65 protein-coding genes (1 of these 65 running past the window's edge) are annotated in these 115343 nt (G+C 47.0%); 25 read left to right on the forward strand and 40 right to left on the reverse strand.

The window, feature by feature from the left end; genetic code table 11:
* The 3 genes from L3C95_RS31335 to L3C95_RS31345 all read right to left on the reverse strand — a co-directional run.
* Positions 1-5800: beta strand repeat-containing protein (locus tag L3C95_RS31335; protein ID WP_236394513.1), on the reverse strand; the 5800-nt coding region annotated here is incomplete at its 3' end.
* A gap of 733 nt (positions 5801-6533) precedes the next feature.
* Positions 6534-6980, reverse strand: a complete 447-nt coding sequence (locus tag L3C95_RS31340; protein WP_236394514.1) for an Ohr family peroxiredoxin — start codon at positions 6978-6980, stop codon at positions 6534-6536.
* Between the two features lie 87 nt (positions 6981-7067).
* Complete coding sequence (locus tag L3C95_RS31345; RefSeq protein ID WP_236394516.1) at positions 7068-7868, reverse strand: DUF1223 domain-containing protein; 801 nt, start codon at positions 7866-7868, stop codon at positions 7068-7070.
* A gap of 323 nt (positions 7869-8191) precedes the next feature.
* Here L3C95_RS31345 and L3C95_RS31350 point away from each other — a divergent pair, with 323 nt between their 5' ends.
* The 10 genes from L3C95_RS31350 to L3C95_RS31390 all read left to right on the forward strand — a co-directional run bounded on the left by L3C95_RS31350 (position 8192) and on the right by L3C95_RS31390 (position 18239).
* Positions 8192-8551: a hypothetical protein gene (locus L3C95_RS31350; RefSeq protein ID WP_236394518.1), complete on the forward strand. Its 360-nt coding sequence runs from the start codon at positions 8192-8194 to the stop codon at positions 8549-8551.
* 120 nt (positions 8552-8671) lie between these two features.
* Positions 8672-8749 carry a K(+)-transporting ATPase subunit F gene (kdpF, locus tag L3C95_RS35310; RefSeq protein ID WP_410683809.1) on the forward strand — a complete coding sequence of 26 codons (78 nt, stop codon included), beginning with the start codon at positions 8672-8674 and terminating at the stop codon, positions 8747-8749.
* Positions 8750-8766: 17 nt separating this feature from the next.
* The gene (kdpA, locus tag L3C95_RS31355; RefSeq protein WP_236394520.1) at positions 8767-10479 is read left to right on the forward strand and encodes a potassium-transporting ATPase subunit KdpA; all 1713 of its coding nucleotides are present in this window, start codon (positions 8767-8769) and stop codon (positions 10477-10479) included.
* Positions 10480-10562: 83 nt separating this feature from the next.
* Positions 10563-12617 carry a potassium-transporting ATPase subunit KdpB gene (gene kdpB / locus L3C95_RS31360; protein ID WP_236394522.1) on the forward strand — a complete coding sequence of 685 codons (2055 nt, stop codon included), beginning with the start codon at positions 10563-10565 and terminating at the stop codon, positions 12615-12617.
* Positions 12618-12637: 20 nt separating this feature from the next.
* Positions 12638-13201, forward strand: a complete 564-nt coding sequence (locus L3C95_RS31365) for a K(+)-transporting ATPase subunit C (RefSeq protein WP_236394524.1) — start codon at positions 12638-12640, stop codon at positions 13199-13201.
* An 11-nt stretch (positions 13202-13212) separates the two neighbouring features.
* Positions 13213-13803 carry an N-acetyltransferase gene (locus L3C95_RS31370; RefSeq protein WP_236394526.1) on the forward strand — a complete coding sequence of 197 codons (591 nt, stop codon included), beginning with the start codon at positions 13213-13215 and terminating at the stop codon, positions 13801-13803.
* A gap of 109 nt (positions 13804-13912) precedes the next feature.
* Positions 13913-15037, forward strand: a complete 1125-nt coding sequence (locus L3C95_RS31375) for a sensor protein KdpD (protein ID WP_236394527.1) — start codon at positions 13913-13915, stop codon at positions 15035-15037.
* A gap of 1 nt (position 15038) precedes the next feature.
* Positions 15039-16736, forward strand: coding sequence for an ATP-binding protein (locus tag L3C95_RS31380; protein WP_236394529.1), 1698 nt, complete (start codon positions 15039-15041; stop codon positions 16734-16736).
* Positions 16737-16808: 72 nt separating this feature from the next.
* A complete protein-coding gene (locus L3C95_RS31385) occupies positions 16809-17414 on the forward strand; it encodes a Crp/Fnr family transcriptional regulator (protein ID WP_236394531.1) in 606 nt (201 codons plus the stop codon).
* A gap of 105 nt (positions 17415-17519) precedes the next feature.
* Positions 17520-18239, forward strand: a complete 720-nt coding sequence (locus tag L3C95_RS31390) for a GNAT family N-acetyltransferase (protein ID WP_236394533.1) — start codon at positions 17520-17522, stop codon at positions 18237-18239.
* A 154-nt stretch (positions 18240-18393) separates the two neighbouring features.
* Here L3C95_RS31390 and L3C95_RS31395 read toward each other — a convergent pair whose 3' ends face one another.
* On the reverse strand, positions 18394-18747 hold the full coding sequence (locus tag L3C95_RS31395; RefSeq protein ID WP_236394535.1) for an ABC transporter permease: 354 nt from the start codon (positions 18745-18747) through the stop codon (positions 18394-18396).
* Positions 18696-19472 carry an ABC transporter permease gene (locus tag L3C95_RS31400; protein WP_236394537.1) on the reverse strand — a complete coding sequence of 259 codons (777 nt, stop codon included), beginning with the start codon at positions 19470-19472 and terminating at the stop codon, positions 18696-18698. Before L3C95_RS31400 ends, L3C95_RS31395 begins: the two co-directional genes overlap by 52 nt.
* Before the next feature lie 316 nt (positions 19473-19788).
* Between L3C95_RS31400 and L3C95_RS31405 the strand changes: the two genes are divergently transcribed.
* Positions 19789-20259: a hypothetical protein gene (locus tag L3C95_RS31405; RefSeq protein ID WP_236394539.1), complete on the forward strand. Its 471-nt coding sequence runs from the start codon at positions 19789-19791 to the stop codon at positions 20257-20259.
* Positions 20260-20336: 77 nt separating this feature from the next.
* On the opposite strand, the gene L3C95_RS31410 is transcribed toward L3C95_RS31405, so the two are convergent.
* The 5 genes from L3C95_RS31410 to L3C95_RS31430 all read right to left on the reverse strand — a co-directional run bounded on the left by L3C95_RS31410 (position 20337) and on the right by L3C95_RS31430 (position 39952).
* The gene (locus tag L3C95_RS31410; RefSeq protein WP_236394541.1) at positions 20337-28922 is read right to left on the reverse strand and encodes an RHS repeat domain-containing protein; all 8586 of its coding nucleotides are present in this window, start codon (positions 28920-28922) and stop codon (positions 20337-20339) included.
* A 26-nt stretch (positions 28923-28948) separates the two neighbouring features.
* Positions 28949-30601 carry a hypothetical protein gene (locus L3C95_RS31415; RefSeq protein ID WP_236394542.1) on the reverse strand — a complete coding sequence of 551 codons (1653 nt, stop codon included), beginning with the start codon at positions 30599-30601 and terminating at the stop codon, positions 28949-28951.
* Positions 30602-30648: 47 nt separating this feature from the next.
* Complete coding sequence (locus tag L3C95_RS31420) at positions 30649-37320, reverse strand: DUF5977 domain-containing protein (RefSeq protein ID WP_236394544.1); 6672 nt, start codon at positions 37318-37320, stop codon at positions 30649-30651.
* Positions 37321-37854: 534 nt separating this feature from the next.
* On the reverse strand, positions 37855-38283 hold the full coding sequence (locus L3C95_RS31425; RefSeq protein ID WP_149696394.1) for a thioesterase family protein: 429 nt from the start codon (positions 38281-38283) through the stop codon (positions 37855-37857).
* A 301-nt stretch (positions 38284-38584) separates the two neighbouring features.
* Entirely contained in the window at positions 38585-39952 is a 1368-nt protein-coding gene (locus L3C95_RS31430) for a porin (protein ID WP_236394546.1), read from the reverse strand.
* Between the two features lie 408 nt (positions 39953-40360).
* Here L3C95_RS31430 and L3C95_RS31435 point away from each other — a divergent pair, with 408 nt between their 5' ends.
* Positions 40361-40984, forward strand: a complete 624-nt coding sequence (locus L3C95_RS31435) for an HAD family hydrolase (RefSeq protein WP_236394548.1) — start codon at positions 40361-40363, stop codon at positions 40982-40984.
* A gap of 199 nt (positions 40985-41183) precedes the next feature.
* Here the strand turns inward: L3C95_RS31435 and L3C95_RS31440 are convergent, their stop codons facing one another.
* A complete protein-coding gene (locus L3C95_RS31440; RefSeq protein WP_236394550.1) occupies positions 41184-42329 on the reverse strand; it encodes an acyltransferase family protein in 1146 nt (381 codons plus the stop codon).
* 395 nt (positions 42330-42724) lie between these two features.
* Here L3C95_RS31440 and L3C95_RS31445 point away from each other — a divergent pair, with 395 nt between their 5' ends.
* Positions 42725-43225: a hypothetical protein gene (locus tag L3C95_RS31445; protein ID WP_236394552.1), complete on the forward strand. Its 501-nt coding sequence runs from the start codon at positions 42725-42727 to the stop codon at positions 43223-43225.
* A gap of 503 nt (positions 43226-43728) precedes the next feature.
* Here the strand turns inward: L3C95_RS31445 and L3C95_RS31450 are convergent.
* Positions 43729-44634, reverse strand: coding sequence for an AraC family transcriptional regulator (locus L3C95_RS31450; RefSeq protein ID WP_236394554.1), 906 nt, complete (start codon positions 44632-44634; stop codon positions 43729-43731).
* Positions 44635-44839: 205 nt separating this feature from the next.
* Between L3C95_RS31450 and L3C95_RS31455 the strand changes: the two genes are divergently transcribed.
* From L3C95_RS31455 to L3C95_RS31480, 6 genes are read left to right on the forward strand one after another with little or no spacing between them, the layout of a single operon-like run.
* Positions 44840-47851, forward strand: a complete 3012-nt coding sequence (locus tag L3C95_RS31455) for a SusC/RagA family TonB-linked outer membrane protein (RefSeq protein WP_236394555.1) — start codon at positions 44840-44842, stop codon at positions 47849-47851.
* 19 nt (positions 47852-47870) lie between these two features.
* Complete coding sequence (locus L3C95_RS31460) at positions 47871-49376, forward strand: RagB/SusD family nutrient uptake outer membrane protein (RefSeq protein ID WP_236394557.1); 1506 nt, start codon at positions 47871-47873, stop codon at positions 49374-49376.
* 3 nt (positions 49377-49379) lie between these two features.
* Positions 49380-51566, forward strand: a complete 2187-nt coding sequence (locus L3C95_RS31465) for an alpha-galactosidase (RefSeq protein ID WP_236394559.1) — start codon at positions 49380-49382, stop codon at positions 51564-51566.
* Between the two features lie 51 nt (positions 51567-51617).
* Positions 51618-54920, forward strand: coding sequence for a DUF5107 domain-containing protein (locus L3C95_RS31470; protein ID WP_236394561.1), 3303 nt, complete (start codon positions 51618-51620; stop codon positions 54918-54920).
* Positions 54914-55972 carry an aldose epimerase family protein gene (locus tag L3C95_RS31475; protein ID WP_236394563.1) on the forward strand — a complete coding sequence of 353 codons (1059 nt, stop codon included), beginning with the start codon at positions 54914-54916 and terminating at the stop codon, positions 55970-55972. Before L3C95_RS31470 ends, L3C95_RS31475 begins: the two co-directional genes overlap by 7 nt.
* A 24-nt stretch (positions 55973-55996) precedes the next feature.
* On the forward strand, positions 55997-57325 hold the full coding sequence (locus L3C95_RS31480) for a sugar porter family MFS transporter (RefSeq protein ID WP_236394566.1): 1329 nt from the start codon (positions 55997-55999) through the stop codon (positions 57323-57325).
* Between the two features lie 1548 nt (positions 57326-58873).
* Here the strand turns inward: L3C95_RS31480 and L3C95_RS31485 are convergent.
* The 7 genes from L3C95_RS31485 to L3C95_RS31515 form a co-directional block, all read right to left on the reverse strand.
* A complete protein-coding gene (locus L3C95_RS31485) occupies positions 58874-60322 on the reverse strand; it encodes a glycoside hydrolase family 30 protein (protein ID WP_236394568.1) in 1449 nt (482 codons plus the stop codon).
* Between the two features lie 191 nt (positions 60323-60513).
* Entirely contained in the window at positions 60514-61992 is a 1479-nt protein-coding gene (locus L3C95_RS31490; protein WP_236394570.1) for a RagB/SusD family nutrient uptake outer membrane protein, read from the reverse strand.
* Between the two features lie 11 nt (positions 61993-62003).
* Positions 62004-64979 carry a SusC/RagA family TonB-linked outer membrane protein gene (locus L3C95_RS31495; protein WP_236394572.1) on the reverse strand — a complete coding sequence of 992 codons (2976 nt, stop codon included), beginning with the start codon at positions 64977-64979 and terminating at the stop codon, positions 62004-62006.
* A gap of 451 nt (positions 64980-65430) precedes the next feature.
* Positions 65431-67371 (reverse strand): 7TM diverse intracellular signaling domain-containing protein, encoded by a 1941-nt coding sequence (locus L3C95_RS31500; protein WP_236394574.1) that lies wholly within the window; start codon positions 67369-67371, stop codon positions 65431-65433.
* Complete coding sequence (locus tag L3C95_RS31505) at positions 67372-69570, reverse strand: B12-binding domain-containing radical SAM protein (RefSeq protein ID WP_236394576.1); 2199 nt, start codon at positions 69568-69570, stop codon at positions 67372-67374.
* Positions 69571-70574: 1004 nt separating this feature from the next.
* On the reverse strand, positions 70575-71174 hold the full coding sequence (locus L3C95_RS31510) for a hypothetical protein (RefSeq protein WP_236394578.1): 600 nt from the start codon (positions 71172-71174) through the stop codon (positions 70575-70577).
* 222 nt (positions 71175-71396) lie between these two features.
* Entirely contained in the window at positions 71397-71879 is a 483-nt protein-coding gene (locus L3C95_RS31515) for an RNA polymerase sigma factor (RefSeq protein ID WP_236394580.1), read from the reverse strand.
* Positions 71880-72251: 372 nt separating this feature from the next.
* Between L3C95_RS31515 and L3C95_RS31520 the strand changes: the two genes are divergently transcribed.
* Positions 72252-73181, forward strand: coding sequence for a hypothetical protein (locus L3C95_RS31520; RefSeq protein ID WP_236394582.1), 930 nt, complete (start codon positions 72252-72254; stop codon positions 73179-73181).
* An 81-nt stretch (positions 73182-73262) separates the two neighbouring features.
* Entirely contained in the window at positions 73263-73724 is a 462-nt protein-coding gene (locus tag L3C95_RS31525; protein ID WP_236394584.1) for a nuclear transport factor 2 family protein, read from the forward strand.
* A gap of 158 nt (positions 73725-73882) precedes the next feature.
* Here the strand turns inward: L3C95_RS31525 and L3C95_RS31530 are convergent, their stop codons facing one another.
* The 11 genes from L3C95_RS31530 to L3C95_RS31580 all read right to left on the reverse strand — a co-directional run bounded on the left by L3C95_RS31530 (position 73883) and on the right by L3C95_RS31580 (position 92382).
* A complete protein-coding gene (locus L3C95_RS31530; RefSeq protein ID WP_236394586.1) occupies positions 73883-75028 on the reverse strand; it encodes a hypothetical protein in 1146 nt (381 codons plus the stop codon).
* A 110-nt stretch (positions 75029-75138) separates the two neighbouring features.
* Positions 75139-77622, reverse strand: coding sequence for an Hsp70 family protein (locus tag L3C95_RS31535; RefSeq protein ID WP_236394588.1), 2484 nt, complete (start codon positions 77620-77622; stop codon positions 75139-75141).
* The gene (locus L3C95_RS31540; RefSeq protein ID WP_236394590.1) at positions 77622-77993 is read right to left on the reverse strand and encodes a hypothetical protein; all 372 of its coding nucleotides are present in this window, start codon (positions 77991-77993) and stop codon (positions 77622-77624) included. The genes L3C95_RS31535 and L3C95_RS31540 overlap by 1 nt, the downstream gene beginning before the upstream one ends.
* 52 nt (positions 77994-78045) lie before the next feature.
* Positions 78046-79317 carry a hypothetical protein gene (locus L3C95_RS31545; protein ID WP_236394592.1) on the reverse strand — a complete coding sequence of 424 codons (1272 nt, stop codon included), beginning with the start codon at positions 79315-79317 and terminating at the stop codon, positions 78046-78048.
* Positions 79318-79563: 246 nt separating this feature from the next.
* Positions 79564-80100: a hypothetical protein gene (locus L3C95_RS31550; RefSeq protein ID WP_236394594.1), complete on the reverse strand. Its 537-nt coding sequence runs from the start codon at positions 80098-80100 to the stop codon at positions 79564-79566.
* Positions 80101-80186: 86 nt separating this feature from the next.
* A complete protein-coding gene (locus L3C95_RS31555; protein ID WP_236394596.1) occupies positions 80187-81608 on the reverse strand; it encodes an efflux transporter outer membrane subunit in 1422 nt (473 codons plus the stop codon).
* Positions 81605-84793 carry an efflux RND transporter permease subunit gene (locus L3C95_RS31560; RefSeq protein ID WP_236394598.1) on the reverse strand — a complete coding sequence of 1063 codons (3189 nt, stop codon included), beginning with the start codon at positions 84791-84793 and terminating at the stop codon, positions 81605-81607. The genes L3C95_RS31555 and L3C95_RS31560 overlap by 4 nt, the downstream gene beginning before the upstream one ends.
* A gap of 45 nt (positions 84794-84838) precedes the next feature.
* Positions 84839-85981 carry an efflux RND transporter periplasmic adaptor subunit gene (locus L3C95_RS31565; RefSeq protein WP_236394600.1) on the reverse strand — a complete coding sequence of 381 codons (1143 nt, stop codon included), beginning with the start codon at positions 85979-85981 and terminating at the stop codon, positions 84839-84841.
* 299 nt (positions 85982-86280) lie between these two features.
* Positions 86281-86862 carry a TetR/AcrR family transcriptional regulator gene (locus L3C95_RS31570; RefSeq protein ID WP_236394602.1) on the reverse strand — a complete coding sequence of 194 codons (582 nt, stop codon included), beginning with the start codon at positions 86860-86862 and terminating at the stop codon, positions 86281-86283.
* Between the two features lie 80 nt (positions 86863-86942).
* Positions 86943-88055, reverse strand: coding sequence for a hypothetical protein (locus L3C95_RS31575; RefSeq protein ID WP_236394604.1), 1113 nt, complete (start codon positions 88053-88055; stop codon positions 86943-86945).
* Positions 88056-88314: 259 nt separating this feature from the next.
* Positions 88315-92382 carry a glycosyl hydrolase family 95 catalytic domain-containing protein gene (locus L3C95_RS31580; RefSeq protein WP_236394605.1) on the reverse strand — a complete coding sequence of 1356 codons (4068 nt, stop codon included), beginning with the start codon at positions 92380-92382 and terminating at the stop codon, positions 88315-88317.
* 169 nt (positions 92383-92551) lie between these two features.
* Between L3C95_RS31580 and L3C95_RS31585 the strand changes: the two genes are divergently transcribed.
* Positions 92552-93751, forward strand: a complete 1200-nt coding sequence (locus tag L3C95_RS31585; protein WP_236394607.1) for a hypothetical protein — start codon at positions 92552-92554, stop codon at positions 93749-93751.
* Positions 93748-94572: an N-acetylmuramoyl-L-alanine amidase gene (locus L3C95_RS35155; protein WP_317207724.1), complete on the forward strand. Its 825-nt coding sequence runs from the start codon at positions 93748-93750 to the stop codon at positions 94570-94572. Before L3C95_RS31585 ends, L3C95_RS35155 begins: the two co-directional genes overlap by 4 nt.
* A 207-nt stretch (positions 94573-94779) precedes the next feature.
* On the opposite strand, the gene L3C95_RS31600 is transcribed toward L3C95_RS35155, so the two are convergent.
* The 3 genes from L3C95_RS31600 to L3C95_RS31610 form a co-directional block, all read right to left on the reverse strand.
* The gene (locus L3C95_RS31600; protein ID WP_236394609.1) at positions 94780-96735 is read right to left on the reverse strand and encodes a KUP/HAK/KT family potassium transporter; all 1956 of its coding nucleotides are present in this window, start codon (positions 96733-96735) and stop codon (positions 94780-94782) included.
* A 158-nt stretch (positions 96736-96893) separates the two neighbouring features.
* Entirely contained in the window at positions 96894-97496 is a 603-nt protein-coding gene (locus L3C95_RS31605; RefSeq protein ID WP_236394611.1) for a class I SAM-dependent methyltransferase, read from the reverse strand.
* A 25-nt stretch (positions 97497-97521) separates the two neighbouring features.
* A complete protein-coding gene (locus tag L3C95_RS31610) occupies positions 97522-98418 on the reverse strand; it encodes a dienelactone hydrolase family protein (protein WP_236394613.1) in 897 nt (298 codons plus the stop codon).
* 119 nt (positions 98419-98537) lie between these two features.
* Between L3C95_RS31610 and L3C95_RS31615 the strand changes: the two genes are divergently transcribed.
* Complete coding sequence (locus tag L3C95_RS31615; protein WP_236394615.1) at positions 98538-99518, forward strand: GlxA family transcriptional regulator; 981 nt, start codon at positions 98538-98540, stop codon at positions 99516-99518.
* A 1-nt stretch (position 99519) separates the two neighbouring features.
* Here the strand turns inward: L3C95_RS31615 and L3C95_RS31620 are convergent, their stop codons facing one another.
* From L3C95_RS31620 to L3C95_RS31650, 7 genes are all read right to left on the reverse strand, one after another.
* Complete coding sequence (locus L3C95_RS31620) at positions 99520-101118, reverse strand: solute:sodium symporter family transporter (protein ID WP_236394616.1); 1599 nt, start codon at positions 101116-101118, stop codon at positions 99520-99522.
* Positions 101119-101122: 4 nt separating this feature from the next.
* The gene (locus tag L3C95_RS31625) at positions 101123-102142 is read right to left on the reverse strand and encodes a GntR family transcriptional regulator (RefSeq protein ID WP_236394618.1); all 1020 of its coding nucleotides are present in this window, start codon (positions 102140-102142) and stop codon (positions 101123-101125) included.
* Between the two features lie 36 nt (positions 102143-102178).
* A complete protein-coding gene (locus L3C95_RS31630; RefSeq protein ID WP_236394620.1) occupies positions 102179-104362 on the reverse strand; it encodes an alpha-galactosidase in 2184 nt (727 codons plus the stop codon).
* 20 nt (positions 104363-104382) lie between these two features.
* Positions 104383-106371: an alpha-galactosidase gene (locus tag L3C95_RS31635; RefSeq protein WP_236394623.1), complete on the reverse strand. Its 1989-nt coding sequence runs from the start codon at positions 106369-106371 to the stop codon at positions 104383-104385.
* A 73-nt stretch (positions 106372-106444) separates the two neighbouring features.
* A complete protein-coding gene (locus L3C95_RS31640; RefSeq protein ID WP_236394625.1) occupies positions 106445-108010 on the reverse strand; it encodes a RagB/SusD family nutrient uptake outer membrane protein in 1566 nt (521 codons plus the stop codon).
* Positions 108011-108030: 20 nt separating this feature from the next.
* The gene (locus L3C95_RS31645) at positions 108031-111156 is read right to left on the reverse strand and encodes a SusC/RagA family TonB-linked outer membrane protein (RefSeq protein WP_236394627.1); all 3126 of its coding nucleotides are present in this window, start codon (positions 111154-111156) and stop codon (positions 108031-108033) included.
* Between the two features lie 781 nt (positions 111157-111937).
* Positions 111938-114262, reverse strand: a complete 2325-nt coding sequence (locus tag L3C95_RS31650; RefSeq protein WP_236394629.1) for an outer membrane beta-barrel family protein — start codon at positions 114260-114262, stop codon at positions 111938-111940.
* Between the two features lie 715 nt (positions 114263-114977).
* On the opposite strand from L3C95_RS31650, the gene L3C95_RS31655 reads away from it, so the two are divergent.
* Positions 114978-115343 carry the beginning of a hypothetical protein gene (locus L3C95_RS31655; protein ID WP_236394631.1) on the forward strand. It continues 1137 nt past the right edge of the window, so only the first 366 of its 1503 coding nucleotides appear in the window; its start codon is at positions 114978-114980; its stop codon lies beyond the right edge, outside the window.

The raw sequence follows: 115343 nt of genomic DNA on the forward strand, positions 1-115343 counted from the left end.
CACAAGTCAGGACCGGAGGTGTGGCGATGGTCAGGTTTGGTTTATTGATATCCTGAGCTACAGTTACACTGTCCTTAGTAGAACAACCATTAGCTGTAGTTGCTGTTACAAAGTACTTACCAGGTGCGGTAACGCTGATCGGATTCTGACCTGCTGTGCTACCTGTCCATGTGAAGGTGGTATTAGCCGTAGTAGATGATGCCGTTAAGTTGACGCTAGTCCTATCACAAGTCAGCACCTGTGGTGTAGCAATCGTCAGGTTTGGTTTATTGATATCCTGAGCTACAGTTACACTATCTATAGTTGAACAACCATTGGCAGTTGTTGCGGTCACATAGTACTTACCAGGTGCAGTCACACTGATCGGGTTCTGACCTGCTGTTCTACCTGTCCATGTGAAGGTGGTATTAGCCGTAGTAGATGATGCCGTCAGGCTCACACTGGTTCTATCACAAGTCAATACCTGTGGTGTAGCGATGGTCAGGTTTGGTTTATTGATATCCTGAGCTACAATTACACTATCGATAGTAGAACAACCAATAGCTGTTGTTGCCGTCACATAGTATTTACCCGGTGCAGTCACACTGATCGGGTTCTGACCGGCTGTTCTACCAGCCCATGTGAACGTAGTATTAGCAGTAGTTGAAGATGCAGTTAAGTTTACACTTGTTACATTACAAGTCAATACCTGCGGCGTGGCAATTGTCAGGTTCGGTTTAGCAATGTTCTGAGTCACCGTTACGCTGTCCTTAGTAGTACAACCATTTACAGCAGTAGCGATTACATAATACTTACCAGGTGCATTTACACTCACTGAGCTCTGGCCGGTAGCAAAACCAGACCATGTTATTGTTGCATTAGCTGTCGAAGAAGAAGCCGTTAAATTTACTGAGGTATTCGCACAAGTCAGCACCGCTGGCTGCGTTACCGTCAGATTTGGCTTATCTATACTTTGCTGTACCGTAACAGAAGCCGTACTTGTACAACCATTTACAGGATTTCTCACAGTCAATATATACGTTCCCGCTACACTTACTCCCGGGCGCTGCAATGCAGATGAGAAATTACCTGGGCCAGACCAACTATAATTCACACCTGGTGTAGCGGAATTACCAGTCAATACAACTACAGGAGACGCACAGGTCAGCGGACCGCTCACCTCAGCAGTTGCTCCCGGCGCGAAAATGTCCTGAATAACAGTCACGGTATCCCTTGCAGTACACCCTGTTGAGGCATTCGTAACAGTCAGTATATAATTACCGCCCATCGTTACCGCAGGTGTCTGCAAATTAGAAGTAAACCCTGAAGGACCACTCCAGCTATAAGTTACACCATTTGTATTTGAACTACCCATCAGCGTCACGGAAGGAACAGCACATGTGACCGTGTCACTTACTGATGCATTGGCAGTGAGCGTACCGGTCGGAGTACCAGTCACCTTCACATTATCTACATAGTAGAATTCATCGGTACCTGTAACCCTGGTCCTGATCACCAGCTGAAGACTGTTACCACTCAAACCAGCTACTGATATATAAGTATAGGTACTTGAATGGCCATTAATATCCGATTTCCGCTCTGCATACAACACCTCTGCCCCGCCATTCAATTTATAATAGAAACGAAGATAATCTGCGTACGTACCTGACTCATTCATCACAGCATCGCCTGTTACCGAACTTCTCGCATTAGCAGAGATACCAACGCCTGTCTTTCCACTAATGTCAATCACGCCCGACGTCCATACACTTTCACTATTTGTACCCTGGCCACTGATTCTGAACTCATTGTTAGATACGGCAAAAGTGCTGCCGGAAGGATTCTGTACAGACCATGCCGTACTGCCATTATCTACAGTCGTTCCATTGTTCAGGGTAAAGTCCTCCAACCACAGCGTAGCAACGGTAGATCCCAGGCTGGTTACAGTAGCAGTCGCCGTATTCTTACAACCATTCGCAGGATCCGTCACTGTCAATATATAGTTACCTGCAACACTCACCACAGGATGCTGCAATGCAGACGTAAACCCATTCGGACCAGTCCAGCCGTAAGTCACACCCGCCGTTTCAGAACTTGCAGACAAGGTAACGCTGGAAGCTGCACAACTCAGCGGACCACTTACACCTGCAGATGCTGTCGGTACCGCAGTATTCGCAATAACGGTGACAGTATCCTTCGCGGTACAACCCAAAGCATTAGTCACAGTCAATATATAATTACCCGCAGTGGTCACTGCAGGATTCTGCGCTGCTGATGTAAAGTTACCCGGACCACTCCAGCTGTAACTAACCCCGCTTGCATTTGACGCGCCGGACAGGTTCACGGAAGTGGCAGCACAGGTAAGTGTATCAGACACCGCTGCTGTTGCAGTTATAGCAGAAGTTGATCTGTCAGCACCCGTCAGTTTCACATTGTCGAAATAGTATCGTTCAGTATTACTTGAGTTCCTTGCCCTGATGATCACCTGGATGCTACCACCGTTCAATGTGCCGGAAGCGATGCTGATCCTGGCGGTACCACTGGTACTCGAACCAATGCCCGCCGCGTCATCAAATACCAGCACTTCATCACCGCCATTCAATTTGTAATATACCCTGATGTAGTCATCATCTTCAAATAGATCATTGCTTCCCGGCGTTTCACTCCGCAGGTCCGCCGTTATCACCACATCACTCTTACCGGAAATATCAATTACATCTGAACGCCATGTCGCTTCCGCAGCTGCGTTATAAGAAACTTTAAATTCACTGTTCTGTACCGAGATAGTACCTGCACCGCTGCTTTCCAGCGTCCAGGCTGTGCTACCATTATCTACAGTAGTACCATTCGCCAGAGTAAAGTCCTCCAGCCAGAAAGCAGCAGGACCGGAAGAGGTACCTCCGGATACCACCACAGATGCTGTAGCCGTACATCCATTCACAGGATTTGTAACTGTCAATGTATAGGTACCGGTAACGCTCACCACAGGACGCTGTAAGGCAGACGTAAACCCGTTAGGGCCCGTCCATCTATAGGTTACACCGGCAGTTTCAGAACTTCCGGATAAGGTAACGCTGGACACGCCACAACTCAACGGACCACTTACACCCGCTGATGCGATCGGAGCCGTAATATTTGCAATAACGGTGACGGTAGCCGTCGCCGTACAACCCGTGGAAGGGTTCGTAACAGTTAGCGTATAGTTACCGGCAGTTGTTACCGCAGGATTTTGTACTGTTGAAGTAAAGTTACCCGGACCACTCCAGCTGTAACTAACCCCGCTTGCATTTGAAGCGCCGGACAAGGTTACTGAAGTCTTCGTACAGGTAAGCGTATCCGATACAGACGCCGTTGCAGTCAGGTCAGAATCGGGATCGGCCTTATCAGCGCCTGTTAGCTTCACATTATCGAAGTAGTATCGCTCAGTATTACTCGAATTCCTTGCCCTGATGATCACCTGGAGCGTAGTACCGTTCAATACAGGAGAAGCGATGCTGATCCTCGCAGTACCACTGGTACTGGATCCAATACCGGCCGCATCACTAAATACCAGCACCTCAGCGCCTCCATTCAATCTATAATATACCCTGATATAGTCATCTTCTTCAAACAGATCACTTCCCGGTGTTTCACTGCGCAGATCTGCAGTGATCACTACATCACTCTTACCGGAAATATCAATTACATCTGAGCTCCATTTCGCTTCCGCTGCTGCGTTATAAGAAACTTTAAACTCATTATTCTGTACGGAAATAGTACCAGCACCTGAACTTTCCAGCGTCCAGGCAGTGCTGCCATTATCAACAGTAGTACCATTCTCCAAAGCAAAATCCTCCAGCCAGAAAGCAGCAGGAGCAGAAGATGTACCTGCCGATACCACCACAGATGCTGATGCAGTACATCCGTTCACAGGATTTTTTACGGTAACAGTATAAGTACCCGTTGCACTGACAGTCGGATTCTTCGAAGCACTGGTAAAGTTGTTAGGACCAGTCCAGCTATATGTCACATTAGGCACCGAAGAATTCGCATTCAGCGTCATGCTTGACATACAGGCCAATGCGCCTCCCGTTGCTGTAACATCCGGCGCCGCCTTATCTTCTGTTACCATCACAGGCACCGACACTGAACATCCTGAAGACAATGTAGCAGAAACGATATATTCCCCTCCAAAACCTACAACAGGATTCTGTACGGTCGACGTAAATCCGTTAGGCCCTGTCCAGGAATAAGAAGAAACAGTAGCACCTGGTGTTACAGTGATCTGTGCATTATTCGCACAGGTAACAGGACCACTCACTGCCGTCGTCAATGTTATAGCAGGGTCTACTGCTTTTACTTTTACATGATCGAAATAATAAAATTCATCAGAACCGGATGCCCTTGACTTCACAATAATCTGAAGACTTGAACCGCTTAAACCGGCTACACTTACAGTGGAATTGGAACTGCTGTGATTATTGATAGCTGCTTTCTTCTCGGCAAACAATACCTCTGTGCCACCATTCAACTTATAGTAGAACCTGATGTAGTCCATGTACGTGCCCGTCTCATTCATAGCAGCACCACTACTGACAGCACTCCTGGTATTAATAGATATACTTACATCCGTTTTACCGGTGATATTGATCGATTCCGATGTCCACACACCCTCACCACTGGTGCCGGTGCCACTGACTTTAAACTCATTGCCGGTTACGGAAAAGGTACTGCCTGAAGTCGTTTTAACCGACCATGCAGTAGTGCCATTATCAACATTTGTACCGTTGGACAATGTAAAATCTTCCACCCACGTATTTACAGCAGCCGCTGTACCCGACTTCACTTCCACCGACTTTGAGTTCACACACCCATTGGCCGGATTCTTTACCGTCACGGTATAAATACCCGCCGTACTGACCGTAGGATTCTGCGTCGTACTGGTATAACCACCCGGCCCCGTCCAGCTGTATTGCGCATTGCTCACCGAAGAGCTGGCATTCAACGTAACGTTGTTACCACAGGCTAATGTACCGCCCGTTGCAGAAAGATCCGGTACAGCTTTATTCTCAGTCACTGTCACAGTAGCAGAACCGGAACCAGATGAATTGGTTCCTGTAACGGTGTAAACACCCGCAGTGTTTACTGAAGGATTTTGCGATGTAGAGGTAAAATTATTAGGTCCGGTCCAACTGTAAGTGACATTTGTTGCACTGGAAGCTGCTGATAACGTAATAGATGAATTGGCACATGTCAATACGCCGCCGTTGCCAGCACTTACTGAAACCGGAATAGTACCGGCGCAGGCGCCCTTCTCTTTAAACACGCGGTACTCTTCAATATAATACTTGGATGTTTGAGAACCTCCGTTATTATAGTTGTAGATCTTTACCACCAGCTGTACAGTACTGCCATTTAACAAAGGAGATATAAAATCAATCGTACCGAAATTGCCAGTACGCTGATCAAGTAAAATCTCAGCCCCGCCATTTATTTTGTAATAGATCTTCACATACTCGGAACTGTTCATATCACCTTCAGATGAGACCTTCACAGCTACCTGCCAATCAGTATAGCCTGTGGTAGAAAACACCTTGGAATACCAGATCCCCTCTCCTCCCAGTTCCTGCGCATGTAATCGTTTTGATTTTACCGCAAAATAACCCGTGCCGGAAACCTTTGATGCATCGAGGTACCAGCCCGTAGCAGAATTGTCGGCTGTCGTTCCATCTGACACCGGAAATCTGGCAGTCACAATCGGACATTCGGGAGTCGCCCATACGGGACCGCCGATAAGTAATGATAAAAGAAGGCCTAGCCGCATGAGATGCGCGCGCGCCATAATAGGTAGAGTTTTCACTATAGGCTCTGTTTGTTTTAATTCAAGGGTATAGAATATTTAATAGAATACAGGTTTTCTGCTACTATTCAGTTCACATGCTACAATTCCGTTCAAAATGTTACGTTGATTCATTCAGCGGCTGCTGTTATGCTCAATGTCACTGTTCCGTTCGATGTCACTATGCTAAATGGTTATGTTCTCCGGGACGCTACCGTTCTCTATAGAAACTATGTCTCTTAGCATCAAATGTCACTGTACTTAATAGTGCCGTTTTCTGAACACTATTGTTCTCTCTTAGAAACTGTGTCTTTTAGTTTCAATGCTACTGTACTAATGGTGTTGTTATCTAAACGCTACTGTTCTCTCTTAGAAATTGTGTCTTTTAATGTCGAATCCGGATGTAATATTAAATAATAATACTATAACAAGTATACTTAAATGTCACAATAACATTTATTTTTTATTTGTCTAAAACGTGGATTTATCAAGGTTTTTCGAGTGTATTGCTGCATTAATGAATTGATAGGCAATATAAGCGACGACACTAAATCTGTAAGTATGCAGTATTTTTTGCTTCACAAAAAAAGTCGCCTGTAGAGAAAAAAATACGGAATTCCGTAACGCACATATACCTCATAAATGAGAAAGCCATCTCAAAAATGAGATGGCTTTGATTCAACTTCACGGTTTGTCATATATTTATATGATACCTCACTCTATGAAACACTACGATTTAGACCAGGTAGGTTTCCACGTTTATATTTCCATGAACGGCTTTAGAATATGGACATGTCTGATGTGCTGCTTCAACAAGTGCAGTTGCCACTTCAGTAGTCAGTCCCGGTAGATGCACATTAAGACGGGCCTGCAGAAAATATGCAACACCTACCAAACCGAGATCCACCTCTGCATCAACATAAAAGTCCGTAGGCAAAGTAACTTTCGCTTTTGCTGCAGCTATTCCAATCGCTCCCATGAAACAGGCTGACCATCCTGCGGCAAATAGTTGCTCCGGATTAGTTCCCGGATCTGTACTTACCGGAGAAGACAAGCGAATATCCAAACGGCCATCTGAACTGCTTGCCCTGCCTTCTCTTCCGCCAGTCGTGTGAGTCTTACCTGTGTATATTACTTTCTCAATCCTGGGAGTGCTGATTACTCCATTGTTGTTGTTTTCCATGATCTGTTTTTTATGTTTGTTTTTCTTATGACTGTTTACTGTTATAACTATATTGATTGATCTGTTTCCTGAAATTCACCGGTTACATTATTTAACCGCATCAGTTGATGCCTGAAATCCCGTTCTGGTAGCTGCGGTAATACGGCCATCTCCATTCTGCTGCACAAAACCTATCAACTCCCAGCCGTTTTCATTAAAGCCTTCCGGCAGCTTCATTTCAACTTCTTTACTGCTGTTGGCGTCAACATATGCCAGCTGCCGTACTATCTGTACATGGGACAACTTTCTGCCTGTATTCTCACCAGCCTTAACATCACTGTGTGCTTCTTTCTGTACGAGGGCGAGCACCAGGGCTGCATCTTTGTGCTGACCGGATACATCATGTTCTATATATATTTTGCCTTGTCCAAGCTTTGCCCGAAGGCTTACACTGTCTTTAGATGCGGCGTCCAAACCATTAGCGATCGCTTTTACAATAGCACCTGCATTTGAACCAACAAACTCACCTTCGCCGTTGATCACCACCTGCGGCGTATAAATAGTCGAGAGGCCCAACCATCCGGCATATTGTTGCTGTCGTTCTGAGTATCTGCGATCACTGAAGCGATCTCTCCAACCCTGGTGATCCCAGTAGTCGACGTGGAAGGCCAGGATATATATGTCTTTATTCTCATTGTCCTGCTGAATGCGTTCCATCAGCGCATCGGCCGGCGGACAGCTGGAGCATCCTTCCGAAGTGAACAGCTCAACAACGGCAAAACCTTTGCTATTCTTCGCTTTCTGTACATCTTTCATTATTCTTTCATTTGATATGCCCATAAATGCGGCCATTGCTACAAGCAGGCCTATTAAAGCTGTGCTGATGATTACTATGTTGACTGGTCTCATGTGTTTGAATTGATCGTTTGAATAATTGTTAATCACAGTACAAATGGACGATTAATCCGGAACAACACATAGTGCTATGGCGCCTGTCGGACAAATAAGGTGGTGAACCGGACAACCGGCGTCGCCAATATTCGGGGGGACCAGATATTATCCAAATTGATAAACCCTTCTCAAAATGAGAGGGTTTTCAGGGTGCGTTTCTTCCAGCCTGATGCTGCTCAGCAATTATAGTCCCTTATCGGTGGCGGTTTTTCAGCCAAACTGCCATTTCATGCCAGAACCGGGCATGCCATTCGCCTTTACTACCCCGTAAATTGATTTTTATGAACCAATATGAAGCCGCCGCCCAGATAGCGGATGAAATACCGGAAATACAAAAGGAAATAGTATGCGCGCCTGTTTTTGGCAGCGCATACCTCTCTGTAAAGGTATTGGCTAACTATACCGCCAGAATGTTGCAACAGCATCAGCTGCGCCAGGTACAACGTTGTATGGTACTTGCAGAAAAGATCTACAACAGGGGTAACCAGCTGATGAAAACAGCCATCGAAAATGTTTTCATCTTTTCATTCTCCAGTTTCAGGATGTCCTGCAGTCGCCAGGAATGGCTGGAAATACAGCGGGTAATGCCGGCTGTGCTCTTTTCCCTCTACATCCAGCAGGTACTGAAGCCCGGCGTATAATCTATCACTCAAAAAAAACTGACATATGCTGATCGCACTTTATCTGCTCATTATGCTCATTTGCTTTTATCTCTTTTATAAATCAATAGATTTCTTCGAAAACATATAATTGAATTTATGATGACAATACTGTTGACAATATCCATCCTCGTATTCATTTACCTGGTGTATGTTCTCCTGAAACCTGAAAAATTCTGATCTCAAACCGATTAATAATGAACAGCGAAATAACAGGTGTTATCCTCACCTTTATCATAACACTGGTGATAGCCTTCCCGCTGGGTAAATACATTTCAAAAGTATTCCAGGGGGAACGTACCATCACCGACTTCCTCAATCCTGTGGAACGTTTTATCTACCGCATCTGCGGGATAGATCCTCATAAAGAGATGAACTGGAAGCAGCACATGGCAGCCTTGTTATCTATTAACCTTGTGTGGCTGGTTTATGCCTTTTTTGTCCTGCTATTCCAATCTCATCTGCCGCTCAATCCGGACGGCAATCCGGATATGACGCCCGACCTGGCCTTCAATACAGCCATCAGCTTCCTGGTGAACTGTAACCTGCAGCACTATTCAGGTGAATCCGGGCTTACCTATTTTTCACAGCTCTTTGTCATTACCTTCCTGCAGTTCGTATCTGCCGCTACCGGCGTTGCCGCAGTAGCAGTACTGTTCAGGGCCTTTGCCGAAAAGACAACGGAAAGACTGGGCAATTTCTTTGTATTCTTCACAAGAACGATCACCCGTATACTGCTTCCGCTGAGCGTCGTCATGGCTATCATACTGGTGTTCAACGGCACTCCTGCCAGCTTTGACGGAAAGGATAGTATTGTTACCATGCAGGGCGATTCCGTACAGGTGTCCAGAGGTCCTGCTGCCGGTATGATCGCTATTAAACACCTTGGTACTAATGGCGGTGGATGGTTCGGCGCTAACTCTGCTCACCCGCTGGAAAATCCGAACTACTTTACCAACACGGTGGAGATCGTTGCCCAGGTGATACTCCCGATGGCGCTGATCTTCGCCTTCGGTTTCTTTATCCGCCGGAGGAAACTCGGCTATGTCATCTTTGGTGTGATGACCGCGGGTATGCTGACGTTTATGATACCTAACCTTATCTCCGAAATAAGCGGCAACCCGCTACTGGGTCATCTGGGCCTGAAAGACATCACTGCCATGGAAGGTAAAGAAGTACGCATAGGCGTACCGGCTTCGGCCTACTGGCAGGTGATGACCACCATCATCTCTACAGGTTCTGTGAACTCTATGCATGATAGTTCCATGCCTATGTCGGGCACTATGCAGCTATTAGGTATGATGACAAACTGTTTCTATGGAGGTAAAGGCGTAGGTTTACTCAACTACTTTATCTTCCTCATCATCGCGGTATTCATTTCCGGACTGATGGTAGGACGTACGCCTGAATTCATGGGCCGTAAAGTTGAAGCACGTGAGATGAAGATCGCAGCTATCATTGCGCTCTTCCACCCCTTCCTGATACTGGTCGGTACTGCGTTGTCAGCGTACTTTGCTGCACATCATCCGCAGATAGCATGGTCCGTACAACCATCCGCATGGTTCAACAATCCGTCCAATCATGGATTCTCGGAAATGCTCTATGAGTTTACATCTTCTTCTGCCAACAACGGCTCCGGCTTTGAAGGTTTAGCAGACAACAATATCTTCTGGAACATCAGTACGGGTGTTATCATGATACTCGGCCGCTTTATTCCAATCATCGGTCCGGTTGCCATTGCAGGTATCCTGGCTAAGAAGAAATATATCCCTGAATCGGCAGGCACGCTGCAGACCGATACCGCTACATTCGGTATCATGACCTACGCTGTGATCATGATCATTGCAGCACTGGCTTTCTTCCCTGCACTGACCCTGGGACCTATAGCAGAATATTTCCAATCCTACTGATAAAGCCATTTGTTACTATCCTAAGTCTAAATCGTCATCTGGTTACTATCCTATGACCACCTTGTTCGCAAAATCTGAATTATATGTCTGAACGCAATCATAATAAACTTTTTGAACCGGCACTGGTGAGCGGCGCCTTAAAGCAGGCCTTTGTCAAACTCTCACCAAAGATCCTGTTCCGTAACCCGGTGATGTTCACCGTGGAGATCGGAACAGCTATCATGCTGGTTGTTACACTGTATACCGCTATTACCGGAGATGCCTCACAGGGCTCCTTCGGATACAACCTCGCCGTGTTTATCATCCTGCTGCTGACCCTTCTCTTTGCCAACTTCGCGGAGGCGATTGCTGAAGCAAGAGGTAAGGCGCAGGCCGAAAGCCTTCGTAAAACAAGGGAAGAAACGCCTGCCAAGAAGGTGTTTGCAGTGGGTGAAGTATATACCAACGAGATTAAGATCGTACCTTCTTCACAGTTACGTAAAGGCGATTTCTTTATCTGCGAAGCCGGTGATATGATACCGATGGACGGTGAAATCGTGCAGGGGCTGGCTACCATCGACGAATCGGCTATCACCGGCGAATCTGCGCCGGTGATCCGTGAATCCGGCGGTGACAAATCATCCGTAACAGGCGGTACGAAAGTATTGAGCGACAGGATCAGGGTACGTGTAACGACCGATCCGGGTGAAAGCTTCCTGGATAAAATGATAGCGCTCGTCGAAGGCGCCAGTCGCCAGAAAACACCTAACGAAATTGCCCTTACCATATTGCTGGCAAGCTTTACACTGGTCTTCACCATCGTTTGCGTAACCTTAAAGCCTTTTGGTGACTATGCCAACACACCTATCACCATCGCGGCTTTTGTGTCCCTGTTTGTATGCCTTATACCTACCACTATTGGCGGGCTGCTCAGTGCGATCGGTATCGCAGGCATGGACCGTGCACTGAGAGCCAACGTCATCACGAAAAGCGGTAAAGCGGTTGAAACTGCCGGCGACCTTGATACGCTGTTGCTCGACAAAACAGGTACCATCACTATCGGTAACCGTAAGGCCACACACTTCTGGCCTGCCATTGGCATCGGCAAGAAGGAGTTCTTCGAAGCCTGCGCACTGGCCTCTATGGCAGATGAAACGCCTGAAGGCAAATCTATTGTGGAACTGGCCGCAGAGAAAGGCATAAAGGTTACGCCGCCCAGCGCGGAAGAAGCCACCTTTATTGAGTTCACCGCAGAAACACGTAGCAGCGGACTCAATCTCAACGGGCTCCGTATCCGTAAAGGCGCTTATGATGCTATCCGTAATATCGTACAGAAAGCTGGTCATCCATTCCCTGCGGAAACAGAAGAAAAGGTAAAAGAGATCTCTTCGAATGGTGGTACGCCATTGGTGGTAAGCCGTAACGAAACAGTGATCGGGGTGATCGAGCTACAGGATATCATCAAACCCGGTATACGTGAACGTTTCGAACGCCTGCGCAGAATGGGTGTGAAGACAGTAATGGTGACCGGCGACAACCCGCTTACAGCAAAATATATCGCTGAAAAGGCTGGTGTGGACGACTTCATTGCTGAAGCCAAACCTGAAGATAAAATGATCTATATCCGTAAGGAACAGGAAGGCGGTAAACTGGTAGCCATGATGGGAGACGGGACCAACGATGCACCAGCACTGGCACAGGCCGACGTAGGTGTAGCAATGAACAGCGGTACTCAGGCGGCTAAAGAAGCGGGCAATATGGTGGACCTCGACAACGACCCCACTAAACTGATTGAGATCGTGGAAATCGGTAAACAGTTACTGATGACACGTGGTACTCTCACTACTTTTTCCATCGCCAACGACGTGGCAAAATACTTTGCCATTGTTCCGGCATTATTTGTAACCGCTATTCCGGCTTTACAGGGGCTCAATATTATGCACCTGGCGTCTCCGGAGAGCGCTATCCTTTCGGCCGTAATCTTCAATGCACTGATCATCCCAGCATTGATACCACTGGCACTGAGAGGTGTTGCCTACAAACCGATCGGCGCCAGCGCGTTGTTGCGCAGGAACCTGCTCATCTATGGTTTTGGCGGCGTTATTATCCCTTTCATAGGAATCAAGATCATTGATCTGTTCCTGACCTTATTCATGTAATTACCAATAAAAAAACAACAATGAGAAAGTATATATGGCCTTCTGTAAAACTGACCCTTTTTATGGTACTCGTTCTGGCGGTGCTTTATCCCTCTCTGATAGCTGCAATATCCAAAGCAGCCCCGGGACAAGGGAAAGGTAAAACAGTTGCTGTAAACGGTAAAGTAGTGGGGTATGAAAACATAGGTCAACGTTTTACAGAAGATAAATATTTCAACGGCCGCCCATCTGCCGTGAACTATAATGCTGCCGGATCCGGAGGTTCCAACAAGGCAGCGTCCAATCCTGACTACAAGAAAACTGTGCAGGAACGCATCGATACCTTCCTGGTACACAATCCCGGTGTAAAAAAAGAAGATATCCCTGCGGAACTGGTTACGGCTTCCGGTAGTGGCCTGGATCCGGACATCTCTCCTGCTGCCGCCCTGATACAGGTAAAACGTATCGCGGCAGTACGTCATCTTTCCGAAACGAAGCTGATGGCACTGGTGTCTGATCATACCGAACGTCCGCTGCTGGGTATCGCCGGACCTTCCAAAGTGAATGTGCTTAAACTGAATATAGCCCTGGATATATTAAAATAAAACTATCCGAAATGGACAACGACAGAGTGATTGTCAGAAAGGCGGTGCTTTCAGATTGTAAATACGCTGCAACAATCACAGCAGAAATGGAAGCATCCGCCAAAGCAAAAGGTACCGGTATCAGCAAACGTTCTGTTACCGCTATCATGAAAAAGATAAGGGAAGGAAAGGCAGTGATAGCGCTGACCGTAAATAAGATCTGGGTAGGGTTCTCTTACATTGAATCCTGGAGTAACGGAGAGTTTGTTTCTAACTCAGGAATGATCGTTAATCCAGGTTTCCGCGGACTAGGAGTCGCCTCCCGCATCAAGAAAAGGATCTTTCAGCTGTCGCGGGAAAAATACCCCACAGCAAAACTGTTCAGTATTACAAGCGGACTGGCTATTATGCGTATGAACAGCAAATTAGGGTTTTTACCAGTCACCTTTAATGAAATAACCAGGGACCCGGAATTCTGGAAGGGATGCAGGAGTTGTGTTAACTTTAATATCCTGCAGAAGAAAGGGTGCCGGAACTGTCTTTGTACGGCAATGCTTTATACGCCTCCTGCCTTACAAAAAGCCGAAGAAAGGGAAGCACAGCTTCTAGCCGGTGTGTACTGATCTTCCGTAACCGGATTCATCTCACTTCCTCCGTACTAAGCTACGGGCGCTTCTTCAGAGAAGCCCTGCCTGAGTTTAGACGGAGCGTGAGTTTTTGAATATTAAGCCTATGACTGAAAAAGAAAATAATGCGCAACATTTCCTCGACCTGATCCGCCAGTCGAGACGGGGAAAGTTCAAGATATACATCGGTATGAGCGCCGGTGTAGGTAAGACTTACCGCATGCTCCAGGAGGCCAGAACCCTGCTGCGCAACGGCGTGGATATCAGGATTGCCTACATAGAAACCCATAACCGGGCTGAAACACATGCCCTGCTGGACGGCTTACCTGTTATTCCCCGCAGGGAACTGTTCTACAAAGGGAAAGCCCTGGAAGAACTGGACATGCAGGCAGTTTTGAATCTTCATCCGGAAGTGGTGGTCATTGACGAACTGGCGCACACCAACATAGAAGGCAGCAAGAACGAAAAACGCTGGCAGGATGTAATGGAGATACTGGAAGCGGGCATTAACGTTATCAGCGCGGTCAATATCCAGCATATAGAAGGCTTACAGGACGAGGTGAAGGGCATTACCGGTGTGGATGTTGCAGAACGCATCCCCGACCTGGTACTGCAACAGGCCGATGAAGTAGTAAATATTGACCTCACGGCGGATGAGCTGATCACACGTCTGAAGGAAGGCAAGATCTATACTGCTGACAAGATAGCCGTGGCTATGAAAAACTTCTTTCAGCCGGAACGGATACTCCAGTTAAGAGAGCTGGCGCTGAAAGAAGTAGCTACCCAGGTAGAACGTAAAATAGATTCATCGCTGCCACGAAGTGCCCAGGCAAGAAATGAGCGCTTCCTGGCATGCATTAGCAGCAACCATCTCATAGCAAAGAAAGTGATCCGTAAAACGGCCCGGCTATCGGCTTATTATCAGTCGAAATGGTATGTGCTGTATGTACAGACGCCGAGGGAAGATGGCGACAGGATCGGACTGGCGGCCCAGCGACATCTGATCAATAACTTTAAACTGGTGATGGAACTGGGTGGAGAAGTGATAAAGGTAAAAAGTACTAATATTGCTAAAAGTATCATGCAGACGGCCGAAGAGAAAAAGATCACCACGATCTGCATCGGAAAGCCACATCTTAACGTAATGGGCATGCTGATGAATACAGCCGTGTTCTCACAGCTGCTGGGCAAGTTGTCAGAATCGGACATTGACATTATAATTCTTTCGTGACATGCGTCTAAAGACGAAACTAAGTATAGGCATTGGATTTTTATTTGTAGCCATTCTCATTTCCGGTATCCTGGGGATCTTCTCCATATACCAGCTTAAGAATGACGCTCGTCTTATCCTGGAAGATAACTACGAAACACTGGTGTACAGTAATAATATGCTGACTTTGATGGACCGTGAGCCCTTTGATGCCAGCGTATTCCCTGAGTTTGAAACCAATCTTGCAAAACAGGAAGCCAATATCACGGAACCCGGAGAAGGCCGCGCCACTGCGGCCGTCAGGAATACCTTCGAACTGTTAAAAAGTGATCCTTCCAACGATTCCCTGCAGACCATTATCCGCCGGGAGATCTATAAGATCAATACTGCCAATCAGGAGGCCATCCAACGGAAGAACACAGTAGCCGAAAAGAATGCCAGGCGTTTCAGCAACTATACCATGTTCATCTTCGGCTTTCTGGCTCTCATCGCCTTTACACTGGCAGTTAACTTTCCGGGTATTATCAGTGAGCCCGTCAACGCGCTTTCAGAAGGTATCAAGGCCATCGTGAATAAGGACTACTCCAAACGCATCCGCATCTCACAACATGATGAATTCGGGGAATTGGCACAAGCCTTTAACAGCATGGCGGAAAAGCTCGACGAGTATGAACATAGTAACCTCGCAAAGATCAAATTTGAAAAGAGCCGTATCGACACCATCATCAACCAGATGAATGATGGCATTATCGGACTGGATGAGAACAGAAATCTGCTCTTCCTCAACAAGGTAGCCGAAAAGCTGCTTGGCCTGCAGGAAGCTGAGATCAGGGGTAAATATGCCCCCGATATTGCGCTTAACAATGATCTGATGCGCAGTCTCCTGAAACAGGACAGTCGCGATAAGGAACTCAAAATATACGCAGACGGAAAGGAAAGTTATTTTCACCTGGATATCCTCAACGTGACAAATGCTGATAAACTCGTCGGACAGGTGATCGTACTGCGTAATATTACTCCTTTCCATGAGCTTAATGAGGCTAAGACCAACTTCATCGCTACTATCTCTCATGAGTTGAAAACGCCCATTGCGTCCATCAAGATGAGCGCCCAGCTACTGACAGATGCCCGCATAGGTGATGTCAACAGGGAGCAGGAAGAACTGGTAAAAAGTATCACTGACGATGCCGACCGTCTGCTTAAGATCACCAGTGAGCTGCTCAATATGAGCCAGGTGGAGACAGGACATATTCAGCTGAAGATTGAGCCCGTTTCTCCGGACATCATCATCGATAATGCCACCAATACCGTCAGCGCGCTGGCGCAGCAAAAGAACATTGCCATCCGGATCAATAACAATACGAACGGGCATAAAATAATGACCGATCCGGAGAAAACTGCCTGGGTATTGACCAACTTCCTGACCAATGCGGTCAAATACTCTCCCGAAGATGCTGAGATAGAGCTCACTACTTCGCTTAAAGACAACAACATCGAGTTCTCCGTCTGCGATCATGGCAGAGGCATCGAAGAAAAGTATCTCTCCCGCATTTTTGACCGCTATTTTAAAGTGCCCGGTACGCCGGAAAAAGTGGGTACAGGACTGGGATTGTCTATATCCCGGGAGTTCATAGAAGCTCAGGGCGGAAAGATCTGGGTGGATAGTAAACTCGGGGAAGGTAGTACGTTTGGTTTCAGCCTGCCAGTGTATCAGGCATGATCATCCGGGGTCTGACAGCACATTATCCAGGCCATAAAAACCAGCAGGTATAAAGTATTATATTTGCCGCTGATGAATGAAATAACAGACGAAGATCAATACATTCAACTGCTCAAAAATGCTTTTCGGGCAATTGATCCCGACATTACAGAAGAATCATTTGACTACCTGACTGATATTCTCTCCTTTGAGCATTATCCAAAGGACGCCATCATTGTAAGCCAGGGACAAATAGCACGCAATATCCATCTGTTATGTAAAGGTGTGATAAAAGCCTATTTCATCAGCGAGACCGGCGTTTCCTATAACAAGAACCTTTTTACAGAAGGAGATCTGGTTGGTTCTGCTGTTTCCCTCTTACGTAAAACTCCTTCAGAATTTACATTGCAGACCCTGGAAGACTGTATATTGATCACCTTTGATTATGCAGCATACAGAAAACTGATCTATCAACATGATAATTTAAAGAACTTCTACATCGGCTATCTTGAAAAACAATGGATCATAGACAAAGAGCAGAGAGAAATATCCATCGTTACTGAAACAGCATCCACACGATATCTAAAACTGCTGGCAAAATCGCCAGATATCGACAAACGAGTGCCCTTGCGGGAAATAGCAGCTCATCTCGGTATCACTCCCACTCAATTAAGCAGGATCCGGAAGGAACTGAAATAAAATCCCCTCAATCAACATATGTAAAGGCGTATTTAATCTGGATTCTTCACCTTTGTGTGACCTGAGTATTATTATTATACTTAGATTGTTATTTCAAAGCGTGCTATGAATCTGAAAGAAAAAAACATTGAGAACATCCTTTCCTTATGGACGACGGTAAATACGCCTTTTAATACGAACTATAACAAGCAGAATTATAGCTACTGCTATCTTCCCTTTTCTGACTGGCCTAACAGGTTATGGTCATGGAATTACACGCCGGAAGTACTGGACGACGCTATCAACGAAATGCGTAATGGCAAAGAAAGCCTGAAGATCTCGTGCTGGGAGGATAATCACAATCTGTTTCTGTCCAGGGGATTGGAGCAGCGATTCGAACAAACGGCTATGTCTCTCCAGCTGAAGGAAAGACCTGTATATGAGAAAAGGCTTCGGTTGCTACGCGTAGCAAACCAGGAGCAGGCTAAACAATGGGTAGACACCTTTGCTGTTCCATTTGGTTACCGGATACACGAGGATGTAGTATCCCATTCCTGCGAAAAAGTGCCGTTCTACCTGGTCTTTCTTGAAAACACCCTCATCGGAACGGCTCTGTTGCATATTGAGGATGGCATAGCGGGTATCCATTCCGTTGGCATCATACCTGAAGTACGCAGACAGGGATACGCAGAAGAGATTATGAAAATGCTGATCGATATAGCGATGGACAGTAATGCTTCCCATTGTGTGTTGCAGGCCTCCGCTATGGGAAAGGGTATTTATGCTAGAATGGGATTTAGGGAGGATTTCCTGTTCACACATTATGTATTACCGTCCAATAAGTAAAAGCATGGAACTCATCAAACATCGGCAATTGGTTATCGGCATACTGATGATCCGGCTTCGGTGAGGAAGAAATTCAGCAAGCCGAAGGAGGAATTGTTTGTGCAGATATGAAGCAACGGAGGGCGCAATCTGAACAAACAATTCCCCTTACAACTTATTCCCGCTTTAAACTCTTCACCGGATCAACCATAGCTGCCCGGATCACCTCATAACTCACCGTCAGCAACGTGATACTAACCGCCAGTAATCCGGAGAAGACAAACACCAGCCAGTTAATCGTGATCTTATATTCAAAATGTTCCAGCCAGGTATTCATGGCCCACCAGCCAATAGGAATGGCTATCGCAATGGCGGCTATTACCAGCTTCATGAAATCAAATGTCAGCAATCCTGTAATATTGAGAACTGAGGCGCCCAACGCTTTACGCACACCGATTTCTTTCACACGGCGTTCAGCTACATATGCCGACAATCCAAGCAATCCCAGGCAGGAAATGGAAATCGCCAATGCTGCGGATAATCCGGCCAGCGACTGCGTGCGTTGTTCTGCGTCAAACATCTTAGCGTATTGCTGATCTGTAAACTGGTAGTTGAACGGATAATTGGGATACTCCACCCTATCTTGTGCAGGTAATCCCATGGCAGCAGATACTCAAAGTCAAAACGGGTATTTGACGGCAGCTGCTCTAATACCGCTGTTACCTGGAAGTAATCAACCGAATCGATCTTAATCACTTTATTCAGGGCATTCTCATTTCCAAACAGTTTCTTTGCCAACCCTTCTGTAATAACGATGGAATTGATATTATGTAACGGCTCTTTGTTTGTTGTAGCGGCAAGGGGGAAACTAAACATCTGCAGGAAGGCAGGATCTACAAATCCGCCGTTGACACCTGTAAAACGTTTATCACCGGCAGTCAGCAGGAAACTGCTGATGTCCGCAAAACGGGTCGTACGCTCTACTTCACCAAAATCTTTCTTTAAAGCCGGCGCCAAAGGTTGTTCCGTCTGATTGATAGCTATCTGTTTCCCATCAGAAGATGCCAGGCCATATACTTCGTACAGCCGGTCTTTATTCTCATGAAACTTGTCAAAGCTGATCTCATTCCGGAGCCACAGAAATACCAGACCAGCTGCCGCCATACCTACGGCCAGGCCGGAAATATTGATGAAAGAAAAACGTTTGGTGGACAGCAGACTGCGCCAGGCGATCTTTAGGTGGTTCTTTATCATGGGATGATCCGTTTTGGATTGCGTTCGGGTTGTGGGGCGCAAGGGGTATGCCAAGGGGAGATCGATATAAGTAGCAAATGGTTAGTTATTAAATATTGTTAGATATGTTCAGTATTACCGGGTAGGTGTTCGGTTTTGGTACAGGCTATCACAATCCCTTAATAAAAACATTCAACGTTCGGGTGTTCTTTGCATTTATCTCTGCTGCCCCGATGTATTCAGCGCTTTCACTCTCCAAAATATTAATTATCAATACCAATACAATTATCTTTTACATATTATCTGTACTTTTATACCATTCTAATTTTTCTAACCTATGGCATCTGGCAATATTACAATTAAGAAATCAAAGACCTTATACATCGTCCTCTCAATTCTATTTACTGGACTCGTCGCCAGTTTTTTTGTCGGATCATATGAAGAAACAAAAATTCAGCTACACGAAAATCCGATTGCTGCCGGCCTCTTTATCCTGTTTTTTGTGTGCGTCGCAGCTTTTTGTTTATATAGTGTGTTTGATAATAAGGCCGTGATAATATTTTCTCCCGATGGTATAACACATAAGAAAAAGATAATTCCCTGGGAAAATATTAAGGGATATAAAATAGTGGAAAGTCCCAATGATAATATGACGACTTTATCGCTGGTCCTGACGCTGAAAACCCATCCCCGCGAATACACAATAGAGCTGCTAGGCTTGAATACAAGTGAAGCGCATATCCGGAATTGTATCAAAACATTTTCAGATCAGTCTATAATTGATGAAGATCTTTCTCCTAAAAACTAGTATTCAATAAATATAATTTAGCCCCCTGATGTTTTAACACAAACACCAGGGGGCTAAAAAATTACTACCTGCTGATCTTACTTATCTGTTTTTTTCTTTATCGTCTTTCTTGCTATCTTACCTGTTGCACTTACCGGGAAATTAGCTAGTTGCCTGTAGGTTTCCGCTAAGCCCTCGCCTACCGCTTTGGTAAGAAATGCCGATTTGAATCCCAATGAATTGGCAAGTTTTGCTTTAGACCAGCCTCCCAAGCCGTATTTACTTCCGCCAAATGCGACTTTAACACCAAAATCAATTCCTGTTGACAAGAGTGACTTATTATAGAACGTAAGTCCGATCTTGTCCTTATCAAATGGTTTCACATCGAGTATCGAACCGAGTGCATGGGCGGTCATTGGCATTGTAAGGCCAGCAAGCGTTGCGTCAAACACATCCGTTTTCCAGATACTGCCGTTTGCAATTGTCTGACCGAGAACGTCTACACTGGATTTAATCCCAAACGATAGCCATGTTACCTTGGGGTCAATACGTGGCATTAAAAATCCAAGACCGCTTCCCAGCACATAACCGCTGGAAACCTGGAAGAACGGGTCTCTTACAAGACCACGACCGAAACCGGCGCCTCCTTGTGCTATCGGATCGAGGTTCGAATTCGTTTCTTCCATACGCAAGCCCTCGTAATGCGCGTTGATAATCTCCTGGCATCTGATACAATCATCCGTTTTCGCTATTTTCGGATTTCTCGCGGATTCTTCAAACATGGCATTGATTCTCTCCTGCTCTATCGCCCTTTGCTGCTGTATGTAGAGCGCTGTTTTTGTATTTGAAATTTCCAGGGCTGCATGCAACTTGAACAGCGGAGTAGTTAATTCCCAGGTTTCCAGACCGTCCAGATCAATTGAATTGATAGGCTTATTACTTGCAAACTGGTAAGGTGTCAGTTCCGGATACGTCGGAGCCAGCGGGTCCATACTCAGGAACCTGCCTATTCTGGTATCATAGATCCTCATACCATAGTCCTGCTGATTTCCGTCCCCCTTCACATCATTGTCATTTTCCTTACCGTTAAATCCATACCTGTAGTTATTACTTGCAAAGCCTCTTCCCGGCATCTGCATACCGAAAGGATAATAATCCTGCGCTGAAACCAGGTTAGCTTCATAATGATCGATCGTACTACCATCCCTTGATACACCTATTCTTCTATCAGATACTGTTGCCAATACATTGTCCAGGTGATTGCCCAGCTCAAACATCTTCCTGCCTCTGACAAAGGCTACCTCAGTTGCATATCCCAAACCAGGGAGATCAATATTATTCTGCGGCGCTGCACTTTGAACATCGGTACTCAGCTCGTTGATCCCCAGTCTGCCATCTCCATATAAATGAGCCTCTGTCTGAGTAAGCAGCCCACCATTTAAAGAACTGTCGCCCTTCACGTACACACTCATTACATTCCCGGAGGCATCACGAACATACCAGGTCTGTATACCTTTGAAGGTTTTACTGATACGCTTATTAGAAATATCATAGGAATAATTGGTTGGCCCACTTGCTGAGCTTATGACCTTGATCTTATCATATCCAGTCCATTGTATGCTCGTTATCCCCGCTGCCCTGTCGATATTCAACTGACCTCCCCCTGTATAGTTATAGTTATTGGTTACCTGGTTGTCTATGTCATTCGGGTAGTTGCCTGCGTCCACGCCATCAAAAATGTATAACAGCTTATTAGTTCCACTGGTGTAGTTATAGATAAGGCTATCCATTGCCAGCGGTTTCCCTGCAAATGTATTATTTCCTCTGCGGAGATATGTCCTGATGTTACCATTCGGATCATAGGACACCTCCTCCTTAAAGTCCGGCAACACAACAGGCGTCCAGCTATTATTAGCCTTATCCAGTCCTTTTACAGCCTGCATACTGGCTATCCTATTCAGCACATCATACGTATAATTATACATCAACGGCGTACCAATGGATGATATATGCTGACTGATACCGGCAATATTTCCGTTAAATAATGGTTTAAAGTAACCACCAATGTTGCCCGGATCTGCAAAAGGATGGACAGTACTACCTATAGGTTTATAGTCCCTCGCACCATAATAGTGCAACGCCAGACCATATACATCTTTGGCAACAGCGCTTGTACCGGCACCATCTCCTCCCATATCAAATATGGAAGTATCTGCTGTACTGTTAATTCCCTTCAACCAACCCTGCAGCGTGTAAGTATAATCTATCCCTTGTACCTGCTGCTGTCCTATCACCGTTCTTGCAAGCGGACCATATTTATAATACTGATAGTAGGCGTCCCTGTCCCAGTTAATGCTATCCCTGCTGGTTTCTACATTTGTCAGCTTATTATTCGCATCATAGGTAAAACGGTGATATAACGCATCCCGTGCACCTGGCTGATAAGCCACATGTTTGACTTTTCCGCTAAGCAGGTCATACTGATATACCATTTTCTTCCAACGGTTATTACCCTCTGCCATTCCTCCCGTTTTAAAATCCTGTACCAGGGTATCTACATTACCGTATGCATCATAACTATAGAAGGTTCCAAAAGTATAAGCCCCGGTATTTACAGCTGCAGTACCTGAAAATACACCCGACCAGGATACGCGGTTTCTCAGGTTACGCTGGCTGATCACTGCTCCTGATAAAGGCGTATAAGGCTCGTCATAGGTGGTAGCAATAACTTCCGTCCTCAGCATATTGGCATACCACTGTGCCAGGGTATACGGGTTACGGCTGGTACTATTTGATATTGAGCCGGATGTAGCGCCAGTCTGCGTAATGCGTCCCAGGTTATCATAAATAGTATAAATGCTGGTGGTTGATATTACAGGCTGCGCTGCAACCAATCTACCAACCCTGTCATAAGCATAGCGCAAAGCCGCAGTGATATCTGGCGTCAACTTGGTTGTTACCTGGTTTAAGGTATTATACCTGTAATTTGTCACCATGGTATGAGCCGGCAGCTGCTCCAGGCCCCTTGCTCTGGCAGCCTTCACAGCATTTAACCAGGTTGGTGTGCGGTTTACCACAACACCCGCCGGTGGCACTGTCTTCACCAAAGATCCCGCGCGGTCATAATAGTACAATGTATAATGATATTCCGACGTGGTATAGGAAACTGTAAAGAGCTCCCTCAATCCGGCATTCATGCAACTATCTATGTATGCCTTGTTGAAACCGGCCTTTAGAGAATCTCTGTATGCATTAAACAACTCGGTTCCCTTACTCACTGCAAAAAACTCATTATCAGAACAGTTGTTTACCTCGTTGACATCAACCTCCTCAAATACCGGTTTAGTATTACCACAAAGTAAGGGGCCTTTACTCATACGGAAGCAACTGTCAGCCCCCACACAGTTAAACACTCTATGTACCGGTGCTATCGCATTGCCTGTAAGCGTAAATACTTTCACCGCAGTGTCCTTGATGACGACATCCCACACCATGATAGTATCAGGATTAAACCTTACCCCAACAGGATCAAAAGTAACATTGATCAAACTATCGTTACATCCCATCGGTGCATAAGGTGGTGTGAAAACCATCATTGAGCTCCGTCCATATGTACCAACTCCCACAAATCCGCCATCTGCATTCTCTATAAGCTTTGTAAAGAGAACAGAACTATCCAACCTGAGCATATCAGACCAGCGAAGAGTTCCATCTTCATTGACTTTCTCCCACACAATGCCATTATTATTGGAAGACAGTATATTCTGGGCTGCTATAATGCTACCATCCGAGCCTACTGCCGTCGGCATCCACTGATAGACAGATTGACTCAGCGGACGGGAGAACTGTTTAGCATATTTTATCCTGCCATTCTCGGTTAAACTCAATACACTTTGTTTTATACCTCCGGCGTCTCCGGCAGAATAACTAACTATATACCCATCCTTTACTTTATGGAGATAATTAGAAAAGTTCGTGATTGTCTTTGTCGGCTGGCCAATGTCATACCAATAGACACTCAACCGTTGCCCTGTTTTCTTGTCCACTTTCAATATCCAGCCATCAAACTGCCCTACTGATACTGAAGTCACCCATGAACATCCAGCTATCACCAGTGTATCTTTATTCTCCACCATCGAATAGCCTTCATCTCCGCTGCCCTCACCAAAACGCTTGAGCCAGTTAAAGGTTCCGTCAGGCTTAAGTGATCCAACAAGAAAATCTGCAACACCATCTGCAAGATTATATCGTGCTACATATGCGTATCCCCCATCACTTGTCTGCAGAATTTCAGCGCCCGTCTCTCCCCAGGTTGTATTAAGGCCGACACGTTTGCTCCAGGTTACATCGCCCTGTGCTGTCAGTTTAACGATCATCGCATCTCTTGCCGCAGCGTAAGCCGCAATGGTACCGATCGCTATATATCCGCCATCGGATGTAGGCTTGATCCTGGCAAAATTGTCATTTCCAAAACTGCCGTAATGTTTAGACCAGAGCACCTCGCCCTTACTATTCGTCCTGATAAGATATGCATTCTTATTATTGGCCGCGATAGGTGTAGCCCCTGCCAGCATGAACCCATTATCCGGGGTGCGGATAACATCGTAGATCGTGTCAACATTTCCTGTCGTATAACTATGAATCAACGGTTTACCTCCGCTGCAAACAATGCTGTCTTTAAATGGATAAAGCTGACAGGTATCCATAAATTCCATGTATTCCCACAACTGCTTATTCATTCCCAGCTGATTATTCATGAAATTCACAAACAGCTCATTCTTCCTTTGCTGCAGGGAATCCGGCTCTTCGCGCAGCGGTGTTATGCCGGGATATGTTGCCTGAAAACGGCTGTAACTATTTCCCACCACCTCGCAGCTCGCACACGGCGCTGCTATGTTACATTGCATGATAGTTGGGACCACCAGCGGTTCCTCAAAGTACGTACAGGTGTTGGTTCCCGGTACATTACAGGCACCCAGCAATTGCTGCACCTGCACTTCGGACAGAGAAGTCCCCCTTGTACGGTTCAGGTAAGTGGCCAGCGTTATATCTGATGGCTTCTTGTAGGACTGGTATTCAATATTTAATATTCTGAGCTGATTACATTCACAATCAGTAGGCGCAGTATAAGTCGGTTTGTTCGTATAAGCCGACTGTTTGTCATACGGCGCCGGCAATGTAATAAGATAGCCATTACAGTTCAGCGGATCTATAATACCTGCCTGGGCATTATATGTATTCAATACTTCACTGAAACTTCTGTAGTAACTCTCACTGGATGGCTTAACTGAGCTCGCACCGTAAGGATGGTCCATATCAGACCCTTCCTTACAAACCGCCAGCAATTTTGGTATAATAATGCTATCAAGTACCTGCTGGCTATACTTGCACGGAGCCAGTTGTTTCACCCATGCCTGTACATAGCTCCTGCAATTTTCGTCATAAGACCGTTCCAGCTGTGCATTGACAGAGTCTTTCAATACCGTTGTATCAGCATTATTTCCCAGGAACCCACCTCCATTTTCACTCAATGCCTCGTTTACCACATAAAAATTAGGCTGATTGCCCGCAGCGCTCAGCTGAGCAGATGTTACCTTCGGATAACCAGGGTAGATAACATTATTGATCCTGTCATTGATGATGTTATGCTTGGTAGTCAGGTACATCTGGCGGAAAGCCCTCCAGGACATATCAAGATCGCCCTTACACATCACGGCTTCATTGAAAGCTTTGTCTGCCGTATTGTATTGCTGATAACAGTTAACACTGTTACGGGAACACTTCACACTCACTGTTGCCATGCTCCACATAGACAACAAACTGGCGCCACTGCCGCCATTAAAATTACTGAGCGCTTTCTCTAATCCATCTTTTGCTGTTGCAGCAAGCGGATCTTTATTGCCTGTTACTGCAGGAAAAATATAACTGTTATTCGCAGTCGGATTCAGATAACCCATTTCTTTCGCCTCCGCATAGGTATCTACCCCCTCAAATGTCTTGTCCCACAAATAGCTATCGGCATACTTCTGCATCTCCAGTAGCTTATAGTACTCCGGATGAAACTTCAGTAATGCCTCGGCCCATGACGCCTTGAACTTAGCTGCAAACTGTTCAGGATTCAGTAACTGCGGTATTACATAGGTATCACTGATCTCATCATATACTGTATCTCTGCGGCCCAGTTCATCATAATACACAACAGAATCCCTTCTGTATGGCGCCACCACTCTTTCATCCACATGGTAGAATATGGAATAGATATTTAGTGTGTCCGCCGGATTGGCATACTGTCCATAAGCCCCGGATACATCCAGCAACATGGCATTTCTGATACCTGCTATCTCAGAACCGGATTCGCACAAAACGTCACAGGCCTCAACCGCCGCCTGGTAAGCTGCATACACAGCTCCCCTGTAAGAAGCTGAATCCACTGGTGAAACACCTGCTTTTGCCAGATAATTATTTCTGAATGCCTCCCAGGTGCCGACACTGTCACGACAGGTCTTACAATCCGGCACACAGGTCCTGGAGCTATCGTTCGCGAGGATATCCCGCTGTTGCTGCACAAACTGTTCAAGTGTGGTGCATAATTGTTTCTTCAGATATACACTATCTCGGTAATAGTCCATTGCCTCCCGGTTCACGCTCAGGCGTTTGGTGATCTGGTAAGTACCTGCAGGTAAAAATTTAGTAAATCCAACCTCCAGATCCGGTACACCACAGGTGGCAGGAACTGATCCCGGCGTATAATTATGTAATACGGTGTCGAACGGTTTACCTCCCAGTCTTTGATTGGAAGCATCGTCAGTGATACTTATCTCCAGGTCAAACAAACCATTGTAACAAATTGGATTATTATTACAATCGGTACGTTGCAACACCGGGGCTTTCAATTTGTAGTTAAAGACATAGTTACCAGGCAGCGTAACCAACTGGCTCTGCGTATTTTCCATTACCAGATCTTTCACTATACGATTATTCGCCCTTGACAGCGTATCTGTATAAGAAATAAGCGGATTGTAGGAAAGTCCTGTAAGGTTAGCGCTATCTGGCACTCCTGATAACGCCGTGGCTACCGTGCGGCCATACATGTCGATATAACTGACATGATACTGTCCATTGGCATCCTGCACAATATTTTTGAAATAATGGGATTTCACACCGATTTCGGTTCCAAACAGGGCATCCAGATCATTGTCACCTGGTGCACCGTAACTATATCTTGTATCATGCCCACTACCAATGCGATGCACAGGTCCTACTCCGCTCTTCCGGCTCACCCGGTCTGTGTTATCCTGCGTATAAGACGTTTCAGTAAAAGCATATCCAGCGGCATCCGGAAGATATTGATTAGCCCCATTATCCTTCTCCGGATTATTACCTGAGTAGTACTGGCTGGCGCCGGAAGTATTTGACATCGGACTCGCAGATGCCGTCAGTATATCGGCCGCATTGATCAGCGTATCGTAATTTCCCTTGTCATACTCACCGCCGTTGATTGTCCGGTTAAAGTTGCGGGAATATTTCATCACAGAACTCATAGTCGGCGCCGGAAGCACCTCTATAGCAGAACGACCCTGATGATCATAATAGGTCTCTGCCACAACTGTCGTATTAGTAGTGTTATTCTTTGTAACTGTCTGACGATTGCGGAGACTACCATCATAATATCTTACAACCGCTTTTCTCATTCCATTCTCCGCAAACTCTACTTTTGATTGCCAGTTTAACTGACGTTGATGGCCAGTGAAAGCATATTGTCCAAGACCATCCTGGTATAAAGAACTCCAGGGCGTCTCTGTCCTGCCGATACCTGTCTTTTCCTGCACAGCCCTCACCCGGAAAAACAATACTCCGCCATCGCTGTACAACAATGGGATATTATACGAGTTCGTCGCCACCGTCACACGGGTTGCATTATTGCGGAATATCAGATTGCGGTTTAACGGTTCGCCATATCTTCCGCTCTGCAATGCTGTTGAATCAATGTAAGCCCATTCGAGATCGTATACATCTGCACCGGTCATGGCTGGCCATGTGACCCCAATCTCGTCCGTAGAATCTGTATTGGCAGGTGCCGGAGAAATAACCCCGATACGCTGCACACCGTCATTCACGCAGGACAACTTATATACCAAACGTATATCCATCGCATTCTCCAACACCAACGCCTGCAACACATTCGATGTCGCATTCGTAGTTACGCTCAGTATTTTAACCGTTACCCTATGTGCATTGTTAAATACAACACTACTTCTGGCTGTATAAACACTGGTATCTGAATAATTGATATTCATTACCCTCTCCACAGAATCAATTCCCTGATCCGGCTTAGTATAGATAATACGCACATTTACCGAAGCCGTAAAGGTAGCCGGGAGTAACACGCGTGCATATTCGTTGATCTTAAATGTAATGACATTCTTTACTGAATAGGGAGTATCCAACTTATCCCTTAAAACAGCACTAAAATAAGCAGTATCTTCCACGAAAGCGATCGAGTCTTTCGCCAGCTCGCCTCTACTGCCATCCAGCAAATCTCTTGCAACCGTCACCGTTTGTGCCTGACTGCCTGTTACCATCAGTATAAAAAGCAGCGGGAGAACAAACTGTATTAGCTTCGCCGCGACCGATTTCGGGTTATTCAACAATCCCGCCTTTATTAAAAATGAATCTTTTCTCATCTCTTGATTATTTTCACAATGAATGATTATGGCAGCACTTCTTTCAATAAAGAGCCCCTGGATTCAGAGATTGTTTTAATTCCCCGTTCAGTCTCTTTTTTCAGGCGGATCAATGTGCCATCGTCATCATACTCATACATGGTGGCATAGTTATTTTCATCCAGTTCGGCCATCAGGCGAAGGTTATCAGGACTATACACAAAAGACTTCATGGTAGCGTTATAGGGATGTAAACGGATGTCATCAAAATACACCGGAACAGATCCTGTTGCCTGCAGATACAATGTAATGCTGACTGCATCAGCAGGAACATCCAGTGCACGTTCATATCTCTGCCAGCCTTCAATAATGCTGCCATCGGGAAGCGCTGTTATCGTCACACTATCTGTTGCCCGTTTTATTTTCACCCATATCTGATTTGCTGTATAAGTATTTCCGCTGCACGCCTGTCCTTCTTTGACCCATGCGCTGAGCAACAAACGTTTTCCCGCCAGCGGTGAAAAAGTTGGCAACAATACATCCTTCCCCGCATCGATGCCTTTCAACACTAACTGCTTATCAGGACAATTGCTACTATCCCTGGTGTAAGCGACCCGGAAAGTATCAATATCACTGGCAGTTATATTTGCACTCACACCGTAAGCACTTCCTGCTGCCACCTTCAGGCTGTACCTCCCGGTATGTTGTTCGGTCGTATCCAAATATTGCTTATAGGGAGAAAAATCAAAACTTCTCGGAATCGTACAACCGTTGCCGCAAACCGCCTCGTTCAGGAAATAATCCTCGAACCCATCAAACGCAGTCTGCCGGTATCTTGCATTTTCCGTCATCGTTGTCGGCAAAGCATTTCCATATCCCAACAATACCGACTTATACCGGCCAAGCGGATCTCTGGTCTCAACTTCAATACCCTTAAGACTATACAACGTCGTCTCGTTCATCCACAACCATCTCACAGTGTCTGGCTGTATCACCCACTTCCTGTTGTTCAGTTTCCAGTAATAGGTAAAATTGAAAATGGTACCCGCGGTTCTTGCATGCAGCGACTGTGTAGCATTCACTTCATTACGATCAGTATACATGGTATACTTCCGCAACTGTCGCCAGGAGCCAGCAAGACCGCTCACATAAGGATTAACGCTTGTATCAGTCACCGCGCTGTAACAGCTGCCGGAAGGTGCAACAAGGCAGGTATAACAGGTGCCGATCGCCAGCTGCGCTACTTTAACACTGCCACCAGCTTTATGGTAAGTCACGACATCCGCACCCGTGCAGGCGTCACTGCGCAGGCTATCGAATCTGACAGCCCCGGCAGACGATTGTAAGGAAACTTCACAGTCCCCTACCCGGGCCTTGTAAAGCGTGCCTACTGTGTCCGTTGTAATAGCGTAGAAGTTCTTATTAATGTTCTTATACAAAATGGCACACTGGGTATAAGATATATTATAGCCTGCCCTCCTCGCATCCCTTATCAGCGAAGAGATAACGACATGCTCCGACTCCACCGTAAAAAGCCGGTGGGAGGAGATCAGGTAATCGAATAATGGCTGCAGACAGCCACAGGTACAGGACACCTGCCCCTGCGCTGCCAGCCTGTTCTGCGTACCGGCGCCTCCTGCAAGCAGCAGCAATAAGACCACTGCCTTGTATAGAAAATTATAGGTTTTATACTTTTTCATATTGACTCAACTCGTTAATAGAACCTCAGTTAGAAGATGAGATATCACTACTTCAGATTGTATATCTGCACACCAGGATTGGTCAGCGTAAAATTGGTTGTCACGCCACTGGTAATCGACTTGACATACAGTGCTACCGGTGGTCCCTGGCAGGATTGACAAACCCATGAGTGACCGATAACGCCTTCATATCCCTGCTGGTAAATCTGCGGACCAGCAGTATAGGTTGTCACCCCCGCCGGAATCCTGACTATACAGGGAACATTGGGATTAAGTCCCCACGGGTTAGCGTCTGCAGGAGGTGTAAACAGATCACTTCCCTGGTAGAACAGTCCATTTGCGCTGTTATGGACATGCCCTACCAACAGCGTAACCGCTGTAGTGGTCGGAGTAGGGAAATTAAACGTCAGCAACGTCCCTCCCTGCTCGGTGCAACCCTCGTCCGTACAACCCCAGCTAACTGTCGCTTGCAATGCAGGAGAAATACACTGGCCTTTTGCATTCGCTGTGTCCTGGGCTGCTGCCAGGGCCTTTGTATTGGCATCTGCCTGACTAAGCGGAGAAGTAAACGTACCCGCAGGTATCGTCACCGCAACAACACTACCCAGCAGACCTGCAGGGCAGTCATTCTTTCTGATCGAGTCTGTTATGATACTATTATAATAAGTACAGGTTCCTTTCGTATTGGCATTTGCCTGACCAGCTATATTCGCTTTGATCACGGCAAGGCTGTCAGCCTGCGACTGGCTTACCAGCGAAGAATCTGTTCCTGCCGGATGATGATAAGTCACCACAGAACCTACTCCTCCAACACCACAATTATTCTTTGTGTAATCTTTGTCAATAACCCCGCTATAGTAATACGGAATACATGCACCATTCATATCGGCATAGTCCTGGCCATTCAACGCAAGATCTGCAGCTGCCTTTGCATCCGCGTCCTCCTGACTGATTGTGGAGGCATAGCTGCCCGCTGGTACAATGTATTTTACAGGTGCACCCGGCGCATACCCCCTGCCGCAATTGGTGCGCTGGAAGAACTGACTGGCTTCTGTATTTGAATAATAAACGGTACCGCATTGCTCCGTTCCTGCATACTCAGCATAGGTTTTCGGCACACAATTCATTACCGTCTGCGCCTTCAGCTGGTCTGCCACTTTCCAGAACTGGCCAAAGGTGGTAACACTGGAAGATAGTGTCCTGTTATTATCCAATACCAGAGAATACCCTGATGCATTTCGTACCAGCGGATTGCCCAGTGATGTAAACTCACCAGCCTCCGTAGCCATATTCCTTCTTCCGGAACGGATTACCTTCATCGAGATGTCATTCCCTGTAAAAGGAACCCCATTACGGTCAACAAAATAGATATCCGGTGCAGCACCTTCTGTCTGCACGTTGGCATCTACAGCGTACAACACCGTCCACGCTGCAAACGTCGCTATCTCAGGGAAACAGTCAGCCCCTCCTGTCTTTTGCCTGGAACCGATCAGGATCTCATCACCAGCGGTGAAGTAGTCTGCTGCAGTAACAAGCGTGTCGAGTCCCCTGACAATCTTGCCCTGGTTCATATAAACATTGCGAAGTGTTGTATTGATATTCTTATAGGCCCCACTCATACCGTTATATACCCAGGCCGCCGGCATGCTGAAGTTATATACCGGGTCATCGTACTCGTTGTAAGTACGGGTAAGTACCGGCTCTCCTGTCTCAGCGTCAAACAACAGGTTTTTAGTACTGATCCGGCTACCTTTGTCTACCACGACTATACTATCCAGGATGCCGTGGCGATTGATGACCTTTGTCGCACCAACCGACTGGAACCTGGTTTCCTCACGTTGCGCCAGGTTCCATAGTGTTGGCAACAGGAAGACCGGTGGGAACGGGAATGTAAAGTTGTCGCCGTTCAGGTTCAGGTTCAGCGCGTTGGTAACAGAGCGTTGTTCGCGCATATCCATCATCAGTTCAATATCCTTACCCACAGAAGCAATACTGTCAATTACTCCCTCCTCATCGATAGCCATCACTGTATTGTTCAGGTGCTTAACAGGATCATTCTGATTATCGACTTTGTAAAAATTCTCTGTGTAAGAGAACGGCATCTGTGGATTAGCCTCGGAAAAGCTCGATGTTGAACGTAACTTTCCATTCATATCATTGAGCTCAATCTTGAAGCCCTGGCTTACGGCCACAAAATGACAGGCATTAATACGCAGGAAATTACTCAGCGCCGGCTTATAACGTTTTTTGCTATCTGCCAGCAAGGTCATGTCTGTCAGCGTAGGAAAATCATAGCTGGTATAAAAACTGGTTTCTTCAAAACCGTTAGCGGAACGCACATTCTTCGCGTGAATCGTTCTTACCCTTACTTTGCTGTAACCAACGGATGGAGAGGGGTAAAAGGTCTCACCCAGTGGTTTCTCGGTATATCCGATACCAACAGGCGCCAATGCAGCTACCTGCTCCTTGTAAGCGATCGGCAGCCGCCATGGGTTCTCTTCTCCGCCGATAGAGGGCTCAAAAGTGGCTACCCCACTACTGATCACCTCCTCAGTCCCGTTTACGGCACGCGTAGTAGTGTACTGGTACTCCTGACCATACACAGACTCACGCTGTTTCGTCATCGCATTCCAGTGGTCGTAAGTGCGCACCCGTTTTACGCGCAGCCCACCACCATATTTCTTATAATATGGATTATTAAGACGTATAAAGGAACGGGAGGTATCTATCTGGTTCGCCCATCCTTTTAGCCTGGCCGTATTATCGTAGGAAACGAACATGTTCAGCACGTTATCGGCCTGCGATAACAGTACTTTCACGGCATCCCCAAAATCAATGTCGTCTCCCACGTCCGATCCCGGATAAGCCTTCGATGGCAGGTTCAGACGGAGGAATTGCGTACTTGCCTTTGCCAGCGGACTGTATACGCTTAGTAATTTGTCCGTCTCGCCCGACTGATTAATCGCTTTCAGCTTTAACCAGATTGTCTGCCCATTATTATAGAACCCGAAAGTGCCTGGTTCCATGTTTGCATAACACGATACATATTCATTACCATTGCCAAACTTATCGCCCGGCATTTTCACGTTCAAGCGGAAGAATAAAGTATCTATCCCTTCAAGATAACGGGCATATAAATCAGCATTACTGCTAACTGCCTTAGGTACATTCACCGACACATATAAATAATCCTTCGGACCGCCATACAGTTTTGTTTCCAGGTCAGAAAGCGCTTTAGGCACATCTGCCGATAACCCGGCGATCTTTAACATCTGTGTAGCGCGCCTGTTCTGAACATACGCATAATCATCACCTTCATAATCCACCTTCACTCTTCCGCCTGAAGGCAACACGATGGAATCAAGCGTCCATGCGGCAGCATTCTTTGCAACCAGGGCACTATCCTGTAATGCATAAGGATATTCAGCGTTAGTGATTACGTTAGTAGTTGACGAACCCGGGTTCTGCAATGGATCTTTATAGTTTCCCCACCTGTCATACGATTTATTATTGTAAGCCGGGTTGTGTGCATTATAGTTAAAAACATATGGATTACGCTGTACCTTATTGTTACCATTATAAGTAAACCAGATCCGCTTTAAGGTTAGTTTGCCACCGGTATTTCCTTTAATCATTCCCGGACATAGCTCATAGCTATACTCAAAATGGACGGTCTTTACCGGCCGTGCTTTCAGCGGATCCCTGCGGTAGTCAGCCTTAACATACAGATTGATCTCATCGAGCTTCTTCACCACCTTAGCCGAACCAGTATATCCATTCTCATCCATAGATGGCTGATCATTACGGTCGCTCAGCTTAAAGGTCGCGATCATGTTTTTTGACTCAATGGAATTGAGATACCACAGCTCTTTCTCACCGTATACGTAACTTCCTCTGTCATCCCGGTTGTCTGTCCGCAACCCTTCATTATAAACAGCACTGTCATTATAGGGCGTACGCCATTTATAAGGATTTTTGATCCCTGCTATCTTCGAATAGTTAAATTTAACAGCATCGCCCCTGTCATCGTCAGAGATGCCATCTCCGGTCAGGTCAACGTAGTCGGGCGAAAGTAATCCCGTCAGCAGGAACGAGTGCGCATAGGCAGGTACTTCCTCACTGTTGAAATAATGTTCATTTCCTTTGTCGTTGTTGACCGTATTGTCCAGACCGGGCGTATATTTCACCAGGCCATCCTTACTATTTCCTCCTGCCGGATTAACAGAAAAAGTGACATCTTTCTGTTTCAGGTTATAAACGGGAATACCATACACATATCTGCGGCCATCACCATTTAACACGCTGATCTCTGATATGTGATTTTTCTTCCTGAAATCGTTGATCCTCTTTTCCCTCGATAAATCACCGTTACCAACAGTAAAAGTATCTTTTGAAGGCATCAGGTAGAGGTTCCTGCTTCCGATAGGCAACAACGGCAACCCTGCATACATCCAGCGGAACTGCATAGCGATTTTCCCCTTTACCTGGTAATACTCCAGGCGGATGTTATATAATTCACCGGCTATCATATTGACTGTGGCTGTATCCGGCTGTATACCGTGCCCTCCCCAGTGATTAATGAACAGGGAGTCATTTATATATAGTCTCACACCATCGTCTGAATGGGTTACCAGCTTGTAAGTGCCCGTAACATCAGGTTTCAGCCTTCCCGTCCAGCGGATGGAGAAATCGCGGCTTACTCCCGGTACATTGGCAGGTTTGCCAGCATTAAAGTCGTTCAGGTTCAGGTAATTGACCATGGTATCTACCTTGGAGAACAGGAACTGCTGAAAATCATGTCCGGAATAATATTCTCCCAGTAAACCATGCCTGCTGGAATCGAGCTCTGAAGGGAACTCCGTATCGCAATTGTTCGTGCCATAAGCATTGATCCGGTAGTTGTCAATATATTTTGACAATCCTGCAACAGACGCCTCTTCAGCTGTCAGGTAAGAAATGACCTGTGTACGTTTATCCCTTACTTTCTTATAAACATTGTCGCGCGACAAAATAACCTGTCCTACCTTTTGCTTATTGGCATAACGGTTAAGTACATTCGTCGTAGTAATAAAAGGACTACTGCTGCCTGCCTGGAAAAGGTTGACAGCCACTACATCATCGCCACCTATATTATTATAAAAGGCCTTTGCATTCACTGATTTCTCTCCCGGATTCCGGAAATAGGCCGCTTCAAACTGTTTGTCCGATTTCCTGAACGCCAGGTTTGACGCCAGTGGGTTCATGTTTCTCCAGGGACCGCTTTCTGTATATGATCTGTTCACGTTCAGGTCTACACCCCAGTGCACCAGGTCACCCAGTCCGAGGTCTGCGCTGAATCTGCCGGATTTATCCTTCGTCTTCATGCGATGGTCATATACATAACCGATATCGCCTCTGTAAGCACGGAACATACCACCTGTACCCTCTCCCGACATGGAAAACACATCATAAGTATAAGAAGGGATGGCGATGTTAGGTACCTCCGGTTTCTCTCGATATACCATCTCCTTTTCACGGTTAAAGTCCAGCAATGCACCTCCCGAAGGATCGGCGTTCTGGTAATTCAGATAACCATAAGCAGGTATCGCCATATGGCGGTCCTCAGGTTCAATGCCCTGTTTGGCTACATATCCACTTGCGAAAATGTGTCCGTCGAGGATCTTGACAGTTCCTCCTAATTTCGCAGTAACACTGATCAGCGAACTGGTATAGGGCAGGGTGATGGTCGGCGTAAAGGACGGATGCGCAAAAGAAATTTCAGAAGAGAAAACTGAAGTTCCTATGCTGGAATGCTTATCAGGATTGTTCTTGCTGGCCTTACCATACTGTCTCATACCTGATGACAGCTGTAATGCCTTCAGACCGGACCTTGTATTGGCAGCCAGGCCAACAGTTATACTTCCCGCAGGACTATTCTGGCTCTCTATCGCCTCTTTATCCCCCATCTTCAAAGACAGTGAGGTACCAACAGTGATACCCTCCTGCGAACTGTTAGTAAATGATAATGCGGATGTTAAGGCCCCCATACTCTTCGCGCCCACATTAATGCTCGCATTCATGCCAGATTCAATGCCAAACCCTCTGTAGTTATTATGCGTAACCCCGAGGCTCGCTCCAATTCCTGCGCTGAGACCTTTCTCCTTCATCTTGGGCAAGCCGGCAATTTCCAGATCGCCACCGACGGTGATGCCTACTGTTTTATTGGTCTTGATGGTAGCCGTCTTCTGAATGGTATCCGTACCGTTAAAATCATCGGGTATACCGCGCAGGTTACGTGTGATCGTGCCCGGATTGATGTTCCAGCCCAATCCCACCCAACTTGCTTCTTCATCCATACTAATACCACTGTTGTACCCGATAGCTACCGGGTACCCACCTACGTCGAGCAGTGGTATATTATAGGAAAAGTCGCCACTGAACAGATCAACCATATTGTCGTTGTTCACGGAGTGAAACGCCTGACTCTCAGGCTGGGTGGGTCCTCCTATATCCGGATGCACCCACTCCCTATGCTGGCTTTTTACCGGCGTAAACTTCGGCGCCGCAGCCGTGTTGGCCACTGCCTGCTTTATAACGCGCATCGGCAGCTTGTGTGGGAAATGGATGTTAGCAACAGGCGCCCCCAGTGCGTTCCGGGGAACTATCACATCGAAATAGAGCAATGCCAGCATGAAGAAAGCAATCTTTCTCTTTTGCTTTGCAGCAAGTTCAATTATCATTGAAGTGTGTTTATCTTAATAGGTATTTTGTAACGTTCTGACAAATGATATTTTGCCCCGGAAAACAGCGCTAACATAGGTACGGGACGTAGATATCTAACTATAGGGACATGTTCTTAAGCCCTTGTTCTCACAAGAGAAATAACATTCCTGTAATGGTTTTAAAAACTTTTAATGGAAAACGCTGATGACTAAGTTCCTGCCAAAGTACAAGCCGGTCAACAAATCAGCCGGGTTACAGCTTACATCCGGAAATTCTACATAGGTATTGGATTCTTTAACGTTATATTATCCCCATACAGCACAAAATAACAAATGGCCAACAAAAATATTCAGGTCGGTAAACAACTGCTATTTACTATCTGCGAACTAGATTCAACTACGAACAAAACAAAAGTAATACATAAATATATATTTCAAAGTTTTCATTAAAAATAAATTTATAATACCTGTTTACGTCACTGCTTTGTCCAAAAACAAAAACTCCCGGACAGCTTTCACCATCCGGGAGACGAATATAAAACTAAACAACTTTTACTTTAACGTCGCAACATCCAGTTTTGGTGCGTCTACCAGTTTATCTGTCATTCCTGTCGGCAGATAAGGTCTGCCTCCGGTTGCGGCTACACAGGTACCGGTGAACACTGCTGTGGTCATTACCTTACCATTCAGGATGATAGATTGCTTAAAATGCAGTCTTGGCTGACCACCCGCATCTGCAAACAACTCGCAGGTCACAGTAAATTCATCATCTTTCTTCAGTGAACGCAGGAACTTAATCGTGTACTGAGACAATACCATATGAATACCCTTGGCCGCTTCCTCTGCGAAGTCAAACCCCAACACTTCCCTGATATAGTCATGACGGCAATATTCCATATAGAAAGGGTAATATAACCCATCCATGATACCCTGTACGTCGATATGTTCTTCCTTTACCTTATAGATTTTTGAATATTCCATGTGACCTTTGGTTTTATGCCGGCAAAGATAAGTCTTGGCCGGCTCATTTCTTGCATCGGCGTATCCCCTATAGTGGGGATATATTGCATAATACAACTGATCAGCTTTAACAGATAATCAGCAACTTAGTGTACTCTCAAAAATTTATTACAGGTTAAAAAGGCGTGTCCCCTCTGCTACAGGTCCACCTCACTTCCACCACAAGAGCTGCGGTATAGCAGGCATACGCCTACCTAAGCTTGTACAAAGCACAAAGCCCTCCCGAAAAGGGAGCGCTTTATGTCGCCAATGGTTAAAATTATTACAATCTGAATAATGCAGCGAGTATAAACCTCGTTTCAGATTTCACCAGGTCAGGACGCCAGTTAGGATCCAGCGGCGTAGTAGAATAACCGGTCTGGGAAGTCACCCCACCTTCTCCGGCAAAATAAGGCACATCGGAATGCCTGTTCACCAGTTCAAACCGGAAGGTGATACTCTGGTTAGGCATATAATCGAAGTTGGTAGACATATCCCAGCCCTTGAATTTATCGCCTGGGCTAGCACTGAACGGGAAGGCGCCCTCTGTTTTGGTAGGGTCCAGCGGATTAGGTAAAGGGCTGGCCTGACCTGTTGGATAAAGCACTAAATATCTACCCGGGTTAGTCATCACACCACCACCTACAGTCCATGCAAATTTGTTCTGGTTGAACCAAACGCGGTTGTAGAACATGCCGCTCAGGAAATACTGTGCAGGGCCGTTTTTGTCACTGTCTTTAAATCCGTTCACACCACCGCCTTTCTCAAAGCCGACGTCTCCTGTCAGAGAGAAGGCCATCCTGCTGATACCCTTTGACTTAGGCCTATTATAATATCTTACCAGCAGGCTATTATCTGAGTGAAACCGTTTCCTTTCAGGTATACCTGCAGCGTCGGTGCCATAATAGTCGTTCGTCAGCACTTTCAGGTTACTGTTGTCGGACATGTAGGTAAAGTTGAAGCCGAATCCAGGCATTTTGTTGAACTTACCATAGCTCTGCCAGCCGTTGATGATCCAGGGTTCGATCTTTATGTTTTTTGTAGGGTAGATCTGGATACGTAATCCATTAAAGAACCACGGCGTATTGTCTGAGGTAAACGAAGCCTGGTATTCCCAATTCTCCGGCTGATAGTAGGAATTCAGACCTATATAACTCATAAACATACCTGCATCAATGTTAATGCCATACCATTTATTAATATGATATCCGGCATAAGCCTCACTTAAATAACGGTATACATTAGCTAACTGATACTGTCCGCGATAAGGGCTGTAATCATTACGTGGCACGACAATAGAACGCGTACCAAATTGGGTCATAACTCTGGCCCTGGCCCCTTTATAATAGAAATCACCTCCAAAGTGCAGGGCAGACAGTTGCACTTCATTGTTACGGGCGAGTGCAGTAGAGCCTACCACCGTATTGTCATTCGGTTTATTGAACGAGTGTGTATAGTTGATATCCATCATGATACTTGGTGTGAAGAACTTCATGTTCTGAAATGCCGGGTTCTCCCTTCTGTCGTTACCATTTTGCCAGGTCTGATCAATGCCGTCAAATGGTACCTTTTCGGTCGTTGCTGTAGTGTCCTGTGCAATTGTGCAAATAGTCTTTGATGCTAATGCAAGTACTAGAAATGCTTTTTTCATTTGTTTGTGTTGTTTTGTTCCGTACCAGACAAGTTGCCTGATAGTGTTGTCCCGTATGCCAAAGCATGTACCATTCAGCGCGATGACGTACAGGAGAAACAACAGAACACAATACCACATTGTACCTTAGGAGGAATGGCTGAATATGCCAATTGAAAAACGCACATAGAAAACCTTCTCATGTTGAGAAAGTTTTATCAGAATGGCAGATCTGCGCTCCGGCCCTTTCCTACCTCCATCTTCCCCTGGTACCCCCGTTGTACATTCATGGGTTACTGTTGTTCTTTTTCAGTATTCTCAAATCATTTAATAATTTTTTTATTACTTTCCTGCTTTAATCGCCCTGAAAAGGACAACAGATTAAATGATTTTACCATTAAACACAGTACATCATATATTTTTAGCACTATGCAACAGCATCCAACTATTACGACATTATTCCTGGACATAGGCGGTGTATTACTAAGCAATGGCTGGGACCGAGCTGCAAGAAGACAGGCCGCCGCAAAATTCTCATTAGACCTTCCTGAACTGGAAGAACGTCACCACCTTACATTTGACACTTATGAGGAGGGCAAACTGACATTGGACGAATACCTGCACAGAACAGTATTTTATGAACCAAGGCCTTTTACAGAGGAAGAGTTCCGCGCGTTCATGTTTGCTGTCACCACGCCTATTCCCGAAATGATAGACCTGGTGTGCAAGATCAAGGCGAAATATGGCATTAAGATCGCCATTGTCAATAATGAAGGCAGGGAATTGAATGAATACCGTATACGGCATTTTGGTATCAATAAGTTTGTAGATTTTTTCATTTCATCCTGTTTCGTGCATTTCAGAAAACCAGATGCCGACATCTGGCGTATTGCACTGGATATTGCGCTGGTTAAGCCGGAGGAGGTGTTATATATCGATGACAGGGCCATGTTTGTATCTGTTGCGGAAGGTCTGGGCATCAATGGTCTTCAGCACAAGACATACGAAGCAACAAAAGAAAACCTCGCCAAATATGGCTTTGTGGTAGATTGATATTGTTTTAGTATCCACGCGGAATAATAAAACCCGTTTTTATAACATTATCGCTACTGAATAAATGTTATAAAAACGGGTTTCCTCTAATATTTACCTTCGCTATGCGCTGTTACGAATGCGCCTTCGAAGTCTACCTTCATCATGCCCTTGTCTGGTATTGTTGCTCACCGAAACGCACCTTCGAAGTCTACTCTCACTATGCCCTTGTCTGGTAATGCTGCTGCCCGAAACGCTCCTTTGAAGGCATCCTCCTCTTCAGTATCTCTTTGACATACTTCGTTCTCTTTTCAAAGACAAGATAAATCAGGTAGGCACTAACAAGAGAAATAGCAATAGCAACCAGGTAATAACCGAGTGACACTGCATTTATGGATTGACTTTTGGGAAATCCGAAGTGTACTAAAACATATACTATTGGCAGATGTGTGAGGTATAAGGTATATGAAAAATCTGCCAGCCAGGTTCCGAACTTATTTAATGATCTGCCCAGAACACCTTTCGGCTTACGATGTATCACCTGCTGTACAATCGCACACATGGACACTGCCAGAAATAACTCGCAAATGGTCTTTATATTATCAACACCATGCAGTTTAAAAGTACGGCTCTCTCTGCCAAAGAACTGAAGCGCCATCATAGAAGCTACAAGCGCCACTATACCGCCCAATAACACGAAATTATTCTTCTTTACATGAAAGAAGGACATCGCCCCCAGTAACCAGATAAAAAGATAGGTGGCCTTCAGGCTGTTTGAAAATATCATGAAATTAATGAACAGAAGCGCGATGCCGATGTACCGGTAGGTGTTTTTTGTAGTCGTCAACCACCAGGCCGCTCCTCCCATTAAAACGTAAAACCAGACCTCATATGCCAACGACCATAATGGTCCGCTGACCCAGGGTACCAATATTCCCTGCAAGGAGAGTATATTTCCCAAATAATCTATAACGCTATACTGCTGCCCAATAATGGTATTGCATATAAGAATTAATATCAGGGCTGAAAGCAAGGGCAGCATGATGCGCACCGTTCGGTCAAGCGCATACGATCTAAGGTCAAAAGTTCCTGCTTTCAGTCGCTGAATAACTTTTCCGCCCACAAGAAAACCGCTGAGCACAAAGAAAAGCAGCACAGCTTCGTGCGATACACGGGTAAGAAAGAAAAATATTGAATTCTGGATGGTCTTGTCTTCCGGAGGCAACAAACCATACTCAACAAATAACATTGTACGACAGTGGGTGGTAACAACGACCAGGGCTGCTAGCCCTCTAAACAGATCTAACCAATAAAAATGCTCTGCATTTTTATTCTCGAACGTAACATGATTTTCTGAGGTTCGCATAAATACTAGTTTTTCATATTTCAGTGGACTGGTATGGCCTGACAATATAGCCATTCAAATATTGCTCGGTTTGCTACAGAAGCTCTTCCTTTGGGATTGTCGCGAATGTATGTAAATCTCACTTTCCTGCAAAAGTTTTTTATTGCAATCGAAATTCAAGCAACGGCTATCGATATATTTTTCGCCTTAATGTTCACAAATTATTTTGAACTAAAAAAACATGTATATTCGTAATCTCAAAACTACACTTACGCTTGTCGTAGCAGTGAATGTAAAAGTTCACCCTGTTTAATTGTTTGTTATTCCTGTTCTCTAAAATTTATTGTTCATTTTTTAAAAGTCCTGATTACGGATCAAGGGGATAATAGTACTATCATTCCTTTACTGCACCTGCTATGCAATCTGTTAACCAGTATTTAATTCATATGCTGTTAAAAGTTTATGTTGACACTTCTGTCATTGGGGGGTGTTTCGATCGAAAATTTAAAAAGGATAGTCTCGCATTGTTTGAGGATTTCAAGGCCGGCAGGAAGATGATGATTTATTCGGACCTTGTGTGTAATGAAATTGAGCAAGGACGAGATCCGCGGAAACCTCTATTACACAAATTCCTCGACGTACCGGAAGACTACAAGTTCGGATACAAACAGAACGAGGAAGTAAAGTTGCTGGCAGAAAAATATTTACAGAAGAAAATATTAACCGGGAAGAGTTTCAAAGACGCAGTTCACGTTGCCATTGGCACCATCTTCGAAGTTGATGTAATTGCAAGCTGGAACTTCCGGCATATCGTTCATAAGCGGAAGATCAAGCTATACAATGAAACAAATATTGAGTTCGGCTACAAACCTATTGCAATTAAAACACCAGAATACATACTAAAGTCAAAACAATGATTAGAAAGATTAAAGGTTCTAAAACGCTTAGATGGCTACATGCGTATAGCTATCAATTTTACTTGAAATACTACAACAACTGGGATGCCCTCCAAAAAGACCTTGATGAATCATGGCAGCGTCACCTTGAACGATGTCCCAATGCACGGACAATATCGTCACGAGAAGAAATGCTTCAACTAAAAGCTGAGGGTAAATTGTAAATTCAAAGGATTATGAGAAAAATCAAATACTCCAAAGCACCTGGGAAGCTGCACGCGGATAGTTACCAATTTTACCTGAAATACTATAATGACCGCGAGGCGCTCAAGGAGACATAAAGAAGTCAGCAGGACGATATGCCGAACAATTTCCCAATGTTCGTACAATATCATCCCGCGAAGAAATGCTTCAATTAGAAAAGGAAGGTAAGCTATAACTCAACCAATGATCCAATCGCAAAGAGAAGGCAGGTGATAAACACTTCCCATGACCGGCTGCACTACCAGCCGGTCACTCTCTTCCTACTGATCCACCGCCTTATTCCGGTTCCTGTACTCCGACGGCGACATTCCCATCAGCTTGGAAAACATCCTTGAAAAATAATACTGATCCTCCACCCCCAGCCTGTTCGCCACCTCTTTTACCGTAGCATTCGAGAACATCAGATACTGACACGCTTTCTGGATCTTCAGATGGTTGAAATACTCTATCGGCGAATACCCCGTCTTTTCACGAAACACCGCTGAGAAATGAGAAACCGACAATCCTGCATAGCTGGACAATTCCTGCAAAGTGAGCACCTGCGCCAGCCGCTCCTGCATCATAGTTATCGTATGTGCAATGACATCGTTAGCCTCCTCATGCCCCGCATGATTAAACTTCTCCTCATACAATAACGAAGAAAGAAAATGATTAAAGATCATGTTCACATAACGGAGATTGTCCCCGCTATATCCCTTCTGGAGATTTAAACAGATTTCCTCAAACAAGCGAATACGGGTCTCATTGTAGGTAAGATGCAGCTTATAATTTTTCGCCCGTTGAAGGATCAGCTCTACTATAAAAGCCGAAATATCCCCTTTAAAATGTATCCAGTAAATTGTCCATGGGTCGTTCTCCTCCGACATATATTTATGTGGCGTACCGGAAGGAATGATGATCAACTGGGACGGCAGCACATCAATCCGCTTTTTGTCTATCTCTATCCATCCCCGTCCCTCTATACAATAGATAATAATATGCTGCCCCGCTCCCACCGCCCGCTTAATATAGTGATAACGCGCTCTCGGATAATACCCTATATCCGTAATGTACAGCTGCCGGGTTATTGGGTCCTTCGTCAGGAAATCTGCCGAGATCTTTTTGGGCACCACTATCAGCTGTTGCCCCTCAAACCCCTCCCGCTTTTTAAGTACTTTTTCTTTCATATTCGTAGAATATGGAACCAAGATACAAAAACCAGAAAATAATCCATTATTTTCATAAGAAACCCTATTTCCGCCCTTACAGTGAAACCCGAAATTTGAGCCGTAAACAAAAACACAATTCCACATCATCGGCAAACCAACAACTGACAATCAATACGGGTACTTAGTAATCAATCAGCATTTCAAACACTGGCAAATTCATGTTATGAAAAGAATTTTATCCCTGTTCATCCTGCTGTTATCTTTAAACACATGGATATCAGCGCAAGACAAGGCACCAGGGGGCAAGGTGCTCGATGCAGCTTCCGGTAAACCGCTGCCATTCGTCACCATCACCAACACCACCAACAAAGGAGCTTCCATAAAGGGGGATGCCGACGGACAGTTTCCCCTGCCTGCAGCAAAAGCCGTCCTGACCTTCCGGTTCGTCGGCTATAAATCCCAGACCGTCACCTTCAATCCGGGACAGGCTTCCCTTGTCATCAGAATGGAAACAGAGGTTTCCGGACTCGATGAGGTCGTGGTGATCGGTTACGGTCAGCAGAAAAAGAAAGATATCACCAGCGCCGTATCCAGTGTGTCCGGCAAAGAGATCTCTGAACTGCCCGCTACCTCTATCAACAGCGCCCTGCAAGCCAGGGTGCCGGGTGTGCAGATCAGCAGCGCAGGCTATCAGCCCGGCGCCGGTACGAACATCCGGATCAGGGGTATCAACTCTATCACGCAGGGCGATGGCCCTATTTATGTGGTAGATGGCGTCATCCTGACGGGTGATATCAGGGAGATCAACCCATATGACATTGAATCCATCGACGTGCTGAAAGACGCCTCTGCGGCTGCTATATATGGCGCCCGTGCGGCCGCCGGTGTAGTGATCATCACTACAAAGAAGGCTAAAACGGGCCGTGCCTCCGTCGACTACAACGGCTACTACGGTATACAAAAGATCGTTAAGACCTACGATTTCATAGACGGCGCCCAGTACGGCTACCTCCGCCGCCTGGCATGGTATGATGAAAGTGCCACCGGCTGGCCGATGAACGATCCGGAGACAGACAGGAAGATCTTCAGCGCCGTAGAGCTGAAAAGCCTGGCGGAAGGTAAGACCTACGACTGGCCCGGCGCTATCACACAGGTGGCCCAACAACAAAGCCATACACTGAGCATCTCCAATGGTATCGGCAAAAACAAAGTGTACCTGAGTGGTAACTATCTCAACCAGGACGGTATCATCAAAGGCTCCAACATGAAACGCTATGCCCTGAAAGCAAACCTGGAAACAGCCGTAACAGATAAACTGACCGTCGGTCTGAATACGAACTATTCACACATTCAGACCAGTATCGTTAGCAATGAGGCCTACTATGCCGCCGTGACCATGAGCCCTCTGCGGCCCATTTACGACTCCACCGGCAAGCCAACCATAGAAATAGATCCAAGCACTGGTAACCTCACCAGCAATAATCCGCTCTCCCTTGCACTGGACGCTACTAATCGCCGTATAGACGACAGGCTGATAGGTAATATGTACCTGGACTACAAACTACTGCCCGGACTGAGCTTCCGTTCCAACGTAGGCGCAGACATCTATAAGAACCAGCAGTTCGAATACTATCCCAGGAACACCAGCGCCGGATACCTGCAGAAAGGTGTTGCCAAAGTACAGAACTTCGGTTACCGCGACTGGTTATGGGAAAATACTATGACCTACGACTATAACCCTTCTGAGGAACATTCCCTCAATCTCCTCTCCGGCTTTACCTTCCAGAAAAGAAGACAGGAATGGAACTTCGAACAGGCATCCGGTTTCCCGACAGATGCACTGACCTATAAAAATATGAACCTGGCCACCAGGAGGGATTACATCTCAAGCGACTACTTCAACTGGGCTACCAGCTCACTGCTGGGCAGGGCTATCTATAAATACAAACAACGTTACATCCTCAACTTTACTGCCCGTTACGATGGTTCCTCCCGCTTCGGTGCAGCAAACCGTTACGGTTTCTTCCCCTCCATCAGCGGTGCATGGCGCCTCATCGACGAGCCATTCCTTGGCGTAAAGTTCAAGTCACGCGTGAGCGATGCCAAGATCAGGGTCAGCTATGGCATCATCGGTAACCAGGACGTGTCTTACGATAAGATCTTCTCTCAGATGAATGCCGCCACTTATCCGCTTAATGGCAGTACACAATCCAGCGGCTACCAGTTAGGTGGTAATAAAGGTAACAGCGCCCTGAAATGGGAAAGCCAGCATCAGTTCAACACCGGCTTTGACCTCGCCCTGCTGAACAACAGGATACAAATGACGTTCGACTTCTATAATAAGGATATCAAAAACCTGCTGTTACAAAACACACTGGCGCCATCACAGGGCTTCGATGCTACGATGATCAATGTGGCGTCTATGAACACAAGAGGTATCGATATCGGACTGAAACTATACCCGGTTAAAATGCCGAACTTCGACTGGCAGATAGATCTTAACTGGTCGAAATACAAATCTAAAGTAACTGCACTGTTGCCTGGCAGAGACTCACTCAGCCCCTATCTGAAAGTGGGCGAGGCGCCCAACAGCCTGATCGTCGATTACGTATTTGATGGTATCTACAATAAAGGCGATGACTTTAAGCTTAATCCTACCGGCAGACCAGGAGACGTACGTATCAAAGACCTGAACAACGATGGCATCATCAATCAATACGACAGAGCAATTGTAGGCCGTACCACACCTAAAGCCTGGGGTGGTATCTGGAACTACTTCCGCTACAAACGCGTGTCCATGACTGTATTTGCAAGCTATATGTATGGTCATGACATCTACAACAAGGCATACATGGACTATGTCTACTCCGACGGCCGCAAGGTGATCCTGAAAGATGGACTGAACTACTGGACACCGGAAAATACGAATACCAACATTCCACGTCCGAATGCCTTCGGCAGCTCTACAAGAACGCTGCCTCAGGGTTCTTCCAGCTTTGCAGTGCAGAAAGGCGACTTCCTCCGCATCAGGAATATCACACTGGCGTACGACTTCTCACCAACCCTTTTATCTAAGCTCAAAATAAAGTCGCTGAATGTATATGCGCAGGCATTGGAACCATTCCTGTTCACCGGGTACAAAGGCACTGATCCTGAAATAGGCGTGGCACAAGGGGCGTACGATATATATCCCCGCTTCAGGACTTACCTGCTCGGTTTAAAAATGGGTTTATAATTTCCTAAAAATGACACTTATGCAAAAGCATCGCTATATACTGTTCTTTATCTTACTCGCCGGCGTGTTCATTTCCGGCTGTAGTAAACAGCTTGATATTAAACCGGAAGTATTCGTTTCTCCGGAAGAACTATACAAAGACGAAGCCGGCATTACTGCTGGTATTACCGGCATCTACCGCCAGCTGCTGGTGCTAAAAAGATCAGATTATGCTATAGTCGGCATGGTAGGCACCGACGAGGCGAAGATGACCATCTTCGTACCTACCTGGGGCCCTTACTGGCAGGGATTTGCAGCGGTAAACAGTTACTCGCTCCTGCTCACGGCCCAGAACGATGTGGTACAGGGCTTCTGGATCAACTGCTACAAGGGTATTAACAACGCTAACACTGCCATCAAGTATACACAGCCAGCTGCTGTAAATGAAGACTTTAAAGCACGGGCGCTGGGTGAAGCAAAGTTCCTGCGTGCGCTGTTCTACTTCTACCTGGTGCAGTTGTATGATGGCGTACCAATGCCAACAGACGTTGACAATCCCGATGCCGTCAGGGATGGTTATCCGAGAAGCAGTGCTGAAGAAGTATACCAGCTGATAATATCCGATCTGCAATATGCGGCCGAACATCTGAATAATAAAGGGAGCAACGGTCCGGATGCAGGCCGTGCCAGCAAAGAAGCGGCTATCGCTCTGCTGGGTAAAGTATACCTCACCCGCAAGCAGTATGATCTCGCTAAAAGCACCCTGGAACCATTGCTGACTTCTTCCAAAACAAGCCTCATGCCGGCATATGCCGACCTGTTCGTGGAGAAAAATGAAAATAATATCGAGTCCCTGTTCGAAGTACAGTTCTCCAACGAACCGGATAATACCAGCAACATGGCCAACAATACAGGCGCATGGCAGATAGACCAGCCTAACCTGACAGGAGCCGGCGGACATGTTATCATCCCTACCGATTACTTCTTCAACAGTTTCGAAGATGGCGACCTCCGCAAAGATGCCACGTTCCGCACTGTGTTCTACAATTCCAAAGGTGAACTGGTCGACTATTCCTGGTGGGAAGATGTAGGCAAACCACACGTAAAGAAGTTTGACATTACTAACGGTGTATCTATTAGTGGCTCGCTGTCTTCCAGGAATATGTACTACCTCCGCCTCGCCGATGCAATACTGATGTATGCGGAAGCTGTCAATGAACTGAACGACGTGCCCACCGCCCTGGCTAATCTGAATAAGATCAGGCAACGTGCCGGTCTTGGTAAATGGGAAGATGTTCATGGCGGCGTTCCTTCCCAGGACCAGCTGCGTACTGAGATCATGATGGAGCGCATGCATGAACTGGGCTTTGAAGGATGGAGATGGTTCGACCTGAAAAGGACCGGTACATTGCTGAATACCGTCAAGGCCAACAATCCTGACGCAGCGCCTAACATGCAGCCCAAACACCAGCTGTATCCCATTCCTGCAAGAGAATTTGAGAACAATCCGAAACTTACACCTAAAGATCAAAACGAGGGTTATTAATCTATGAGGATCATCCGTAACATATCATTTGCCGGCCTGCTTTGCATGGCATACGGGAACATACTGGCGCAAACTATTGTTTCATCGGCAGACAGTCTGGTGGTGTCCAATGCGGACCTTAAGCTTAGCGTGAATAGTCATACCGGTAGGGTTAACTATCTGTTCAGCAATGGCGTGCGACTCCAGAATACTATTGCTACAATAGAAGAACTGAATATCGGTAAACTCTCCAGTACCGATTTCCCACAGCACAAATACAGTACAGCTCCCATGCAGGATGCCTCCGGCAAAGGTGTTACCATATCGATCATACACAGCGATCCTTCCAGGCCTTTGAAACTGGAACAACATATTACCGTCTACGCGCAATCGTCTCACCTGCTGCTTGATGTACAGGCCACAGGTGACGCGACACTGGAAACGCGTAACATCTCTCCATTAACAATTATCCCGGAACAGCAGGCTTACCTGTTTGTTCCGGGTAATGCACCCCGCATCCTGGACGTCCCCTTCGACAATGACAACTGGGTGCCCGTCATCACCCGGCAATGGCCTTCCGCGTCGGGCATGAGTTATGAGTTCACTTCTATGTACAATCAGCACAACCTTTCCGGACTGGTGACCGGCAGTGTAACGCACGACTTCTGGAAAACCGGCTTCCGCTATGGCGCGGGCAAAGAAACAGGCCGTCTCGATTCTTTTATCGTATACGGAGGCGCCGCTACCGCGGATAATAAATCGCTGCCACCCGCGTACGGCGGACTTGATGGCACCCACGATCATGCACCGCACGGCACTATGAAGGGTACGACTGTTACATCTCCCCTCATCTACCTGGCTGCCGATAAGGATACCCGTAAGGCTTTTACCACCTATGGACAGGTAAACGTACAGCTGGCCGGCAGAAGCGAGTGGAAAGGGAACGCTCCGTTCTACTGGAACAGCTTCGGCGTAGAAGGTGTACTCGGTAATACTAAAGTGATGATGCCTCCGGGCGTGATCAAAACTTCTGACTTCATTGCCACCCTGGACAACTTCAACAAATATGCCCCTCCGGTGCTCAGCGTTGACTCGTACGACCAATCAATATACACAACCTCACTCCTGACGTCTTTGTCAAGATATGGGCAGAAAAAGCGGCAACAAATGGGTTTCTATTTTATTCCCTTTGCCGTATGGACCTGGAAGAACTCCCTGGACAACCCGATAGGCGGTACACAAACGCCCCTCAGCGATGTCGTACTGCGGGATGTGAACAGGCAACCGATTATGTACAAGGAGGGCGACTGGGCCTGTTACCCGATCGACCCTTCCCATCCCGCTACAAGAGCGGCCATCATTCAGCAATTACTAAAGGCAAAGGCTATTCATGCCACCTTTATCAAAATAGATTTTCTCTCTGCCGGAGCGCTGGAATCCAGCACACGGTACAACCACAATACCCGTTCAGGTATGCAGGCATACAGTGAAGGACTGAAGATGCTCCGCTCACTGGTAGACTCCATCATGGGACCCGATATCTTTATCACACAAGCAATCTCTCCCATGTTCCCCCATCAGTATGCGCACACCCGCTTCATCTCCACGGATGTGTACTCTCACCTCCGGGATGATCAACCGGGATTCCCGCATTGGGGCAGTACAGCCGCCTCACTCGCAGCAGGTTCCCATATGTGGTGGATGCAAGGCACATTATGGCCCTTCACCAACCTGGATGTGATCGTGATGAAGAACTTCCAGAATAATCCGGAACTTAATGAACAGGAGATCAAAGTGCGCCTCTATGCCATGATGGTAATGGGCAGCATACTGGGCGACGGCTCCGACTTCCGACAGAAAACCGCAGCGGAAAGAGCGAAAAAGTTCCTCAATCATCCTGCTGTATGCGCGTATTTTAGTCATCCTGTTGCCTTTACACCCGTCAGCATGTCTGACGGCGATACCCAGGACCAGCAGATGACCTTCTTCCGCAAAGGAGACACCACCCTCCTCGCGATGTTCAACTTCATAAAAGATAAACCCTTTGAGGCCAGTTGGCAGACAGCAGATGTGGCAGATAAACAACGCTATGAGATCAGGGATTTTATGACGGATGCCGTACTGGGAGAGGTCAGCAATGGCCAGTCATCCTTTACACTGACAGTACCGGCCAAAGATGCGTTATTAGTTAAACTGGTCCCACGCGATTAAGAACATAAAAGATCTTAGAAGATTAAAAGCATAAAACATAAAAGTGATTATATGGAAGTGACAGTCAGGATAGAACGCGTATCCATACCCACGTACAAGACAGGCACCCCGGAGAAACACCCTATGTTCCTCGAGAAAAGAGTATACCAGGGCAGTAGTGGTGTTGTATACCCTCATCCCGTGATCGAGCAGATCGCTGACGAGAAAACCATGCAGGAATACACTGCTGTATTCCTGGAAAATGATTTCCTGCTGATAATGATCCTGCCGGAACTGGGTGGACGTATACAGCGTGCATACGATAAGATCAGGCAGAGGGACTTTGTGTATTACAACCAGGTCATCAAACCTGCACTCGTGGGACTGGCAGGTCCGTGGATATCTGGCGGCATAGAGTTCAACTGGCCCCAGCACCATCGCCCCAGCACATTTCAACCCGTCGACTTCACCACGGAAGAAAATGCTGATGGCAGTAAAACAGTATGGGTGAATGAAGTAGAAGTGATGTTCCGCACGAAAGGCATGGCCGGCTTCACACTCTATCCCGATAAGGCTTACCTGGAAATAAAAGGGAAGCTCTTCAACCGTACACTCTTCCCGCAGACCTTTCTCTGGTGGGCCAACCCCGCTGTGAAAGTGAATGATCATTACCAGTCTGTCTTCCCACCGGATGTATACGCGGTGTTTGATCATGGTAAACGCGATGTGTCTGACTTCCCGATCGCAACAGGCACCTATTACAAAGTCGATTATTCCCCGGGCACAGACATTTCCCGTTATCATACCATTCCCGTTCCAACATCATACATGGCTATCCGCTCCGAATACGACTTTATGGGTTGTTACGAGCACGACACACAGGCCGGTATGCTGCACGTAGCCGATCATCATGTATCGCCAGGTAAAAAGCAATGGACCTGGGGTAACGGCGATTTCGGCTATGCCTGGGACAGGAACCTGACAGATGAAGATGGTCCTTACATTGAGCTGATGACCGGTATGTTCACCGACAATCAGCCGGACTTCTCCTGGCTGCAGCCTAATGAGGGCAAGACCTTTGAACAGTACTTCATGCCATACGCACAGACCGGAGTAGTTAAAAATGCTACCAAAGAGGCTATGCTGAATATGGAATGGGAAGGGCAACAACTCACCATTAAAGTATACGCAACGGCGCTCTATAAGAATGCCAGCATCTGGCTGCTGAAGAACGGTGAGGAAATAAAGAAGTTCCCGACGTCGCTCTCACCATATGCCCCTTATGCTACTACTTTCGACTGTGGTCCGAATGTTGTGCAGGAGGACTGGAAAGTGATCGTTGCTGATGAAACGGGACATGAACTCGTCTCCTGGCAGCCAGCGCCGCCGGTGGATCATGAAATACCGCCGCCAGCAACAGCAGCACGGCTCCCACAGGATATTGAACAAGTGGAAGAGCTCTATCTGAACGGGCATCATCTGGAACAGTACCGTCATGCAACCTTCAATCCAATAGATTACTATGAAGAAGGCCTGAGGAGAAGCCCTGGCGACATCCGTTGTAATAATGCCATGGGCCTCTTACTACTCCGCCGCGGACAATTTGCCCAGGCAGAACCTTATTTCAGAACGGCGATCAAAACAATGACCAGCCGCAACCCTAATCCATATGATGGCGAAGTATATTATAACCTTGGATGTGCCCTGTTCCTGCAAGGGAAAAAGACAGAAGCATACAATATATTCTTCAAAGCTACCTGGAACGATGCCTGGCAGCATAGCGGGTTCCTGATGCTGGCACGCATCGCTGCGTCAGGCCACAAATGGGATGATGCATTATCCCTCGTTAAAAAATCGCTTGTGCGCAACTACCACAATCATACCGCCCGCCACCTGCAAACAATCATCCTGAGAGAAAAAGGGCTGACGGAGGATTGTATTGCGTTCGCAAAAGCCTCACTGGAAATAGATCCGTTTAACTACGGATGCCTGTTTGAATGGTACCTCGCCACCAACGACAGTAGCGTCCTGGAAAAACTACGCACCTTAATGCGTGGCAGCCTGAATAACTACCTGGAACTCTCGCTCGACTATGCGCATGCCGGTTGTTATGCCACTGCCATCCAGGTACTACAGGCTTATCTCGATGCACATGGCGCCACATCACCTCTGTTATACTACTACATGGGATGGTTTGCTACCTGTAACAACGCATCAGAACAGGCTATCACCTACTACAAATTAGCAGCAACACAGGATGCCGGCTACTGCTTCCCGAATAAAGTGGAAGAAGTGATCATTCTGCAAAGCGCATTGAATGCTAATCCTTCCGATGCGAAAGCAGCTTACTACCTGGGTAATCTCTGGTATGATAAACGTCAATATGCGGAAGCGATCGCCTGCTGGGAGAAGTCGGCCAGTATAGATGATACTTTCGCTATCGTACACAGGAACCTCTCACTCGCGTATTACAACAAACTGCATAAAAAAGCACAGGCAGTGGCGTTCATGGAGAAAGCTTTCGCTCTCGCGCCTGATGATGCCCGCATTCTGATGGAACTAGACCAGCTGTACAAGATCACCGGCAGATCATCGCAGGAAAGGCTGGCACTACTGGAAAACAGTATGCACCTGGTAGAAAGAAGAGATGACCTTTACCTGGAGCGTATCACTTTATACAACAATCTCGGCGAATTTGAACAGGCGCGCCAACTTCTCTCACAAAGACAATTCCATCCATGGGAAGGTGGTGAAGGAAAGGTAGTCGGACAATTCATCCTCTGTCATACCGCCCTGGCAAAACAAGCTATATTACAGGAGGAATTTGAACAGGCTATCACGCTGTTGCAGGCACTCTCGGCTTATCCTGAAAATCTGGGAGAAGGAAAACTCTACGGCGCGCAGGAGAATGACATTAACTATCTGTTGGGTTGCGCTTATGCAGGACTTGGACAGGCAGAGGCTGCGAAAAAGCATTTCCAGGCCGCAACGATAGGCATCAGTGAGCCTGTACAGGCCATCTATTACAACGATCCGCAACCTGATAAGATCGTGTACCAGGCATTGGCCTGGCAACAACTGGGACAACCAGAGAAAGCCAGGCAGATCTTTGAACGCTTCATTCAGTTCGGAAAAGCACATTTCAACGATACTATCCGCATAGATTATTTTGCAGTATCACTGCCGGATATGCTGGTGTTTGACATTGATCTCAACCAACGTAACCGTATACATTGTCTCTACCTGATGGGACTCGGTCACCTGGGTCTTCAGCAGGAGCAGGAAGGACAGCAATACCTGGATGAAGTATTGACACTGGATGTCAATCACCAGGGTGCCACTTTTAACCCATTCACAAAGACGATTCAATGCTAAATGTAAATAGCAGGGCGCTATCCGCAACCCGTATACAGTACGGCGAGTTGCGGGGAGCGCCCCTTTATATGATCACCCTTGAAAATGCCGCGGTTACAGTACAACTGATCAATCTCGGCGCAACCATTACCGCATTATATGCACCCGATAAAGCAGGCATTCAGAAGAATGTAGTGGCTGGCTTTTCAAATCCGCTGGACTACCTGCACAATCCCGCCTATTTCGGCTGCACTGTCGGAAGATACGCAAACCGCATTGCTGGTGGGCGCTTTATCGTGGAAGGAAGGGAATACCAGTTGCCGGTCAATAATGACGGAAACCACCTGCATGGTGGTTTCGAAGGTTTTCATACCCGGATCTGGCAGGTGATACAATCCGGCCAAAGTGACGAAGAAGCCAGTGTCATCATGGAATACGTCAGTGCTGATGGAGAGGAAGGTTACCCGGGCACGCTGACTGCCAGGGTGCAATATGTCCTGGACGACAGGAACCAGTTGCACATCCGTTACACGGCGCATACAGACAAAAGTACGCCCGTCAGCATGACCAATCACTCGTATTTCAATCTTAGCGGCTTTGAACAACCATTGATCACCGAGCACCTGTTGACGATTAACGCGAAGACGTATACAGAAAAGAGCGACCGGAATATCCCTACGGGAAATATCGTGCCGGTAAGCGGCACTCCGCTTGACTTTACACGCGCGACCCGGATTGGCGGGCATATCCATGAGATACCTGCGGACCGGGGTTTTGATCATAACTTCGTATTGCAATCCGCAGATGCGCCGGCAGCAATACTGGAAGATCCTTACAGCGGAAGGACCTTACGGATATTCACCGACCAACCCGGCATACAGGTATATACAGCCAACTACTGGGATGGCAATATCAAAGGGCAACAGGGTAAGCCTTACCTGAAACATGGCGCGGTAGCCCTGGAAACACAGGCCTTTCCGGACAGTCCGAATCATGCACATTTTCCGGACACTATTCTTTCACCCGGTGATATTTATCGCCGGCATACAATTTTTGCATTTGATGTGCAATAAATCATTAAACTTGCTAGTACCGTTATGAAACATTCATCATTTAATGGCGCCTACATACTGGGAATCTCTTTCATCTCCGCATTGGGTGGCTATCTCTTCGGATTTGATTTTGCCGTAATTGCGGGGGCGCTTCCCTTCCTGCAAAAGCAGTTTGGGCTCGACGCCTACTGGGAAGGATTCGCGACCGGCAGTCTTGCCCTGGGAGCTATCATCGGCTGCATCGTTGCTGGCGCCATGGCAGACAAATACGGTCGTAAACGCGGCCTTTTGCTGGCATCTGCTATCTTCGGTATTTCCTCCCTCGCCATGGCAGCCGCTCCTGACAGGAACATCTTCATTGCCTTCAGGTTTGTTGCCGGTATCGGCGTGGGAATGGCCTCTATGCTGTCTCCTATGTACATTGCAGAAGTCGCGCCGGCCCACCTCCGTGGCAGAATGGTCGCCATCAATCAGCTGACGATCGTCACCGGTATTCTTGTCACCAATCTTGTCAACTATACACTTCGCAATCACGGAGAGGATGCCTGGCGCTGGATGTTTGGCCTGGGTGTGATCCCTTCCCTCCTCTTCTTCATTGGTGCGCTATGGCTTCCCGAAAGTCCGAGGTGGCTGGTGAAAGCAGGAAGATCTGATGAAGCATTGACGGTACTCAGCAAAATTGGCGGCAATACTTTTGCCAGTGAGTCATTATCACTAATAGAGGGCTCCCTTGCAGGTGCCGAGCGGATGAATTTCGCTGATATCTTCCGCAAAGCAGTATTACCTGCCGTCGTGATCGGCATTATACTGGCAGTGTTCCAGCAATTCTGCGGTATCAATGTTGTCTTTAACTACACACCAAGAATATTCGAAAGCATCGGCGTATCGCAGGACGGCCAGCTTTTACAAACAGTATTTATCGGTGGTGTCAATCTCATCTTCACCATCCTGGCCATGCTGCTGGTAGATAAGCTCGGACGAAAACCCCTCATGCTGATTGGCGCCGGCGGATTGACCATACTATACATCATCGTGGTACGCATGCTGGCATCAGGCTCTCAGCAGGTATCCTGGTACCTGCTGGCGGCTATCGGTACTTATGCGATGTCATTAGCGCCCGTTACCTGGGTGTTGATTGCGGAGATCTTTCCTAATAAGATCCGTAGTGCAGCAACTTCTTTTGCAGTACTTTGTCTTTGGGCGGCGTATTTTATTCTCGTGTTTACGTTTCCTATTTTATTCGATCGCCTCAAGGATAGCACCTTTTACATTTATGCGGGTATATGCCTGCTTGGGTTTGTGTTTATTTGGAGGAATGTAAGGGAGACGAAGGGGAAGACGCTGGAAGAGCTGGAAGGTGTGATGATGCATTAGCCTTCACTTGCTGTGGTTAAAAGAGTATTGGGCTTTAATATTATCGTCCGTCGTTTTTGCATAACGACGGGCGATTTTTGTTTAGCGTATTGGGTGCCAGACAGTAATAGCAAGTCACCTCATTCTGTTGCGGTTTCGATTGATTGCTTTATGCTTTGGACGCCTTGCAGTAATTGGTAGTCATCTCCGTTGTGGATTGATAGATCAATACGTTGGACGCCTTGTAGTAATTGACAGCTATCTCCGTTGCTGCGGCTTCAATTATCGGATGTATACGTTGGACGCCTTGCAGTAATTGACAGCTATCTCCGTTGCTGCGGCTTCAATTATCGGATGTATACGTTGGACGCCTTGCAGTAATTGACAGCTATCTCCGTTGCTGCGGTTCCAGATGGGACATCGGGCTGTACCCCTCCTCGAGTCGTGCTATTTAGCTTTGTCAAGCGTATGGGCATTAGGATATCCATTTAACTCCTATCAATCGTATTGACACTCTCGAAGGGCTAAGGCCCGACGTCTCCACCTGGAACCTGGCGACTCCGATGCCCCGACTATAGATTGTCCTCCAATACTAAAGGCGATACATGTTGCCGATTAGAACACTTGCAGACGGATAGCTTTCCATTACTATCTATGATACCTGCTTTGAAGGCTGCTGCAGCTTGTAAGACAGCCTTTCTGACTAGAAAGGTTGGATTGCTTCTCACTGCAGATAAATTTCCAGCCATTACCATTAATTGGGCGGGATGGCAGCCGCAGTTTCACGTAGTAATTACGCTCTGTACATCTCTAACTTTATAGCCCATTTTCTGCACTACGGTGCAACTGATTAAGACTTCATAGCAGTTTTCTCAACGTCGCTACACTAGCAGCAAAAACATAATTGACGGCCAAACACCTAATTGATGACGGCAGTATACAGCGGTATGCAAAGGCATGCAACGGTATACAACGATATACAACGATATACAACGGTACACAACGATATGTAACAATACATAACGTACCTCCCTAACCATTTGACGACAATCTATAGTCGGGGAATCGAAGGCGCCAGGTTTCAGGTGGAGACGTCGGGCCTTATCCCTTGGAGATTGCCGACACGCTTGACAGGGGTTCAATCAACATCCCCAGCCCCCACGCTTGACAAAGCCCAATAGCACGAATCGAAAAGGGATACAGCCCGATGTCCCACCTGAAACCGCAGCAACGAAGATGATTGCCAATTACTATTTTATGTCCACCACATAACGGCCTTAGATGTCCCACCTGAAACCGCAGCAACGAAGATGATTGCCAATTACTATTTTATGTCCACCACATAATGGCCTTAGATGTCCCACCTGAAACCGCAGCAACGAAGATGATTGCCAATTACTATTTTATGTCCACCACATAATGGCCTTAGATGTCCCACCTGAAACCGCAGCAACAAAGATGACTACCAATTACTGCAAGACGTCCAACGCACAATACAATTAATCAAACGTACATCAACAACGATGACTGCCATTATTACGCCCACCGTATTAAGGCACACAGCTGCGCTCATTTCCAAACCAACGTCACAACCGCCGCTGGCTTAAGTACATACTTATATACCCGCTGCGCCTCGCTGACAGAAAAAGCCCGCTCCTGCTGGGTAGTATTGATCACCACCATTACCCGCGAACCATCAGCATTCAGGAACGCCACATTCTCTAACCCAGGCAACACCGAAGAGTAAATCCTCCTCGCTCCCGGCCGCACAAACTTGCTGAAATGCGCCAAAGCATAATACTCGACATTCCGCGTAACCGCACCGTCTTTTGAGTTAACAGTCACTACACCCCGGCAAGTCATACACCCACGATTCCCTTCACCAGAACCCGGCGGATTTGTCGTCGGCCCGTTCTTTTCATCCAAAGCCATATTCCATAAAAGCACGTTCTTCGACCAGTTGTTAATCGTCCCGATCAGCAACTGACGCACCATATACTGTAGGTTATCCGCAAACACCGGCGACCAGCTGCCTCCGGAACACTCAGTAAAGTACAGCCCCTTCTCCGGATGTGCTTCATGCACTTTGCTCATAGCACCTACAGCGCCCTCATAGCAATGGAATGCCGCACCAGCTGTATATTTCGCTATGAGGCTGTCGTCAAGAATAGAGATCGGATATTCCGGACTATTCCAGTTATGATCAAACAACATGATCTTCGTCTGCTCAGTCAGCCCCTCTTTCTCCAGCAAAGGTCCCAGATGATCTTTGATGAATGTGCCCTGCTCAGGCGCCGTCATCTTCATGGTGGGATATAAGGCCTCATACTGCGGTTCATTCTGTACGGTCAGTGCCGTGATCTTAATACCTTCATCGCCGAAAGCCCGGATGTATTTAACAAAGTAACGCGCATATGCATCATAGGCGTCAGGACGCAAAGAACCTCCCTCCAGCTTACCACTCGTCTTCATCCATCCCGGCGCACTCCACGGGCTACCCATAATATGAATACCAGGGTTGATCGCAACGACCTGTTTTAATACCGGCACTACTTCAGGCGTATCATGCTCAATGCTGAAATGCTTTAAAGAATCATCCCGCTGTCCTGCCGGCATATCATCGTAACTGTAAGGACTTGTCGAGAAATCGGAAGCACCGATAGACATCCGGATGTAATTGATCCCAATGCCTTTCTCCGTTCCGAACAGATCTTCCAATAGCGCCTGTCGCTGTGCGGGCGACATATACCGCTGCATTACATATGCAGAAGATCCTGTTATCGCCGCACCAAAACCTTCAATCTCCTGGAACTGACGGCTGCTATCCATATGGATGTTATTGACAGCCGTATCCTTTCCGTTCGCCAAACTGGCTTGCGGTGCAAATAATTGCTGCTGATCAGGTGTTGTGAGATAAACGGCTACTGAATCATTGTTGTGTTTGTCGCCTGTTTGGTGTTTGTTATTGCAGGCCGCCAATAAAACGCCCATGCAACAACTGTATATCCATAATTTCATGTAGGAAGTTTTTCTTGTCTGATGAATATTGCTGTCTGTATAAGTTTTACCCTTACTCGGGTCTTAATAAAACTGTTACCTGTCCCTTAGCTGCCGATGCGGATCCCAGCTTACGCTAAGCTGCAAAAAAGAAGGTCCCGTCCCATGAGAGACGAGACCAGTCTTTTTCGTTAACGCTATCTTATATCCAACTAGTAGCCACTATTTTGTACGAGGTTGGCATTCTGGTCCATCTCACTTTGCGGGATAGGCCATAACAGGCTTTGTTCCGTTAGGTGATAACCCAGGTTCGCACCTTTACCATCGGTCACTGACTGCATGACTGGAATAGCGCGGTCGGTACGTACGAGATCATACCAGCGGTGTCCTTCGAAAGCCAGTTCCAGCCGGCGTTCCTTTTCGATAGCCAGACGCATTGCCGACTGATCGGTGATATTGAGCGGATTCAGTTTTACGCGTTGGCGGATCTGTGTAACGATGGCATTCGCGCCGGCTACATCGCCCTGTTCATTCAGCGCTTCTGCTTTCAGGAGCAGTACATCTGCCAGACGGTACATGATGATGTTCTGTGTAGCGTCAGTTTTACGCATCTTATAGAAGAACGGAAAGCTATCCAGTGATAAGCGGGCATCGTCCCACTTGCCTCTTACATTTTCAAACGTGATCGTTGATCTGTAACGTACGCTGTCATGGGCCTCCTGGTAGGCACGTATCAGGTCATTGCTCGGATTGCAGAACTTCTTCCAGTCAGTGCCCAGGAACATAAATGTACCCCAGTTACCACCCGTATCCCAGCCATCGTAGTTCAGTTCGAAGATGGCTTCGGCTGAGTTCTCATGTTCGCCATCCCACAGGTGGTCGTATACCGGCAGCAGGCTATAACCCAATGCAATGACCTGGTCGGTGTAAGCCTGCACTTCAGGCCAGTTCACTGGCTTACGGGTAGCTGCTATTTTAGCCAGCAGCGTGTATACTGCGCCTTTGGTTACAAAGCCTTTATTAATTGCGGAGACGGGTACCACCTCTGCGGCTGACTTCAGGTCATTGCTGATCTGGTCATATACAGAGTCTGCACTTGTACGTGAAGGATATAACAAGGGATAGATTTCCGCCAGATTATCGGCCGTAATAGTAGGCAGCTCTTCGAGTACCAGCGGTACATTTCCGAACAGTCTTACCAGGTCAAAGTAAGCACGCGCACGGATAAACTGTGCTTCTGCCACGATCTGCGCCTTACGGGTGGCAGTCAGCGCTGCATCGGTTACCTTCGGCACGTTCACGATCACAGAGTTACAGGCAGTGATCTGGTTGTACAGATAACTCCAGTCACGCGCTACCCATGAGTTGGTGGATAGTATGCGGAATTCGTCGATCTCGAAACCGGCGGAGTTGTCTGCACCTGCATAGGCGTTGTCAGACTGTGCATCGCTGATATTGAAGTAATCCAGTACATAGTATTCGGCTGCATTGTTACGGAAGAAGGAATAACAGCTGGCCAGCGCTGCTTCGGACGTAGCAGCATCTTTTATATAGGAACCCGCAGTACCCTGCCCTTCATTACCAACAACTGTATTGGATGGCGGCTGCAGGTTGAGGTCTTTTTTACATGCACCCAGCACCAGTGATGCCAGTGCAGCAGATATGATGAGGAGACGGTTCGTTCTTTTCATAACTCAAACGTTTAGAATGACAGGTTTAAACCAAGGATAAATGTTCTCGCTACAGGATAGGTACCATAGTCGATTCCCAGCGTCACACCATTCGCGGCATTGCTGGCAAAAGCGTTCACCTCAGGATCAAAGCCTTTGTAGTTGGTGATGGTGAAGAGGTTCTGTGCAGTAGCATAGATCATCAATCTGCTCAGGTGCAGGGTAGACAATGCGCTCTGTGGCAGCGTGTATGATAAAGTAGCACTCTTCATCCGCAGGAAAGATCCATTCTCCACGAAACGGGAAGAGGTACGGGAATTGGTCACATCTCCATTGGTTGCACGAGGAATGTCTGTTACCTGCCCGGGTGTTGTCCAGCGGCGCAGCACCTCTGTTGACTGGTTCTTACTATCGTACATACCTTCTGTTTCCATACGGGAAGCATTGAACACGTCATTGCCCTGAGAACCTTGCAGCAGGAATGACAATGACCAGTTCTTATAACTGAGGTTATTGTTCATACCGTAGGTAAAGTCAGGCTGTGCGTTGCCGATCACGGTACGGTCGGTCGGTGTTACCTTACCATCTCCGTTTACATCTTTATAGACGATGTTACCTGTCTGCGGATCTACGCCTTCGGAAATATATCCGTAGAAAGTACCCAGCGGCAATCCCTCCCTCAGGGTGATGATATTATCCCTGTTTTCCACGCCGGCGAAGTAGTATACATCTGACAGCTCCAGTGCCGTAATACGGTTACGGTTAAAGGCGATGTTGAAGTCGGTCGTCCAGCGGAAGTCTTTTTTATCGACGTTCACGGAAGACACCAGGAACTCCAGCCCTTTGTTCTCCAGTTTTCCGGAGTTACGGGTGATATAGTCGTATCCTGCCAGATCGGGCAGTTTCACGTTCAGCAGCAGATCGTCTGTTTTCTTGATATAAGCATCTGCAGAGAAAGTCAGTCGTGAATCAAAGAGGCTCAGGTCTATACCAACGTTTGTCTGGGTAGTGGTTTCCCATTTCAGATCAGGATTAGGCGCACCATCCGGAGGCAGGATAGCAGGACCAGATAGCGGGTTGGTCGGCGTCTGACGGGCAAAAGAGTTGAGGCCCAGGGATGCATATGGGCTCAGGCCTTCCACGTTACCGTTCTGGCCCCAGCCGGCTCTCAGTTTCAGGTCGCTGATCGCTTTTACATCTTTCATGAAAGGCTCTGCTGAGATACGCCAACCGGCAGATACTGAAGGGAAGTAACCCCATTTGTGTTTCTTATCCAGTTTGGACGAACCATCCGCACGGAAGTTGGCAGTCAGCAGATATCTGCTGTCATAGTTATACATGATACGGCCCAGGTAAGACATCAGGAACCACTGAGATTCTTTGGTATCGCCTGTGATCTGGTTTGCAGCATTTAATGTCTTTACGGTAGGATCAGCAGGAAAATCACGGCCGGTCTGATTGGTTTCGTCGTAATTGTTCTTCTGCGTCGTTACACCACCCAATGCAGAGATGCTATGCTTGTTCCAGGTCTTATCGTAGTTCACGGTATTCTCCCAAAGCCAGGTCAGCGTGTTGTACCGCTGCGAGGTGGCATAACCATGATCATTACGGCCGGGAGTGGTCATAATGTAATCCAGGTAGTAATCATACTTATGGTTGGTGTAATCCACGCCATAGTTGCTTCTGAACCTCAGCTCTTTGATGGGCGTGATGTCCAGGGCAGCGTTACCCAGCACACGGTTGTCTTTAGTGCCCTGGGTTGGTCCTTCGATGGCTGCCAGCGGATTGTCCCAGCCGGATTTATATGGGTTCATGGTATAACGGCGGTGGCCATCAGCATCGGTTTCATAGATCCCGATGATGGGAGGTGCATTGAGTGCGCCGAGGATGGCCGCGTTACGGCCGGCATTGTCATTATCCTTCAGATCTTTGAGGTCTACATTGGAATAGCTGATGTTGGTGGTCAGCTTCATCCATGGTTTCAGCTGGTTGTCCAGGTTGGCCCTGAAAACACGGCGGTTGTACCTGGCCGGTTTTACCATACCATCGTCTTTGGTATAGGCGCCGGAAATAAAGTACTGCGATTTCTCGCTGCCACCGGATGCAGACAATTGGTAGTTTTGGTTATGACCTGTCTGGAATACCTCATCCAGCCAGTTGGTAGTAGTGGTCGGCGTTGTCACCGTGAATCCCATTTCTCTCATCAGATCATTATACTGCGTAGGCCCCAGTACATCGATCTTTTTACCAATTTTGGATATACCGTAGTAGGTATTGAAATTGATGACAGCATCTCCGGAACGACCTCTTTTGGTTGTGATCAGCACTACACCATTGGAGGCCCTTGCACCGTAGATAGCGGCGCTGGATGCGTCTTTCAATACAGTGATAGTGGCAATATCGTTGGTATTGAGATCTCTTGTATCGGTGGTAGGCACCCCGTCAATTACATACAGGGGTTCGTTGCCTGCCTGTACGGAAGTAGCACCACGCACCCTTACAGAAAAGGCAGCGCCAGGCTTACCAGACGGCTGGGTTACCTGTACACCGGCAGCTTTACCCTGGAGGGCAGCAGCTGTCTGGACGATAGGCCGTTCGCTGATATCTTTGGTATTGACACTCACCACGGCGGTGGTCACATCTCTCTTTCGCTGGGTACCATAGCCGATAACCACCACTTCTCCCAGGTCGGTCTTTGTATCGTCCATGGTAATGGTGATCTGCGTACGGCCGTTCACCGGTACTTCCTGTGTCTGGTAGCCTACATAGGAAAGCTCCAGCACAGCATCGGGTGCTGCCTGAATAGTGAAGTTACCGTCCGGCTGGCTCGCCGTACCTCTTGCAGTTCCTTTAACTTTGATGGAAACACCGGGAAGAGCGTTGCCCTGCCGGTCCTGTATGTGTCCCTTTACTGTGATGTCCTGCCTTACTGCAACGTCCTGGCGCGCCATGGCAAAACTCCACAATGCCAACAGCAATGCTGTCAGGAATGTTCCCCTTTTTTTCATAATGTGTCGGTAATTTGGTTTGCGGATAAGGATAATTCCTTGTATCAGTTCTTAGATTTTGATTTATGTTCAATAACCGGAAATAAGTCACCGTTCTCAAAGTCGGATAGCCTTCTTTCCCCTGCTTGCACAACATAAACTTTCCATTTCATACCCGGATAGCCGGCATTCCAACCTCCTGCATAACGTGAACCTTCCATTTCATAACGACCACCAGGCTTTCAATTGTCCATTGCCAGGTTTCATATTGTAAAGATAGGAGGAGTTTCAGACATGACAATGAAAAATATTTTCACAATTAACTGATTATTAGCTAATTACAATGAAAATGATACGCTTTGATACCCTGGGTATTAACGGTCTGTAAGGCTTGATTCTGAAGGAAAATACCTAGTTATAGCGGATATATTATATAAATGCCCTGATACGCTTCGGTACCTTTAAAAAAATTTCACTTTCTTTCACTTCCTGTCTCTTCTCTCTCGTCTAAAACCAGTAAACTCCATCCCTGACCATTCGCCTGCTTCAGTTCTTTCTTCCTTTCCTCCATCATTTTTGTGATACGGGTGGCGTACGACCAGCAGGTACTCTGCCTGATATCCAGGATTTCGGATAGCTTATGAGAGGAAATCCTGCCTTTGGAGGAATACACCAGGAAGGTCAGGTAAAAGGCCTTATTAATAGGAATACGGATATTCTGGTAGATGGTATAGGCGGTAGCTGATTCCTCATAACTGCATTTACTACAGCGGCGGCTAAAGGGCTGATGACCGGGATAGTAATGATCGTTACCGCATTTCCGGCAACGGAACTCAGCCGTCCATTTCAGGTCGGCGAGGAAGCGCAGGCAACTCTCTTTATCGGGATAGATCTTGCTGAATTCTTCAAAATCAAGGGAAGACGACATGGCTCTCGCCCTTGTCACTTTTTCTACGTTTGTCTGCAACTGGCGATTGTCCTGCTCCAGGAGCGCATTCATACGCGAGATCTCCGCCGCCTGGGCCTCCAGCAGGGCATTAGTGTTTACCAGCACCTCATTCTGGGCGGCAATAACATCTGCCTGTTCCGACAGCTGCCGGGTACGTGCCTGTACCTGTGCCTCCAGTTCCCGGTTCTGGCTGTCTTTCAGGCGGGCATTCTCTGTCATCTGCCTGATCATCTGCCGGTGGGCCTTATCCCTTTTCTTCTTCAGGAGACGCACTTTATCGCCTACCGCGAAGGACAGGAAGAACATTTCCAGGATGAAACAGAAACTCAGGCTATAATAGCTGACGATGCCGAAGTTCAGCCAGGTATAGCCCAGCATAATGAAGAATTTCAGCATGAAGCCGACAAACAGGAAACTGTACCCCAAAACGAAGAAACGGGCAGGCCGGTACCCTCTCAACCAGACATGGATACCTGTATAGAAAGCTACCGCCAGGGGGATCAGTTCTATGAACTTATAGTTGAACCAATAGGGATTGATGAGCAGACAGGCCAGGAAATAACCGCAGCGGGCCACAATCACCCCCATAATCAGTTTATTCAGGAAAGGCGCCCTTACGTGTACCGCCAGCAGACTACGGGTAAATAAGAGGGCGAAAATGCTCATACTGAGCAAAGGCCAGGCAAAGGCATACTGGTTCCAGGCGGGGGCATTAGGCCACAACCACTGGTAGGCGATACCGTCTGTACACATCTCATAGAGCACCACGCTGAGATTGTAGAGCACATAATACAGGTATTGCCGCTGTCGCATGGCAATGAACATGATCAGGTTATAGAAACTGAAAATGAAGATCATGCCGTAGAAGATGCCGAACGTGAGGTATTCACTCAGGGCATAGGACACAAAACGGTCTATGGAGCGCAGCACGATGATCACATCTGCCGTCTGCGCGGAACTGATCCTGAAATAATATACAGCTTCATCCCGCCGGTCGTTATCGAGCGATAGCTCAAAGTTCTTATGATGGAACCAGCGGCGTGAAAAAGGATATCTATCCCCCAGCCGCTCCTTGTGGTATACGCCGGCAGTATCAGGCAGGTAGGCGTCTATTTCATCGATGGTCTGGTCAAAGAATTCCAGGAGGTAAAACCGGTGAGCGGCTGGATCATGTTTGATCTTTACGCGGAACCATACCGGCGCGCCCAGGTGCTGGTTCTGCGGTGTACTGACCGGGCTGGATCGGAAGCGGTCGGCAATACTGTCGCTCCTGACCTGGTCAAAGGTCAGGGTGCCCTGCAAATCCTCCAGGTATTCAATCTGATTGTAGGTGAAAATGTGCTCCCGTAACGTGCTATCTATCTGTACCGCCTCCTGTGCATAGGTAGATGTCCCTGTCAGCCCTGCCATCAACAATAGCAGGCACAGGGCAGCGAGCCGCTTTCCCCTGTTAAAATGCTTCATTCACAATTTCAGTAATCCGAATTTATACAGCGAATTTACCGGTTTATTGTCCCAGAACAGCTCAAAATCTTCCAGTCCGGCGGCTGCATAACTATCCATCACATCTCTCAGGGTATAGGTCTTCTGGTTACGGACAGATAGCTTCTCCAGCATATCCGCCAGCCAGATCCCCTCCTCCTTATTCACACTTATATTTGCCTTTTCCTTCCTGTTCTGGAAAGTCAGGGATGTTACTTCCCAGGAACTGCCCTTCTTGGTTTTAGTAATGGTCTGTACGCCCGGGGTCTTACCCAGCCATACCACTTTGGCCGTTGGTTTGGCAGGGGCATACTGGTCTTCCTGCAATGCCTTTTCGATATAGTCGGGCGCTATCTTCGTCTTTGGCACCTTGAACTCGAACCATTTCTGCAAAGGATCGTCCAGGCAGATGCCATGCATATAGTTCAGCAGCGACTTCTTCAATCCGTAGGCAAAAGTTTCATGTTCTGCTCCGGTTTCGTCGATATGTACAATGTCATTATTGGCAAAAGTGCCTGTTTCCTCCGTCTCCTTACGCACACTGAACATTTCAGGATTTTGCCCGACCGGACTATGGGCAGTCATCGTGAACTGATGCCAGAACGCCGACTGCAGGATGCCCGTTTTAAACATCTGGCGTACCATTTCGAGTGAATCGATGGTCTCCTGGGCCGTCTGGGTTGGGAATCCGTACATCAGGTATGCATGGACCATGATGCCTGCCTCTGTAAAATTACGGTTCACCTGGGCCACCTGGGCCACGGTGATCCCTTTTTGTATCAGTGCCAGCAGCCTGTCGGACGCTACTTCCAGTCCGCCGGAAACGGCAATACAACCCGACGCCTTCAACAGCAGACACAGATCGCGGGTGAAGCTCTTTTCAAAACGCACGTTGGTCCACCAGCTGACGTTGAGTTTCCGTTTCAGTATCTCCAGCGCCAGGGCCCGCATCAAGGCGGGAGGCGCGGCTTCGTCTACAAAGTGGAACCCGTTCTGACCTGTCTGCGCGATGATCTCCTCCATACGGTCGCACAACAGCTGTGCAGCGATCGGCTCATACAGGCGGATATAATCCAGGGAGATATCACAGAAGGTACACTTGCCCCAATAGCAACCATGGGCCATGGTCAGCTTGTTCCAGCGGCCGTCGCTCCACATGCGGTGCATGGGGTTCACCACTTCAATGGCCGAGATATAGCTATCCAGCTGGAAATCGCTGTAATCGGGCGTCCCTACCTGGCTTTGTTTGTAGTCGCCACAGGCCTTGTCGTTCAGGTAGGTCACCTTATCGTCAACAATGGTAAAGGTGCGTTTCAACTCATTCAGCGCCTTACGGCCTTCCACGTGGGCAACCAGGTTCTCCAGCGGAGCTTCTCCGTCGTCCAGTGCAATGAAGTCGTAGAATTCAAATACACGGGGATCTGAGACAGAACGCAGCTCTGTATTGGCAAAACCTCCGCCCATGGCAATCTTTACACCAGGGTAATTGGCTTTGATCCATTGTCCGCAGCGCAGGGAGGCGTATAAATTGCCCGGAAAAGGTACTGATATGGCCACCAGCTTAGGTTGAACGGCCGCCATATGCTTTTCCAGTATATCGATCAGTTTTCGGTCTATGAAGGTATATTCTGCCTGTAAAGCGGTATAGAGCTCATCAAAGCTATTGGCAGAACGGCCGAGTTTTTCAGCGTAGCGGCTGAACCCAAAGTGTTCATCCACGCATTCCATGATCAGGTCAGACAGGTCTTCCAGGTACATGGTAGCCAGGTGTTTGGCTTTGTCCTGCGTACCCATGGAGCCAAAAGCCCAGTCCAGGTCCTCCAGCTGGGCAAAACGGCTGGCTTCCGGCAGGAAGTCCCGTTTGCAGATGCGGTGGGCAAGCGTGGGATTCTTTCCCTGGAGAAAGAGGATGACGTCGTCGATGGTCTCGATATAATCCTCCTGCAGGGCGATAATCCGGGTGATGTTATCTGCGTGTTCTGCCGGCTGACTATTGATCAGGCTAAACAATTCCTGCAGCCCCTGTTTGCAGAACAGGGCCAGGGTTACCTCTATACCGAGGTCAGACTGGAAAGAGGTAATTCCTTTGGTATTTAAAAAGCCTTTCAGGTAAGCTGTGGCCGGGTAAGGCGTATTCAGCTGAGTGAAAGGCGGTGTAATCAGGAAAACAGAAGCACCCAAATCATTCAATTTGGGTGCAAATTATTAATATTTGGCCGAAACTGAGTTTTAGGGGTTGAAATGGGTTTCTCAGGGATGTTTTCCGGGGGGTGAATTCCGTTTTGTTTCGTGGGGTTGAAACACGTTTGGTTTCGTGGGGTGAACCCGTTTTATTCCCGGGTTGAAACCCGTTTTGTTTCCCCGGGGTTGACACCCGTTTCGTTTCCCCGGGGTTGACACCCGTTTCGTTTCCCCGGGGTTGAAACCCCGCGCTACAAACACAGCCCACCTACGGAGGGCTATTGACGCGGAGATCCCGTATTGATAGTACGCATTTACCATACCATTACGTTGGGAACCTAAGATGTCTTTACCATACACTATCCATGCCTTTGACATGCCTTTGACATGCCTTAAGGTTGGACTTGACATTTTTTCAAGGATTGCCATCCCGGGCTATAAAAGCTATCGCCGCGCCATCGGCCGGCTGAAATGCAACAAATAGGCGTTTCCCCGGCCCCATTCTATGTAATCTGTCACAAACGGCCTCAAAGCTGAAAACATCTCCATTTCTCCGCTCATATTCCGCTCTGGTATTGATCTATCTTTAATGCTTCCATATCACTTTATTATCGCTTCCATATCGCTTTAGCATCACTTCTATATCACTTTATCGACATTTCTATATCGGATCGATATATACATGACGGTAAAGTGATATCCAGATGATGGTTAAGCGATATGGAGATATAGAACACAAGTGCTACCCTGAGCGAAGCTGAAGCCTTCCAGAGTCGAAACAATCTCCAAAACTGATTGAAAATGATGGTTTTATAAACTCTGGGCGTTCATCGGGTGTCCTGGTAGCGACGGAATGAATATCGGCGGGTGATGGCGTAGCAAAATGGTGATTTGAATGGTGGGATTAAACGTTGCTGCCCCGGAGTGATGATTCATCCGGGGCAGCTCGAAGCCGTGTTGGGTATTGTTTCAGCTCTTTCGGCTATATGCAAACGAAATGGTTATCAGGCGGCCTTATATTCCTCGAGGTACTGTTTCAGCTCATTAATCTGCCGGGTGTGGCGGCGGGCGACCAGCCAGATCATTGCGACCGTAAAAATGAGGGACAATGAAAACAGGCCAAGCATCTGCAGGGTAAATAATCCCTCCAGCCCTTTTCCGTAAAAGAAGCGGCCAACTGTCAGCAGTGCCACATAGAATACAATACAGAAAATGATCTCTATCCGGCGGCTTTTTTCAAGTACGTGTAACAGTTGCGTCATTCTTGTCTCCAGGAAGTCGCTTAAGGTAAGATGTAACACCGTTCGGAATTTCAGCCAGTAAAACGCGATGAGCAGTACATAAAAAAACATGCATTTCGCGAAGCCATAAGCTGATCCCGGGTAGGCAAAGCCGTCAGATATAACAGAAAACACCAGAATCATCAGTAGCATGCTGCCCAGCATCATAGTGATAATCTTTTCATATTTCCTTTTCATCACTGATACGAGATCAGTTGTCTTATGTGACAGCAGCTGCTCAATCGCTGCGGGGGCTTTATGTTGCTGGCGGGCAAGTCTGTCATTTTCCTGCTGCCATTTATTTTTAAAATCATCCAGTTCCATAATAATCAGAGTTGTAGTTGTTCTTAATTGTTTTTAAATCATTCCGGTCCAACGACCAAAGGACTATTTCTCAACTGTTTGTCATTCCACCGCTTCCGACACTCAGGATATGACTGTTATTAGCCATTTTTCCATAAGCGGTTTTCCAATAATCAGGACTTAACAGTGTTTAATCGTTTTTAAAGCACTCACTTCCAATGATGAGGGGCATAGCTGTTATAATCAGGGTTGTAGCATTTCCTTCAGTTTCTTCTTTATCCTGTTGATCTTCACACCTACATTAGAGATACTCAGCCCCAGTATTTCAGCTATCTCGCTGTAAGTTTTATCGTCGAGGTAAAGTAACAACAGGGATTTATCAAACTTATTCAGTCTGCTGATGGCCTGTTGCAATTCCGGGGCGTATTGCACATCGATTCGCTGTGGCGGCGGCTCTGCATAGTTGTCACTGTCAACGCCCAACGGACGAAAAACGGGCGTCGTCCGGCTTCTCCTGAAGCGGGTGATCGCTGTGTTCAGCGAGATGCGATACAACCATGTACTGACTTTGGACTGCCGGTTAAAGGCCGGCCACGCCTTCCAGAGTTGCAATACGATCTCCTGGAACAAGTCTTCGGCATCGGCAGGTGTTGTGCAATGCATGCGACAGACCTTCGCGATAATGCCCTGGTGTTCATTGATTGTTTGTAGAAATTCTTTTTCCAAGGTGTGCGCTTTATATGATTAGTCGCTGCAACGCCCCAAAAATTACAGGCCTGCTGGATCTATTGTTGGGATAACTACTTTACGTATCCTGCTCAGTGACCTTATTCCACCGTGTGTCTGTGGCGAGTTCAAACAGATATCTGGCAGAGGTTCTTACGGAATACATGCCATTAAATATACGCAATGCGGGCATGATATTTTCCAGCCTCAGCCCCAGCAGGAGATGCTTGTCTCGCTGCTCCTCTACCAGGCATCCGGACCGGGATCGGGTACATTGCCGGTGATGCCGCTCCTTTTGTCAGTAAGCGCTCTGCCAATTCACATGCATTTAGCAAATAACATTTGAATATCTTTGCGGGTGAAAATATACCTATGAAACAATTTTTACTATCTATGCTGCTGCTGACAGCTACCCCAGCTGCGGCACAATTAAGCGGCAATGTTGAATATAACCTCTGGAGAGTGCAGCAAGGCGATACCCTTACCATATTTTCCGATAAGGCATATATCAGGCAGTCCCCTTCGCCACAGGCGCCGATTGTAGATTCACTTATTACCGGCAGTTCGGTCATAGCGGCTAAACTGACTGAAACCGAACTGACACTAAGAGGTATGACAACTCCGTGGTGGCAGGTACGTTATAAAGCAGGCGGTAAACAGAAAGAAGGATATCTCTGGCTGGGACTGACTGCGCTGGGCCAATATACAAAAGATAGTGTACAGCTGTTATACGGTATCGAAAAAGTGATCCCCGGGGCTAGCAAAGAAGATGATCCTAAATATGTTGTGGTGCTGAAGGCACTCAATACTTCCCTCCATTCGACTGATAAGAAAGAGACTGCCCATAACGTATCAAATAAGAAAGAAACATCCCATCATTCAGCGGATAAAAAAGAAACATCCCATCATTTACTGGATAAGAAAGAGCTGACCGTTCCCGGCGGACAATTCGCTATTTCCACGGAAGGAAAACTGCTGGGGAATATGGGACTTGATAAGTTAACTGCGATCCTGCGTTTGTGTTTTAGTGGTGAAGCCTGTGGCATACCTACGGACTATTACTACTACGGCTGGACCGGCAACAAGTTCCTGGTGCTACCTCAGAAGTCGAATGTTTTTGATGCGGGCGCTATCAGCCATGATGAGGTGTTGTTGTTCCCTAAAGAACCCGGCGGCCAGGCAGGAAAGATCATTAAAGTGATTAAGGATGAGGAGTTTGGCGAAGATGGTGAAAAAGTGGTAAAGAGTACGACTAACCGTGAAGTGTTCATATGGGATGGAGCTAAGGCGATAAAGAAATAGTGGTCCGTCACGGTGGGCCTGGTTCATTTTTGATGATAGGTAATGTTACATTGGAGGTAATTCGTAAATTCCGGTAAAAAAATGCGACTTATTTCCTGTCTGACCCTTTTTCTTGTTCTCCCTCTTTTCTTTGGGACCGCCAATGCCCAGACTGCTACCGATTCTGTGAAGGCAGCGGTTAACAATCTCTTTACCGCCATGCGCCATGCAGACAGCGCGGCATTGATAAAGTGTTTTGCTCCAGGCGGCACGCTACAGACTGTCGTGAAAGACAAGCAAGGCGTCGTGAGCGTCCGTACAGAACCTATCAGCGGCTTTGCTTCCAGCATCGGGCAGTTGCCAAAAGATGCGGCGGATGAGCGTATTACCTTTGACGTTGTAAAAGTAGACGGAGACCTGGCCATTGCCTGGACGCCTTATCAGTTTTATTTCCAGCAGCAGTTATTACATTGTGGTGTGAACTCATTTCAGCTGGTCAGGTTGGCTGAAGGATGGAAGATCCAGTATATCATTGACACCCGACGGAAGAACGGCTGCCAATGATGTGAGTGATGTTAAATGCGATCTTTACTTTGGGAGGGACAGAATAACGGTCAGTCAAAGTGATGTAGATCGGCAATTGCTACGAGCTGTAAATTACGCTGATATAACCAGGTCATTCGCAGTACGAGGCGATGGGCAGCTTCAGCGATAAGATTTACTTATTCGGCCCTTCCAAGCTGATACCATGGTATATTGAGTGCTCCATGATGATAGTAGATGCCGATCTTAGCATCTATTTCAACTTCGTTATATAGCTTGCGACTGACTGATTTCCTTTCACTTTCCGGTTGGTGTGCCCATGGCTCTAAGGTCAGATAGTAGCTGGTGTTCTTCCCCTTACTGATATGTTTATCCGTTACCGTGCTTTCATAATATTCATACCCTCCTTTGTCCAGAATGGCGTTGGTAGTCACCACGAAGCCATAGCCATTGCCCAAAAAGATCAGCACCATAATAGCTGCAGTTGCCATATATGCTTTCCGTTTTTTGTCCAGATACTGGCTGCAAAGCCATAACATTACAGTTAATGCTACTGCAATACCAATGGCCAGCAGCCATACTTTGCTGTAATTGATAATATAAATAGGCCTGGTCTGCAATACCTGAACAATCACTACGAATAATGGTATCATGAACATAGTCGGTAATGGGCTTTCCTTACTGCTATCCAGCTGTACCAGTCCCTTATGCCTGAGCAGCAACAGCAAGGACAATGGTACGCAACAAAACAGCGCCAGGCAATACCAGCCGACATACAGGAAGCAAAGTACGCAAAGTACTACTGTAACACCAGTAAGCGCATATGTTTCTGTTTTCGCCTGCTTTAACAGCTTGCGAGCATCCTGGTCCCCTGTATGCCGCATAGCCTTATCAACCACCGCCTGCGCCTCTTCCACATTCAGGTTAAGGTAACGTGCGGCCAGCATATACTCCAGGCGTTCTATGCCCCTGAGCTGATTCGAAGCCGATATTCTTTTGCCTTTCCCCTCATAAGGAATGATGCGCAGGTAGTTTCTCTCTACCGTGTATCCTCTCACGTCGTTAAGCAGAATTTCCCTGTTAACGAGCAGGGACACCTTCCTGATACTGTAATTGTCAAAAATCACCTTTTCATTCATCTGCAGCAAGCCCCACACGATAAAAAATATAGCAACGAGTGAAACTGGCAAAAGAAAGACAGTACCTCCTTTAACAGAAGGCTCAATAAAACAAAGGATTGCCAGGAAGCCGAACACTATCAAAAGGAATCCCAGAAAAATATAACCCGCGATTTTCCATCCACGGGATAACTCAAAAACTTCCATAAGTAAGAGTCTGTCTATTTGTTATCAGGGCGCACCCAGGTTCGCATTTCTGCAAAACTTTCCAGGATATGCCGATAATTCTTGTTACAACGCAATCTATATAGTTTCTCTTAAAACCCAACCTTCCTGATCACCTCCTGCGACGCTTCTTTCGGCACTGCCGCAATCAGCTCATGATTCACCTGCGTCAGTTTAGCCCAGTCTTTTGTCTGAATAGATAAACGACCGTTCACTTCCAGGTCCTTAACCAGTGCATCATCACTGACAGCCCGCCGTTTGGAGACCAGCTCCTTAAAAGTATTCACCAGGAACTCCGGTTCCCGCCATAACATGACCAGCAACAGGGAGCGGAGCGCTTCCGACTTCTCCATCGTTCTCGTTGGACCGGGCGATGCCAGGAATAGCTCTTCATCTTTAATGATATCATAGAAATGCTGCTGGTCCTGATCCTTACCCGTAGCTGTCAGCTGCTGATGACAGGCTGTTTTAACTTTAAAGTAATAAGCGCGCACTTCGTTTAAGCGCTTCTCTTTAGTAGCCAGGTCCATGGCCTGGGCCAGTTTCCTCTTTTTGTCTTCCAGCTGATATCGTTTGTCGGTCACATCATCATCTGCCAACACGCGGGCCTCTTCTTTAATGTTGTCCATGTCTCTTTTGAGGTCAGCCAACTGCTTGCTGACTGTATAATTCTCCTGCCTGTTTGTTTCGAATATTTCGTTTTCCAGTTTACCAGCCAGGATGCCGATATCCATTTTCAACACATCTACCGGTGTATGCCTTTCCTGTGGCGTGAAGGTCTCTTTGAACTCCTGGTCGGCCATTTGCAGGTAGGCAGTAACGGTCAGATCCCGCGATTCTGAAATGTTAAAGGTCAGTTCAATGTCTGAGCCTTTCAGCACTTCCCTTTGCAGTTTATCGCCTGCTATTTCAAGATAGCCAAGGCTTTTATTGGCTTCAGGCAGTGCATAATGCGGTCCTTCCAGCACATTGATCCTGATACATTCTCCATTGGTGGCCGAGATGGTTTTATTCAGCACACGCGTCATGCCTTTGCGGGAAGGCAGCACGTTATTCTTCTGAAATACCGGCAGGAGCTTCGTTTCGCCGGGATGATCATCATCGTCTATTTCCAGGCAGATATCTTCCGGAATAGGTTGTCCGCTGATGCCGTAACCACTGTCAATACCAATGATGCCAGTGCCGGTATCAATGATCTTATTCTCCTGATCGTAGATGGTGAGCCTGAAAAAGTTATAGACGTTCTGTACCAGGGGCAGGTATTCACTGATACGCTCAGAAAGCTTTTTAACGCCGGTATCAAAACCGCCGTCTTCACGTGTGATCCTGTAAGAGAGTTGGGAAGTATCGCCGGCTACTTTCGCCAGGAACAGTTCTTCTTTCTCGCGGGACGTTTTAGGATAAGTCACCTTGATGGCAACGGGACTATTGAAGGCAGCTGCATCAGCTCCTGACAGCAGATTCGGTTTACCCGAAGCATAATATGCGGCGCCGGTAGCTACCGCGGTGATAGGGTCTATTTCACAATTCACGGCTATCTGCAGCACTTCTTCCACCCGCTGACGTACATAAGGTATGAAGGTAGAGCCTCCTACCATCAACACGAACTGAAGGTCTTTTGCAGCGAGCCGGTTCCGGGTGATGATCTGCTGTACCATACGGATCGTATCATCCACATAAGCGTTGATCAGTTCATTGAAAGCAGCACGGGTGATGGTATATTCAAAGTCTACTGCTGTATTGTTCTCGTCTGTCAGTCCGTCAATAACTATCACAGTGCTGGTTTTCGAAGACAATACGATCTTTGCCTCTTCTGCCTGTTGCAGCAGCACAAAGTAGTTCGCATTATATTTTCCCTTCGCGCTCTTCATTTCCTGTTCAAGCTCCCGGAACTGATAACGTGCTGCAATAGCAGGGATCAGTAATTTTTCTACAATAAGATTGTCAAAGTCGGTGCCTCCCAGGAAGTTATCGCCTTCGTGATCCATGACCTTCATCTCCCCTTCCTTCACACGGATCAAGGCCACATCGAACGTACCGCCGCCAAGATCGTATACCAGCCACTGACCATCCGGAAGGTCGGTATCCTTTTTCATATTTGCATAGGCAAGACTGGCTGCAATTGGTTCCTGCAGCAACAGCACCTGCCGGAAGCCGGCCAGCGAAGCCGCCTCTTTGGTGGCATTGGCCTGTATGGTATCGAAAGACGCAGGTATTGTAATAACACCTGCCTCGGGATATTCCCACTGAGGCAGGAATGTACGCAGTTCCTTCAGGATAATGGCGGATAATTCAATGGGCGTTTTAGCACTCCCGATGCTTTTAATATCGTAACGCTCTGAAGTGCCCATTTTCCGTTTAAAGCGGCCTATCACGCTTTGCGGGTCTTTCTCCAGCCATTCTTTCGCTTTCCTGCCGGCGATGATCCTGTTGTCGTGAAAAGCTACAACTGAGGGCAGCGTATAGCTACCCGGATCAGCGGGGTTATGAAACAACTGCACTTTACCATCGGTAAATTTTGCAATGGCGGAATTGGTCGTTCCAAGGTCTATACCGAAATTGATCATTTGCTCCATTACTGATTGTTTTTAGCTTTTACTACCACCACTGCCTTTTGTACGATGAAACTGGCGGTTCCGCTCTGCAGGCGGATGATGGGTTTTATAACTTCCGTGATCTGTAAGTTGTCCGTGCTTTCACCCGCTATACTGGCTTCACAGTCTGTACGGGTAATGTTATAATCTTCCCCGATAGGGTTATGATAAACAAATCCCGTTGTATCGTTACTGCCTTGTATGCCCAGTCCCTGTTCCATGACCTCTTTCAGCTTGTTCACGTTTCGCTGGATGGAATTAGGTTCCTGCAACACAGACAACTTCTTCTCTATCTCAAACACCTGGTTCAGGATGTCCAGGTAGGCCTTCGTAACTTTTATAGGGTCGGTCATTGGTTTAATAATTTGTGAGAAGTATATGGATACTATGCCGGAAACGTAGCGGCTAGGAACAGGCTTTGATCAATATGAGGAATACGATGATACCCAATACGATGTACCCTATTTCACTTGATTTTGCCGTGTTGTCAGCATTGTGACCACCGACAACTGGCGGCCTGTCCTGACTGAAGATCTGAAACTTTGCATTTGACAACAGCTCCAGTGTTTCCGCCTCCAGGCCCTGGATGCGTTCCGCCATCTCGATATAACTTATAGCGGCTTCCTTATTGCCGTGATGCTTCCAGATATTCCCTCCTAATGCACTCAGTTTTATAGCCAGACGATACTTGATAGACTTATACTTCCCGTCCAATGCACTGATAGCTGCTATGTCGATGTGTTTGTCCACCCATATTTTCACTCCTCCCACATGTGTCTGCGGATTGGCTGATGCATCAACGATCTGGGTCAATAACCTGATCAGCTCCAGGTATTGGTTCACAATGGGATCTTCGCCTTTCTCCGCTTTCATCTCCTGTTCAATATTCAACAGCACTTCATAATCTTTCACGATCGTTTCTTTCGCCACCCCATCGATCTTCAGCAACAGTATATCCTGATGCAATTGTTTGGCAACAGCCAGATTGGCTCTCGTATTATTGATCTCTACGGAAAGGTTCCGCAAGGCAACCGCCATCCTGTTCCGGACCTCCTGAAAATAAGAGGGTAGCGTGTTCAGGCGCTCTTTGTCCATCAATATTGTAGCATGTGCTACGACAGCGTTTATATCTATTTCCTTCGTTGTATCCTTCACTTCATCCGTAAGAGCCACGACATCTTCTACCTGCCTGACCAGGGCATTCCACAGGGTCTTGCAGGATGCTTCCGTATCATCCGGAGTGATAACCGGATCAATTGCGGTCAGCTGGCCCAATGAGCCATCATTCCGCTGCCAGGCTTTCCATAATGTACTATCATAAGCCGAAGCGAAATAAGGGCTTATAAAACGCACAAATTCAGGCAGTTTGTAAATGCTCTCATGCCGGAAGGCGGTAAAGAAGCTTTCATCCCCCTTGAGGAGGAATTTGCTCAGCGCTGCATGGTTGGCGATGAAATGATAAAACTCCAGCTTATCGCGCTGCTCCAGCTCGTCGATCGCACGTTCGCAGTCAGTACGGGTCAGTTGTTGTCCGTGATAATCGAAAAAGCCATCGTCAGAGAGGTCTATCTCAGCCAGAACGGCCTTTTTAGCTCGTTTGATAACGGTGTCGTCAATGGTGGTAAGGTCAGTGGCAGCCAGGTTAAGGATCTCGACTGGATTAATAAATTGCGTCATAGTGTATTGTCCGGTAAGGGGGATACAGGGATTATATAAAGTATAAAAATATTAATATATTCGATATTCAACGGGAATAATTTGTGCCCGTAGGGTTAACACACTGATCCTCAATCTGTCATTTCAAGTACCCCCATAGGTGATCACAACTGGCGAGGTCTTTTAGGGAACGATCCTCAGTCTGTCTTCAATATGCTAATCTCCCAAAGATAGTCACGATGGTTCGGGCTATACGAGGAATGATCCTCAATCAGCCTTCAACATTCTCATCACGTCCCAGAGATGCTCACAGCTGTCCAAGTCTTTTACCGGGGAAAGACCCAGTATATCTTTCCGGATCTGATTAAGGATGCTCAGACCAGGCAGCGAACCATCAGGCCAGGCAACCAGACAGGCCAGGGCCGTCTTCAACACCGTAGCTTTCACCCGCATGCTATAGGGAGAATACCGTGCCGGATGTAAATGGACGTATTTCGCGGGTTCTGTACCAGGTAAGAGTACCCAGCGGGAAGTATCAGAAAGTGTGATCCCGACATATCCGCTATTGTCTTTCAGCCATTCCAGGTAAGTGGTTTCATCAGTAATGCCAGCTTTCCGCACTTTAGCTGCCACTTCCCCGAAAAGAGCTGGTATGTCCAGCAGGCCGTAATAAATATCCATCTGTGAATTGCCCAGCACTTTCACGCTATTGGGAAGGGTATCCAATGTCATATTGGCCAGTTCCCGGTGGATGTATCCACGGTGGTGCTTTAGTGCATTAAAGAGGATATTGGAGGCGTTCATCAACGATAGATAATCAGGCTATATATAAAACGAAAAAACGCCACAAAATATGTGACGTTCTTCCGAATATACAAACAAATGTACATTTATCGCCAACCGCCCCCGAGGGAACGGTAAAGATCTACCACTGCATACAGCTGATCTCTTTTGAGATTGCTGATCTCCAGCTCACTTTGTAATACGTTACTTTGTGCTACAATTACTTCCAGGTAGGTAGCTTTGCCGCTTTCAAACAGCTGATTTGCATTGTGTACTGCCTGTTGTAATGTCTGCACTTTATTGGACGCAATATCATATTGCGATTTCAGTTTCTCTATTTTCACCAGTGCATCTGACACCTCTCCTACTGCATCCAGCACATTCTGCCGGAAGCGGATCACAGACTGTTCTCTTTCGATCTTCGCTACTTCAAACTGTGTCTTCAGCTCCTTACGTGCAAACAGGGGCTGTGTAATACCCGCTGTTGCGAGTCCGAAGAGGGACGATGGGATCTGGAACCACTCACTGAACTTCACGGCATTGATACCACCCTGAGCGGTGATCGTGAGCGAAGGATACATCCTTGCCTTGGTCACACCTACTTTGGCATTAGCCATTGTCAGTGCCAGCTCACTGCTTCTTACATCCGGGCGTCGGCTCAGCATATCAGAAGGAATACCGGTCGACAGCTTTTCGGTCAGCGGATAGTCATTCAGTTTTGTATGCCTTTCTATTGCTGCAGGCAATTCACCTGACAGGATACGCAGTGCATTTTCCTGTACTGCCATATTCTGTTCTATCTGGGGGATCAGCTGTGCGGCTGTCAGCTGTTGTGCTTCTGCCTGTTGTACTGCTACCAGTGTTACCTGTCCGGCGTCATACTGCAAACGGATAATGCGCAGTGTGCTGTCGTTCAGTTTCAGATTACGCTGTGCTACTGCCATCTGTTCATCCAGCATCAGCAGGTTGTAATACGCTTTTGATACGGTAGTCACGAGGTCTGTCTGCAACAGTTTCTTCGATTCTTCCGTTTGCAGATAAGCGGCTAAAGCCGACTTTTTCTGGTTACGGATCTTACCCCAGATATCTGCCTCCCATGAAAACTGCAGGTTAGCGTTATAATCTTCCAGGTGTTGTGTGCCGAGGAAGTTACTCAGACTGATACCGTTCAAACTATTGTCTGAAGGCCTGGTGGTACCTGCTGTTACGTTCAATGTAGCAGTGGGTACGTTGAGCAGTTTCGCCTGCCTTAACTGCAGCTTCGCAGTTTCGATGTTCAGCAGGGCGATCTGCATATCATAATTCTTACGAATGGCGTTGTCTATCAGGCCTTTCAGGGTAGCGTCCGTAAAGAAGTTCTCCCAGGGAAGACTTGCGATGCTGGCCGTGTCTGTCGTCTGAACACTGTTCCTGAACGCAGCAGGCAGTTCCGGCTGCGGGGTCGCTGTATCTTTGGACACTTTACATGCTTCCAACAATCCAATCGCCAATAACCCTATTAAAAAATACTTATTTATCTGTGTGCTCATACTAATTCCGGTTTAGCGGCTTGCGCCTTTTCATTGTTAACAACGGCAGGTGATTTGCCAGTGATCTTCTCCTGGAGGAACTGGAATATCACAAACAACACAGGAATCACGAATAATCCCAGCACTACTCCGCTCACCATACCTCCTGCTGCACCAATACTGATGGAGTGGTTACCGATAGCAGAAGGACCGTTGTCGCTCATCATTGGTATCAGACCTACCACGAATGCCAATGATGTCATGAGGATAGGACGTAACCTCAGTCTGGCTGCTTCAATCGCTGCAAATACCAGGTTCTTGCCTGCACGTCTTCTCTGGCTGGCATATTCCACGATCAGGATGGCGTTCTTCGCCAGCAACCCGATCAGCATTACCAGGGCTACCTGTACATAGATATTGTTAGAGATATCAGTGTAACGGATAGACAGGAACACACCGAGGATACCGGTAGGAATAGACAGGATCACCGCGAGTGGCAGAATGTAGCTTTCATACTGCGCTGCAAGCAGGAAGTATACGAACAACAGACAGAGTGAGAAGATGATCACTGATTGTCCGCTGGAAGAGATCTCTTCCCTTGTCATACCGGAGAATTCATAAGAATAACCGGATGGCAGGTACTGTGCTGCTACTTCTTCTACGGCCTTGATCGCGTCACCAGAGCTGAAGCCTGGTTTGGAGATCACGTTCAGACTGATGGAGTTGAACAGGTTGTAACGGGAAGTATTTTCCGGACCAAACACACGTTTCAGATTTACCAGCGATTTCACCGGTACCATTTCATTCAGCCTGTTCTTCACGAAGATACCGTCCATAGATGTTGGCGCGGCACGCTCGTCTTTTTCTGCCTGCAGCATTACCCTGTAGTATTTACCAAAACGGTTGAAATCAGCCGCCTGTGTACTACCGAAATAAGCGCCCATCGTCTGCAAGATGTCTTTCACATTCACACTCAGCTGCTCCGCTTTTTCTGCGTCTACTTCAATTTCATACTGCGGATAATCAGCGCGGAAAGTGGTGAATGCAAACGCTATTTCCGGACGTTTCATCAACTCTCCAATGAAGCCGTAAGCAATACCGGAGAATTTTTCCAGCTTTCCACTGGTCTTGTCCTGCAGCACCATATCCAATGCATCTACGTTACTGAAACCAGGCACTGTAGGGAATGTGAAGACGAAGAAAGTTGCGTCCTGGATGGTAGCGAGTTTTCCTCTTACCTGGTCCATGATGGCGTTAATGTCTTTCACTTCTCCCCTTTCCTTTGCATCCTTCAGCAGGATGAAAGCCACACCGGCGTTAGGGCTGGAAGCGGAAGTGAGTATGTTGAAACCGGACAATCCCATCAGTGTTCTTTTAGATGGCAAATCGTTCAGTACAGATTCCATCTGTTTGATCACAGCGGTAGTTCTATCCAGGGAAGCACCCGGCTGCATAGACATAGAGATGGCGATGAAACCCTGGTCTTCAGAAGGAATGAAGCCGGTAGGTGTTTTTCTTACCAGGTAAACGGTAGAAACGATCACTACTACAAGTCCCACAATGCTCACCCATTTGTGACGGATGAGGAAGCGGAGGCTGTCAATATATTTACGTGTGAGACGATCGAAGCCGGTGTTGAAGCCTGCAAAGAATTTCTCTTTGAAGGTCAGCTTGTGGCTCTTGTCGTGCGGATCATGACCATGATTGCCTTCTTTCAGGAACAATGCTGCCAGCGCGGGACTTAAAGTCAAGGCGTTCACCGCAGATATCACGATCGCAATAGCCAGTGTGAAAGCGAACTGACGGTAGAACACACCGGTAGAACCTTCCATGAAACCTACGGGCAGGAACACGGCAGACATTACCAGCGTAATGGATACGATAGCGCCGCTGATCTCACTCATTGCAGAAATGGTCGCTTCTCTTGGCCCCATGTGTTTCTTCTCCATTTTCGAGTGCACCGCTTCGACGACGACGATGGCGTCATCCACCACGATACCGATGGCCAGTACCAACGCAAACAGTGTCAGCAGGTTGATGGAGAAGCCCAGCAGGGAGATGAAGAAGAAAGTACCGATAATAGCCACTGGCACGGCAATGGCCGGGATAAGCGTAGAGCGGAAGTCCTGCAGGAAGATGAATACCACAATGAACACCAGGATAAATGCTTCAATGAGCGTATGTTTTACCTGTTCGATAGACAGGTCCAATGTATCCTTGGTATTATAGAGGATCAGGTGTTTCACTCCTTTCGGGAAATCCTTGGATAATTTATCCATCAGTTTCATGATGGCGATCTGGATCTCGTTGGAGTTGGAACCTGCCAGCTGGAAGGAGGCGATATTGATACCAGGCTTACCGTTCACACGGGTATAGTTACCATATGTGTAGGCGCCAAATTCAACCCTGGCCACATCTTTCAGGCGCAGCATAGAACCGTCGCCGTTAGACCTGATCACGATGTTCTCATAGTCTTCCGGTTTGGTCAGTTTACCTTTATATTTTATCACATATTCGAAAGACTCAGTGCTGCTTTCACCGAATTTACCGGGAGCAGCTTCAAGGCTTTTATCCTGGATAGCAGCTGTGACCTCTCTTGGTGTCAGGTTGTAAGCGGCCATCTGTTTAGGATTCAGCCAGATCCTCATGGAGTAGTCTTTGTTACCACCGAAGATGAGGGCCTGACCTACGCCGGGAATCCTCTTAATTTCCGGAATGATATTGATCTGTGCGTAGTTGGCCAGGAATGTCTGATCGTATACTTTAGGATCTTCGGAATACATATCTACCACCATCAGCAAACTATTCTGCTGTTTGGCGGTGGTCACACCCGCCTGTACCACTTCAGCAGGCAACTGCGCGGTAGCCTGAGCCACCCTGTTTTGTACGTTTACAGCCGCCTGGTCGGGGTCTGTACCGAGTTTAAAGAATACAGTGATCACCAGTGAACCATCATTGCTCGCGGTAGAGGTCATGTAGATCATGTTCTCCACGCCGTTTATAGATTCCTCCAGTGAAGGTGCTACCGAACGCAGGATGGTTTCCGCATTGGCGCCCGGGTATAATGCGGTTACCTGCACTGCCGGAGGGGCAATGTCGGGGAACTTCTGCAGGGGCAGCTTCGCGAGACCGAGCACCCCGAGTATAACCATTATGATAGAGATCACCGTTGCGAGAACGGGTCTTTCAATGAATTTCTTAAGCATGTGTTTTTATTTTAGGAGAAAGACAAGCAGCATGTCAGGATCAGATCATCCCTGTGCTACTGGTTTTGCCTTTTCCGGTTTGATTTCTGTACCCTCTTTCAGACGGTCAACTCCTGTTACTACGATTCTGTCACCGGCTTTCACACCGTCTTTTACCAGGTACTGATTACCACTAGTGCCTATAATGGTGATCGCCTGACGGGTGATCTTATTATCTTTACCAACGGTGTATACAAATACCCTGTCCTGTACTTCGATAGTAGCAGCCTGTGGTACCAGCAGGGCATCTTTAAACTGGCGCTGCAGTCTTACTTTACCGGTATTACCTGTACGGATAGTACCTTTCGCGTTAGGGAACACTGCTCTCAGTGTGATAGCGCCGGTATTCTTCTCGAACTGTCCGTCGATCATATCCACTTTACCTTGCTGTTCGTAGATGTGATTGTCGGCCAGTACCAGTGTTGCGGGTGGCAGGTTCTTCAGCTTTTCTTCCAGCGTAGTGCCGGCATAGTTATCTTTAAAAGTGAAGAAATCGCTTTCGCTCAGGGAGAAGTATGCATAGATTTCGTGTACATCTGAGAGTTTGGTCAGCGGCTCAGGATCGTTCAGAGAGATCAGCGCGCCGGCCTTTTTAGGTATTCTGCCGATATATCCGCTTACAGGAGCGGTAATGTTCGTATAACCGAGGTTGATAGATGCGGCTGCTACCAGTGCTTTAGCCTGCTCAACGTTAGCGGTGGCCACTTCGTATGCGGTTTTCGCTGTACGCAGTTGGATATCAGATACTACTTTGTTGGCTACCAGCGGCGTTACTTTATCTACTTCCAGCTGTGCATTGAGTACGGCTGCTTCGGCTGCGTGCAGGGAAGCTTTCGCATTGTTCAGCTGCTCACGGTAACGGTGCTCGTCAATTTTAAATAATGGCTGACCAGCTTTTACGTAAGCGCCTTCATCTACATATACTTTTTCCAGGTAGCCGTCTACCTGTGAACGGATCTCTACGTTTACCTTTCCTTCGAGTGATGCTGTATAATCGTTCTCTGTGTTGGCGTCTGCGGCACCAATCGTCACAACTTCCGCCGGCACAGCGGTAGGGGCTTCATTATGGGCAGACGAAGACTTACAGCTGTATAACCCTGAAAGGATTATTCCTACGAGCAAGCTCCAAATTAATACGTCTTTTTTCATGATCTATTGATTGTGTGTAATTGACAAAGAGATTCCCTGTTCGCATAATAGTATGCAAATCAGACATGAACAGTAAATGCAATGCAAGACCGTAATCCATGCCCGGAAGGCACTGATCACAGTGTGTTGTTGTTGAAGGTAAAGCGAGCGACTAAGGTGTGATTATGAGACCATCACCTGAACAGAACTAACCCACGAAGGGTTGGCATTCTCAATTATTTATAATTATCCTACATCGTTAACGGATATTTCTGAAATGAGCGTTCCAAAATTACACAAAAAAAATCTTCAAATCCAACTCAATTTCTCAAATGTTTTTTCGTATAAGCAGCCATTTCTTTTATCAAGCTGGCGTCTTTAAACTGAATAAATGATTGTTTCCAACCGCAAAAGCCGTTAAAGATAATATGGGCAAGAACTGCAGGGTTCTTATCTTCAGTGATCTCTCCCTGTTCTTTTGCCCTTTGTAGTAAATCGGTAAAAAGGCCGATCGTTCTGTCACTTGTTGTTTTAATAATACGGCGAACTTCTTCATCGTCGCCTGCCAGTTCGAAGGAGGACTTCATTCCCATACAGCACTTACAATCGTAGATTGTACCTGTAACATAGACATCAATAATCTTTTCCAGCGTTTCAAGGGGTGTTAAGTCCTTCAGTTTCAGAACTGATTCAAAATCCTGGGCTGCGAGGTATCCATAAGTTCTCAGGCACTCCAGGAAGAGGTTATGTTTGTCGCCAAACGAGTTATACAAACTACTCCTGTTGATCTGCATAGCATCCACCAGGTCCTGCATGGAAGTGGCATTGTAGCCCTTCTCCCAGAACACGTCCAGTGCTTTCGCTATTTTTTCTTCAGGAATGAATTCTTTATCTCTAGCCATAACGAGGACAAAGTTATATTCTGAAACGCTCGTTTCAAAATAAATTTTCTCTATACCCCATTATGGCCAGATTTATAATGTTATAATCTTACGGAAAAACCCACGTTGATCGAGTAGTCAGCGAAGGCGGCATCTCCGTTCACTTTGTTGGTGGGGGTGCTTCTTTCCTTATCGGTAACGCTCTGGGGCCTTACCCGGCGCAGGGCGATAGGTACCCCCAGGTAGAGGCTGCTCTTCTTCATGGTATAAGAAATAGTCGGCTCCAGGGACAGTACATATCCTGGTCTGCGGAAGCCGCCGCTCCCTCCTACCAGGTCATTCACCGGAATGCCTTCTATTCTTGCCCCCAGCGAAGCGGAGATACTGCGCACCATATAACTAACCCCTGCCCTGGCCATATACTGGTCAGGCACACTGCAGATCGCCTCATTGGCAAGCGCCGGTGTGAGGGTTTCCCTGTAGGTACGGGTGCCGTTCTGCTCTCTGGGATTGATCAGATAATAAAAATTACCATATACGCCGAAATGAGAGGAGAAATACTGGTAGGCGTTCAATTCAACCGTAAGGCCGGTACCGCCATCGCCCAGTTGTATGGACTGGTCCACGGTGCGGAGCTCTTTGGTGCCGTTTGGGCCTACATTATACCAATAATCTTTGTAGTCGTAGTCGCCGGTGGCAAACTTAATACCCAGTCCTGCCTGGATATTCCCCTTTTTATGCTTCTCAGGGTCCAGCAGCCAGCGATAAACGGCCATCCTGATATCTCCCAGGCCATAGGAATGCATACTGTGACGCTGGTTGTAGTTGTTGGTGCCGTTTACCAGACCATGTTCATACAGGGAAGACCTGGCGTTGATCAGCAATGGTACATCTATCATTATGCTCCAGTGCTTGTCCAGCAAACGGGTGAGGCTGAAGTCAATGGCCGTCTGATGGTTGATCACTTCTGTACCATTGAGCACTCTTTCCTTTTGCTCGTCGGAACCCCTGAAGTGTTTATAGGACTTAAAATACCTTGCTCCTGTGTTAAAGATCCATTTATCGGTCCGGGTCTGCTGTTCCATTTCAGGGTGACTAAGCATACAGGACGGAGCTCCTGTGCTGCGTATAGCAACACAGCCCTGCGCTTTTGACTGGTAGGAAATACATGCAAAGACCGCTGACAAGAAGACGGTTGATAAAATTCTGTTCATGCTGTTACTGTTCTATTTTTAATAAGAGAAAGACGTGATTTCATTGTTCAATAGTTACGTCCAGCTTACGTTCAATTGTCCACCCCATGACTGCATTTTAAGGTATAGCGCTCTTTAATACCGATTGTAATAACTCTAACGTATGATATTGGCTGATAATGTGATCTATATGTACGAAATATAGGCATTATTCGGGAATAAAAGAAATAATGCCAGCAAGATTATTGCTATTTCTGATGGTACAGGTCAACGCAATCGTCTACCGTACGATGGCCAGTTTGTTATCTGTGATATCTATAAAGCTGCAGTCCTCCAGTTTCACAATATTGTCTATAGTATTTTGTGCCTGGGATGTTTCTATGGTATTACCAATGACCTTGAGGTTGGAGGTACATTTTGCTGTCAGCAAGGCATCTTTCTGCAGGTTAAAATAGTTGTCTGACACAGCAATGTTGTTATGGACAGCTGTCTTGCAGATAATTTTATTTTCAGGATGAATGTTGATCACGGGTTCACCACATCTGATAAAGCGGTTGTTACGGATGGTCATATCTTTTACCATTCCCGACTCATACCAGCCGGAGGCATCGTTATTCACAAAGATGCCGCTCATGTGCGTGCGGTCAATGGTGTTGTTTTCTATCACCACTTTTCTGCGGGTCGTTGCCAGGATACCTCTTGTCGGTATCCTGTTGATGGTGCTATGATGTATCCAGACTTCCGGCGTAGCCGTAGTATTTTCAACAGCATCTCCCAACTTTACGGTAGCGGAGATATTGTGTTTGAGTGTAAGCAGGATCTCCTTATCATTCAGCTGCTGTGCTTTGATCACCTGATTATCTTCAACAGCGAGTAAACTCTCCGCATTGATAAAGGCGATACTGTCTCCCGCTGCGAAAGCGTTGAAGCCGAAGGTTTGTGGATGCATAAACCGTACCTGTATCTTGTTACGTGCATTTACCTTTGTGATCTTCAGGTGTGTGCCATGTACATTGATGGCATCATCATTGGCGGCGGAGAGATAGGCGTTGCTGATCTCTATTTTACCACTGCATCCTGAGAAATGCAGGATATCCGCCCAGGCAGCGCAGGTACGCCCGCTATTCTCTGCCGGCCTTACAGTAATACTATCCATTTTTATATCACTGCAATACTGACTGACCACACCCATACCGTGCATAAAGTTGATGCGGATGTTCTTTAATCTGATGTTCTTACTATACTGCATCAATATGCCTGCACAATCACGGGTTACGTCTCTGTTCTGGTAGATAGTTCCTGTATCAAAGCCAGGATTCTTTCTGAAAGAAATACGCACCGTGCTGTCTGGCAGTAACGCAAAGCGGCTGCCCTTCAGATCGATGTCGGTGCGCGACAGATCGTTCGTCTGCGGATGCAGGACCTGCCAGTAATTACCAGGCTGATAACTCCAGCCCTCTCCTATCCAGGTAAGCATGCTGTCTTTGATACTGAACTTAGAGTCGGGATGTACGCTGACATCCACATAGTTAGTGCCACTACCTGTTACTGTAAACTCAGAGACAGTCGGACGTTGATAATCATAGCTGCATCCTTCCACGGCAATGTTCTGCGAGTTATTGACGAAGGTCTCTATCATCTTACCATGCAATACAAACGTTGCCCCTTTTGCCGCCACCTCCACGAAGTTGCAGCTATCGAGCATCAATGCGATGGCTTTGGATTCAAGTGGTTTGTCGTTGGTGTTAGAGATATGCAAGGCTTGTTTCAGTGCTGCATCGGGGTAGAGATCGTACTTTCCGGGAGCAAATTTTATCTTTACAGGCTGAGCGTCGCTACCTGCAGCCTTCAGCACTAAAGATTCATGAAATGCGCCGGGTGTCAGTACTTCCACCATATCACCGGGGGCGAGCTGTAACTGGTTTACCGGCCGGAATGATTTCCATGCCTGTCCGGGCATCTTTCCACTATTATTATCGTTTCCTTTAGCTGGGTCTATATAATAGGTGGTGTTGCCCGGGGAAACCTGTCTGTCTTTAAGCGCGGGATATAAAGAAGCCTGGACTTCGGTGGAAGTACCGGCATTGAAAGAATACAACTTGCCCCGTTTTGCTGCAAAGCTGTATCGATAGCCATTCACTGTATGCTTTGCGGGATATTTACCGGCGGATGTTAAGGTATTAGGAGCGATCAGTGTACATTGACCGTCGCTATCAGATCTGATCAAAAGGCGTGTTATTTTTCCGTCTTTCCACTTCATCTCCACAATCTCAAAGTTGCCCCTGGCGCGGAGCCCATATACAGCACCTGTGCTCCATGCCTGCGGAAGGGCAGGTAATAGCTGAATCGTCCCGGTCTGGCTTTGTACCAACATCTCGGCAACGGCGGCCACATAACCGAAGTTGCCGTCTATCTGGAACGGTGGATGCGCGCAGAAGAGGTTATTATACAGCCCTCCTCCTTTATCATAGTTTACGCTGTCGTTACCTACGGGCCTGAAGAAATTACGGAGTATCCTGTATGCATGATCACCATCCTGCAGGCGCGCCCAGAAGTTGATCTTCCAGGCCATCGACCAGCCGGTAGATTCATCGCCCCTGGCATTCAGGCTTACTTTTGCTGCCTGTGCCAGTTCCGGGGTTTGTGTAACACTTATCTGCCTGCCGGGATGCAATGCAAACAGATGAGACACGTGCCTGTGTTTATCATTGGGATCATCTCTGTCTGTTTCCCATTCCTGCAGTTGTCCCCACTTACCAATTTTAGGTTGGAGAAGATGCTCACGCATATCTGCCACATGATTGCGATACGCAGTGTCTATACGCAGGATATCAGCGGCTTCTATGTAATTGGTAAAAAGATCGTAGACTATTTGCTGATCGTGGCTAACGCCGTCTTCCGTAGGCCCATGCTCGGGCGACCAGCCCATTGGTGCTACAAGCGTTCCGTCAGGACGGCGTTTCAGATGGTCGTCCCAGAAGTTTACAATTTCTTTCAGTATCGGATATGCGAAGTCCCTAAGATAGTTCTCATCTCTGGTGAAGGCATAGTGTTCCCAGATGCCTTGTGCATACCAGGCGCTACCAGGCGTATTCCATTTAAAACTGGAACCACCGAAGATGTTGTTTTCCGTTTTTACTGTCCAGCCTCTTACACCGGGATATTCTTTCTGCGTACTTTCCTTTTTTACCTCGCGCATACTGTTGATGTAGTCGAGGTAAGGGATGTGACACTCAGAAAGATTAGCCGGTTCTGCCAGCCAGTAGTTCATCTGGATATTGATGTTGGAATGGTAATCACATCTCCATGGGGGCGTATTGCTTTCGTTCCACAAACCCTGCAGGTTTGCAGGCAGTCCGCCTTTACGGGAGGAGCTGATAAGGAGATATCTACCGTATTGAAATAACAGGGATTCCAGCTCAGGGTCTGCTTTATCCCAGTTTTTTAGCAACCGCTCAGAGGTGGGAAGTTTACTGAGTGCAGCATCCGTTTTGCCCAGGTCCAGTTTCACCTTCTTAAAGAGCCGCTGATAGTCTGCCATATGTTCATTCAACAACACAGGATATGGCGTAGTAGCCGCGCTCAGCGCCGTTTTCACATCAAGATCGGGCGGTGCAGATCTCCAATGCTGGTTACGATTATTGCTGTAATCTGTTGCAGCAGAGAGGAACACGGTAAAACTGTTAGCGTTCTTTATGTGAAGCACGGCCTCTCCTGCGGAATCCCGCTCAATTGCAACAGTACCTTTATTTGCCACTATCCGGGCAGCAGCCTCGTAAGCCAGGCCGTTTTCCAATTTCCCTGCGATGGTCAGGGTGGTACCGGCAGCTGTTGTCTTTGCCTGGTGGGCATCCCGGAGACGGATAGTAGCAGCATATGCACCCGTCTTCTTTCCGCTATAGGTATAATTCAATACCATGACCTTTCTGGGAAAGGAACAGAAATACTCACGCTTAAAAGCAAGTCCGTTCATGGTATACGAGACCTTCTGTACAGCGGTACTGATATCCAGTTCCCGGCGATAATCGGCAGGTACTGTCTTTACCGTATCCAATCCGTCAAATCTTACAAAAAGATCTCCGAAAGCCTGATAAGCCCCTGTTTCTTCTTCATCTCCTGTCCATAGGCTCTGTTCGTTGAACTGTATATGCTCTTCTGCAAGTCCGCCGAATACCATACCTCCCATCCTGCCATTTCCTATGGGGTAGGCATCCGTCATCCAGGCCCGGGCAGGTTTTGCCTCCCAGAGTTGCAATCCTTTTGTGGAGAATGGTACAGGTGCAGGGGCCGGTTCCATCATTGACTTCCCGAAAGACAGTAACAAATACATCCAAAACGGCTTTGACATCGAATCAGTTTTTATTTACGCAGTGCATGAAAGATAGCCTGTCTGCCTCTAAAGCGGCAAGCGGCTCCCCAAAATAATAAATGTTATGTCAAAGTGAAAAATACCTACTACTTGGTATTGGCGGCCGATTCCTAAACGCATATATTTGAATTGTTTAAATACCCCACATATGTTTAACTCAGTTATCCTCGAAGTAGCAATCGGCGTAATTTTCCTCTTTGGTTTGGTAAGTATGATCTGTTCGGCACTACGTGAAGGAATAGAAGCACTTACCAAGACCCGGGCGGCGTACCTGGAGAGGGGTATACGTGAATTGCTCCATGACCGGGAGGCGAAGAATATCGCCAGAAGCCTTTTTGAACACCCGATGATCAATAGTTTGTATTCATCTGATTATACGCCCGGTAAGAACAAGAAAGAGCCGGGGTTGCTGGACAGAGGGAAGCAACTGCCCTCTTATATTCCATCCAAAAACTTTGCACTGGCTTTAATGGACATTGCAGCGAGGGGCAGTAAGAATAACGCTGTTTCCAGTGACCCGAATGCCGTAGAAATGTCAGTAGCTTCTATCCGTGCCAACATTCTGAATATTCAGAACATTGCTGTACAGCGGGCTATGCTGACTGCGCTGGACAGTGCGCAGGGCAATCTTGAGCGCGTGCAGCAAAACCTGGAAAAGTGGTTTGATAGCAGTATGGACAGGGTATCCGGATGGTATAAACGTTCCACTCAATGGATCCTTTTCATTGTCGGGCTGGCCGTTGCTGTTGGATTGAATATAAACACGATTAAGATTGCGGATTATCTGTTCCGCAATGATGACGCAAGAAAACTGATTGTAGCGCAGGCAGAAAATGCATCGCAGGATGCAGCATTCACACAACAATCCTACACCGAAGCAAAAACTAACCTTGATGCGCTTAAGTTACCTATCGGATGGGCCAATGGTATTAATCCTGAGGCAGATCCAAACGGCGAGAGCAATGCATGGAACGACTTCTTCATATACGCCCTCGGTTGGCTGCTAACAGCATTGGCAGCAACACTTGGCGCACCTTTCTGGTTTGATCTGCTCAACAAGATCATGGTGATCAGGGGAACTGTTAAACCTGCCGAAAAGAGTCAGGAAGAGGGCTCCGAAGACCGAAAGAGCGACAAGTCCAACACTGTTACCATTCAAATGGCAGGAGGAAATGGCGTGGGTAACGGACATGCAGCCCAACCCACCCAGGGCAACGGCGCCCAGGCTGTACCACCGGAAGGTGCTGTGATCGATCCGCAAAGTGACATTGACAACTGTATACTGGAGACTGCCGACATTACTTCAGATGAAGATTTACCACAAGCAGAAGGAGGAATATCAAAATGATACGCGAACTAACATGGTTACCGGCAGTCCTTAAAAATGCCGGGCTGAAAGTCGCCACCGTTGATGGATGGGAAGAGAGAGGCACCAACAGTGCCATGGGTACGGTACTTGGCGTACTTTGTCATCATACAGCAGGCCCGAAAGCAGGCAATATGCCCAGCCTGAATACATTGCTCAAAGGCACCAGCAAGGTGCCTGGTCCCTTGTCTCAGCTGGGCCTGGGAAGGGATGGCACCTTCTACATAGTGGCCGCCGGTAAATGCAATCACGCCGGACAGGGCATATGGAAAGGTATCACCAACGGCAACACGCATTTCATCGGTATCGAAGCGGAGAACACCGGCAAGGCCGATGATTTTCCCTGGCCGGAAGTGCAGGTGGACGCTTATTGCCGTGGCGTTGCCGCCATTCTGAAACATATCGGCAAAGACGCCAGTTTCTGTGCAGGGCACAAGGAGTATGCCCTTCCCAAGGGGCGTAAGCCTGATCCCGATTTTAACATGGATGATTTCCGTAAAAGGGTCGCAGATATTCTTAACGGCGTTGCGCCTGACCCTGTTTTAATTCCTGATGAAGAGCCGGCTAAACCCGATGGTGGCAAGGGTCGAAAAACTACCCGGCGTGGTGACAGGAATGACCTGGTTAAAATTATCCAGGGAAAGCTCGGCCTTACAAAGGATGGTGTTTTCGGGCCTAAAACGGAAGCCGCCGTCCGGCAGTTCCAACGCGATCATCAGCTTGTACCTGATGGCATCGTAGGGCCGAAAACGTGGAAAATAATTGATATGGTTCCAGCGCCGGCACAACCTCAGCCTGCATGATAGACACACACTATGATGCTTGTATCCGAAGCAGATTTTTCCCTTCCCGCTATAAACAAAGAAGAGGGCGTATCAAATGTTGATACACCCTCCTTTTTTTTCGGTTACCGGTTGAAAGCATAACCATGTTCATGCGACTCCCGGAGCCTTTATTATTTGCGATGCACGCTGTTCTGAACGACAAAACCAGATGCTAAAGCTTCAGTACTAATGCTCTCTTTTCAACGTAATGTTTTCTGTTTTGCCGAGGATCAGCGGCACGTGTTCCGTCACTACGTTACTATAGTCGAGACCGTAGGCCTTGGCATCGGGCAGACTTAGTTTATCAAGCACAAAGTGTATTCTCATTACAATATTATCCCAGAGGGAAAGATTATTTTCCACTGACAGGAAACTCTTTAGTATCACAAAACGGAAATCCCCCAACAGGTTGCTGTTCTCAGGATCGAAATATTTGTTTACCAGCGTTATTTCCTTATTTTTTACCATCTCTGCAACCACTTTCTTGAACAGGATATTGATACGTGGTACGATCCTGAAACCGAGTGTGAAGGTAATATGTACGACTTCCTCCGGTTCAATCACTTTAGCTGTATAGGTGGCGGTATAAGGCTTATCGTCTACATCGACATGCACAAACCAGTAAAGGTCGGCTCTTTTAGGTTGCTGGTGCAATATGGAAGCGATCACTCGGTCTTCCACCTTGTCAGGCTTATGCGCACTGGTGAGATATACCAGATGGGTAGAATATTTGGGTACATCGGTATCATTGCTTAGTTCTTTCAACACCGGAATGTATCTTCTGAGGTCCACAAAGTTGCGGTACTTCGCTTTAAACATTCTGCCGGCATACCATATGTACATCACACTGATCAACACAAGGCCGATCATCAGTGAAAGCCAGCCTCCGTGTGCAAACTTGCTCAGGTTGGCTACCAGGAAGGTTACTTCAATCCAGGTAAAAGTCAGGAAGAGCAGGACAACAATGATCCGCGGCACCCTTTGGGTATAGAGGTAAACGGTGAGTAAGACTGTCGTCATTAACATGGTTAACGTGACAGACAGACCGAAAGCTGCTTCCATGTTGGAAGACTCTTTAAAATGCAGCACCATTCCTATACAACCGAGCATCATAAACCAGTTAACAGCAGGTACATACACCTGTCCACGCATATCGGACGGAAACTCAATGCGGAGCCTTGGCCAGACATTCAGCCTGATGGCTTCATTGAATAGGGTAAACGTCCCGGAGAGCAGCGCCTGGCTGGCAATGATAGTAGCCGCTGTAGCGATCACAATGCTTGGGATGAGGAACCATTTTGGCACCAGACCATAGAAGGCATCTACTGCTGTCAGCTGCTGGCCCTCATATTTCATGAGCAATGCGGCCTCTCCGAAATAACAAAGCAACAATGCTGTTTTAATAAATATCCAGGCTACCTGTATATTACGCCGGCCTACGTGCCCCATATCTGCATATAAGGCTTCCGCTCCTGTAGTACACAGGAAGACGCCGCCCAATACCCATAAGCCGCCCGGATAGTTGACTACCAGATCGTAAGCATATAACGGATTAATAGCTTTCAGTACATAGAAATTGCCTGCCAGATTGGTGATCCCCAGAATGGCAAGCATACTGAACCAGATCACCATTGCCGGGCCGAAAAATACGCCGATGCGGTTTGTGCCCGATTGCTGTAAGAGGAACAGCACAATCAGGATGCCAATGGTGATAGGCATGATAGGAACATCCGGCTTAAGCACCCTTAGTCCTTCAATAGCGGAAGTAACCGAAATAGGTGGTGTGATGAGGCTATCAGCGATCATGAAGCTACCTCCGATAATAGCGGGCCACAATACCCATTTACCATATCTGCGGATAAGCGCATACAGGGAGAAGATACCACCTTCGCCGTTGTTGTCTGCCCGCATTGTAATAAAGACGTATTTCAGGGTTGTTTGAAAGAAGAGTGTCCAGAAAATAGCCGACACGCCTCCCAGGACCAGTTGTTCTGAAATAGCCTTTTCTCCGATAATGGCCTTGAAAGTATACAGAGGAGATGTGCCCAGGTCTCCGAAAACGATGCCTAAAGCAAGCAATACGCCACCCCATTTGAAGCGGTCCGGAGCATGTTCATCTGCTCCGCTGTGTGAGTTGTTCATAGTCCCTATAACAAATTATAATTTAACTATAAATGTACTACTCTCATTTCACATATTCCACAAAACGAAACAGCTGGTATCAGATTTAATACCAGCTGTTAAAGTATACCGGTTGCCGCGGCAGACCGGAATGATCATTATTTTTCTTAAGCAGATGATCAGGCAACTAACTGTGCCATCCATACGGTGGCATTGCCACATTCAGGATCGTCTTCCTTATATGCGAGAACGCGAAAACCGTTGTCCTCCAATAGTGACTGATACTGATCTTTATCCAGGGATGCATGAAACAGGTTTTCTCCGCCATTCTCTCCCCATGCCTCGCCGTGCTCCTTGCCTGAAGTGAATAGCAGGACGCCGTCCTTATTCAGATGCTCCCGGAAAATGGGGAACATGGCAGGCTGGTTTTCAGCAGGCAGATGAAAGAAGCTATGCCATGCTATAATTGCGTCAAATTTCCTCTTAAGTGACAGTTCACGCATGTCGGCCAGTATGAATGTTGCTTCGGGAAGATTCCGCTGTGCTATTTCCAGCATACGGTAACTGGCGTCCGATCCGGTAACCCGCAATCCCTGGTCCAGGAGATATCCCATTACCGGCATACCTGTACCACACCCGAGGTCCAGCACACTTGCGCCTTTTCCTACAATGTCAATCACCTTATCAAGACAGGCTTTCTCCGTCAGGTGCTGGCGGTTTTCAGCGAACCATCCGGCAATGATGTTGTACGTTTCATAGACGTTATCTTTCCTGTTCTCCATGACTCATTTCATTCATCATGTTTTGTTATACACTTAAAACCTTTGTAAAGAACGCTATCGTACGCTCCCAGGCCAGTTCCGCAGCCGCCTTATCATAACGCGGTGTTGTATCGTTATTGAAGCCATGGTTTACGCCTGGATAAATGTAAGCGTTGTACTGTTTGTTATTCTCCTTCAGCGCTGCTTCATATGCAGGCCACCCTTCGTTCACGCGTGTATCCAGTTCGGCGTAGTGCAGCAGCAATGGCGCTTTTATCTGCGGCACCTGCTCCTTCTCTGGTTGTCCGCCGTAATACGGTACAGCGCCGGCCAGGTCAGGTACCCGCACTGCCATCATATTAGCGATCCAGCCGCCAAAGCAGAAGCCGACTACGCCCACTTTTCCGTTACATTCCGGATGGGTCTTCAGGTATTCAAAAGCTGCGATGAAATCTTCCAGCATGCTGTTCCTATCCCGCTGGCTTTGCAGTTCACGCCCTTTATCATCCGTACCCGGGTAGCCTCCCAAAGGTGTTAACGCATCGGGAGCTACAGTAATAAACCCTGCCAGCGCAGCTCTCCTGGCTACATCTTCAATGTGCGGGTTCAAGCCGCGGTTCTCATGAACGACAACGATACCGCCCAATTTCTTCTTAGCATCTGCTGGCCTGGACAATAGGGCTTTCATCTTTCCACCTCCCTTCTCCGAATCGTAGTGAATGTATTCCGACTTCAACCGCGGATCGTCGGCCTTTACCTGGATAGCGTTTTGATAATCGGGCATGAGGAAACTCATCAGGGATGTCACCGTCAGCCCTCCTACTGCATATATGGATAGCTTTTCTATAAATTGCCGCCTGTCTACGCGGTTGTGGGCATAATCGTCGTAAAGGTCGAAGACCTCCTGTTTGATGTCTTCCTTTTTGATTTCATTTGGGTTCATGGAATGCGTGTTTGTATTTAAATGTAATCATAAAAACGGGAATATTGGCGGGGGACAAATCAGCATCCTCAGGGGTTGATCCGGACAACATAAAATTCTATATTTGGTAAAAGATTTTCATGAAACATCTTACCATAATCGTCCCTGATGGAGAGAACAACCTGAGCAGCATCGTCGGCGCTTATAAGATATTTACACGCGCTAATGAGTACTGGAAAGGGACCGGTAAAAAGGAGTTGTTCAAGATTGAGCTCGCAGGCATTTCAAAAGAGGTGGATTTCTATGGCGGTTTGTTTACGGTGAAACCGCATTGCCATATTTCTGCTATTGGTAAGGCTGACCTGATTATCATTCCTTCCCTGAACCATAATTATCATAAGGCTGTAAAGGGTAACCAGTTGCTGATAGACTGGATAGCGAAACAATATAAAGCGGGTGCAGAAATAGCCAGTATATGTACAGGCGCCTTTATGCTGGCATCTTCAGGATTGCTGGATGGTAAAAACTGTTCTACACACTGGGCTGCGGCAGATAGTTTCAGGAGTATGTTTCCAGAGGTGCATTTACAGGCCGACAAATTAATCACCGATGAAAATGGCATCTATACAAATGGAGGTGCTTATTCTTTCCTTAACCTGATCATTTATCTTGTAGAGAAGTATTATGACCGGCAGACGGCTATCTATTGCTCCAAGGTATTCCAGATTGAAATAGACCGGCAAAGCCAGTCGGCGTTTACCATATTTACCGGTCAGAAGCTGCATGGCGATGAAATGATAAAGAAGGCGCAGGCATATATTGAGAATAATCTGCAGGAGAAAATAAGCGTGGAAGACCTTTCTTCCAAGTTTGCCATTGGCAGGAGGAATTTCGACAGGCGCTTTATCAAAGCAACGGGCAATACTCCTGTTGAATACTCACAAAGAGTAAGAATTGAATCTGCAAAAAAAGCATTTGAGAATACCCGGAAAACCATCAATGAAGTGATGTATGAAGTCGGCTATTCCGATATAAAAGCCTTCAGGGAAGTATTCAGAAAGATCACCGGCATGTCGCCGCTGGAGTATAGAAATAAATACAATAAGGAGGCTGTGCTCTAAACTACTCAGCCAGTCCCAATGGCGAAAAGACTACAAACAACGTTATCATTGCCAGTAAGAGCAGCACAGTGTATATATGCCGTCTTTTCCAGGGGCGAAGGTCCACCACATTATTCCATTGCTGTACAAATGGTTCGCTACGTGGGAAGAAAGCACCTATTACCAGCATCAGCAATACTGTCACTACAAACAAAATAGCGAGTACGTGCAGGAAATGTAAACCTGTATCTATAAACAATTGGGAAACAGCATAGGTGACGATGAAAAATATGAGCCCGATCTTCGCGGCAATTGCAGGCATACGCTTGTGCAGCAGTCCTACCACCAGGATGGTAAAGATAGGCACACTGAATAAACCGCTTACCATTTGAATATACGTGTACAAGCCCTGCTCTGCAAAAACGATGAAAGGAGCAATCAGCATTGCCAGTAAACAAACCAATAATTCAAAGCGTCTGCTTATCCGCACCACTTCCCGCTCGCTTACTGTTTCCTGCCGCCATGCCTTGAATGGCTTGTACAGATTCAATACAAAGAGCGTACTGGTACTGTTTAACCCTGCGTTAAAAGTAGTCAATGCGGCCCCAAAGGTAATAGCCGCTATAAAGCCGGTGAGTACCGGAGAGCTGACATCGCTGACGATCCTGGGAAATACTTCGGCGGTATTGCTCAGATGCGGATAGAGCTGTACAGCGATCAGGCCTGGAATATTCAGCAACAAGGGTGAGATGATCTTACCCAGGCAGGCGACCGCAATGCCCTTCTGACTTTCGGCCAAGCTACGTGAGGCCAGTGCCTGCTGGACAATGTATTGTTCTGTGCCCCAATAGTAGAGATTAACCAGGAACATGCCGGTAAAAATTGTGCCAAAGGGCACAGCATCCTTAGGACCACCAATGGCATTAAAATGGTCTCTCCGTGATGCCAGCAGCAGCTCAAGCCCAGTGCTCACAGAACCGTGCCCCAGGTATTTCAATGCAACATAGGGCAATAGAATACCACCTGCAAACATGCCGATGCCCAGCACAGTATCTGAAATAGCTACTGCCTTCAATCCTCCCAGCACGGTATAAAGGCAACCGATCAATCCTATCATCCAGACGAGTATCCAGATGGTGGCCCAATAGCTGATATGCAGGGCATCCGACAGACCAAACAGGCCATTAAATGCGATAGCCCCGCTGTATAGCACAGAGGGCAACATGTTCACGATATAACTGATCAGGAAGATAGCGGATACGAAACGTTTGGTACCAATGTCATAACGTTCTTCAAGAAAGTCGGGCGTAGTGGAGATGCCACTGCGCAGATATACGGGCATGATAAACTCGGAGACCAGCAACATAGCAAATATGGAGGACATCCCCCATGCCATGACGCTCATGTTGTTGGTGTATACCAGTTCATTCTCACCAATGAACTGTACGGCGCTGATATTAGTGAAGAAGAGCGCGCCGCCTACTACCAGAAATCCCAGGTTACGGTTGGCGAAAAACAGTCCGGCAGCGGTCTGCAGGTTCTCTTTCCGGGTTTTATACCAGGAGATCACCGCCACCAGGATGGTAACCAGCAGGAAACTCAATAAAGCGCCAACATTCATATGATCAAAGCGAGTTACGTCTGATCAGCTTCGTAGGCAGGACTTCATGTACCGGTTCCCGGCTGAGGACTGCCTGGGCAGCCCGTTTTCCCATCTCACTGAAGCTGACAGAATAGGTAGTGATACCATTGCCAACGAGCTCTTTTACCGGCTCGTCATTGTGCGAAAGTATACCAATATCCTTACCCGGTTTAATTTTTTTTGCGGCGCAGTCTCTTAACAGGTTCCAGAGCTCTGCGTTCTCGTTTACATAATATACGACTCCCTTCTCTACGGAGCCGGGTTCATATTCGCGTAACACCTTGCCTTTGATCTGATGTTCCTTAATGAACCGCTGGAAGGACTTAACAATTTCGGGCGGGAACAGGGAGTCCGGATTGTGGAAGAATACCATCTTATCAAACTTTTTGATCTCATCGGCCAATTGTTCGAAGATGGCATAGGAAGACTGTTCAAATTCCTGCACGACATACTGGAAATCTCCATCCAGCGGCTCATAACGGTCAAACATCAATAACTTCTGACGAGGTATGGTGTTCAGCAACTCCCTTGTACGGGGATGATGAATAGGAGAAATTACATACATACCATAGTGGCGGTTCTTCACCAGAGAGAACATTGTTTCAAACACCTCTATGTTACCATGATGGAAGAATACGTCCAGCAGCACATTAGCACCCAGTTCATTGCGGAAGCTACGGTAGAACTGTTCCTGGAAGGTATCGATCGTATACATGAGCAGGGCTACCTTGAGCGACTGCTGGGTATTGTCGTCAGAGACAAAGTACCCCAGGCGGTTCTTGGATTCAATAAGGCCGCGGTTCTGCAACTCCCGGTAACCCTTGATCACGGTTTCCCGGGCATAACCCAGACCGGAGATCATCGCATTCACAGAAGGTAAAGGATCGCCTACAGCAATGATTTTCTCATTGATAGCATTGACAATACCCTCTACAAACCGCTCATGCTTTGAGTAGGAAGGTATCTCATCCAGTTCCTGTATCTTTTCAAAAATCGCATTCATTCCAACAGATTGTTTTGTTCTCTTAGTTCATCTCTGCTATTCTACGGCTTCCAGCTCCAATATACGACTATGTAATTTAACTGTCGTAAATACATCTAATCCCACTTTCATCAGGTAGTCGCCGGAATACACCTTCCCATTGAATGGCTCATCAGGATTTTTTCCCGGCATCAGATTGATCTCCTTCACGCGGTATTTAGCTGCAGGGTTCAGGCCCTGGCATTGTACCGATAACAGGTTCTCGCCGAAGCGGGGGTGTATATCATATGCATACAGTATCGCTTGTTTTTTAGATTCGCTCACATACATCATTGCAGCGTGATTTCCTTCGTAAGGCGAAACGAGCCTGTACTGGTCGCCGCTGAAATTAATGTTTTTTATCCGGTTATACGTAGTTACGGCCGACTGACAGAAGGTCTGTTCATCCTTAGGGAGCTCTTTCACATTGATGTCAAAGCCCAGTTTACACTGCATTGCCACATCCACACGGAACTTGATGCTGGCATCATGATTCCAGCTGGTTACGTGGGCAGCGATGGATTTGGATGGGAAGAACTGGGAATATCCCCACTGGATAAAAAGACGTTCTATAGGGTCTGTATTATCACTGGGCCAGAACTCGGTGAAGTAACGGAGCCCTTCGTAGTCGGTACGACCACCACCACCGGAGCAAAGCATCATCGGCAGATTAGGATATTTAGCCTTGATGCGGTCCAGCACTTTGTACAGTCCGCGTACATACTCGATATACAGGTTGTTCTGCCTGTCTTTCAGGTAAGGCGAATAGATATTTGTAATCGGGCTGTTACAATCCCATTTCAGGTAAGCCAACTGGGGATTCTCCGTCATCAGGTGGTCTACGACGTTGAATACATGCTCCTGCACTGCCGGATTACTGAGATCCAGCACCAGCTGATTACGGAAGTAGTAACGCTCCCTGTTAGGCAGGAGGATCACCCAGTCAGGATGTTTCTCAAATAGCTCACTCTTCGGGTTCACCATTTCCGGTTCTATCCAGATGCCGAATTTCACGCCGGTTTTAACAGCAGCCTTTACCAGTGCAGGCACGCCGTTAGGCAGTTTGTTCGCCGTCGGCTGCCAGTCGCCCAGACCCTGTGTATCGCTGTGACGGGGATATTTGTTACCAAACCATCCATCATCCAGCAGGAACATGTCCGTGCCCAGGTATTTGGTTTCTTCGATCAGTCCTTCCAGTTTGGTCTCATTGAAATCAAAAGCGGTAGACTCCCAGTTGTTCAGCAAGGTAAGCCGATCGCCTTTCCCGTCTTTCAGTTGGTAATTACGCGCCCAACGGTGCAGATCACGGCTGCCCTTCCCTGTACCCTGGTTGCTCAGCGTAAAGATGAAAGAAGGCGTAGTAAAAGTCTTTCCGGGATCGAGTGTATAATCGGACGCATAAGGATTGATACCGGAGATAACGCGGAGGTTATTCTCGTTATCTACTTCAAAGGTGAAGCGGAAGTTGCCTGTCCAGGCCAGGGTCCCCATTAGGACCTGTCCTTCGTTTTCGCGGGGCTCGTCTCCCAGTCCTACGGTAAAGAATGGGGATACGTGCATATCTGCCCTGGCGCCCAGTTTAGAGTCCACTTCCTTTTTACCGAAGTTCAGCTGGGTAGTGCTCATATTCACTTCTTTCGCCCAGTCGCCGCTGAACTCTGTGAGGAAGTATTGCGCACGTTTCCAGTACAGCATGGACGAGGCATAACGGCTGATGTTCACCGGCTGTTTCTCGTTGTGGCTGATCTCTGTCCATGACTGTATAATGTTCTCCTTTGCGTAGGCCCTGTAGTACAGTTTTACCTGCACAGGGTACAGCTGATCTTTTAGGATGATCACGGTTTCTGTAACGCCGTCTGCTACTTTCTTCTCCGTGTGTGAAACGTACTGTAGCACGGTAGCCAGATTGCCATCATTGTGCCTGATGCCGAATGCTGGTTCAAAATAAGTTTCTGTGCCGGACACAGGATACACTTCCCATGCCTGTCCGTCGCTTTTGGATTTCATCTTAGGACTGAGCAACGCATAGTCGTCCGGAGATGACAGGCGTGGTCCCAGGTACAATTGAAAGAGGCGGCCGTTCTGCGCGGTCTGCAATACGAGCGCTGTTTCATTGGTGGAGATATGAATCGTCTCCGCCTGAACTGCTGTACGGGTTACAACAACCAGGAAAAACAAAATGGATAATATCTTCTTCCTCATTGATACAATTTATTGCTTGCTTATTTGCTATTGATTTTAAAAAAACGAACGTCTTTCGCCGGAATGCTGATAGTGTCGGCAACGTCAATATCGGTATGCGACCAGAGGTCACGTATTGTATAACGTTTATGCTGATCAAGTCCCAGTCTTTCCAGTGGCAGCTGCATGTTACGGGCATTTTCTGTGTAGTTGAAAACCGCGTAATAGGTGTTGCCTTTTGCGTCTGTGTATGTGAACTGATCTTCAGAGCGTTCCCCGGTACCTTCTACCGGTCGGAAGCTACGGCCCATAGCAGCAGCATTCACTTCGGCATTGGTCAGGAACTGTTTCGCTTTTGCCTTGCCCTCTTCGCTACCTTCCTTACTGAAGTCATCACCGGCTATAAATAGTCCGGTGATAACAGCAGAAGTAACACGAGCGCGGTTTTCCCCTTCTGAAGCCTGCTGCAGCACCACATGATCTGCATCATTGAAGCTGTAGATCTTATTGATCCACCAGCCATAGGAAACCGCATTGAGGGTGTACTCAGTATCCTTGATCTTGTTCCAGGCGTCGCAGGCTATACGCCGGGACTGGGCATACTGAGCAGGGAATATAGGCGCAATGGAGAGGTTGATATACATATCGCCGAAGTATTTATCCAGCAATTGCATACCATAGTTATACGCCGAGATACCGGACCTTATTCCGGGATTGTACCATTTATCTGCGTTGATAGCGCCATGCGCCATAAAATCGACTTTCACATACTGGAAGCCACAACGGTGAAAGAGATCCGCTACTTTCTTCATACGCTCTTCAATGGCCGGATGTGTAGGATCTATAGCGTAAGCACCGTCGAGATCCTGCGGCTGACCATTCGCATATAGATAAACATCTTTGAACTTATATTGTGGCGCCTCCTTTATGTTGGACTCGGGGCGTTTGCCCCAGTCTGTAAAAGGCGTCCAATAAATACCTGCCATCTGACCATTCGCCTTGCAGTGTTTTACAAAGTCTTTCAGCTGTTCTTCTGTGAAACGGTCCCAGCCTGAGTCCAGCCCTATCACCAGTTCTCCGTCGCTGTTTACAAAATGGTTGGGCTGCAGATTATCATGAAAGAAGTCTGATACCTCCAATGCTTTCTCGTAACTGATCTTGAACTGCAATACACCCCAGCTGTTCCATCCCATTGGCAGGGCCTTGTTCCATGCTCTTGGCGGAGCGATAGTAGCATTGGCGGCTCCGTAAGCATCCATCCCGATACGCCAGTCATTAAATACGCCCAGCATGACTTTGGGCGATTTGATAAGATGGCCTTCACGTGCACCGTGTGGTACGATGTCGCGCGTGGTGGAATCAGCAATACCTCCAAAGCAGGTCAGTGTATATGCAGCGCCTTCTTTATTCATGAGTACCGCCGACTTCCAGAAGTCATGTTCTACTGAACCTACCACTACTCCCTTTCTGCTATTGCCGTTGAAAACGGCCGTTGCTTCATAGCTGGTGAGGGAAGGAAAGTTCAGCGGATGGGACTGAAAACGGATCCACTTATCGTTGTCAAACGGTATGAACAGGGCGCGGTTGTCGCCACTGCCCAGGACATTCGAAACATCTGCCAGGTTCACCGGCGCCATATAATTGGAAGCGATGTTGCCGGAGGCAGCTTCCAGGGTAAAATCAGTGAGCAGGTAATCTTTGCCCGGGTACTGATAGAAAGACTGCACAAGGGTGGGCAGTTTTTCGTCCTTATAAGTCACCTGGATCAAAGAACCTTTGCCGAATGCATCTTTCAGGGACTTCACTGATTGTACTCCGCCGGCATAATCTTTCGTAGTGATCAGCTTCCCGTTCCATTTATAGGAAGCATACAACTGAAAATTGACATTACCGGCAGTTCGTGTAAGATGCAGAACTTTAGTGTTCCTGTCATACACGATCTTCCAGTCGGCGGGCGTAGCAGCATGAACTACGCTCCACCATAAAAGTGCGGCCACCGCTAGTAGCATGTGCGGGGCTATTCGTAGCATCTTCCTCATAATAAAGATAAAAGCAGGCCCGCTGGCCTGTAATCAGCGGGCCTGCCCCTTTTAAAAGTAACGATTAATGATAACCTTCATTCTGATCGGCAGGTGTAATATCGCCATTCAATTTCATTTCTGTATCCGGAATTGGTAACAGTACATTGAAGTTCTGGATGGTTCCTGACAGTTTCGTCCATTTGTTACGCGCCTTCACATATTCAACGTATTTCCCTGTACGGATCAGGTCTATACGGCGCCAGTCTTCGGCAAACAATTCACGCATGCGCTCGTCCATAATAGCAGTACGGAATGCGTCCTGTCCCATAGTGGTCCATTTCCTGTTGTCTGGCAAGGTACCACCCCAGGCGCGTGCACGTACTTCATTCACTATATTCACCGCTTCTGCTGTACGGTTCAATTCATTGAGACATTCTGCATAGCTAAGTTTAACGTCAGCCAGGCGCAACACCGGTATGTTTTTACCAGAGTTCCACATGTTATTGATCTTATTATCTGCATGCTTATCGGTACGGAAGTCTTCATATTTCTTTACATGCGGCAACAGCTCATCATGGTCATTACCCAGGTCTTCCCATTTCAGCGGGTCCAGGTTAGGTGTTTCACCATAGTAAGTAAAATCGTAGCGGATAGCCTCGAACCTGCGCTGGTCGCCCGGTTCCCAGATGCCGCCGCTATCTACCGAAGAATAAGCATACTGGGTAGGTACGATCTTATCGTATCCGGAATAGTAGCAACCGTCCCCGAAAAATGCCTGTACTGCACGGGAACCTATCTGGAACTGTATTTTGTTATTGTTCGGATACACCGGATTGAACTGGAATTCCAGGATCGCTTCCGCTGTATTTGGTGTGTTGTAATCCCACAGGTTCTTATAAGGTACGAGGGAGTAATCGCCCATCATCTTTTCAAAGCAGGCAGCTGCCTTAGAAAAGTCGCGCAGACCTGTGCTCACCGGAGCGGACATATAAGCCTTACCCAGCATAGCCCATGCAGCACCGGAGGTAGCACGACCGGGATCATTGGTTTTAGGACAATTATCGGCAGCCCTTTGCAGGTCTGCAATAATGAATGTCCATACATCTTTCAGCGGTTGGCGACGGAAACCTAATTCAGCTTCGTGGTCAAGATCACGGATAGGAATTTCACCCCAGTACATTGCCATCTGAAAATCGAGAAAGCCACGTACAAAGGATGCTTCACCCAACAATTTCGCTTCGCGGGAGCCTGCTTCAACAGTACCACTGCTAAGACCTTTAACGATCTTGGCAGCCTCGTTGACGATAGGCCAGCGGATGTTCCATTGATTGGCAATATGGTTCAGGGTAGAGTTCAGGTTACCGTCGTAGCGGTCCAGACCACCTTTATTTGCATCGCTCTTCATCTGCAAAGCGCCCTGCTGGGTTTCGTCGGTACCCATCATCATGATAAGTCCCTGTTCATCTGTACGGACAGCTTTCCAGTTGGCGTAAATCCCTTTCAGACTTGTTTCCACGAGGTTCACGTCAGCGTATACCTGGCTTTCATCGAGCCTGGTCACACTCTTTTCGTCGAGGAAGTTGCTACAGGAAGCAGAGAACATTGCAAATCCCGCCAGCATGCTCCATGTTAATATATTGCGTTTCATAATGATCTAACAGTTGAAGTTTAAAAACCTACATTCAGTCCAAATACGTACGATTTTATCGGAGGATAACCGTAATCGCCGGTCTCCGGATCCATACCCTTATACTTCGTAATGCAGAACAGGTTAGAACCGGTTGCATAGAAGCGCAGGTTATTCAGTTTCCAGTTGCTGAGCATTTTTCCTGGCAGGGTGTATGACAGTGTGAGTGCTGACAGACGCAGGAAAGACGCATTCTGGAGAGAATAATCGAGCTCGGATGGAGCGAAGCGATTGTAACTTGTATTTGCAATCACACGTGGAATATCGGTATTGGTATTCTCAGGTGTCCAGCGGTTCAGCAGGTCAACGGTAGCCATACTTTCGCCCACGCTGTTGATCAGTCCTTCATAGTAGCTGCTGATCTTCTTAGCACCGTAAGAGTATGTGAACATAGCGCTCAGACCGAATGCTTTGTAGTTCATGTTAGTAGAGAAACCACCATAGAACTTAGGATCTGTTTTAGCTACGACAGTCCTGTCATATTGGTCTACGATACCATCAGGTTTACCGCCAGGACCGGAGATGTCTTTAGCAAAGAGATCACCGGGATTTACAGTTTTACCGTTATAATTTATGCCATCCCAATCTCTGCGGTTAGATTCCTGTGCAATACCACCAGAAACGAACGTGTAAACAGTATGCAGGGACCTGCCGAGGAAGATGTTGTTTTCACGCTGTATAACGTTCTGATCGATGTTATAGATCTCGGTAGCATTACCATAGAGTTTTGTTACCTTGTTCCTGTCGAAAGAGATATTACCGGACACTGTCCAGTTGAAGTCTTTCTTCTGGATAACTTCGCCGGTTACAGAAAACTCCATACCCTTATTATTCACGCGACCGATATTCTCCCATTGTTTGGTAAAACCGGTGGTAGTAGCCAGGGAGCGGTCCAGCAAGAGGTTATCATTGTTGATGTCGAAGAAGTCGGCAGTGAACAGCAATCTTGATTTAAAGAGGCCTATGTTCAGACCGATGTTACTCTGCTTCTGTTTTTCCCAGGTGATATTCGGGTTACCACGACGACCGTCATTGGCGATCAGGGCATTACCATTATCAATCTTGGAACCATAAAGTGTCTGGAATGCATAGTTGCTGATATCCTGGTTACCTACAACGCCGTATCCAACACGCAGTTTCAACTGGTCGAAGAAAGTGACATCTTTCATAAAATCTTCCCTGGTCACATCCCATGCTGCAGACACAGACGGGAAGACGCCCCAGCGGTGTCCGTCAGCAAAACGGGAAGAACCATCGTAACGGGCAGTGGCAGTTAAGTGATACCTGTCTTTGTAGCTATAGTTTACACGACCGATGAAGGACATCAGGGAGTAGGCATAGAAGTCAGAGCCGAGTACTGATTTCTCGATAGCAGCAGCGCCACCCAGGTCAAAATACCCCAGATCGTCGCTGGCAAAGCGGTCGCCCTGCGCCTTAGTATAGTTAGAAGAACGCTTGCTGGAGCTGGTACCCACTAAAGCAGTGATTTTATGATCATTGGCGATAGTGGTATTGTAAGTCAGGGTGTTATCCCATTGCCAGTAAGTGTCACTCCATCTTTCATGTTTAGCGCGTGCGTCACCGTTGTAGTGACGTACAGCTTCCTGGATATTATGCGGCGTGAACTCAAACCAGTCCTGTGAGCCATAGTCCATTGAATAGCTGGAACGGAAATCCAGGCCTTTTATCGGATTAATGTTGATATAGTTGGCAGTGGTGATACGATTACGTGATCTGTCGCGCTGCATCAACAAAGAGTTGAATGGGTTGAAGTCGTTGTTATTCTGCTCACCGTGGGAACGGTAGTAGATAGTCAGATAATCGTACGTAAAGCGGGTAGCAGGATCGCGGTAAGGTGCATAGTCCAGCAGCGGATTGGCGTTCAGCGCCTTGCCGTATACGTCATCAGAAGGAATGACGTCATTGGTACGGGTGAAGCCGGTGTTGGTACCTACCTTCAACCATTTCTTCACGTTGTATTCTGCGTTGAAACGGCCGGTATATTTATTCTGTTTGGTATTCTCTACTACGCCTTTGTTACCTGCATAACCGAGACTCAGGTAGAACACGCCTCTGTCTGTGCCACCGGAAAAGCTTACGGCATGGTTCTGCTGGAGGCCTGTGCGGGTTACCTGATCCAGCCAGTTGTAACTCTGCTTTTTATTGTAAGTATCGAACTCCTGATTAGAGAAGGCGATATTGGTCTTCATCAGGGTGTTATCGATATAATCCTGGCGGTTAGCATTCGGATTATCTTTCAGGTAACCATTCGCATAAGCATCGATGCGCAGATCGAACAGCTGCTGTGCGTTCATGGTTTTAGGGATCCTGGTGAAGTCGGATGTACCGAACCAGGCGTCATAAGTTACCAGGCCATCTCCTCCCCTGCGCTGACCTTTCTTCGTAGTGATCACCACTACACCGTTGGCACCGCGGGAACCGTAGAGCGCTGTAGCAGATGCATCTTTGAGCACCTGTATGGAAGCGACATCGTTTACGTTCACGGAGTTAAAACCGCCCTGGTTGTTTTCCATGATCACACCGTCCACTACATAGATAGGGGAAGAACCGGCATTAATGGTGTTCAGACCACGGATCCTGATAGTGGCATCATCGCTGGGGCGCGTACCGGCGCTAACGAACACACCGGCAGCATTACCCTGTAATGCCTGGTTAATGTTGGTAACAGGTCTTTCCAGTAATTTTTTGGAATCGACTGTTGCAATGGAGCCCGTGAGGTCTGATTTTTTCATGCTGGCGCCTACTACCACGACTTCATCCACGATAGCGGTAGCCTGTTGCAGTTTGACGTTCAGCGCTGTAAGGCTGGTAAAGGGTACGGTTTGCGTTTCGAAACCTAAAAAGCTGAATTCCAGTGCGCCTTTGCTACTTTCAGATGCCAGGGAGAAGGCGCCCTGGATGTCTGTAACGGTACCGGTCCTGGTGCCGGTGAGCTTCACCGAAACACCCGGAAGCGGTTCTCCTTTCGTGTCGGTGACTTTACCGGAAATTCTGCCGCTCTGGGCAAAAACGGACACTGAGCCGGTCAGCATGGCTATGATGCATAGGAGCGACCATAGCCTCTTGGAAGCATTTTTTACATGCATAACGTGAAGCATAAAGTGTTTGTAAAGATTCTTTTAATGACAGGTATACTACTAGTTGACAATCTCCAATAACGTGAATTTGCATTTCGAAAATTCGTCCCCTTGTCGCCGGAATGAGCTCACGCAATCATTAAGTCGTTGATTTCCAGTAAAATTCTTTAGACTTTGATTGGTTTGTTCTATTCTGGTCTACTCAACAAATATAGGGTTAGTTTGGAATAATCAAAGCTAATTTTTTACGATTGGTAAAATTTTGGCTGGTGGTGTTGCTTGTTTCAACGAATGTCTTCCAGGCCTCTGCGGGCTACGGGAATAGTTTTAATGGGTTGATATTCGGTTAAGATAGTGTTGACATTCGGTGAAGGTTATAGCCTATAGGCTCTCTACTATAGCGTTATAGGCACTGTTCTATAGCCCTGGCTATAGAATAGCAGGCGTAACGCAGGACTATAGCGCCTATAGCTATAGAGTTAAAGCGAATGTCGGGTATAGTATGACGCTATCTCGTGGCCCCCGGTGGAGGTATTGCTCCGGTTCCAGGTGGGACCACTGGCTGAGTTCTTTGAAGTTTCCTGCTATGGAGCAGCGGAGGTCGTATTGGGCGATGGAATATCTATTAAATCCCTGGTGGGGCGTGTGGGGCATACTTCAAACAACTTAGGCCAGTGATCTCCACCTGGAACCGCCGCTGCTTCCGGGCGAACGATTGCGCTTATAGCGACCACCTTTTCCAGGATAAGCCGATATAGGTGGTTGACGTTATTTGAAGTCTGTTAAGAGGCTAAAGCCTGTTAAGATTCCCGTCGACGTTCTTATTCCTGTATTTCGATTCTCTGGTGGTGCCGAAGGAATATCTTACGGCGATGGAAAACTCCTTTACGTTTTCGTAATAGAGTCCGCGGGAGTTAATGTCGTTTAGCGTAAATTCTTCTTTAGCTTTCAAGGATCTGAAAATATCATTCCAGCTTATTGTACAGTCGATCCGAGAGGCAAAAGTCTTTGTGACGGAAGTATCCACCTGAAATAATGCGTTTCGTTCAAAGACACCCTCAGACCTCTTCGTCAGTGCCCATCCGGAAAGAGAGAAGGTCACATTCTTGGGTAGCTTAAACTGATTATTTGAGTAGAAGTACAGATACGGTTTAGTCTTACCCACTACTGCCGCCGCATCGGATATTTTGTTTGCTATGATAAATAGCTGGTTTGTTGAGGTCCATTTTTTATACTGGAAAGGTACCAATACATCCGCCATAAAGCCTGTTTCACCATTGTAATTGATGTCTGTACGTGTTAAGAGGGTTGCTGCAGGATTATATACAAATGAGGGATATATCGGATTATTCCTTTTGTACCTGCTGATGGTAGCCGACCGGTTCTTCCATTGAAAGGTTGCCGAGATATCGTTGGAAGTAGTAGGGTCTATGTTGATATTACTTGCCCATACAAAATAAGGGTTGATATAGTTAGATACCTGGCTCAGACTGAGATAGCCCGGCCTTGTAATACTTCTGGCATAATTCAGGGAGAGGTTCTTTTCATTCTTTAATGGAATATTCAGAGATGCTTTGGGAAATATCTGCCAGTACTTTTTCCTGACAGTGGCTGTCTCGCTGTTTCTGTAGCCCCCTTTAACATTGGTGTATTCTGCCCTTGCTCCAATGGTGAAAGGTAGTTTCTTTAGCTTGCCGCCAAGCTGTGTATATGCTGCCGCATTTGCCTCATCGTACAGGTAGTCGGAAGAACTGTGCGATGAGGAAGGAATGTCATCTATATTGAGGATGGCGTTAGCGCTTGCGGTGGATATATTACCTCCTGCTTCCAGTTCCAGGTTATTCTTAAAAGACTTTGAGAAGTCGGCTCTGCTACCGAAAACGCTGACACGATATTTCTGATCACGGTGTTCTGTATAGACGCTTTCGGTATTGTTGTAATTATTGAAAATATTTGTTACAAAATGTTCCCCATATCCAGCATACTGTGCACCCAGGAAAAGGTCTGCGGCAACCCTTTTTAGTTTCTTCTCATAGTTCAGACTGGCTGTGTAGTATCTTTTTGGATAGGTGCTTTTGTTGGTCGTAAAAACATGATCCTGCTCAGCTGGTGTCGTGAGAACAGAGTTGGTGTAAATGGGAAATGAAACGTCCTGGTATTTTGTGTTAACGTTCAGGGATATATAGTCGTCGGTATTGATCTGGTAGTGCACACCGGAATTTAAAATATATTCCGGCCTGTCGATTGTACTGATCAGGGAATAGCCAGTTTGAATATCCTGGTTCTTTATGCGGAAATCGTATTCATTGCTTTCCCATACCCGGACATAGTTAAACTTCAGGGCGTTGACCAGCTCCCACTTCTTCTTTTTAAAATTCAGGTTCATACCGCTGTAATTACTGTACCGGCGTTTGAATGATGCGGTTTCCTGTAATTCCACCTGTATGCCGTCCCGTTTATCTCTTTTCCTTGTGATAAGGATAAGGGCCCTGCCTTCCGCCTCATACTTTACCGGCGGGTTCCTGATAATCTGGACGTCCTGTATATCATTCGCGGAAAGTGTTGACAGATCGTTGACCGTCGCCTTCTGCCGATCGATGTAAATCAGTGCATTTCCTCTTCCGATCACGCTTATTGATTCTCCATTAGGGCTTACCTGGATCATGGGTAGCTTCGAGAGCATGTCAACCGAATTGGGAATAGAAGCAAAAACAGAACCAGCGATGTTTATTTTAACATCACCATTGCTGAAAGAGAAGTCCTTTTTCTGTGCAGATACGGTAACCTCATTTAAGGCGGTCGCACTGGCTTTCATTCCTATCTGAAGATTTATATCACCTGTTACCCGCATCCTTCTTATATCATCATTATACCCCATTGCGGAGATCCTTACAATGTACTCCCCTGCTGCGATGGGATCAAATGTAAACCGGCCATCTGCCAGCAATGTATATTTTACTATAGATGAATCCTTGCCGGATAAGAGATATACACTTCCTGCAGGAATGGTGTTGTTCTTCTCGTCCATCACCTTACCTGCGATGGTGTATTTAGTCTGGGACCGGGCAACGGTTACCATAAACAGAGAGAACAGGAATATCAGGCTACATTTCATACTCAGGATGGGTTAATGATGAAAACAGGTTCTTTCTTAAATGTATACTGTTTTCGCCAGATAATATTTTTTTTATCCAAAATTTCATATATTCACTACGAAATTTCAATATTACCCAATAAAATGTTCTCTGTTTGAAACGAAAGTAGCAAGTGTTTCAATTGTTAGACTCCGTGAAAATGATATACTATTCAGTTTGTTGACGATGCCTAGAGCCTATATCCTAAGAACGGACCAGTAAAGACAGATTTGCCAATTACCATTATGATTATTTCCACGCCAATGGTCAGGTCGGTTGAAGATACGGCATCGTAGCAGCGATCTCAGGTCAAGAGTCTCTAAATTCCAGGCAAGCGGGATACCAGAAATGATTTTTGTATGCATTGAGCATAGCTTACTGCTAAGCTCTTTGGATACGCATATGCTTACGTGAAATGGTTCCCGGAGAGACGGTACTTCCTATGCAGGTACCTGCAATTTTAAATTTGTTCAGCACATTTTTCATCTGGCTACATAGCACAGACAGGAGCACTATTTAATTCAAGTTAACAAATGACACATTAATAATACTATTCCCAATGACTAAGCAGATCTAATCAATACTGTAAAGCGCAATGCCCTGTGCTCTATTTACTATGTGCTGTACGCTGCGCACAGTGTGCTATGCGTAGTATTGCATAAAAGGATCCTCATATACCTAAACCGTTATCAAGACATGACGCTATCGTTAAAACCCACATCCGGTATGACCCTCTTATGGCCACTCGCGATAATAGTATATGGCATGGCCGCCTATTTTAACATCGGCTACTATCACCCCGATGAGCATTACCAGATAATAGAATTTGCAGGTTTAAAGTTAGGCTGGAACAAGCCAGCAGACATGGCATGGGAATATACACAGGCCATCAGGCCAACAATACAACCCTGGCTATGCTTTGTCTATTTTAAGCTGATGTTCCTGATAGGGATAAATGATCCTTATCAACTTGCTTTTTCATTACGCCTCCTTACGGCAGCATGCGCGATATTGGTAACCGGTTTCTTTGCAAAGAGAACATACGCTTACTTTCAATTCGGG

The sequence above is a fragment of the Chitinophaga filiformis genome, assembly GCF_021646545.1.
GTDB classification, from domain to species: Bacteria; Bacteroidota; Bacteroidia; order Chitinophagales; family Chitinophagaceae; genus Chitinophaga; species Chitinophaga filiformis_A.

Excerpts from the sequence above, each read along its gene's own strand:
- L3C95_RS31580 (WP_236394605.1), bottom strand. The coding sequence starts at position 92,382 with ATGTCAAAGCCGTTTTGGATGTATTTGTTACTGTCTTTCGGGAAGTCA.
- L3C95_RS31615 (WP_236394615.1), top strand. The coding sequence starts at position 98,538 with ATGAAACATCTTACCATAATCGTCCCTGATGGAGAGAACAACCTGAGC.
- L3C95_RS31455 (WP_236394555.1), top strand. The coding sequence starts at position 44,840 with ATGAAAAGAATTTTATCCCTGTTCATCCTGCTGTTATCTTTAAACACA.
- L3C95_RS31605 (WP_236394611.1), bottom strand. The coding sequence starts at position 97,496 with ATGGAGAACAGGAAAGATAACGTCTATGAAACGTACAACATCATTGCC.
- L3C95_RS31635 (WP_236394623.1), bottom strand. The coding sequence starts at position 106,371 with ATGCTACGAATAGCCCCGCACATGCTACTAGCGGTGGCCGCACTTTTA.
- L3C95_RS31585 (WP_236394607.1), top strand. The coding sequence starts at position 92,552 with ATGTTTAACTCAGTTATCCTCGAAGTAGCAATCGGCGTAATTTTCCTC.
- L3C95_RS31495 (WP_236394572.1), bottom strand. The coding sequence starts at position 64,979 with ATGAAAAAAAGGGGAACATTCCTGACAGCATTGCTGTTGGCATTGTGG.
- L3C95_RS31645 (WP_236394627.1), bottom strand. The coding sequence starts at position 111,156 with ATGCATGTAAAAAATGCTTCCAAGAGGCTATGGTCGCTCCTATGCATC.
- L3C95_RS31340 (WP_236394514.1), bottom strand. The coding sequence starts at position 6,980 with ATGGAAAACAACAACAATGGAGTAATCAGCACTCCCAGGATTGAGAAA.
- L3C95_RS31510 (WP_236394578.1), bottom strand. The coding sequence starts at position 71,174 with ATGGAACTGGATGATTTTAAAAATAAATGGCAGCAGGAAAATGACAGA.
- L3C95_RS31370 (WP_236394526.1), top strand. The coding sequence starts at position 13,213 with ATGGACAACGACAGAGTGATTGTCAGAAAGGCGGTGCTTTCAGATTGT.
- L3C95_RS31390 (WP_236394533.1), top strand. The coding sequence starts at position 17,520 with ATGAATCTGAAAGAAAAAAACATTGAGAACATCCTTTCCTTATGGACG.
- L3C95_RS31425 (WP_149696394.1), bottom strand. The coding sequence starts at position 38,283 with ATGGAATATTCAAAAATCTATAAGGTAAAGGAAGAACATATCGACGTA.
- L3C95_RS31430 (WP_236394546.1), bottom strand. The coding sequence starts at position 39,952 with ATGAAAAAAGCATTTCTAGTACTTGCATTAGCATCAAAGACTATTTGC.
- L3C95_RS35155 (WP_317207724.1), top strand. The coding sequence starts at position 93,748 with ATGATACGCGAACTAACATGGTTACCGGCAGTCCTTAAAAATGCCGGG.
- kdpA (WP_236394520.1), top strand. The coding sequence starts at position 8,767 with ATGAACAGCGAAATAACAGGTGTTATCCTCACCTTTATCATAACACTG.
- kdpF (WP_410683809.1), top strand. The coding sequence starts at position 8,672 with ATGACAATACTGTTGACAATATCCATCCTCGTATTCATTTACCTGGTG.
- kdpB (WP_236394522.1), top strand. The coding sequence starts at position 10,563 with ATGTCTGAACGCAATCATAATAAACTTTTTGAACCGGCACTGGTGAGC.
- L3C95_RS31555 (WP_236394596.1), bottom strand. The coding sequence starts at position 81,608 with ATGAGCACACAGATAAATAAGTATTTTTTAATAGGGTTATTGGCGATT.
- L3C95_RS31625 (WP_236394618.1), bottom strand. The coding sequence starts at position 102,142 with ATGAATGCGATTTTTGAAAAGATACAGGAACTGGATGAGATACCTTCC.
- L3C95_RS31565 (WP_236394600.1), bottom strand. The coding sequence starts at position 85,981 with ATGAAAAAAGACGTATTAATTTGGAGCTTGCTCGTAGGAATAATCCTT.
- L3C95_RS31445 (WP_236394552.1), top strand. The coding sequence starts at position 42,725 with ATGCAATCTGTTAACCAGTATTTAATTCATATGCTGTTAAAAGTTTAT.
- L3C95_RS31410 (WP_236394541.1), bottom strand. The coding sequence starts at position 28,922 with ATGAGAAAAGATTCATTTTTAATAAAGGCGGGATTGTTGAATAACCCG.
- L3C95_RS31465 (WP_236394559.1), top strand. The coding sequence starts at position 49,380 with ATGAGGATCATCCGTAACATATCATTTGCCGGCCTGCTTTGCATGGCA.
- L3C95_RS31350 (WP_236394518.1), top strand. The coding sequence starts at position 8,192 with ATGAACCAATATGAAGCCGCCGCCCAGATAGCGGATGAAATACCGGAA.
- L3C95_RS31420 (WP_236394544.1), bottom strand. The coding sequence starts at position 37,320 with ATGATAATTGAACTTGCTGCAAAGCAAAAGAGAAAGATTGCTTTCTTC.
- L3C95_RS31540 (WP_236394590.1), bottom strand. The coding sequence starts at position 77,993 with ATGACCGACCCTATAAAAGTTACGAAGGCCTACCTGGACATCCTGAAC.
- L3C95_RS31545 (WP_236394592.1), bottom strand. The coding sequence starts at position 79,317 with ATGACGCAATTTATTAATCCAGTCGAGATCCTTAACCTGGCTGCCACT.
- L3C95_RS31630 (WP_236394620.1), bottom strand. The coding sequence starts at position 104,362 with ATGAGGAAGAAGATATTATCCATTTTGTTTTTCCTGGTTGTTGTAACC.
- L3C95_RS31400 (WP_236394537.1), bottom strand. The coding sequence starts at position 19,472 with ATGATAAAGAACCACCTAAAGATCGCCTGGCGCAGTCTGCTGTCCACC.
- L3C95_RS31385 (WP_236394531.1), top strand. The coding sequence starts at position 16,809 with ATGAATGAAATAACAGACGAAGATCAATACATTCAACTGCTCAAAAAT.
- L3C95_RS31640 (WP_236394625.1), bottom strand. The coding sequence starts at position 108,010 with ATGAAACGCAATATATTAACATGGAGCATGCTGGCGGGATTTGCAATG.
- L3C95_RS31530 (WP_236394586.1), bottom strand. The coding sequence starts at position 75,028 with ATGGAAGTTTTTGAGTTATCCCGTGGATGGAAAATCGCGGGTTATATT.
- L3C95_RS31365 (WP_236394524.1), top strand. The coding sequence starts at position 12,638 with ATGAGAAAGTATATATGGCCTTCTGTAAAACTGACCCTTTTTATGGTA.
- L3C95_RS31610 (WP_236394613.1), bottom strand. The coding sequence starts at position 98,418 with ATGAACCCAAATGAAATCAAAAAGGAAGACATCAAACAGGAGGTCTTC.
- L3C95_RS31475 (WP_236394563.1), top strand. The coding sequence starts at position 54,914 with ATGCTAAATGTAAATAGCAGGGCGCTATCCGCAACCCGTATACAGTAC.
- L3C95_RS31345 (WP_236394516.1), bottom strand. The coding sequence starts at position 7,868 with ATGAGACCAGTCAACATAGTAATCATCAGCACAGCTTTAATAGGCCTG.
- L3C95_RS31415 (WP_236394542.1), bottom strand. The coding sequence starts at position 30,601 with ATGAAAAAGTATAAAACCTATAATTTTCTATACAAGGCAGTGGTCTTA.
- L3C95_RS31575 (WP_236394604.1), bottom strand. The coding sequence starts at position 88,055 with ATGAACAGAATTTTATCAACCGTCTTCTTGTCAGCGGTCTTTGCATGT.
- L3C95_RS31560 (WP_236394598.1), bottom strand. The coding sequence starts at position 84,793 with ATGCTTAAGAAATTCATTGAAAGACCCGTTCTCGCAACGGTGATCTCT.
- L3C95_RS31520 (WP_236394582.1), top strand. The coding sequence starts at position 72,252 with ATGAAACAATTTTTACTATCTATGCTGCTGCTGACAGCTACCCCAGCT.
- L3C95_RS31650 (WP_236394629.1), bottom strand. The coding sequence starts at position 114,262 with ATGAAATGTAGCCTGATATTCCTGTTCTCTCTGTTTATGGTAACCGTT.
- L3C95_RS31380 (WP_236394529.1), top strand. The coding sequence starts at position 15,039 with ATGCGTCTAAAGACGAAACTAAGTATAGGCATTGGATTTTTATTTGTA.
- L3C95_RS31405 (WP_236394539.1), top strand. The coding sequence starts at position 19,789 with ATGGCATCTGGCAATATTACAATTAAGAAATCAAAGACCTTATACATC.
- L3C95_RS31485 (WP_236394568.1), bottom strand. The coding sequence starts at position 60,322 with ATGAAATTATGGATATACAGTTGTTGCATGGGCGTTTTATTGGCGGCC.
- L3C95_RS31535 (WP_236394588.1), bottom strand. The coding sequence starts at position 77,622 with ATGGAGCAAATGATCAATTTCGGTATAGACCTTGGAACGACCAATTCC.
- L3C95_RS31525 (WP_236394584.1), top strand. The coding sequence starts at position 73,263 with ATGCGACTTATTTCCTGTCTGACCCTTTTTCTTGTTCTCCCTCTTTTC.
- L3C95_RS31600 (WP_236394609.1), bottom strand. The coding sequence starts at position 96,735 with ATGAACAACTCACACAGCGGAGCAGATGAACATGCTCCGGACCGCTTC.
- L3C95_RS31375 (WP_236394527.1), top strand. The coding sequence starts at position 13,913 with ATGACTGAAAAAGAAAATAATGCGCAACATTTCCTCGACCTGATCCGC.
- L3C95_RS31440 (WP_236394550.1), bottom strand. The coding sequence starts at position 42,329 with ATGCGAACCTCAGAAAATCATGTTACGTTCGAGAATAAAAATGCAGAG.
- L3C95_RS31435 (WP_236394548.1), top strand. The coding sequence starts at position 40,361 with ATGCAACAGCATCCAACTATTACGACATTATTCCTGGACATAGGCGGT.
- L3C95_RS31470 (WP_236394561.1), top strand. The coding sequence starts at position 51,618 with ATGGAAGTGACAGTCAGGATAGAACGCGTATCCATACCCACGTACAAG.
- L3C95_RS31570 (WP_236394602.1), bottom strand. The coding sequence starts at position 86,862 with ATGGCTAGAGATAAAGAATTCATTCCTGAAGAAAAAATAGCGAAAGCA.
- L3C95_RS31460 (WP_236394557.1), top strand. The coding sequence starts at position 47,871 with ATGCAAAAGCATCGCTATATACTGTTCTTTATCTTACTCGCCGGCGTG.
- L3C95_RS31550 (WP_236394594.1), bottom strand. The coding sequence starts at position 80,100 with ATGAACGCCTCCAATATCCTCTTTAATGCACTAAAGCACCACCGTGGA.
- L3C95_RS31620 (WP_236394616.1), bottom strand. The coding sequence starts at position 101,118 with ATGAATGTTGGCGCTTTATTGAGTTTCCTGCTGGTTACCATCCTGGTG.
- L3C95_RS31450 (WP_236394554.1), bottom strand. The coding sequence starts at position 44,634 with ATGAAAGAAAAAGTACTTAAAAAGCGGGAGGGGTTTGAGGGGCAACAG.
- L3C95_RS31500 (WP_236394574.1), bottom strand. The coding sequence starts at position 67,371 with ATGAAGCATTTTAACAGGGGAAAGCGGCTCGCTGCCCTGTGCCTGCTA.
- L3C95_RS31480 (WP_236394566.1), top strand. The coding sequence starts at position 55,997 with ATGAAACATTCATCATTTAATGGCGCCTACATACTGGGAATCTCTTTC.
- L3C95_RS31490 (WP_236394570.1), bottom strand. The coding sequence starts at position 61,992 with ATGAAAAGAACGAACCGTCTCCTCATCATATCTGCTGCACTGGCATCA.